The sequence below is a fragment of the Epibacterium sp. MM17-32 genome, assembly GCF_022348205.1.
Classification (GTDB): domain Bacteria; phylum Pseudomonadota; class Alphaproteobacteria; order Rhodobacterales; family Rhodobacteraceae; genus Epibacterium.
In genome coordinates, this window is record NZ_JAKRFC010000016.1 from 1 (window position 1) to 104352 (window position 104352).

Genomic DNA, 104352 nt, shown 5'->3' on the forward strand with positions numbered 1-104352 from the left:
TTTCTCAGGGTGCGGTCCAGCATCCGACGGAGGGCGGACCAGTAACCGCGATCCAGCCGCAGCGCATCCGCCCGTGCCTGGGTGATGAGGTGCATCTGGAAGATCACACCTAGGAACTTTGTGTCCGAGTCGACGACCGGCAGCGAGGTGAACCGGTGCTGCCGGAACAGGTCGGCGACATCCGCGAGCGGCGTTTCCGGGGTGATCGTGATCAGGTCCTGCGACATGATCTCATTGGCCGTCAGCGGACCGGAGGCATGGCTGGCCGCCTGCAATTCCGCCGCCCCGATCAGCCGGGCGAGATCCTCCACCCCGAGGTTGAAGGACTGGCTGTAGCGTTCGAGAAGCGCCGTCAGCTCTGCCTGCGTCAGGCCGAGCCGTTCGGTCGGGGTGCGATCATCGGTCTGATGCGGGCCCGGGCTATCGAATTGTCGGAACGGATACCGCCGCCCCGTGAGGCGCGCATAGACCGCTGCGCAGATCACCAGCGCTAGTGTTCCCAGCGCGATCGGGGTGACCGCGAACCAGAAGCCAAGCTCTGAAATGGCCTCCGGGTTCATGGCTGCGGTCATGGCAACCGCGCCCGCAGGTGGGTGCACCGCACGACACAGCAGCGTGGCAAAGATCGCCAGACCCACGGCGACCGCGATCCGCATCGTGGGCTCCGCGATCAGCAGACAGACTGCAACACTGACCAGCGCCGCGACGGTGTTGCCGACGATGGCGGACCAGGGCTGCGCCAGCGGGCTGTTCGGGATCGCGAACAGCAACACCGAGGAAGCACCGAAGGGGGCAACCAGATAGAGCCCCAGCTCGAGGTCCACGCCGGGCGACAGCAGGAACATCCCGGTCAGCCCCAAGCCAAGCAACGCGCCGGTGCCGGCCCGGATGGCTTCGTGCAGGGGGACGCGGGACACTGCGGGTCCAAGGGATCTGAGGAGTTGCACGCATTGGGCCTTTATCGCTGTGTGCCCGAAAATTCATCACCTTGCAGGAATGGTCAACTCCGCGATTGCACAAAAAACACCAGGGTCATGATGATGCCCACGGCGATGATAAACAGGCGGAGCAGGGCGGTATTCCGGACCCGCCGGGCCAGCGCAGCGCCCAGAACGCCGCCGGCGGCGCAGGACGGCGCTAGGATCACGGCTGTGCTCCAGTCGATCAGCCCGGCGAGGGTATAGGTCGCGACCGAGACAAGCGACAGAATCACCGACATCAGGTTCTTCAGCCCGTTCATCTGGTGCAGGTCGGTCATGCCGATCACGCCAAAGGCGGCAAGCAGCATGATTCCGAGCCCGCCGTTGAAGTAGCCGCCATAGATCGAAACGGCAAAGACCACCGCATGACCGGCGGTTTCGGAGAGATGACGTCCGGATCTCATCTGGTGTCGCAGATAGGCCGGACCAAAGGCAAAGGCGAGGGTGGCGAGCAGCAGGAACCAGGGCACGATGCCGGAAAACAGCTCGCCAGGTGTCACCAGCAGCAACCCGGCGCCGATCAGCCCGCCGAGACTGGCAATCAGGACCATGCGCGCAAGGGCGGATGTCCCATTCCCGGTGCCGATGTCGTGGCGATAGGCCCAGGCGCTGCCGGCATATCCGGGCAGCGCAGACAGGGTCGCGGTGGCATTGGCCATGATCGGTGGCACGCCCGCCCAGACCAGTGCCGGAAAGGACAGAAAGGTGCCGCCCCCGGCGATGGCATTCAGAGCGCCTGCGGCAAGCCCCGTCAGGATCAGGGCAATGGTGGTCAGCATGGTGTTTCTCCTGTGGCTGACGCGGCTGTTGCATGGATGTGAAATGGTCTGCAAATTGGTCTGAAATGGGGGGAGGGCGCATGACAACCAGGCGGGTACAACAGGTCTTGGCCGATCTTCAGGCGGTGCTGGCGGCGCAGCGCATCCTGCCGGGGGATCGCCTGCCCTGTGAACGGGATCTGGCGCGCCGCCTCGGGTGCAGTCGCGAAACCCTGCGCAAGGCCCTCGCTGAGCTGGAGCAGGCGGGCGAAATCTGGCGCCATGTCGGGCAGGGGACATTCTACGGTCCGCGCCCGCGCGGGCATCCGATCCGGGAGCGGATTCTGGTGCAAGGGGCGTCGCCGCTCCAGTTGATGCAGGCGCGGTTGACCATCGAACCCTCTGTGGCGGCCGAGGCGGCCCTGTTGGCGTCGCGCGCTGATGTGGCCTATCTGACCGATCTGGTGCGCCGGGGCACCGGGGCGACAACCCGGACCGAATGCGAGGAGATTGATGCCGCATTTCATCGCGGCATCGCCGAGGTGACCGGCAACCCCATCCTGCTTGGCCTGCTGGATTATCTGGCGGGCGTGCGGCGGCACGCCGCCTGGCAGCGGGAATGGGAACGGACCTACCGCAGATTGGGCGTGACCGCCTTTACCGAGCGCCACAGCCAGCAACATCAGGCCATCGTGGACGCCATCACAAGACACGCTGCCACCGAGGCGGCAGAGGCCATGCGCGGCCACCTGATGACCATAGATGACGCCATGCGCGCGGCAGGCCTGCCAGCCTGAGACCCGACGCCGGGGTCAGATTCCCGCAGGATCCGATCGCGATGGCTCAGGTGGTTTCCAGCAGCTTTCGTTGAGGCGCGACCACTTCGGCGATGAGCTTTTGCAGCGCGCGATGCTTCAGCGAGGTCTTGGCGCCCAGGGTGTAAACATAATCGGCCATTTCCTGATGCAGGCCGCCGGTCTCCGCCTCGGGGCTATAGGCCTTGAGCGCCTTGCCCAGGGCGACAACCGCCTCCACCGCGGCCCGTTCGACCGTCTCGTCCGGCGGCGTGCCGGTGCGCGCCGCGGTTTCGACCGCCTGTTCAAACGCGGGCACGGCGGTCTCATAGGTGGCCAGCGTGCTTTTGATGCGTCCGGCATCGGGGCCGGTGACGGTCGGCTTGGCGACGCTGGTGGCCTTCATGTGGAAGCGGCAGAAGCTCTCATAGGTCAGTTCGATCTCGCCCGGGTGCCAGTCATTGGCGACCCCGACGGCGCGGACCACCACCGGGTCCTCGTCATAGAGCTGCTCCAGATAGGTCACCACCTTGTCGACATTGGTCTCGGGCTGGGCAAGCGTGCGTTCGTTGATGCCGCAGCGGCGCATGGCCTCCTTGGCGATGGCGTTGCCCTCGACCTTGGCCCCATAGGCCATGGCGTATTTCGACAGGGTCGGGTTCTTGCGCAGGGCCATGCGCGCGGCCTTGCGGTTCTGCGGCTGTTCCAGCGCTGTCTTGTATGCGGCCCAGGCCTGCGCGATGGCGACGTTCTTCTCAATCTCGACGCCGAGGTCGAGCAGCGCCTCGCCGGCGTCCGCACCAGAGGAGATCGCCAGCCCGATCGGGGCGGCGGGGGACAGTTTGGTGGCTTCGCCCGCGACTTTGACCGCCTTGATGCCCACCCTGATGTCGGCAATGATATTCTGTTTCGTTTCAAGCCCGTAGCGGTTCATCATTGCATCCAGCTGCACCGTTGCAGCGGCGCCTGCGTCCTCGACGTTTTCGATCCAGATCAGGAGCTGCTCGGCGTGTTTGACCGCTTCGGCGATGGCAAAGGCCAGTTCGGCGCAGGCCTGCACCAGCCCCATGCCGGGCACCAGGTCGGCAATCAGCCCGGGGCCCTTGGTGACGATCTTCTGGGCCAGCTGAAAGGTCATCTTGTCGCGCTGAACGATGGCGATCAGCGTCTCCATCGAGTCGAGTCGCTTCTGTTCGGCGGCGGCGATTTCCTCGGCGTCGGAGCTTGGCGGTGGGAAGCCGGTGACCAGCAGCTCCTCGAAGGCGGCGTCCTTCTCTTCCATGAAGGCGCGCAGTTTTTCCTCTTCGGAGCGGGCGGCGGCGGCTTCCTCAAGCGCCTTTTGTTCCTTCAGCTTGTTGATCGCCTCGATCGAGATCGGCGCGGTATCCGGCCCCTCGATATTGCCGTATTCCTCGGTGCTCTCCTGGGCAAGCTTGGTGGCTTCTTCCAGCTTGGAGCGGGCGGTTTCCAGATCCTCGCCCAGCGTCTCGCTGTTTTCGGCGGCGGCGATCGCTTTGATGGCATCCTTGACGCCGCTGGACCCGATGATGCCTGCGGCGGCGTCTTCCATCGCCTTCATCGCGGCCAGCGTGTCGGGCGGCGTCTTCGCCATGGCCTGCTTGACGGCGGTGGCCTGTGCGGCGGTTTCAAGGCCGGTCTTGATGTACTCGCCGATGGCGGCCACATCGCTGTTGCCGGTCCCGGCAAGCCCGGTGGCAATCCCGTCGCCAAAGGATTTGAACGCCGCTTCGACATTGCCTTCGGCCAGATGCTTGCCGGCGGCTGCACCGCGCGCCCCGGCGGTGATGGTGCCCGTGATCGCGGTCGCGACCTTGGCGTCGACACCGGCGGTGGTCAGGGATTGGCCCAGCATCTTGGTCAGCGTGTCGGTCACCGCAAAGGCGTCTTTCTTGGCGATGGCGTCCGGCAGTTCCTGCGCGCCGGTGCGCAGGATGCCGATCACGGCCTTCACCTCGGGAGAGCCGACGGCATTGCCGATTTCGGCGAGGATGAAATCCATCGCCTTGCCCGGTTTCGGCGGATCTTCTGCCAGGGCCTTGGCGGCGCCGGTGGCGGTGGCGAGCCGCGAGACATTCTCGCCGATCAGCTTGCCCACCTCGGTCAGCTGCTTGTCACCGGTGGCGGCAAAGCTGGAGGTGATCGCCTTGCCGAATTCGTTGAACGCCCCTTCGAGGTCGCCTTCGGCAATCAGTTTGCCCGCATTTGCGGATCGCGCGGCGCCATTGATGATGCTGGTTACGCAATCGGCCACGGTGGGATCCACGCCCGCACTCTTGAGGGTGGTGCCGAGGGCCTCGTTGAAGATGTCGACCGCCTTGATGGCGTCGCGTTCCTTGACCACCGTGGGCACGATCTTGCAGGTGGCGGTAAACACCACGTCGCACATCTCGATGACCTCGGCGGCCTCCTTGGTGTCGGTGAGCACCTTGGCGTTTTCGGTCACAGCCGCGACCGACCCGGCAAAGCCGGTGAGCTTGCCCGCCGCGTTGATCGTGGCCTTGCCGATGGTTTCGACCGGGGCGAATTTTTCCAGGAAAATATCGGCCTTGGACATGTTCTTGGAATGCTCCTGCAAACGCGCCTCGTAGAGGGCGGAGCTTTCCTGAAAGGTCTGGACCACTTCGGAGTGGCGGTCGTTGATCATGTTTTCCGGGATGATCCCCTGCCGCATCAGCGGCTGCCACAGGTCCCGCGCCATACGGTCATGGGCGTCCTTGATCGCCTGCGCTTCTTCGTAGGTCGGGAAATCCGGATCTGCCGGTTCCGGCACCTTGTAGTAGTCGAGCTGTTCCAGTTCCGCCTGCATGGCGAGGATCTTCTGGTATTGCTCTTGCAGCCGCCCCAGCTTGTCGCCGTCGATGGGTTTGGCGCCGGGCATGTCGGCGTAGGTGTCCACTTCGGCAAAGGGATCGTGCTTGGCAGTGTCCAGAAGCGGCATCGATTTGCCATTCTTCAATTCCACCTGAATGGCGGCAAAGGCGTCCTGCAGCTCTTGCAGGGCGTCGTCGGTCAGGGTTTCGGCGATCATCTGCGCGCCGGCCTGGCGCTGCTCGAAATCCGTATCCGCCTGCTGGGCCTGGGCGGCAACGCCGGTGACCTGGCCAACCCAGGTTGTCTGTTCGGGCGTCATGGGCATGGGGGGTCCTCCCTCGTCGGTCGGCTCAAACGCCGCGCAGGACTTCAAGTTCGATGTAATTCAGGATGGCGTTCATGGGCACGGCGATGCCGTTGACCTTGAACGGGTTCATGGCGGCGTGTTTGACCAGCGCGTTGCCCTTCATGTAGCCGCGATAGAGCCGCACCAGGCGCAGCGCATCCTCGCGGGCCTTTTTGCGCGCCTTTTCGTCGCCTGCGGTGTCCGGGTCGCCCAGCACCGAAGCAGCGGCATCAAAGGCGGTCGCGTCAAAGGCGGTTGCAACCTTCTCCATCGCCGTCAGGCCGGACTTGGCCTTGCTGGCCTTATCCCCGTCAAAGCCGCTGTCTTCGTCGACCGCGTCACCGGCGGTGCGCGCCAGGGTTGCCAGATCCTGGCTGAGCCGGTTGACGGCCGAGGCCCAGCTCTTGCCGATGCCGGCGAGCTTGTCGAAATTGTCGACCGGTTTGGGCGGGTTGCCCATGGCGCGTGTGATGCGGTGCTGAACGCGCGACCGGATTTCCTCGGCCGCCTCCAGATTGCCGCCCTTGGCCTGGCTGAGCGCAGACTCGTTCAGTTTTTCGATGGCCTCGTATTCTTCGCGGGTTTGTTCGGTGATTTGGTCGCTGGCCTTGAGCTTTTTCAGATTGCTTGCGGTCTGCTTGGTGCGGGCTTCGAAGTCCTTGATTTTGCGCTCTTTTTCCTCGCGCGCGTCGACGGCGGCCTGCTGATCGGTCAGCAGTTCGGCGACCACACCCATATCCGCGGGGTCCGGGGTGGTGCCGGCCTTCTCGGCGGCCCGCAGACGGGCGGTGGCGTTGAGCCAGGCATCGGCCTTGGTTTCGACGTCGGTCAGTTTGATCTCGGCATAGTTCTGAAGCGTCGGATCCTCGCCCACGATCATGCCATGGGCCTCGGTCAGGGTGTCGCGCAGAGCGCCCTCGTATTTGTCGCCGGTCACACCAAAGGCCTTGCGCAGCATGGTCGCAACCGCGCCGTGGTCTTCCTTGCCATAGTCAAAGATCGCCTTGGCCAGCGCGTTCACCTTTTTCTCCACTGCCTTGTATTTGACCAACGTGTCATCGCGCCAGACCCGCATGTCGTCGGTGGCGGTCTTGAAGGCCTCGACCTGTTTGGCCAGCGCATCAAATGCGGTGTGGGCGGTGTCGGGGGATTGCTCCTGCCAGCTCTCGTGCAGCTCGTTGAAGCGGGTTTTCAGCTCGTCATATCTGGTCGGCTGGATTTCCGAGGCAGGCAATTTGTCGGTGCCGCCGGGTTTGCCGATCACTTCGGAAATCTGGGCGATCAGGGTTGCGCTCTTCTGGTTGATGACCTCGGCGTGGCTCAGTTCGACGAGCAGCTTATCGGCCTTGTCCAACAGACCCGCAAGCGGCGCGAGCGCGCCGATGTTCTTGCCCTCGTTCAGCACCAGCTCCGCCATGGCGATAAGGTCCGCCAGTTGTTCCTTCTGCGCGGCGGGCACCTTGGTGCTGAGCCCGGCCAGCCCGCTTGTCAGCGTGTTGATCTTGGTCCGGTGTTTCTGGGCTTCGGTGTCGAAGGCCTGCGCCGCGTCGGTGCGGGCCTTTTCGGCCTGGGTCTTCCACTTGGTCAGGGTGGCCAGTTCCAGATCGTACCGACGGGATTTTTCGGCCTTGGTGCCGATGTCGCGCAGCGTCTTGGCAAAGGCATCCGCCTTGTCGACCTCCCAGTCGATGAGATCGTCGGCGATCGTCTGGCATTCCCGCAAGGTCTGGCGGAACTCCGGCGCCTTGCGCATGGCCTCGGCCAGGGTTTCGAGCGCAGCGGTGTCCTTGAGCGCGGCATCGACCTTTTCCATCAGGGTCTTGCGGGTGGCCAGGAACTCCTTCAGAGCCGTCTCCATGGCCTGCTTCGCGTCCTCAAGCGACAGGTTCTTGTCCTCGACGGCGTGGCGGATGGCATTATGCTTTTGCGAGGAGAGATCGGCGTGAGCCTGGGCAAAGGCGGTGTCCGGCACCTGGAGCACGTTTTCGGTATCAAGCTGCGCCAGACCCTCGACCTTGGTTTCCAACTCCTTGAGCCTGGGTTGATCCTCGCTGACGGCGCTCTGGATCTGGCGGTAGAAACCGTCGGCCAGTTCGGCTTTTTCGCCACCTTCCTTGCCCTTGCGGGCGTTTGTGATGCCCTGACGCAAGGCGCGGCGGGCGATATTCTGGAAATCGCCGGCACCGATCACAAAGGTTCCGTTGGCCTCGCTCATGCGTTTGGCGTTCAGATATTCATCGTGAAAGAAGGTGTGCTCGGGCGAGCCTTCGAGGCCGCGCAAGGCCGACAAGGCGGCCTGTTCGGCGCTCAGATAGGCCCGATAGCCTTCGATCAGGTCCTTGTTTTCCTTCAGGTTGCGCTTCTTGCCGAGTTTGGCGAGGCCCTTGCCGGTGGTGAAATACGATTTGATAAACGTCTGCTGCGGTTTGGAAAGATCATCCCAGGGCATGACGGAAACTCCTGTCGGTCAAAGACCTCGTTATTTGAGTGCGCTCTCGATTTCGGAGAGCGCCGACGCAGCGGAGGAAGCGATCGCCACATTGGCAAAGCCGTTGTCGGCGTCGATCACGCGAAAGAAGTCGCCAGAAAGTTCTGACTGATATTCCTTCAGCAATCCGCGGGCCTGCGCTTTCAGGGCCTCCCGGTCACTGCCGGGCGCGGCGTTCACCACCTCGTCCAGCTTGTCGGACAGGCGGTCGTCAAGCCGATCCAGATAGGCGTCCAACTCTCCGACGCTGTCGGCCACCGGCTGCAATTCGGGGTCGCCATTGCACACGGTTCGGATCGCGTCCTGAAGCTTCTTCAGCTCGCTGTGCATGGTGGTGAGGGTGCTTTGCCATTTCAGCCGTGAGATCGCGAAGGGCTTTACATCCTCTGGCACATCGGCGGCGTAATCGGACCCTTCGGACGCCATTGCGGCGGCCAGCAAGGGCTGCGCCCGGGTCAGCGCGGCGACGGCCTTGTCATAGATCCCGTCTGCGGCGTTGTTGTTGCCCCATTCCCAAAGCTTGAGGAAATCGCCCCGCGATTTTTCGTCCGGGAACCGGTTGTCGCGCAGGGCTGTCTGCACCTGCGGCTCCATTTCGGCAAAAAGCGTGCTGTAGCGCTCCTGTTCGGGGCTGGTGCCGGAGCTGTCCGAGGTGGATTGAGGCGCGACGGTGTCAAGCGCCTGTGCCAGTTTGGCCAGCCCGGCAGCGGTCTTGTCCAGATCCCCGGCTTTCAGGGTGCCGGCCAGGGTTTGCACCACTTTGGCAAGCTTGGACTTTTGCGGTTCTTCAAGCTGTTTGACGCGCCCGGCGAGCGATTTCAGCTGGGTTTCCAGCCCGGCGCGATCCGCGGTGCCCGTCTGGCCAACCGGATCGCCAGAGTCCGCTTGCGCGGCCTCGATGGCGGGCATCACCTTGTCGATGGCGGCATTGGCCTGCTCCAGCTTGCCGGCCTTGAAGGCAGCAACCACGGTTTCGACAGGTTTTGCAAGCTTGGCCTGTGCCGGATCGGGCAGTGCCTTGAACGCGGTCACCATGGCCTTGATGCGAGTGCCGACGGCACCGGCGTCGGGGCCATCGTCCTCTGCGGTGTCGTCTGCGTCCTCATCCGCGAATTCGTCATAGAATGCGTCCGGATCGGCGTTGTGTTCGGCCAGGGCGGCCTCCAGATCCTCCTCGCCAAGGACAACGGGCTGCAGGCTGATCTTCTGCGTCTTGAGGTATTTCTTCAGCTTCTTGCTGAGGGCGGGGATCGACAGCTCGCATTCGAGCTTCATCACCTTGCCTTCGGTCTCAAAGGTGCCAAAAGCGGCCTTGCCGCCGTCGCCTTCGGACTTCGCCTGTTTGCCCAGCATTTTGGCGGGCTTCTTCAGGTGAAGCAGCAGGTAACCGTCGGCATCATCCTTGCCGGGATTGAACGCAAAGCTCACGGGCTTCTTGCGGCTCTTTGAAATGATCTTCTTGATCTCGGGGCCGCTGAGCGGTTCTTCGGCCATGGACGCCTCCAGGCAAAGTAATAATGTTATCTGTTAAGTCGTCTTAATATTCCGTACACCTTTCGCGACGTGGGGTCAGTAACAATCTTATTTGCGGGTCGGGGGAATTGTTGCGGATCCGGCCCCGCTGCGACGGCCAGCCGGTGCGGGCACGGATGCACGGCGGGGCCAGTAAACGCAGGGGGATGACATCAAAAACGCGCACCCGGCCACGCTGTGCAGCTGTGGCCGGGAGGTCGTTCGGGCATCACGAAGACTGAGTTCGGCAATGCCGTATTTCGGTGTTTTCCCGCTTTTCAGCTCTATCTGCCGGTGATGCCGGGGAAGGCGATCAGCATGGCCAGCGCCAGGATCTGCAGCGCAATAAACGGCAGGAGCGACCGGAAGATTTCGCCAAGGCTTATGTCCGCCGGGGCCACCGATTTCAGGTAGAAGGCCGCTGGACCAAAGGGCGGCGATAAGAAGCTCACCTGCATGTTCATGCAGAAGACGACGCCGAACCAGACCGGATCAAAGCCGAGCTTGGTCACGATGGGCACAAAGATCGGCATGGTCAGCAGCGCGATCCCGACCCAGTCGAGGAACATGCCCAGCACGAAGAGAATGGCCATCATGAACAGGATCACCACATGGGGATTGTCCGAAATGCCGGTGATCAGCGCCGAGACAAAGTTGATCCCGCCCATGAAGTTGAACACCCCCACGAGGGCCGAGGCACCGATCCCGATCCAGACGATCATGCCAACGGTCTGAAGCGTCTGAAGGGCGGCGCCTTTCAACAGCTCCACGGAAAACTCGCCACGTACCAGCGTCGACAGGATGACGCCGGCCACCCCCACGGCAGAGGCTTCGGTGACGCTGGCGATGCCGCCGTAGATCGAGCCCAGCACCATCGCCACCACCAGAAGGGGCAGCACCAGCCCCTTGAGAAGACGCAGTTTCTCCGCCATCGGCACCTCGTCGCGTTCGACCACCGGCGCGACGTCGGGGTTCAGGTAGGCACGGATCAGCACATAGGCGACATAGAACCCGGCCAGCATCAGCCCGGGCAGGAAGGACGCGGTAAAGAGATCCCCGATCGACACATTTGCGGTCAGCCCGTAGATAATGAGCACGATGGAAGGCGGCACCATGGTGCCGAGCGCCCCACCTGCGCAAACCACGCCGATCGCCAGCTTGCGATCATATCCGAGCCGCAGCATCTGGGGCAGGGCGATCAGCCCCAGCAGGACGACTTCGCCGCCGATGATGCCGGACATGGCGGCCAGGATCACCGCCACGATAATGGTCTGGATCGCGACCCCGCCCCGCAGGCGCCCCCCGACCAGCCGCATGGCGTCGAACAGATCCCGCGCAATGCCGGAGCGGTCCAGGATGGCCGCCATCAGGACGAACATCGGCACCGAGACAAAGACAAAACTGGCCACAAAGGAATAGACCCGGCTGGTGATGAGCGGCACCACCATCGGCCCGGTCCACCCGAGCGCAAAGATCAGCGCCACCAGCAGCGTCACAAAGGCGAGCGGCATGCCGGTGACCAGAAGACCGAGCAGCATGACGAACATCAACAGGGTTGCGCTCTCGATGCCGAGGGCCTGAAAGGAGCCAAACAGTTCGGTCATTTCTTGTCCTTGAGGTAGTTCACCGCGAGCACCGCGAATTGCACCGCCATGACGGCGAGCACGAGAAACAGGAAGAGCTTCGACAGGCCCGGATAGACCGGGTCCCAGGCGCTGCCCGAGCGTTCCAGCCGGAAGCTGCCGTCGGGCATGAAGATCGCGCGCGCCACCATGGTCCAGGCCGCCCAGGCAAACATTGCCGCCGCCGCACCGCTGATGACAGAGATCGCCACGTTGAACCGTCGCCGCCAGCGCGGCGAAAGCGCGTCATAGATCAGCACCACGCGGATATGGCGGTCGCGGGCGGTGCAATAGAGGCCGCCGTAGACAAAGGCGATGCCGCACAGGAAGATCGTCGTCTCATGTGCCCAGATGGTGGGTGCGTTGAAGACATAGCGCAGGATCACCTCCTGGATGAGGATCAGCATGGCCAGCACGATTCCGGCGGCAAAGACCAGCCCGCCGCGGTCGATCCAGCGCCCCAGACGCCCGGCCTGCGGTATCGGACCCGGGCCCTCGGTATCCGGCGCTGTTGCATGTTCCTGTTCGGCCAAGGCCGGTCCTCCCGTCATGATCGGTGTTGCGTGATGGTAGAGGAGGGCGCGTCGGCCCCCCTCGCTGTTGGGGTCGGGCTCAGTTCAACAGGCCCGCGCCCTTCAGATAGGCGGTCAGCGTGTCATAGACTTTCTGCGCATTTTCGGAGCGGCTGGCGACCTGCTCCCATTCGCCGGTGGCGATGCTGCGGAACTTGGCGCGCTCGGCGGCGGGCCAGTCGTGGACTGTAACCTTACCAGAGGCCTTGGCGGCCTCGACCGCAGCCAGATCCGCCTCGCGCAGCGTGGCGACCTGAAGGTCGGCGAATTCCTCGACGGATTCGGTGATCGCGGTCTGAATCTCGGCGGGCATCGCGTCCCACTTGGCCTTGTTCATCGAAATCTCGACCAGCGGCATGGAGTGGAAGCCGGGATAGACCGGGTGTTTGGCCACATCATGCATGCCCTGCGCCTGATTGGTCGAGAACACGGTGTAATCCGCCGCCTCGATCACCTTCTTGTCGAGCGAAGTGAACACCTCGGAGCCCGGCAGGTTCACCGGTGCGGCCCCGGCCGCGGCAAAAACCTGCTGCACCAGACCCTCGGGCGCGCGCATCTTCAGCCCCTTGAGGTCTTCAACACCCTCCAGCGGTACGGCAGAGACAAAGGCCTCGAGCCCCGGAGTGGTCGCGCCGATGAAATGCAGGCCGTAGGGGGCCAGCAGCTCCTGCATCAGCTCATTGCCGCCGCCGGTCCGCATGAAGGTGAACATTTCCTCCGGCGCGCTCCAGGCGCCGACCGGGTTGGCGATCAGGCCAAAGGCCGGGTCCTTGCCGGAGAAATAAGAGGTGTCGGTGACATGACCGTCGAGGATACCCGCCGCGATCGCGTCCTGGGTTTCGTTATGGGCGACGATGCTTTCCACCGGCAACAGTTCGATGGCGACCTTGCCGCCGGTCTTTTCCTCGACCATCTCGGTCCAGCGGGTTTGCAGCTGGAAGTTCGGGTTGCCCGCCGGGTCCGACGACTGGAAGCGCAGGCTGTAGTCCTGCGCCAGGGCGCCGCCGGCAAGGGTGGTGGCAACGAGGGTTGCTTTGAACAGATGGTTCATGGGTCTCCTCCCTGAGAGTGTTCTGTGTGAGGTTTGGGTTTAGCGTCCGGTGCCGCCTCCTCGGCTCCGGACAAAGTCGAGCGCCCGCGCCACCACCTGCGGCAGTGACAACGCAACGTCGATTTCTGTGACATCAGGCCCCGACGGCGGCTCCAGCGCGTCAAGTTGGCTCTGGACGAGGCTGGGGGGCATGAAATGGCCCGGACGGGATGCAACCCGATGTTCGAGCAGATCCCGCGCGCCGGTCAGGTGGATGATGATCATCTCGCCCGCCTGTGCTGCCAGCAGGTCACGGTAGCGTTGCTTGAGAGCCGAACAGGCCAGAACCGCGGGCCGGGGCTGGTGCGCCAGCTCCGCGCCGATGACCTCCAGCCAGTCGCGCCGCATCTCATCGGTCAACGGCCGGCCAGCCTGCATATGCGCCACATTGTCGGGCGAATGGAAGCTGTCGGCCTCCACGTAGGGTGCGTCGAGCGCGGCGGCGATTGCCTCCGCGACGCTGGATTTCCCCACACCGCAAACGCCCATGACCAGAATATGTCGCACTGCGTGCCTGCCTCCTCGCAAATCGCCGTCTGATAGCGCCACCATTCAATGACAGCGCTGTCATGATGTTGACAGCGCTGTCATTCGTCAAGAAAGATATTTCCCAAAGGGAGACAAATTCCGCCAATGTCCGAAAAGAAAAGAATAACTTTGGATGACGTGGCCCGGCTGGCCGGCGTCAGTGCGATCACCGTGTCGCGGGCGCTGCGCCGCCCCGGCATGGTTTCCGAGGCCGTGCGCAAGCGGATCGATTCGGCGGTGGCGGAGCTCGGCTATGTGCCAAATCCCGCCGCGCGGCATCTGGCGACGGGGCGGTCGAACGTCATCGGCGTGTTGATCCCGTCGGTCACCAACAGCGTCTTTGCCGAAGTGCTGAAAGGGATCTACGCCGCCTCGGAGCCCTCGGATTATGACGTGCAGCTGGCCAACACCCGCTATTGCGCCCGGACAGAGGAAAACGCCCTGCGGCTGTTTGCCAGCCAGAAACCCGCCGGTCTTGTGGTCAGTGGCTTCGATCAGAGCACAGCGGCCCGTGCGCTGTTGGAAAGCCTCGACTGCCCGGTGGTGCAGATCATGGAGACGGGAGAAAACCCCGTCGATGCCTGCGTGGGGTTTTCGCATTTTCACGCGGCGCAGGCGGCGACTCGGCATCTCCTGGCGCAGGGCTACCGGCGGCCCGGGTTTCTGGGCGCGCGGATGGACCCGCGCACCCGGCGCCGGTTTGACGGGTTTCGCGCCGAAGCCACGGCAGCCGGAGTGTTTCACACCGATCGCGTGATGACGTCGCCCGAGGCGTCATCGGTCACCAAAGGTGCCGAGATGTTGCAGCAGCTGCTGGCGCAGGCCCCGGACGTGGATGCGATCTTCTGCAACAACGATGACCTCGCGCTTGGGGCCTTGTTCCAGGCACAGCGCGCCGGGCTGTCCGTCCCGGATCGGCTTGGGATTTGCGGATTCAATGATCTGGAAGTGATGTCGGCGGCGAATCCCGCTCTCAGCAGCGTTCGGACCCGTCGGTTCGACATGGGGCAGATGGCGCTGAAAATTGTGCTGGCAAAGCTGAATGGCACATGGTCCGGCCCTGCCGTGGTCGATCTGGGCTACGAGGTGATGATGCGGCAAAGCACAATGCCCATGCGCGCCGACATCGGCTGAGTTCGACCCTTCAAGCGGTGGAGGTCCGGTGCAGGCTGTTGATCCGCCTAACGCCTGTCGGTTTTCTGTATCTGGTTGGGCGGAGCGCGGATCGCCGAGAGCGCCATACCCGCCCTCGGCGGAGCAATCGCCCCGCGCGGGCCGCGCCCCGTGGCGCATGCGTTTATCCCCTGCAGCCCTTGCTGCGGCGCAGCGTTCGCTCCGGCCTCGCTATTTCGCGTGATCTGGCGCGCGCCGTCAGCAAACCGTGCAAATGCGGCATCTCATGCACAATTATTGTCGTTGACGTGAGAATAGTGCCTGTCCGCAGCATTGGTTATGCACGTTTAGCTTGTATTCTGGGGTGTGAAGTGCAACGTTCTGGATCAGCATCCACGCCATGCGCCTGTCCGCTCTGGACGGTCGCATCGCAGAGCTGAACAGGTCGAACGTCTCCGCCAACCCCGTGGACCGATCAAGGGTATTTGCGTGAAAAACGAACGAGAACAGTTTTGGATATTCAACAGCTAAGAGTCTTTGTTACCGTTGCCCAAGAAGGCAGCATCACCCGTGCCTCCGACATCCTGTGCCGCAGTCAGCCCTCTGTCAGCGCCCAAATCAAGGGAATCGAAATGGCGCTGGGGCTGGCCCTGTTTGAGCGCACGTCCCGCGGCATGAGCGTAACCCCCGATGGAGAGCGGCTGTTGGGCGAGGCGACCCAGCTCCTGGAGCGTCACAAGCGGTTTTTGCAAGAGGCGACACGCCTGAAAGGCAGTATTGTCGGAAAATTTGCGCTTGGGGCCGGGCGCCACTCTGGCAACGGTTTTGTCAGTTCCTTTCTGCACCTGATTTCAGAGCGGTTTCCCGAGCTCGAAATCGAGCTCAAGCATCTGACCTCTGCGCAGGTGATCGACGGGCTGCGCAACGAAACACTGGACATGGGATTCTTCACCGAGCCCGAGGGCGATATGCCGGACCTGACATTGACGGAAGTTTCACGTTTCAGCATTCACCTGGCGGCGCCGGTGGGGGTGGTCCAGGTCGGAAATGCGATTGATTGGGGGCAACTCGCCGATATGGTCTGGATTGTCTCGTCTCAGGATGGTTGTTGCGGCCGCTGGGCCAAGGCGCTGATGGAGCAGCACGACATACAACCCAAGCGTGTTATCAATGTGGATGATGAGACGGTGACCCGAACGCTGGTGGCCAGTGGCGCCGGTGTCGGGCTGGTTCATGTCAATGCAGAGGAAGGGTTTCCCAAACCCGAGGATGTCACCCTCTTGCATGAGGTGCGCAAGACGGCGCGTATCATGTCGGGCTTTCTGTCATCGCGTATCAACGACCCCGCCATTGATGCCGTCAACGCCTTGTTCTCCGATCTGATGAAATCGGGGACCTTGGCAGAGCCGCCGGCGCTTCAACTCGCCTAGGCGCGCATCCCACAGGGTCCTGATGGGCCACGGGCGCTGAGGGTGCGTCAACCTGTGGATGCGGGGGAGTGCCCCAGCCTGGTCGCGCGCCTGGTGCGAGGGGTACAGATGAAATCTGCGCATCGCTTCAATTCATGAATACCTGCGTTGTTGAGTTAAAATGAACAATGGCAAAAGTTTTGCTTGTCCCGCGGGATATGTTTCGCGTTAAACCAAAATCATGTGAAATTATGATTTGGCGCAGGAGGCCGGTATGAGAACTCTGTATAGCTTATGTGGAAAAGCAGGCGAAAGCTACTCCCCACATGTGTGGAAGGTAATTATGGCGCTCCATCACAAGCAATTGGATTTTGCCATCGAACCAGTGGATTTTTCCACGATAAAGGGAATCGAAGGCGGCGCATTTAACAGCGTCCCGGTATTGCGGGACGGAGACCGGGTGCTGGGCGATAGTTTTGATATTTGTGAGTATCTGGAGGAGGCCTACCCGGATGCACCTCGCCTGTTCGAAGGTGACGGAGGGCGCCGGATGGCGCGGTTCTTTGAGACCTATTGCCTGACCATGCTGCATCCGCCGCTATCGGTCATCGTGGCGATGGATATGTATAACGTGATGAGCGAATCGGATCAGGCGTATTTTCGGGCCAAGCGCGAAGAGCGATTCGGTGTCTCACTGGAAACCCTGGCCGAACGCGGCGATTCGGAACGCGAGGTTCTGACCGAAAGGCTCGTACCCTTGCGTAAGACGCTGGAGGATCAGCCTTGGATCTGCGGCGATAAACCTCTGTTTCCAGACTATATTGTGTTTGGAACACTGCAATGGTGCTGGGTGGTTGGTGCCCGGGATCTGCTGGACAAGGATGATCCGGTTCAGCGTTGGTTCTCGCGTTGTCAGGATCTGTTCGGGGCTGCGGCGCGCGACGGATTGGCGGCGTAAGCCACCCGTTTCAGTCTGTGTTCCGGAGCCCTGTGCCCAGGGCACAAGCGGGATGCTGATCGCGACACATCGCTGAAATCAGCTGGTTGGAAGAGGTTTGGCGCGCTCGGTTGCGAGCGCGCTTTTTGTGCTGTGGCAGGTGTTTGGAGCCCGTGTCACTAAAGCTGATGGGAGCCCTCAAGTTTTCCGAATTGTGACATAGTGCATCATTCGATCATATGTGATCAGGGGCCGCGATAAATGGCTCGGTTCGATAAATTGAAAACAGACAAATATCGGCCGATGCAGATGTTTGCCTGACTAGTGAAATGTAGATGAGTCAATTGGTGATCCCATTTGGAGGAATCTTGAATGGACGTCGCGCTTATGGATGATCCTGATGATCGATATAGCAAGAAAGCCTCTGATAGTTATGATTGGGTAAGAGCAATTCACACGCTTGGGCCCGCGGGCACGAATTGTGAAAAAGCCGCTTTGAAATGGGCCGCGTTGAAATGTCGAAATGCCGAATTGGCCCTGCATGGGTCAATGGAACTGGCGGCGGAACAGGTGGCGGCCTGCGGCTGTTCGGTGCTCCTCAGCGTGGTCGCCTATCCCCAGCTTCATTCGATCATCTACGAGCACATCGCGCATCTGGGTCTTCTCGATGTGTTTATCATGATGACCGATGACATGGTCCTGGCGTCGGTCACCGGCGAGATGCCGACCCTTTGCCAGACACATCCTGCCCCCGAAAAACTGCTGCCGCCCGAGATGAAGCGCATCTACGCCGCCAGCAACGCGCATGCCGCTGCCGAGGTCGCGGCCGGGCGTGGTGATGGCTGCATCACCACTTTGGCTGCCGCCGAGAAACACGGCCTGCACGTGCTGCGGGCCTTTGGCCAGGTCCCCATGGGCTTCACCATTCATGGCCCGTTGAAACACTCGGGCTGTCGCGACGCCACTTTCGAAGTTTCTGCATCAACCCCTAAAGGAGTATCCCCCAATGACACAGCGCGCGTTTGAGACCGCCATCGAGGTACGCTACCGCGATACCGATTCCATGGGCCACGTCAGCAGCCCGATCTACTACGACTACATGCAGTCGGCCTATCTGGAATACATGCATGCGCTGCTGGAGCTGCCCAAGGACCAGAAACTGCCGCACATCATGGTCAAGACCGCCTGTGAGTACATCAGCCAGGCGCATTACGGTGACACCGTTGTGGTGCTGAGCACCGTGTCCAAGTTCGGTGGCAAGAGTTTCGAGATGGAGCACGAGATCCGCCACGGCAGTGCCGACGGGCGCGTGGTTGCCAAGCTGCTGTCGGTGCACGTGATGTTCGACTACGAAAAACAGTCCACCTACCCGATCCCCGAAGATTTCAAGACCCGCGTATCGAATTTTCAGGGCGAGAGCTGATCTCGCTGGCTCGCAAGGCGTGATCAAAGAAGGAGAGAGCGCAAATGGATTTGAGTTGGACATCAAAGCAGCTGGCGATCCGGTCGGAATTTGCGTCCCTTGGCAGCCGGACCGACCGGGATGAGCTGCACCTGGGGCGGCGGGCTTTTGATCAACAAACCTGGGACCAACTGGGCAGCGCCGGGCTGTGGCACATGATCGTGCCGAAGGATTACGGTGGACGCGGGTGCGACTGGTGGGATTTCACCGCGGCACTGGAGGGGTTGGCCTCGACCATCCGCACGCCGGGCCTGTTGCTGTCGGTGATCGCCCAGGCGGGTATGGCCTATGCGCTGGATCTGTTCGGAACACCGGCGCAGAAGTCGGACTATTTCCGGCGCATTCTGCGCGGGCAGCTGAGCGCTACGGCGATCGCCGATCCCGACACCGGCACCGATGTACGCGCCAGCTCCACCTTCCTGAGCCCGCGTCCGAACGAGACATTCGTGCTCAATGGTCAGAAGTACAATATCGCTCATGCGCCGGTCGCAAGTTTCACGCTGGTGGTCTGCAAACTGGAAGGCCATGCGCGTGACGGTATTTCGCTGGTGCTGGTGGACCAGAACAGCAAGGGCGTGACCATCGGCCCGCAGGATCGCAAACTCGGTAACCTCGACCTGCCGACCGGCGGTCTGACGTTCGAGGATGTGCCGCTGCACTATGGCCATATCCTGGGCGTGCCGGGGGAAGGGCTGCGCAACCTGGTGCGCTTTGTCTCGCTTGGGCGGCTCTACTACGGGCTGGTGGCGGCGACGCTGTGTGATCCGATGCTGACCGAGGCGCTGTCCTACGCCAAGACCCGGCAGACCTTTGGTCAGCCGATCGTGGATCATCAGTATGTGCAGAAGAAGCTGACCGATATGCGCATCGCCGCGGATACCGCCAAATGGGTGTCCTACGGCGCATTGCATCAGTTGCTGACGCAATCGCCCGATGCGGTGATGACCTGCTCGATCGCCAAGCTGGCGGGGGCCAGCGCGATCACCGAGGGCGCTGTGGATCTGCTCAAACTCTACGGCAGCCGGGGCTATCACGAGGGCGAGGTATCGACCTTCCTGCGGGATGCGCTGGCCTTTTGCAGCGTGGGCGGCACCGAGGAAATGCATCGGCGCAATATCATGAACCAGATGATGCGCAAGGCCCGGCCAGCGGTGAAACCGGCCAAGGAAGCGTCCCGAAATCTGGAAACCGCGTGAGCGCGGATTGGGTGGAAAACCCGAACAGAATGGAGATCAACATGTTGAAAATCATTACCAAAAGCCCCTGGTGCGCAGGCGCTATCGCGCTGCTTGCCGGGGCAGGGGCCCTGACTGCGGCAGAGCCGCAACAGGCCAAACTGGTCGAGCGTGGCATCGACTGGCCCGCCGCCGAGGCCGCTGCCGTGCAGACCGCCGAACAGGAAAAACCCGCTACCGATGCGTTTCTCGCCTTGCCCGCCAGCGCAGATCCCACCGCGCTGCCGGTGATGTTGTTCGGCGGTGCGGCAGAGTTGTCGACCCCCGGTTTTGTCAGTCAGGGGACGGCCTATGCGGCGTTCTACGCCGAAGAGGACATCCAGGTGTCGATTTCCGGTTCGAAATCCGTGTTGCAGGCGGGGGATGCGCTGACACTGCATCATCAGCCCACCGCCTATGAGAATATCGGCACCGGTGCCGATTACAGCCTGGAGCGGTTCGGGGCCTTCTACACCCTGCGCATCACCTGCGACGCGCCGACCACGGACACCCGCTGTACGGAACCCGACTATCTGTCCAGCCTGGCCGAAACCCTCTTTGTCGTGAAAGGACAAGCCAATGGCATGTAAATCTCTGACCGCGGCGGCCTTTGTGGCCTTGGCTGCCAGCCAGGGTCACGCCGAACCCCATTTTCACGCGCCGGGTGATCTGCTTGAGAACAGCGGCGAAGGGGTAAAGAGTCCGGTGGTGTTCTTTCCGGATATGCGGTTTCCGATGGAGAGCGGCCCGGCCTATGCCAATTCGCACGCGTTTTCGATCGGCGGGGCCAAAGGCCCGGAGGGGGATTCCTGCGATGCCGTCAACTACAGCTATCCGTGGCGGGACAACTTCTGTGAGTTTCGCCGCAGCGACATCGCGGTGTGCAGCTCGGGCGGTCACAGCGGGCAGGATCTGCGGCCTGCAACCTGCGAGAAAGGTGTCCACTGGACGGTCGCCGCGACCGACGGGGTGGTCTCTCACATCGGGCGGTTTGCGGTAACCGTTCAGTCACCCGATGGCGCCCTGCATCGCTATGTGCATCTGGATATGGACAGCGTCACCGTAGCGCCACTGGATCGCGTGAAACAGGGGGATCGCATCGGCACCGTCAGCAACAGCTGGCTGACCGAAATTCCCATCCATCTGCATTATGACATTCGCCAGCCGGTGCAGGTCGGCGCGGAGGTGCATGCGCTGTTCCTGCCGCCCTACAGCAGTCTCGTTGCCGCTTATGAAAAGCTGGACTGAACACCAAGACCGCAACCGATTGGAGGCGACATGAGTGAATGCATTTGGGTCTTTGCCTATGGATCATTGATCTGGGATCCGGGCTTTGTCCCGCAGGAACAGGTCGTGGCGCGTCTGGACGGTTGGCATCGCCGGTTCTGTCTGCGCTCGCTGCGCTATCGCGGCACCTTTGCGGACCCCGGATTGGTGCTGGCGCTGGATGCCGGTGACGACAGCTATTGCGAGGGCGTGGCACTGGCCATCCCGCCCGCCGAGGAAGAACCGGTCATGGCCTCCATCCGCGCGCGGGAGCTGTTCAATCCGGCCTATCGTGAAATCATCGCCCCGCTGCGGTTGCAGGACGGGCGGGTGGTGCAGGCGTATACCTATGTGGTGAACCGCGATCACGAGCAATACGGGGATTTCACCCCGGATCAACAGGCCCGAATGATCGCGACAGCCGCCGGTGAGCGGGGCCCGAACGTCGATTATCTGTTCAACACCGCCGAGCATCTGTCATCGCAGGGCATCGCCGATCCGATGCTGGACCGGCTGGCACATGAGGTCCGGGAACTGCAACGGGAATTGACCTGATCGGGATGATCGCTTCGGCGGCGTCATCGAATTTTCGTGAAAACGGTCTGTCGTCCCCCTGATGCCGCGCAGCATCAGGGGGACTTTTTGTATACCTTACAGGATCTTATCAGATTGCGCGCGAGAGACATTTGGTTTGCCGGGGCCTCATCTCGGATAAATCGATTGGATTTCCACGGTCACGCTCGACACAGAATTGCTTGATATATTCAGCATTGGATTGAACGTGACATGAGCAAGAAAGCAGAGCAGGTCTCCCTGTCGTCCGCCAGCATCCCGATCGGCAAACCGCCTTTGGTCCTGTCGGCAACGGTGTGGAAGATCCTTATCATCGTGATGCTCGGTATCCTGGCCTGGACCACCGCGCATAGGTATCTCTCGCCCGATCTGGCCCCGGTGGCGGCGATCGCGGTTGTGTGCCTGGGGTTCTGGGCCACGGCGGTGATGCCGGAGTATTGGACGGCGCTGGCCTTTTTCCTGGTGGCGATGGTGACCCAGATCGCCCCGCCGGAGACGGTGTTTTCGGGGTTCGAAACCTCGACCTTCTGGCTGCTGTTTGCCGGGCTTGTGCTTGGCGCGGCGATCAAGTTCACCGGGCTCGACACGCAGGTGGCGCGGCTGCTGACCCGGTTGCCGTTCCGCACCTACACCGGCACCCTCGCCGGGATCGCGGCGGGCAGCGTGGCGCTGGCGTTCCTGGTGCCGTCCTCGATCGGGCGCATCATGATCCTGCTCCCGGTGATTTCGGCGCTGGCGGCCCAGCTTGGGTTTGAGGCCCGTTCCAACGGGCGCACGGGTATGCTGGTTGCCGCGTGTTTTGCCACCTTTGCGCCGGCCTTTACCATTCTGCCTGCAAACGCGCCCAACATGATCCTCGTCGGGATGAGCGAAGCGCAATATCGTCTGGAGTTCTCCTATTTCGACTACCTCCTGCTGCATTTCCCGGTTCTGGGGCTGCTGAAATCCGGGGTGATCATCGGCCTGACACTGGTGTTCTTTCCGGACCGGTTGCCGAACCGCACGGATCTGGATGCGCAAGAGGCAGAGCCCGTCACCCGGGAACAGGGGATGCTGATCGCGATCCTTGCCCTGTGTCTGGCGCTGTGGCTGGCGGATGCCTGGCACGGGATCTCGCCCGCCTGGATCGGTCTTGCGGCGGCGCTGCTCTGCCTGTGGCCGAGCCTCAGGATGACCGGACCAAAATGTATCAACCAGGATCTCAGCTATGGGGCGCTGCTGTTTGTGGCGGGCATCATGGGGCTTGGGGCCCTGATCGGCCATGCCGGATTGGGAGAGGCGCTGGTGCAGGTCTCCGGGGACTGGATCAACCTGTCGCCGGACACCCCGGTGTGGAACCTCTCGGTCCTGACCGGCATGTCGACACTGGTGGCCATGGCGACCAGCCTGCCGGGGGTGCCTGCGGTCATGACTCCGATGGCCGGCGATCTGGCCAGTGCCGCGGGCCTGCCGGTGAGCACGGTGCTGATGACGCAGGTGCTGGCATTTTCCAATGTTTTCCTGCCGTTCCAGGCGCCACCGCTGGTGGTGGCGATCCAGGCGGGCAACCTGCGCGCCGGTGCCGTGATCCGGTTTTGCCTCGCCCTGTTTGCGATCAGCCTCTGCCTGCTGGTGCCGCTGGATTTCCTGTGGTGGGCCGTATTGGGCCAGATCTGACGCGCATGTCCCAGCCGCGTGGAGGCTTCGAGATTCCCGGGGTCAGACCTCCGGTGTTTCGATTTGTGCGAACAATCGGGCCGTTTCACACTCGGCTGGGAACTGTGTCTTTTGAGGTGAGATTATGAACTCTGGATTCCAAAAAGTTAAAACTCTGCTGTTTTGCAGCGCTGTGGCGACCCTCGCATCGGCGCCGCTGGCCCGGGCGGAAATGGCGTCGGATCTGCAGGACAGCGTTGCGCCCCTGCTGATCGAGGCCAAATGGACCGGGGCCGAGCGGCAACGCACGCTGACCATCCTGCATCTGGCGATGTTCGATGCCGCAAATGCCACCCAGGGGCTCTACACGCCCTATGCCTATGAAGGCGAGGTTGACACCTCCGCATCGGCAGAGGCCGCTGTGGCGCAGGCGGCGCTGTCGGTAATGTCGGAACTGATGCCGGAGAAACAGCAGGATTTCGAGGCGATGGCCGCGGCCTATTTCGATACCGCCGGTGATGAGGCCGCGCGCGAAGCCGGGCGGCGTCTCGGCAGTGCCGCCGCGGCTGCGGTCCTGGCTGTCCGGGCTGAGGATGGCGCGGATTTCTCGCTCGATTTTACGCCCGCCAAAGCGGACGCCGGTGTCTATCAGCCCACGTCGGAGCGTGCGATGGTGGCGCCAAAGATCAAGGAAATGACACCCTTCGTGCTCACCTCCGCCACCCATTTCCGGGTACCGCCGCCGCCGTCGCTCGACAGTGCCCAGTACAAGCAGGGCCTTCTGGAAGTGGTGACCCGTGGCGGCAAGGACAGCCCCGCCACGCCGGAAGAGATCGAGATCGCCAAACTGCACGCGGGGTCGGGGTCCGGCGCGTGGAACCAGCTGGCGCGCAACAGCAGCCGCGCCTGCGCCCTGCCGCTGCTGGAAGAGACCCGCATGCTTGCCCTGCTGAACGTTGCGCTGACGGATGCGCTGATTGCCGGTTTCAACGCCAAGTACAGCTATGCGCTGTGGCGGCCGCAGACCGCGGTCGAGGCGCTTGGCACGACCTATTCCCATCCCGATTTGGAGGCGGGCATGACGTGGGAATCGCGCATCCCCGCGCCGATGCATCCGGAATACCCTTGCCAGCACTGCACCAGCGGCAGCGCAGCGCTGGAGGTCATGACCTCCGTCTTTGGGGCCGAGCCGTTTCCGATCCGGTTCGAGGGCGCGGCCAATCTGAGCAAGGACTATGACAGCCTCCAGCAGTTTGCCGAGGAAGAATCTGAATCGCGCCTGATCGGCGGTGTGCACTATCGCCGGTCGAATGCGGTCGGCGACATGCTGGGCTATCAGATCGGTCACCATGTCGCCCACACCGCGCTGCAACCGGTCACTGCCGATGCGGCTCCGCAGCACGCCTGCGAGGGCTTCGACAGCACCATGGTCCTGCAATAGCACCAGCCCAGAGCCAGCCCGGTCCGATCACGGGCCGGGCGATCATTTATCGCGCACGCGGCCGAGGCTGGGTCGGCGCGCCGGAGACAGGGAGTGACCCCCATCATGATGACACCAGCTCAACTGATATTTCGTGTGATACTGGTCGGCGTGGGCGCTGCGGCAATCATGGACGTTTGGGCCGTGATCGCCGAGGCGCTATTTGCCATACCGCAGAGCAACTTTGCCATGGTTGGCCGATGGCTTGGCCATATGCCGCAGGGCAGTTTCAGCCATGACAGTATTCGTGCAGCGGCCCCGATCACCGGCGAAGCGACGCTGGGCTGGGCGGTACATTACCTGGTTGGCGTGATCTTTGCCGCATTCTATGTCGGGGTCGGCGGGCAGCGGCAGTTGCGCCAGCCGAACGTGGTTATCGCGCTGATGATCGGTGTGGGGACAATTGTGTTTCCCTTCTTCCTGATGCAGCCGGCAATGGGCGCGGGTGTCATGGCAAGCAACCGTCCGGATCCCGCCTTTGCCCAACTCAAGAGCCTGATGTCGCATCTGTCCTTTGGTGTGGGGCTATATGTGGCGGCCTGGCTTCAGGCGACCCTGTTGCCGCCCGGGCGCCCTCAGCTGAAGGATGTGACCGGCTGACCAGCCTGTCGTTCAGCGATCAGATGTTGCAGCCACGCCCGGTCAGCCAGGCGTGGTTTTGCTTGCGCTTGCAGTGCCCAAATCCCGCCGGACCTGTGCGCCGCCCATGCACGCACGCGGGAACGAGGCAAGGGCGCTGGTGGGCCAGATCATGGGGCGCATGGGGGCGATGGAAGCGCGCTCCGGACCATAAAAAACGCCGCAAGGGGGTGATCCTCGCGGCGTGGAGTCGGCCGGGCGGGGAAGCCCGGCATACGGAGTCCTGAAACGGACCGGGGAGGCCGAGGCCTCAGTCGCCTGCGGGCAGACGATGTTTGATGATTTCGACAACGGATGCAGGATCGGGCAGGGAATGATGCCCGTGGATCTTTTGCATATGCGGGTCGTTGTGTTCGCGCCAGACCGGCTGAAAAACCTCATAACCATCATCGCGGATCTGGCTCACATTGCGCTGGACGGAGGCCTTGTCCCACATCGGACCGCCCATGACCGGAAAGAACAGGACCGGAAACTCTGCCGCGAGGATGACCGTGGTCAGCCGGTTTTGCGAGGAGCCGTTCGCGACGCCGCTCAAGGTGTTGGCGGTGGTGGGCAGGACGGCCATCAGGTCATGCTCTGCGGCGATCCGGCCCGGTTTGTCGGTGCTCCAGTTCTGCGGATGATCGCCGTGGATCAAGCGATCCACCAGAAGGGCCAGCGTGTCGGTGTTGACGAATTTCACCGCGTTTGGTGTGAGCATCAGGCTCAGGCTGCATTCGATATTGTCCTTTATCGCACGCAGGTAAAACGGCAGCATCGTCAGGTCCAGCGACCCGCAGGCGCCGATCAGGATGCGGGGGTGGGGCGATGAGGCGTTGGTGGTCATGCGAGGTCCTTTTCTAACGGAGGGTCACGGGGGTGAAAACTAGACGGCCGGGGCGGCGGGCAGGGGCCATTGCGCTGCCACCAGCGTGAGCAGGTCGAATTGGGCGACGCGCGTGTCGTCGTCACTGCGTCGCACCTGGCAGGCCCATTGCACTTCGGCAGAGCCGCCTTTGCCCACCGGGCCGATGGTGCAGCAGGTCAGCGTCACATAGAGCGATGTGCCAAAGTAGACCGGCGCATGGAACCGCAGGTCCTTCGCCCCGAGATTGGCAAGCACCGGCCCCGGTTCGGGATCGACAAACAACCCGTTGGCCAGCGCCATGATGAATTGCCCGTGCGCCACTCTGCCGTCAAAGAACGGATGCGCGCGGGCGGCGGTTTCGTCCATATGGGCATAGAACAGGTCTCCGGTCAGATGGCCAAAGGCCTCGACGTCCTCGGCGCTGACAATGCGATCCGCGCTGCGCAGGTGATCTCCGACCCGCAAGCGCGACAGCGGTTTGCGGAAGGGATGTTCGCCTTCGCGTACGGGCACCCCTTCGATCCAGGTGCCCGACACTTCGGTCAGCAGCGTCGCGGGGCCGGTGATTTCGCTTTCCTCGAGATAGAAGTCCAGCAGGGACAGGATGTTCTCATCCGCGCCGCTGCCGCCCGGCATCGCCTCGGCAAGCTCTGGTGCGCCGGTGTCCATCTCCGGGCTGACCACGCTGATCTGGTCCAGACAGGGCGCCAGCGTGGCGAGGAAATCGCCAAGAAACCCGTGTTGTCGCGACAGAACCGTCAAATCGCGCCGGCCGGGAAACGTGCGCAGGATCTCCAGCGCCGAGCGGGTGTCGGTATAGGGCACCACCGCAATCTGCGGGCTGCCGGGGCGGGTCGACGCCGCAGAAGAGGGCCGGGTGATCGGCAGCTCCGCGTGGCTGATGGTGACTTCGTCAAACATGGTCAGCAACCGATCCGTGGCGCTTTCCTCGAGGGATTTCGGCACCAGAACGCAGGTCGCAAAGGAGGCGTTTCGATGTAGCGCCTGCACCGCCCGGAGGAACAGGTCCCAGGCAGGCGCATCGGGATCGTACTCGGGTGCAAGGAGCAGCGCCGCGTAGCTTGCCTGGCACGACCCCAACCGCACGCTGCCCTCCAGGACCTTGGGGTGGGCGTGAAAGGTAGCGGTGTGCCCGGGCTCGGCACAGAGCGTGACCACGTCGCCCCGTTCCAGATGCGGCAGCAGGGTCTCTGCCTCGATCACCGGCACCACATGCATGACGCCATCGGGGAGCGCGCCGGTGGCGCGGAGCAGGCGGCACAGCCCAAGCGCGGCCTGTTGCGCGGTGTCGGACACGCAGAGAAGAACACTGCGCCCGGCCAGAATGGCGAGGCTCAGCCGTTCCAGCAGGTTTGGAAAGGACGCCGCATTGGCCACCACATGCGCGGCAAGGCCGCTGCCGGGTTGTTTCAGCCGCATGCGCATCTGACGATCCGGGCAGGGGGGGCCGCCACGGGCACAGGGGCGTGCGTGATCACAGACGATCATCTTCTGGTCGGGCAGGCTGCGCAGGGCCATGGAGGCCAACCGCCGCATCCGGGAGAGCCCTTGCAAGAAGCCCGGATCCGAGAGCAGCGTATCGCCTTCATGAGACGGATGCGCACGACATTGCGCCGTTTCGGCCTCGGCCAGGGCGGTCAGTCCGGCGTGCAGATCCCAAAGCAGACGGGCGCGCTCTGCAAAGCTCTGGGCGCGCAGAACATGCGCTCCGGCATTGCGACACTGCACGATCTGCTGGTGCAGGTTGCCATGGCGTTCATTGTAGGGCGCGCGCAGGGCCGACAGATCGGGCCGTGGCGCGGCGGGGCGTTGTATCGGGTCGTCTGGAGGGCCGGATTGGATCGCAAAGGCCAGCTGACTCCCCCGTGGAACGGTCGCAGCGCGACCTGCAGGGATTAGGGTCTTGGCTTCGGCGGTATCAGCCATGTCACTCTCCACTCCAATGCACAGGTGCTGGAATTGAGCGCGAAGTCAGCCAGCAATACCAATCGATTCATTGGAGGGCGTGCTTCAGGTTTTCTGAGGGCGGCAACTGGGAGCCTCACCCAGGGCTCCGGGCGGCTTCAGGCTTGCTGAGACGGGCGTTCAGGAAAATCGATGCCCCGATTGAGCACAACCTTGCTAGTGTGTGGAAAATTACAGATTCAACCATAGCAAGAAGGCAGTGCCTGACATGACGGAGCCAAAAACCATTTGCATTGCAGGCGCAACCGGACTGGCCGGGGCGTATATGGTTCGCGAAGCCCTGCATCAGGGATATCGGGTTCATGCCACCGTTCGGGATGTGCACCGTGCGGAGCGGCTGCGGAAATTCCCGGGAGCCGCGGACCGCTTGCAGATTTTTCAGGCAGATACCGAATCGCCGGACAGTTTTATCGCACCGCTGACGGGTGCTGAGGCGGTCATTCTGGCCTGTTTCCCGACGCCGCGAAGCGGGCGTGACGGACGCCCGGTGGCGGAGTTGGAGCCGGGGCGGGCCTGGCGCGAGATTGTCGCCCCGTCCAAGGTCGCCTGCCGCCAAATCCTGCAGATCGCGGGTCAGGCGGAGGTCTCGGCGGCGGTTCTGTGTTCCAGCACCGCCTCTGCCGCGCCGGCCACACCCTCCCCCGTCCTGAACGAGCTGCGCGATGTGTCCTCGCTGGCAGATCAGCGCGCGGCGGGAAAATTCATGCAAGCGCAGAAGACGGCACTGGAACAGGCCGCGCAGGAAGCGGCGGATCAGGTGGGCCTGCGTCTGACCACGCTGCTGTCGAGCATGATGGTCGCACCGGCCCTGTTGCCCTGGCACATGGAGGGGCATGTGTTGCGGTTTCTGGCCGCGCTGGCCCGTGGGGAGCCGGGCTGGCATCGGCAGGTGCCTTCCGGCTCCATGTCCCTGACCGATCCGGCGGATCTGGCGCGTTTTGCGCTGGCCGCCTGCGACAGGCCGGCGGTTTCGGGGCGATACTTCACCCTGAGCGACAGTTGGACCTGGGCCCGGATCTACCAGGAAATCGCGCGCTACGTGCCCGCGACGGCCCTGCCTGCGCCGAACGGAGATGTGCCACATCTGCCCACCCTGTATGATTTTTCGCGCCGGGACAGCCTCGGGGTGAGGTTCACGCCGATCGAGGACATGCTGGGCCGCTTTTTCCAGAGCCTGTCCCTGACGGCGGCGGATGCACCACTGCGAGACGCCGTCGCCGACTAGCCAATCGCTCGATCATCGATCCCGCGTCGCGTCTGGGTGCGTCTGGGCGCGGCTCAGGACAGGGACTGCGTGGGAGAGGGGAGCGGTTGCGGCGGCATTTCTACCGCGCGCGGCGACAGTGACATCTGCTGCAGTTCCAGCTGCTGATCGGCCAAAGTGTCGGCCACCCACGGGTCATGGGTCACCAGCAGAAGTGCCTTGCCCCGATGTGATTTCAGATCCTGCAAGGTCTGGACCACCTCGGCCTTGGAGCGACCGTCGAGGGCGGAGGTGGGTTCGTCAGCGATGATGACCGTGGGGTCGGCCATAAGCGCCCGCGCGAGGCAGAGCCGTTGCGCCTCGCCCCCGGAAAGATCGCGGGTGCGCCGCGCCCGAAAGGCCGCCCCGGTGGGGAGCGACACCGCGTTCAACGCGTCTGTCATGGCCTGCTCATCCGCGGGATCACCATGGCGGGGACGCCGGAACCAGCGCAGGCGGTGCCGCGACAGGGCCTGCGCTTCGGCCAGGGTCTCGGCCACGGAGAAATGCCCGGTGAGCGCCCGATGCGGGAATTGCGACACATAGCCAACCCGGTGTGGCGCGGTGCGCGCGGCTAAATCCGGGCGGGGCCAGTCGATCTGGCCGGATTGCAGCGGCTCCAGCCCCGCGATCAGTTTTGCCAGAGTGGACTTGCCACATCCGCTGCGTCCGACAACAGCCAGACAGGCCCCGGCGCGCAGGCTGAGGGTCAGGTTTCGCAGCACCGGGCGCGCACCGTAGCTGTGGGACAGCCGATGCACCCGCAGCACGACGGGACCAGGCCGCGCAGGCGGGGTGGGGGGCGTCGACCTCGGGGCCCGCCCCAACAGCGCTTTGGTCAGCGCCTGCTGCGGGGCACGCAGGATCTGGCGGGCGGGGCCGGTTTCTATGATGCGACCACGCTCCAGAACGGCGATCTGATCGGCAAGGGAGACCGCAACTGCCGGATCGTGGCTGATGAGGATCTGTGCCCGATCCGCGCGGCCGTGCTGCATGGCCTTGAGCGTGAGCGCCTGATTGGCCGGATCAAGCGCTGCGGTGGGTTCATCGAGGATGAGGCAACTGGGCTGTGGCAACAGGGCCAGCGCCGTGAGAACACGCTGGGTCTCTCCGCCGCTCAGGCTTGCGGGGCGCTGATCGAGAACGCACGGGGGCAGGTTGTACCGGGCGCAAATCTCCTCGGGGGAGGGGGCGGTGATCCGGTGCTGGGCAAGCACTTCGGCAATATGCGCGCGCACCGTCAACTGCGGGTTCAGGGCATCGGTGAGCCGTTGCACGATGAGACCGATGTGCCGCCCCCGCAGCGCATGGACCTCGGCAGCGCGCGCCCTGAGCACATCGGTGCCCGCGATCCATGCCTGCCCGGACCAGTGAAACCGCGCACGCGTTGACAGGGGCTTGTGCGGGCAGACGCCCTGACCATCCAGCAGCCGCAGCAACAGGCGCGCGAGACTGCTTTTGCCCGCGCCGGAGGGGCCGATGAGTGCCAGAGTTTCGCCCGTTCGAACCGTCAGGTTGATGTCCTTCAGGATCGTGTCCTCCCCTGCATGCAGACAGAGGTTTCGCAGTTCGATCATGGGGCGGATCCTTGTCGATGAGAGCTGCGACGTGCCTGTTGCTGGTCCAGCGTCATCAGCAGCAGCAGAAACCCGGTGAGACAGAAGGCCGGCGGCAGCAGCAGCCATGTCCAGGCCGGCGTATGCAGATAGCCCATCGCGTCCTGCAACATGCTGCCCCAGGTCAGCAGATCTGCGGCGGTCAGCCCGAGGAACGCCAATCCCGCCACCCGCATCGTCGCCTGTACCACGTTCTGCAGGTAGAGGCCGGTGAGCGTAGGCAGGATGGCGGGCAGGATGTGATGCAGCAGCAGATACGGCCAGCGCGCCCCCATGTGCCGCGTGAGCGTGATGTTTTCCCGCCCCATTTCGCGCAGCAGCACGGAGCGCAGGATTCGCACATCGTCATGCCACGTCAGCAACGCCATTAACGGAATGATCTCGATCACGCCGGGTTGGTGCCAGGCGGACAGCAGCAGCAGCAACAGGATCGACGGCACGATCTCGGCCATATCGGTCAGGTGCAGCACGATCGCGCGGCCCACTTTGGGGAACATGACGGCCAGCCCGGCCATGGTGATCCCGATCAAGAGGGCCAGTGCAGCGGTGGCCAGCGCCAGCCCGATCGTGACCGGAGCGGCGCGCAGGAGGCCGGTCAACACGCTCTGGCCGATGTCATTGGTTCCGAGCCAATGGCGCTGCGACGGCGGTTGCAGTGTCTCGGTGCTGGTCAGATAGGGGGGGATCAGGTTGCCAAGGGTCGCGATCAGCAACAGCAGCACCAGCGTGCTCAGCGCCACGATGCCCAGCAGCTGAAGGGTGAGGCGGGGTCGGGCCCGTTCCGTGCCGTGGTCCGAGTAAACCGGGGCAGTCATCGTGGCTACCCTCTGCGCGCGAGCGTTTCGGTGAGCGCATCAAAGAGCCAGTTCAGGCTCAGCACCAGCGCGGCGAGCACTGCAATGGCCCCCTGCAACAAGGCGTAATCGCGATCCAGCACCGCCTGATAGGTCAGCGACCCGATACCGGGATAGGCGAAGATCACCTCGACAAAGAGGCTGGCGGTAAACAGCGTGGCAACGGACTGGCCCAGACGGGCGCAGATCACCGGCAGCAGGTTGCGGCTGAAATAGTCGCGCCGCTCGCGCCAGCCGCTGATACCGCGGCTGCGGGCGTTCACCACAAAGGCGCGATGCGACAGGACCGCAGCCTCGCCGCGCAGCACAAAGAAATAGCGCACCACCTCATGCAGCGCCAGGGCGAGGGCAGGCAGGACCGCGTGGCGGGCGATCTCAAATGTGCGCAGCCAGGGTGTTGCGGCGGGAAACAGCGGCTCAGCCCCGCCAGCAGGCAGCACCGGGCACAGGATCGCAAAAACCAGAAGCAGCGCGATGGCGGTCACAAAGGGCGGAATACTGGCCAGAAGGCTCATCCCGGCGGTCAGCACCCGATCAGCACGTGATCCGGGCTGCCGGCCGGCCTCGACCCCGAGCATGATCCCGAGGCCGAGGAAAACGGGGGTGGCCGCCGCGATCAGCAAACCCGTCCAGGGCAGCGCCTCCGCGAGCAATCGGCGAACAGGTGCGCCGTGGAGCAGGGAATACCCCAGATCCCCGCGCAGCAGCCGCAGCAAATCCCGGCCAACCTGTTCCGCCAAGGAGCCGCCAAACCCGAGCCGGTCGCGCAGCGCGTGCAGATCGTCATCCGCAAGCTCGCGTTGCACGTCGGAATCCATCAGCACATCCAGCGTGTCGCCGGGCAGCAGCCGTGGCAGCACCGACATCAGCACCAGCAGAAATCCAAACACGGCAATGCGATGCACCAGGCTGCGCAGCAGCGTCAGGGCGACACCGGCGGGCGCCGCCGCCGCGCCAGCCTCCTGCCGGGCCGTGGGGGAGATGTGCCCTGACATGCGGCCGCTCAGTCTTCCAGCAGCATGTATTTATGCGTTGCCACGGGAATGCCGATCGCGAGGCCCTCATCAAAGAACCACGGTTCGGTTCCGCTGTCATGGGCGACGGTGCGGTTGACATTGACCAGCATGATCGCAGGCAGTTCGCGGGAGTAGAGCTGTTGAAACTCTGCCAAAAGGGCGGCGCGGCGGTCCGGATCAAGGCTTTGAGCCTGCGCCATGGCCAGCTGCCGCAAGGTGCCGTCACCGCGATAGCGCTCGTTGTTCCAACGGGTCCCAAAGACCCGCTCCAGGATGGTCACCGGATCGCCCAGGGTGCTGCCTCCCGCCAGGATCAGGTCGTAATCCTTGCCGGGTTGCTGTTTGCGCAAGGCGCCGCGTTCCATCACCCGCACGCTGAGCTCCAGTCCGAAGGCCTCCAGCTGGTCTTTGATCACCTGCGCCAGCGCTTCCTCGCGCCCGCTGGTGACCAGGCGCAATGTGACCGGCGTGTCATCCTGCTGCCATGCCCCGTCGTCGTCGCGGGTCCAGCCGGATTCGCGCAAAAGCGCAGCGGCCCGGTCTGGGTCATGCGGGTAGCGCAGCACGCTGTCCGGGGCGTACCAGGCCGAATTGTCCTGCAAATACCCAAGGCTCGAGCTGCGGGCGCCACCGCGATAGGCAATCGCGGCCAAAGCGTCGCGGTCGAGAAGGTAGGCCAGCGCCTGCCGACGCTGGGCGGAGGCAAACGGCCCCGAATGATCGAACCGCAGCTTGATTGGGTGGCCCGACGGCGAAGTCTGCACCTGCAGATCATGTTCTTTGGCGTAATCCACCAGTCGGTGGGGCAGATCCGAAATCACATTCACCTGACCGTTGGCGGCAGCTTGAATGGCGGCCTCGGGCTGGAGCTTTGCGATCATGACTTCATCGTATTTCTGCACGCCGCCGTAGTAGTTTTCCACGGCGGAGAAAACATAGCGGCCCTTGGCGCGCTCATGGGAGCTGAGCCGATAGGGGCCGGAGCCGATCATGGCGCGCGGCTCGGAGAAGGTGCGGGGATTGTCCTGATCGCGGTAGATATGTTCGGGCAGGATCGGCATGCCGACCATGACACTGGACAGGACGCCTGCGTCGGGGCGGTCCAGCGTAATGCGCAGGGTGTCCGGCGACAGGATCTCGGTGCCGCGAATGTTGTCGAGCGAGACAAAGGGATGCGGATGTCGCGCCATATAGGCAAAGGTGAACGCCACATCGCTGCTGGTGATGTCGGTGCCGTCATGCCAACGCGCCTCGGGGTCCAGCCTGATATCAAGGTTCAGCCCGTCGTCCGACAGTTCCCACTCGCGCGCCAGCTCCGGCGCCAACGCCCCGGATCGGTCCTGCCCCACCAGATTGTCGAACACAAAATGGGTCAGCATATAGCCCAGGCCGCCGCGGGCCTGCAGATAAGGCGTGGCCAGGCCCCAGTCGGTATTGCTGTTGGAAATCACCAGGCGCCTGGGGTTCGCAGTGTCCGCAGTGTCGGCAGATACCAGTGGCGCCTGTGCCATCATCGCCAGGCACAGGCTCAATACACCAAAGGCCGGTCTCAATCGTGGTCCCATTTAATCCTCCAAAGGCGTCTGTTCAGGGAATGGGCTAGCGGTTGAGGGCTGGCGAAGAATGCGGGGGTGTCCAGCTGATCGACGCATCGGTGATGTGATCGAGCTGAGGAACGTAAGGCTTGATGTCGAGCACGGCGGTGCCGTCGATACAGTCGAGGCCCGCGACCTGCAGAATGTTCTGGTCATGGGCGATCAGACGCGTGACGCTCATCGCGATCGGATTGGGGCGGTTCGGCGTGCGGCTGGCAAAGACGCCCCGTTTGCGCCCATTGCATCCCGAAGATTCCAGATGCGGTTTGCGGTTCGACAGATGCAGCCAGTAGAGCACGATCACATGTGATGCCAGCTCGATGTTGTGAAGCCCGGCTGCGTATCGCGGCAGCAGTTCGATATAGCTGCTGTCATCGTTGCCCATCATGGAGGCCGGACACTCTTCCAGCGTCTCAAACCCGGTGCGCAGGTAGCCGATAGGGTCCAGGTGAATGCTAGAGGCAGAGGATTTTGTCATGAGGCCACATCCGGTCAATCTGAGGGAGCGGCACAATCCTTACTTGTTCTCTCGTCTATTCAGAAGTTGCGTCATCTGCACTTCACAGCTGCATCAGACGTCATGTCCGGGGATCGGCCGGGGGCCTCCTGCGTGGTCTGGGCGCAGATCTCGCGCAGGGTCGCGCGCATCCAGCGGTGCAGCGGGTCCGCGTCAAATCGGGGGTGCCACAGCATGGACACGGTGATGCCAGGCACCGCAAAGGGGAGCGCATGGCTGCACAGGTCGCGACGCAGGTTGCGGGTGTGATGTGCGGGAACCGTTGCCACCAGATCGGTGCAGCGGGCCAGCGACAGTGCCGCGGCAAAGCCACCGACCACCACTTTGACCCGGCTTTGGTGGCCGAGGTCGGCAAGTGCGGCATTGATCGGACCACGGCGCTGGTTGTCGACATCGGCATGGCGCGCGACGTCCACATGTTCGCAGCTGACATATTGCGCGGTGGTCAAGGGTGACGCCGCGCAGGGGTGACCGGGGCGCATGGCATAGACAAAATGATCCTTCAGCAGCGCCTGGCTCTGAAAGTTCGGATCGGTGTTTTCGCTGATGACCCCGGTTTCGATATCGACATTGCCATCACGCAGCGGGCGGTTGTTGTCGGCCTCTTTCTGCACGAACCGCAGTTGGACACCGGGGGCTTCTGTTGCCAGCCGGGCAATCAGTTTCGGGCCGAAGGTTTCGACAAACCCGTCGCTGCTGCGCAACGTGAAGACGCGGGAAACGCTCTTCAGGTCGATGTCTTGGCGCGGGCTCAGGGCCGCTTCGATCTCGTCAACCAGCTGCGCGGTGATCTGGCTCAACTCCACCGCGCGGGGCGTCGGCACCAGTTTGCGCCCGGTGCGCACCAACAGCGGATCGCCGGTGGTTTCGCGCAATCGGGCCAGGGACCGGCTCATGGCGGAGGGGCTGAGTTGCAACCGGTTGGCCGCGCCCAGAACGCTGCCCTCTTTCAGGAGGGCGTCCAAGGTTATCAGAAGATTGTAATCGGGACGTGCAGACACTCAAAACCACCCAAGCAAAATGAAGACCGTTCTGTTCTGTCGCGGGCAGAGCACTGCCCGCACAGTACGGTGTTTATCCTGTCGTGGCTGGGGAACGACGCAAGCCTACATGCAACCGGACCCGGGCGGAATCAGGCGACCCGGGGGCAGCATGCGCGCCAGCGCGCCAAAGGTCGAGGGGAAACACTGCCCGGGTGCATCTGTGCGGCGCTTTCCCGGGACGTCGATCCCGGTTGGGAGGCGTTGCCCTGGCGTTGGGCGCCGCCATGACCGGTCGCGAATCAGCCCGGATGCGCCCCCTGCAACGTGGGTCGTGAGGGTGCAGTATCTGCGCGGCTATGCGGTTCCCGCCATCGCACCGATACGAAATTTCCGCGGCACTGGAAAATGCCAAGGCCGCGGCGGGTTTTGGTTTACAAGCCGCGCCTTGCCGGTGGAGCACAGAAACAGGGCGCGCTGCGCCCGCCGCTCAACAACAAGATGGAGGCCGTTGGGATGAAAGCGTTGGTTCTGGAGGAAAAGGGCAAGCTCGCCCTGCGCGATTTCGAGATCCCCGGCACGCTCGGGCCGCGCGAGGTGCGGATCAAGACCCATACGGTGGGCATCTGCGGATCGGATGTTCACTACTACACCCATGGCAGGATCGGCCACTTTGTGGTGCAGGAACCGATGGTGTTGGGACACGAGGCCTCTGGCGTGGTGCTGGCATGCGGGGATGCGGTCGTCGATCTGAAACCGGGTGATCGTGTCTGCATGGAGCCCGGCATTCCTGATCCCACGTCGCGCGCCAGCAAGCTTGGGCTCTACAATGTCGATCCGGCGGTCCGTTTCTGGGCCACCCCGCCGGTGCATGGCTGCCTGACGCCGGAGGTGATCCACCCGGCGGCCTTTACCTACAAATTGCCCGATCACGTGAGTTTCGCCGAAGGCGCCATGGTCGAGCCCTTTGCCATTGGCATGCAGGCAGCGCTGCGGGCCCGCATTCAGCCCGGCGACATTGCGGTCGTGACCGGCGCTGGTCCCATTGGCATGATGGTGGCACTGGCGGCGCTGGCGGGGGGCTGTGCGCGGGTGATCGTGGCCGATCTGGCACAGCCGAAACTGGATATCATTGCCGCCTATGACGGGATCGAGACGGTCAACATCCGCAACCAGCCTCTGGCAGAGGCGGTTGCCACGGCCACACATGGCTGGGGTGCGGATGTGGTGTTCGAATGCTCCGGCGCCGCGCCTGCGGTTCTGCACATGCACGAACTGGCCCGGCCCGGTGGGGCCATCGTTCTGGTGGGCATGCCGGTTGATCCGGTGCCAGTTGATATTGTCGGGTTGCAGGCGCGGGAACTGCGCGTCGAGACGGTGTTCCGCTATGCCAATGTCTACGACCGGGCGCTTGCGCTCATGGCGTCGGGGAAGGTGGACCTGACGCCGCTGATTTCGGCGACAGTGCCATTCGAAGACAGCATCGCAGGCTTTGATCGCGCGGCGGAAGCCCGCGACAGCGATGTGAAGCTACAGATCGCAATGCCTGAATGACATGCCGACGCGGCCACGCGCCCGGAGGAGATCAGCATGCCGAAAAAGTACAAGTCGGGCATGTGCGTTTCACCGCGCGCGAGTGACGCCATCAACGCCCCGGCACCGTCGGAAAACCGCTCAGATCTCAACGTAACCAAGCAAACCGCGCTGCATTGCAGCGCGGTTCGGTTTTTCTGACAGGCCCATGCGATCCAGCTCTGGGCGCTTATTCGAGGGCAGCGGTCAAAAAAGTATCTGCCAAAATCGCGTTCTGAGGTAGAGCCACCGCGTTGCAGGGGCTACCGTTTGGGGAGTGGTCCTTTCCGGGTGGAGACGGAAGGGGGTGCCACGGAGGAGGAGAAACGATGCTACCCGATCTGGAACTCGTGCATATTCGCAAAGGCGAGAGCTTTGCCGCCTGGATGCATGGCTATCCGTTCCGGACCGTGCGGTGGCACTTTCACCCCGAGTATGAAATTCATCTGGTCGTCAACACACACGGCACCTTCTACATCGGCGACCACATTGGCGAATTTGGTCCCGGACAGCTGATCATGACCGGCCCCAACCTGCCGCAGAACTGGATCTCCGAAGTCGAACCGGGACAGGTGGTGCCGGAACGTTCCTTTGTGCTCCAGTTTCCGGAAACCTTTATCGAGGATGCCGCCGCCGCCATGCCGGAGATGGACGCGATCCGTCCGCTTCTGGATCGCAGCCATCGCGGGCTGCTGTTTGACGAGGCCACCGCCGACCGCATCAAACCATTGATGATGGAGCTGTTCGAGGCGCGGGGCCTGCGCCGTCTGGCGCTGTTCTGGTCGATCCTCGACGTGCTGGCCTGCGCGCCGGAACCGGAGGTGCTGGCCAGTCTCAGCTACGAGCTGGATCTAGAGTCCTTGCAGGAAAACGGCGTCAACAAGGCGATTGCCTATCTGCGTGAGAACCTGACCGAGAACATCGACGAAAAAGACCTCGCGCAGATGGTCAATCAAAGCCCCAGCGCCTTCTCGCGGTCCTTCAAACGCCACACCGGCTCGACGCTGGTGCGATACAAAAACCAACTCAGGGTGGATCTGGCCTGCCAGATGCTCCTGACCCGACCAGAGGCCAAAGTGGCCGAGATCTGCTATGATGTCGGCTTCTCCAACCTCTCCAACTTCAACCGTCATTTTGCGCGGCTGAAGGGCATGTCGCCCTCGCAGTTCCGCGCAACCTTTGCCGCGAACGGGGTGTTCTCGGAAACGGGCTGAACCAGACGGAAATTCGAATTTAGTGAATTCGAATGGCGAGGGGCCATTCGGAAAGGGACAGGCTGTGCCTGTTGGAACAACTTGGGAGGAACCATAATGAAACAGATGATAGGAGCCGTATCAGCGGCGGCGATGGCCGTCTCCATGGCAGTGCCGGCGATGGCCGAGGACGGTCTCAAGATCGGCATGACATTTCAGGAAATGAATAATCCTTACTTTGTCTCCATGCAGGAGGCATTGACCGATGCCGCCAAAGATCTCGGGGCCGAGGTGGTCGTGACCGACGCCGGTCATGACGTGGCCAAGCAGATCTCGGATGTGGAGGACATGCTGACCCAGGGCATCGACATTCTGCTGCTCAATCCAACCGACAGCGCCGGAATCGAGAGCGCGGTGCATATGGCCAAAGCGCAGGACGTGATCGTCGTCGCCGTTGACGCAAACGCAAATGGTCCGGTGGATACGTTTGTCGGCTCCAAGAACCGCGATGCGGGGTATCAATCCTGCAAGTATCTGGCAGATGCGCTTGGCGGGTCTGGCGAGGTGGCAATCCTCGACGGTATCCCGGTGGTGCCGATCCTCCAGCGGGTCGAAGGCTGCAAGGCCGCGCTTGCGGAATATGACGGGATCACGCTGGTCGATACCCAAAACGGTCGTCAGGACCGGTCCGTCGCCCTCGGCGTGGTCGAGAACATGATCCAGTCGCACCAGAACCTTGCCGGGATCTTCTCGGTGAATGACGGCGGCGCGATGGGCGCATTGGCTGCAATTCAGGGGTCGGGCCGTGACATCAAACTGACCTCGGTTGATGGCGCTCCCGAGGCGGTGGCCGCGATTGCCGCAGGCGGACCCTTCATCGAGACCACGGCCCAGTTCCCGCGCGATCAGGTGCGCGTCGGCCTGGCCATGGCGCTGGCGCAAAAGTGGGGCGCGCGTGTTGTGCCCAGCGAAGTGCCGATCGATGTGCGCGTCGTCGACGCAAAGAACGCCGCTGACTTCAGCTGGTAAAACCACCAGCCACCCCCGGCACAGTGTCGGGGGTGGTTTGTCCCGCAATGGCCAACAACAGGTGCGTCATGCTGCAACTGAGCGGAATCAAAAAGAGATTTGGCACCATTCAGGTGCTGCACGGTGTCGATCTTCAGGTCAACGCTGGCGAAGTTCACGCGCTGCTTGGGGAAAACGGGGCCGGGAAATCCACCCTGATGAAGATCCTCACGGGCATTTTGCAGCCCAGTGCAGGGTCCATCCTCATAGAAGGTCAGGAGCGCCAGTTCGCCAATTACGACGAGGCCATCGCCGCAGGGATCGGCATCGTTTTTCAGGAATTCAGCCTCATCCCCTATCTGGATGCGGTTGAAAATATGTTCCTCGCCCGCGAATTGCGCACGCGGTTTGGCCTGCTGGACCGCAAAGCAATGCGCAAACGCGCCGAGGACATTATGGCCCGGCTTGAGGTCGATGTACCGCTTGATGTGCCGATCCGGAAACTGTCGGTGGCCGAGCAGCAATTTGTCGAAATCGCCAAGGCGCTCTCGCTCAACGCCCGTATTTTGGTGCTGGATGAACCCACCGCAACCCTGACCCCCTCCGAAGTGGCGCATCTGTTCAAGGTGATGCGCGAGCTGCGCCGGCAGGGTGTTGCGATCATTTTCATCTCGCATCATCTCGAAGAGATCTTTGAAATCTGCGACCGCATCACCGTGTTGCGCGATGGGGAATATGTGGGCGATTGCCTCGTCTCTGAAACCGACAATGACCGTCTGGTCGAGATGATGGTGGGCCGCCGGATCGAGAACAGTTTTCCGGAAAAACCCAGCATCCCGCAGGATGCGCCGGTCCTGTTGAACTGCCAAGAGGTGCAGTTGCGACGCGGGGGGCCGGTGTCGGATTTTGTGTTGCGCGAAGGTGAAATCCTCGGCTTTGCCGGGCTGGTCGGGTCAGGGCGCACGGAAACCGCGCTGGCATTGCTGGGGGCTTATCCGGCCGCGAAATGCGCGCTTCAGGTCGAAGGCGAAGACATAAGGTTTCGCGAACCGGCAGAGGCGTTGGCACGGGGGATCGGGCTCTTGCCCGAAAGCCGCAAGGAACAGGGGCTGATTACCAGCTTCTCGATCCTGCAAAACATCTCCATCAACAACTACGGCAAATACCGCCGCGGGCACTGGTTCCTCGATCTGCAAAAAGAGCGCGCCGATACCGAAACGGCGATGCAGCAGGTGCGTGTCAAAGCACAAGGCCCCATGGACCGTGTCGACACCCTGTCAGGCGGCAACCAACAAAAGGTGGTGATTGCGCGCTGGCTCAACCATCAGATGAAAGTGCTGATCTTTGATGAACCCACACGGGGCATCGACGTCGGTGCCAAGGCCGAAATTTACCAGCTCATGCGGGCGTTCACGGCGCAGGGCTATGCCATCATCATGATCTCTTCGGAGCTACCCGAGGTGATCGGCATGTCCGACCGGGTCTGCGTGTTCCGGCAGGGCGGCATCGTCGCCACCGTCGAGGGCGCGGCCATAACCTCAGAAGACATCATGACACATGCCACCACGGGGAGGGTTCGACATGTCGCATAACACCACTACGGCCGAGGCAGGTCGCGCAGGCCGCGCCCTCAATCTGCGCCGGATTTTGCACTCACCGCTGGCACTGCCCCTGATCGGGCTGATCGTGGTGTCCATCCTGATGGGATTTGCCTCCGAGAACTTCTTTTCGGTTTCAAATATCATGAATGTGCTCAGGCAGGTGTCGATCGTCGGCATCCTCGCGGTTGGTATGACCTTTGTCATACTGACCGGCGGGATCGACCTCTCCGTCGGCGCGGTCATGGCGCTGTCGGGCACATTGGCAGCCGGACTGATGGTCAATATGGCGATGCCCGGTTGGGTCGGGCTCCTGGCGGGGCTGGGCGTTGGTGTCGGCCTTGGTCTGTTCAACGGCGCCATGGTTGCATGGGGGCGCATGCCTGCGATTATCGTGACGCTTGCAACCATGGGCATCGCACGCGGATTGGGCCTGCTGTATTCGGGCGGCTATCCCATCTCTGGTATCCCGTCGTGGATTTCCTGGTTTGGCATTGGTCGCATCGGGATCGTGCCCGTTCCGGTGATCGCCATGGTGGTGATCTACGCCCTGGCTTGGGTGTTGTTGCAGCGCACGGCCTTTGGACGTCACGTCTATGCCATTGGTGGCAATGAACTCGCGGCCAAGCTCTCGGGCGTGAAAACCCAGTTCATCAAGCTCTCGGTCTACGGAATTTCCGGACTGACCTCGGCGTTTGCGGCGCTCATTCTCACTGGGCGGTTGATGTCCGGTCAGCCAAACGCAGGCGTTGGCTTTGAACTGGATGCGATCGCGGCTGTGGTGCTGGGCGGAACCGCGATTGCCGGTGGACGCGGGCTGATCCTCGGCACGCTGATCGGTGCGGTGCTTCTGGGCATTCTCAACAACGGCCTCAACCTGATGGGGATCAACCCCTACCTTCAGGACGTCATCAAGGGCCTTATCATCCTGCTCGCCATCTACATCGGGCGCGAATGGTAGGTCCTCCGGGCGGCCCCGCGTGGTCGCCCGCTCCCTCTGCACAAAATCTCCCCCAAAACAAAAATCAGGAGAATTCGCGAATGTCTCAATCGCTCAAGGGCAAGGTCGCCGTAGTGACCGGTGCGGCCTCCGGTATCGGTCTGGCCGCCGTCGAGATGCTTCTCAGGAATGACTGCAAGGTCGTGATGGTTGACCGGAATGCCGCCGCGCTGGCGGATCTGGTTGCAAAATATGGCGATCACGCTGTGGCGCAGGTGACCGACCTGCTGGACGTGGACAGCTGCAATGCGATGGTGCCCGAGATCCTCGCCAAAGTGGCTCAGATCGACATCCTGTATTGCAATGCCGGCGCATATATCGGCGGCGACCTGTGGCAGAGCGACCCGGCGGCCATCGACCGGATGCTGAACCTCAACATCAATGCGGTGATGAAGAACATTCAGGCGGTCTTGCCCCATATGATGCAGCGCAAGAGCGGCGACATCGTGGTGACAAACTCGATTGCCGGACATTACCCGGCCTATTGGGAGCCGGTCTATTCAGGCTCTAAATGGGCGATCACCAGCTTTATGCAGGGCATTCGCCGCCAGATGATCCCGTATGGCGTAAAGGTCGCGCAGGTGTCGCCCGGCCCTGTGGTCTCGGCGCTGCTGGCCGATTGGCCCGAGGAAAACCTGCGCAAGGCCAAAGAGGCCGGGGCGCTGATGGACCCCGAAGAGGTGGCCGACGCATTGGAATTCATGCTGACACGCAAACGGCAGGTCACGGTGCGCGAAGTGATCGTGATGCCGACCGCGTTTGAGCGGATGTAGCGCCCCTTTCGGACAATGCGGACAGGTGACCTCAATCAAGCGGAGGAAGAGTCATGAGTTTTGACGGCAAAAGCGTCATCATTACCGGTGCGGGCAAGGGCATCGGCCGGGCCTGCGCCCTCTATCTGGCAGGGCAGGGCGCGCGCGTTATCGCGATCAGCCGGACGCAGGCCGACCTTCAGAGCCTCGCCGCCGAAATCGACTGCCGAACGGTGCAGGCAGACCTGTCTGACCCGCAGGCCGCACGTGATGCAATGGCAGAGGCAGGGCCCGCAGATTTCCTGATCAACAGCGCGGGCATCAACGTGCTGGAGAGCAGTTTCGACATGACCGATGCGGGCTATGAGGCGGTGCTGGGCATCAACCTGCGGGCAGCCCTCATCACCTGTCAGGCGTTTGCGCGCGCGCGTGTCGCCGCAGGTGGGGGTGGCGCGATCGTCAATATCACCTCGATCGCGGGGCATCGGGGGTTTGCCGAACACCTGTGCTATGCGGCCTCAAAGGCCGGGCTGGAAGGTGCCAGCCGGGTCATGGCCAAGGAATTTGGCCCTCACGGCATTCGCGTCAATTGCATCGCGCCAACCATCACCCTCACGGACCTTGCGGTGGAGGCATGGTCCGCGCCGGAAAAATCCCAGCCCATGATGGTCCGCCATCCTGTCGGTCGCTTCGCCGAAGTGGAGGAGGTCGCAGCCAGCGTCGCTTTGCTGCTGTCAGAGGGATCTGCCATGATCACCGGCGCGGTCCTGCCGGTGGATGGCGGGTTTCTCGCCGTCTGAGGCGGCGCAAGGCCACCCCAGGCCCCGCGCACACCAGCCCGAAGGCGAGGGGAGAGGCGTCCCCCGCCTCCCGCCCGGTTGAGGTGACGTTCTGTCGGGATCAGAACCCGCTCAGGACAATCTTGCCTTTGGCAGAACCGGTCTCGATCGCCTGATGCGCCTGCCGCAAGGTGTCGGCATTGATGGGTGTCAGGACCTCCGTCACCGTGCTGCGCAGGCGTCCGGCATCAATCTCGGCGGCGACGAAACTCAGCAATTTATGCTGTTCGATCATATCCGCGGTCTGGTGCATGGCGCGGGCGAACATGAACTCCCAGTGCAGCGAGGCCGCCTTGGTCTTCAGGCCCGCCATCGGCATTGGCAGGTCGGTGTCATCGATCGACACGATCCCCCCTTGCGGGCGGATCAGTTCCACCGCCGTGTCCCAATGGCGCATGTCGTTGAAAATCGCGATGTGATCGACGTGATGGAACCCGAGCGCCCGGGTCTGCGCCACCATGTCATCGTGATGATTGACCGTGTGGTCGGCTCCCATGTCCTGCACCCAGGCGATGGTTTCCGGGCGCGAGGCGCTGGCGATCACCGTCAATCCCGCGCGTTTCGCCAACTGGATCGCCACCGAACCGACGCCACCGGCGCCTCCGATCAGCAGGACCGTCTGGCCCGCATCCGCACCGTCGCGGTCGATCCCCAGCCGGTCAAACAGGGCCTCGTAGGCGGTGATCGTGGTCAGGGGCAGGGCGGCGGCTTCGGCGTGGGTCAGGCTTCGGGGCTTGTGTCCCACAATTCTCTCGTCCACGCGATGATAGTGCTGGTTGCAGCCTGGGCGGGTGATGTCTCCGGCGTAGTAGACCTCATCCCCGGGTTGAAACAGCGTCGCCTCCGGGCCGGTTGCCACGACCACACCGGAGGCATCCCAGCCCAGCACCCGAGGGGTCGTTTCCACCTTGTCCTTTGGCGCGCGGACCTTTGTGTCCACCGGGTTAACGGAGATGGCCTTCACTTCGACCAGCACCTCGCGTCCCGTCGGCGCCGTCACCGGCAATTCCGTATCGAAAAAGGCATCAGGGTCATCGGCAGGCAGATAGCGGGTCAGCGCCACGGCTTTGGTGCGTTTGATAAGCGTCATGATATATGTCTCTTGTTGGTGCGACGCCGGTTCAAGCGTCCTTGGTCAGCGCCAGCAGGCCCGGCACGGGAACACGCGCTCCGGAGGAGCCCGCGTCCGCCAGACTGCGGCACGAAGACATTTGGTGATTACTTCAGATCTGATAATGCACCCATTCTTGAAGGGATAATTCGCCCCTGCCGAATACAGCAACCCGGGCCTTCCAAACGCGGCGCCCTGGCCGGTGTCGTGGTGAGCGAGCAGCGCGTGTGATCGCGGCCGGATCTCACCCCCAGCGCAGCCAAATGGAGACTTGATATTCGGAACCATTCGCGCAAGTTGCGCCCATGACAGAGTTTAGCTGCCCCAATTGCGGATCTTCGGTTGCGGTGCGTCTGGCGCTTATCAAGATGACCAACTGTACCCACTGTGGGACAACGCTCGTTCTTGATGGGCCTGGCGTCACCCCCATGGGGACAGCCGGCGACATGCACGCGGCGCCGATGATGTTCGGATTGGGCGCGCAGCTGATCCTCCCCAACTGGGAACAGGGGCACAGCTATAGAATGCAGGTCTTGGGCCATGCCCGGTTTTCCTATGGCCGCGGTTTCTGGGACGAATTCTGGGGCCTGGACGGAGAGGGCAGCTCCTGCTGGCTGTCTGTGGACGAGGGCGATCTGGTCCTGCAATGGCCGCTGGCGCCGGCGAAACGCCCCCGGCACCGCCCGCCGTTTCAACTGGGCGAGCACCTGACACTGGACGGCAGCCGGTATCGCGTTGTGGAGGCCGAAACAGCCACCTGCGAAGCGCTACGCGGCAGTTTCGACGAGGCGCTGCGATGTCAGGACGCGCATGACTTCGTGAATGCTCAGGGGCCCGATGGCAACCTGCTGTCAGCCGAATTCTGGACCGGCGGAGAAGCCTGGTTTGTCGGCTGCTGGATTGATCCGTTCGAGCTCCAGATCCGGGAGGCCGGCGCATGACTCGCAGCGCCGCGCTTGTGGCGATCAACTGCACCTGCTGCGGGGCAGGGCTCGATGTGTTGGGCGGCGGGCGTGTGGAGGTACACATCTGCCCCTATTGCGGCAGCACATTGAACGCGCAGGACAATTACAAGCTCCTCGGCCAGCATGATCGCAAACGCCAGACCTCAACGCCGATCGAGATCGGCATGCGCTGCCACCTCCACGGCGTCGACTATACCGTGATCGGCCTGATCGAGCAGTACGAACGCTGGGCCGGTCAAAGCGCGCTCTGGGTGGATTTCCAACTCTATTCGCCGACCCATGGCTATGTCTGGCTGACGCTGGAAAACGACCACCTGACGCTGAGCCGCCGCGTGCGCACATCACGGATGCTGACCCCCGCCGAGGTGGAGCGGGCGCCTGCGCAACCTCGGCTGAAGTTTCGCGGCATGTGGTTCAAATACTATGAAACCTCCACCAGCGAGGCGATCTATGTGGCCGGGGAATTCTCCTACCGGCCCCAAATCGCGGACCGGGTGACCACCGTGACCGTCGTGGCCGCGCGGGCTGCATTGCACTTCAGCCGCACCGGGCAGGAGGACGAGGTCGAAATCAGCACCTACGTGACCCCCGCCGAGGCCAATGACGCCTTTGGCACCGATCTCGGACTGCGCCCCTCCGGGGTGCACCCGGAGCAGCCCTTGCGCAAGGGACCCAACCACGACTTCCTGCGCCGTCTCTGGCTCTGTGGTGCCGGCCTCTGCCTGCTGCTGGCCCTGATCCTCAGCGGGGGGCGCGGCAGCACCGTGCTCAACACCACCTATGCGGTGAATGACCTGCCCGTGGAGGTGCCCTTTGCGGTTGCGACCGCCAACCAGCTGGTGGAAATCGAACTGTCCGGCCCCGTCAACAACAGCTGGGCCTATTTCGACATGGAAGTGACCGGACCGGAGGACGACCCGCTGTTCGGGATCGGGCGCGGCATCGAATACTACACCGGCAGCGACAAGGACGGCAGATGGAGCGAAGGCAACCGGACCGCCCGCGTCCGGTTCCGACCAGAGACCCCGGGAACGCATGCGCTGTTCCTCGACCTGTCAGAGGCCGGCAACTGGCCCGCCACAGCGCCCGGCACTCCAATCCGAGAGGTATCGCTCACAGTGCGAGAGGGGCTGACAAGCGGCAGTTGGGCGCTGAGGAGCGGACTGTTTTTTATCGCATTGTTTGCGCTGATGACCGCGCGCCAGGTTCTGCACCATGCGCGGCGCTGGCAAGGATGCGACTGGACCGACGAGGACTGACCTGCCATGACCCCGATCCGATTGATCGCCCTTCTCTTTGTGGCCACCGCCGTGTCCGCCTCTGCCTATGTCGGCTACTGGGGCTACGGTGGTGAGAGCCGCGATCTCGACCGTTCCGTCCGCATTGGCTCCTTCGGGGGCGGATATTCTGCCAATTCCCGCGTCAAGTGACGCCCAGTAACTCCAGCGAGGCCGCCATGGATTATCTCTCTGCCATCCAGATCACCGAAGTGATCAGCACCATCTTCTACACCATGCTCGGTGTCGCGCTGATGGGGCTGGTCTGGAAATGCATCGACTGGCTGACACCCTTCCCGATCATCAAGGAAATCGAGGAGGATCAGAACATCGCACTTGCCATCCTGATCGGTCTGCTGTTCATCGCCGTGGCCATCATCATCGCGGCCGTGCTGGTCTCATGACTCTGGCCCGCGGGCGCGAGATCTGGCTTCTTGTTGCCACCTTCCTGATCGCGGCCGCCGGCCTGATCTACGAGCTGATCGCCGCCACCTTGTCGAGCTATCTGCTGGGCGACAGCGTGCGGCAGTTCTCGATCGTCATTGGCCTGTTCCTGTCTGCCATGGGCCTGGGCGCGTGGATGTCGCGCTACTTTGACAACGCCTTTCGCGCCTTTGTCTGGGTGCAGATCCTGCTTGGGATCTGCGGCGGTTTCATGGCGCCGGTTCTGTTCTTCACCTATGCGTGGTCCGGTGACGTGGCGGTGCCGCTCTATACGCTGCTGGGGTTGGCGGGGGTGTTTTCCGGCATGGAAATCCCGCTGATCGCCCGCGTGCTGGAGAACACAGGCGCCGCCAAATTCCGCTTCGAGAACGTTCTGAGTGTCGACTATATCGGCGCGCTGGTGGCGTCTCTGGCCTTTCCGTTCTTTGTCATTCCGCATCTGGGGTTGATGGCGGCCAGCCTCGCCTTTGGCGCGCTGAACCTGGCGGTGGCGGGATTTTCAATCTGGCTGTTCCGATCCCATCTCAACATCGGCCAGCTTGCGGCCTGGGTAGTGGCCTTCGCGGTGACCCTGGTCGCATTGTTTCATGCGGATCGCATGGTGACGCTGACCGAAGCGGAGCTGTTCGAGGATGACGTGATCTTCTCCGAGGCGACGCCCTATCAGCAGATCACGGTCACCCGTTTCCGGGACCGCACGCGGCTGTTTCTGGATTATTCGATCCAGTTCGACAGTATGGACGAACATCGCTATCACGAACCGCTGGTCCACCCCGCGATGGGGATGGCGCCGCGCCGCAATCAGGTGCTTGTTCTTGGTGGCGGCGATGGCATGGCCCTGCGCGAGGTCCTGCGCCACCGGGATGTGGAGGCCGTCACCCTGGTGGATCTGGACCCCCGGGTCACCGAAATCTTCAGCACCCAACCCCATCTGGCAGCACTCAACAGCCACGCTTTCGCGGATCCCCGTGTGACGGTTGTCAATCAGGATGCGTGGCAATTTGTCGAAGACACCACCCAGATCTTTGATGTGGTGATCCTCGACCTTCCGGATCCAAAGTCTCTGGCCTTGTCGCGTCTCTATTCGCGCCAGTTCTATGGTCTTCTGGTCGAACGGCTGAGTGGGCAGGGTGTTCTGGTCACCCAGGCTGGCTCGCCCCTGTTTGCACGCGATGCGTTCTGGTCGGTGGTCAAGACCCTTCGAACCACGCGCAACCCGCAGTCCCCCGGCGACGGGCTTCATGTCCTGCCGTATCACACCTATGTGCCAAGCTTTGGCGCTTGGGGCTTCGTGCTTGCGACACCTCAGCCACAACGGCCTCGGTCACTCCGTTTACCGGACGGGCTTGGCTACCTGACGCCAGAGGTCTGGACCGCGGCACAGACCTTTGGCGCCGACACCGGTCCGGTTGACGTGGCCTCAAACAGCCTGCAAACGCATCGCCTGCTGGAATACTATCTGGCCGGTTGGAGCGAGTGGTTCGACTAGGCGCAGACCGCCGGAGGGTCGGAAATTGCGCAGGATGCATACCCCCACATAATCTTGGTTATGTTAAAAAAAGAGCAGCGCCAGTTGTCGGTAAGGCTTTTAAGGTGCGGTGTGCCGCCAGAGGGCCTACGACCGGCAGCCCTCCGCCATAGGCGCACAAAGCGGGAGACAGGCGTCTCAGGCCTCGCACATCTGTCTGATCCAGCGCGTGAAGACACTCATCGCCGGGGTCAGCGGCCGATCACTCGGCCAGCTGAGGTAGTACCGGCCCGTCGACACGGTCGCACTGAAGGGCTGGACCAGGCGCCGGGCCTCAATACGCTGGCGGAACATTTCAACAGGCAGCAAGGCGACACCGTCACCGCGTTCCGCAAGATCCGCCAGAGCAACAGAAGAATCCAGCGTCGGCCCGGTGAGCGCCGGACAGGCCAGACCCGCAGTGGCAAACCACCGCGGCCACTCATCGCTCCGGTAGCTGCGCAGCAGCGGCGCACGCCCCAGATCCTCGGGCCTCTGCAGACGCGCTGCAATCTCGGGGGAACAAAGCGGTGCCAACGGGGTCTGCAACAGCGGCACACTGTCCAGCCCCGTCCACTGCCCCGCGCCAAACCGGACCGCCATATCCAGTCCCTCGCGCAGGATCTCAACCCGGTTGTTATGCGTCGAAACCCGTACCTCAATATCCGGATGGCATCGGTGAAACTCGGACAACCGCGGCAGCAGCCAGCCAACGGCAAAGGTGGTCACCACACCCAGCTTCAGCACTTCGACATTGTGCTGACCGGTGATGCGGTCCAGGGCCCGCCCCATGGTGTCCAGCGCGTGTTCGACCACCGGGAACAGGGCGCGGCCTTCGTCCGTGGGCACCAGCCCCGCCGATGTGCGCAGGAACAGCGCGGTGCCAAGCCGATCTTCGAGCCGCGCGATCTGATGGCTGACGGCCGCCTGCGACACCCGCAACTCAATCGCCGCGCGCGTGAAGTTGCCCTGCCGCATTGCGACTTCAAAAACCCGCAGCGCGTTCAAGGGCAGATCCGGACGGTCCATGTCATTACCTCAGCTTATGGCATCTGTGATAATTTGTCGTTTGTGATGCATTTCGGCTTTCTATAGCTCATTGCCATGACATCAAGTGATGTCGCACCCACAAAATCCGCAGATCCGTCTCTGCCCCTGGCCGTCGTCGCGGCCAGAGTGCGGCCCTGCGCGCGACACGAAGGAACCCAAGACATGCATCTTCTCCGAGGCCTGCGACATCCGGCCCTCCCGGCCCTGGCCCTCGCTCTTCTGGCGGCCTCGCCCGCCGCGGCACAGCCCCCCGAGGCGGAACTGAGCGACACCGTTCGACGCATAGAGCAGCAGCTGGACGCAAAGATCGGGCTGGTGATCCGGGACAGCGGCTCGGATTGGCACTGGCATCACCGGGCGGAGGACCGGGTTCTGCTCAACAGTACCTTCAAGGTGCTGTTGTGTGCCAAGGTCCTGAAGGACGTCGATGACGGAATGATGGAGCTGGAAGACACTATAACCGTTACGGAACAGGACCTTCTCTCCTATGCGCCCGTCACCCAGGCCCGGGTCGGCCAGGAGATGTCACTGGCGGAGCTGTGCCAGGCGACGCTGGACATGAGCGACAATACCGCCGCGAACCTGCTGCTTGACCGCATCGGCGGGCCGGCGGCGTTGACGCGCTTCCTGCGCGACAGCGGCGACACTGTCGGGCGGCTCGACCGCCGTGAACCGGAGCTGAACACCCCCGCCAAAGATGGGATGCAGGACACCTCGACCCCCGCAGCCATGGCCGCAACGCTGCAGGCCCTGATCACCGGTGACGTGTTGTCCGGAGCATCGCAGGCGCAGCTCCGGACCTGGATGAGCGAGGGCGGCGTGACCGGCGCCCTGTTGCGATCCTACGTTCCGGGTACGTGGCAGGTGGCGGACAAATCCGGCAGTGGCGACACCACCCGCAATCTGATCGCCATGGTCACCCCCGCGGCGGATGATCCCTATTTCATCGCCATTTACCTGGCCGATGCCCGCGCACCCTTTGAAACCCGCAACGCGGCGATGATCGACCTGTCCAAAGCGGTCGCCAGCCTGTTGCAAAGCCGCTGACCGCCCGGCGGCGGCGTCAGCTCTGCGGTGTCAGGTCTGCCGCCGTCGCTTGCAGCCTTGCAAAGGCATCATAGCGGCCTTGGTGAATCCGGACGCGCGCGGCATCGGGCAGCGCCCGCCGGGCCACCCGCGACATCTGCGGCATCGCATCTGCCAAAGCGCCATATCGTCCTGCCGCAACCGCCGCCAGCATGGCCGACCCCAGCAAGACCGGCTCTGCGCTCTCAGTGACATCCACCGGCAGCCCGGTTGCATCCGCCAGCACCTGACACGACAGCGGGTGCGTGCCCGCACCGCCCGACACCGACAGCGCGCTGACCTCCAGGCCCTGGGCGGACTGGGCGTCGAGGATCTGGCGCAGCCCGTAGGCCAACCCGCACAGCCCGGCGACATAAAGCGCAACAAGACTATCGACGCCTCGCTGCACCCCCAGCCCGGCCACAACGGCGCGGCGACCGGGATCGGCGAAGGGCGCCCGGTTCCCCAGGTATTCCGGCACCACATGCAGCCCGCGCGCCAGCGAGACCGCATCGCCGGGATGTGCCACCTTGCTCAGCGCCTCGTCGGCCAGCCAATGCGTCAGCCCCATGCCGCGCTCCGCCGCGCGTTGGGCGGCTTCGGCACTTGCAGGGTGCGAGGCTGTCAGCTGATCCAACGCCGCGCCCGCCGCCGACTGCCCCCCCTCATTGAGCCACAACCCCGGTACCATCGCGGACTGATAGGGCCCCCAGACCCCGGGCACGAAACATGCCGTCGCGCTGGAGGTCATGGTGCAGGACGAGGTCCCAAACACATAGGCCATGGTGTCCTGCGCGGCATTCGGCGTGCCACTGGCCCCGACAGTGCCCACCCCTCCTGCATGCGCATCGATCAAGCCGGCAGCGACCGCGACCCCCGGCCGCAGCCCCATCTCGAGCGCCGCCTCGGGCGTCAGACCGGTGCCCAGCGACGTGCCCGCGGGCACCACCTCGGTACCGATCCGGGCAAACCCCTGATCGGCCAGATCGCCAAGCCCGATGCTTTGGAAATAGGACGCGTCCCAACGGTTTTCATGTGCCAGATAGGTCCATTTGCAGGTCACGGTACAGATCGAACGGTCGGTTGCGCCGCTGGCTTTCCAGGTCAGGAAATCCGTGAGATCAAAGAAATGCGCCGCAGACACATAGACCTCCGGCAGGTTTTCGCGCAGCCAGAGCAGCTTGGGCGTCTGCATCTCTGGGGAAATGCGACCACCGACATAATCCAGCACGGCATGCCCGCCGGCATTGATCCGCTCCGCCTGGGCACGGGCGCGATGATCGGACCAGACGATAATGTCGCGCTCCGGATGACGGGGGTCACCGACCCCGGACACCGCCCCCTGCACCACCAGCGAACAGGTGGCGTCAAACCCGATGCCTGCGATCAGATCCGGATCGACCGCCGCTTCGGCCACGGCCGCGCGCACGCAGTCACAGACCGCTTGCCAGACCTGGGCGCTGGATTGTTCGAAATGCCCCGCATCAGAGCGATACATGTCGAGGTCGCGCTTCGCACTCCCGAACAAATGACCCTGGGCATCAAAAACACCCGCGCGGGCCGATCCCGTGCCCACATCCACGCCGACGAAATACTGCATCCTGTCGCCTTTGGTCATACGGTTTCCTCTTCCTCCTCCCGGAGCACCAGATCCGGTACCCCGCTCCGGGCGATCACCAGTCGCCCGTTGGGCAAGTCGTTTGCCTCCAGTTTCTGTTGGATCTGGATGTCGCTCAGCCGATAGCTCTGCCAGCGCTGCCGCAGTCTTGCCGCCAGCACAGGCTCTGGCACCTCGATCAGCACGGTTCTGTCAAAGAGGGCCTGCACCCGATCCCAAGGGGATTGGCGGAGAAGCAGGTAGTTGCCCTCCACGATCACCAGCCGGGCCCGTTGATCGATCAGACGCGCCGAACCGCGTGAAATTTCCAGATCGCGATCAAACACCGGCACGGCGACCCTGTCTTCGTGATCATCCCGAAGCCGCCGCAAGATCGCATGCAGACCGCCGACGTCGAACGTATCGGGTGCGCCCTTCCACGGCCGCCGCCCCATTGCTTCCAGAACGGCATCATCAAAATGGAACCCGTCCATCGGCAGCACAGCGCTTTCGCCGGGGCGCTGGGTCTCCAGCCACGCATGCAGCCTTGCCGCAGTGGTGCTCTTGCCAGAGCCCGGCGCCCCGGCAATCGCCAGAAACCGCCGTCCCGGTGTCGCCATCAGGGCGAGCGCCTCGGCACAGAGGCCCTGCATATCGACCACATGCGCCATCAGATCAGCCGGTATTGCGCAGCCTTGTTGCGCAGGAACGGCAGGCCCTTGGACATCACCTCGTCATGGTCCCGCGCCACCGGGCGCCAGACGGCCAGGCCAAACCCCACTTCGGGCGGCATGTTGATAAAGCTCTCCATCGCCAGCCCGCCTTTGAAGTCAATCGCTTTCAGGGTGGCAAAGACTTCGTCCCAGTCGCAGCATCCCTCTCCCGGGGTGCCACGATCACTTTCGGACAGGTGGATGTAGCGCAGATACTCCCGCGCATCGAGGATGCCGTTGGCGGCGCCTTTTTCCTCGATGTTCATGTGATAGGTGTCGAGGTGAATAAAGATGTTGTCCGAGCCCACCCGCTCGATCAGGTCGCGCGCCTGCCAGCCGGTATTGATCAGATGGTTCTCGTAGCGGTTCACCGGCTCGATGCCAAACAGCAGCCCGACCGATTTCGCATAAGCCGCCGAGGCCTCCAGCACGCGGGCGATGTTGTCGTATTCCCCTTCGGTCGGATAGGTGCCGGTACGCTGCCCGATCCCGCCAAACGTTACCCCGGACAGGGCCTCGGCGCCGCAGGCCTTGGTTTTATCGATCGCGAGTTTCAGATAGGTGATCGCGCCCTCCGGGTTGACCGATGCCCAGTATTGTTCTGGCAACCCGAGGGAACAAACCGCCCGCAGACCGCTGCGGTCCAGCAGACCCGCAGTATGGGCGGTGTCGACCTCTGCGGGGCGCAGCATCGGGATTTCGATGAAATCGACCCCATAGGCCTCTGCCCCCGCGACCGCACGCTCCGCGCCGTCGCGATCCCAATTCATTGTCCACATGCTGGTATGTACGCCAAACCCTTGCATTACTTATCCTTTCCGGAGAATACGTCGAATATTTGCCGCAGGCGGCCGGATCGCAGAACCATGACGGCGATCAGAAACAGGCCCCATACGGCCGTTGCGAGATGTTGATTGGCGCCGATCAGATTGAGGCCCGAAGACAGCACCTGAAGGATCACCAGCGCGATGATGACGGGGGCAACGCGGCCATGCCCGCCAAAGGGATCAATCCCGCCGAGGAAACAGGCCAGCACCGTAATCAGCAGCATGGCCTCACCGTGACCCACGCGCACCGAATTGAACCGCGCGGCCATCAGGATGCCCGCGATCGCGCATAGCACCCCGGACAGCGTGTAGATCAGCACCAGCGTGCGCTTGGCATTGAGGCCCGCATACTCCGCCGCCCGCATGTTGGAGCCGGTCATATAGACCGAAAACCCATGTGGCGTGCGGCGTAGCAACACATGCCATCCAAGCGCGATCAGGCCAAACAGGATCAGCGGCACGGGAATACCGATCAGAGAGCCATGACCCAGAACACGCATGTAGTCGGGAAAGCCGGATATGTCGCCGCCGCGGGTCAGGAACTCGCCCAGCCCCCGCAGAAAGATCATCATCGCAAGCGACACAAGGATCGGATGCGCGCCCACATAGGCGACCACCGCCCCCATTGCAGCGCCCGCCAGCGCTCCGACCAGCAAGGCCAGCGCGCCCCCGAGTATAAAGGCCCCGATGCCCGCTTCGGCCCCGCCGAACTGCATGATGGTCCACGCCAGCGTCAGCCCGCAGATATTCGCGGTAAACACAATGGCGAGGTTCAGGCCTCCCGACAGGATCGGTGCCAACATCGCCAGGGTCAGCAGACCAAGCAATGGCATCTGAAATCCCATCGACCCCAGGTTTGCGCCGCTCAGGAACCGCGGCGAGGCCAGTGAGAAGAGCAACACCAGCAGGCCCAGCAGAGCCAACAACCCGAGGTTTTCTCCATTCGGCCCGGTTTTGATCCGGGACAGGCGTGACAACAGCGCGGTCATGAGCGGGCCTCCTTGCGACGTGGCCGCAGCGACAGATCGATATTGGATGTTGAAATGGCGATCAGGATGGCGGCGCCGATAATCATCTGGAAGGCAAAGGGCGACACCCCGAGCAAGTTCAGCCCGTTTTGCGTGATGGCGACAAACATGACGCCGAGGATGCAGCCCAAAATGGTCCCCTTGCCGCCGCCCAGCCGGGCACCCCCCAGAACAACCGCAGCCAGGACCTCCAACTCGCGGCCATACAGTGCATTGGGCACCACCTCCTTTACGATATTGACCTGACAGAGACCGGCAATACCCGCCATCAACCCCATCCAGCCAAAGGCGACCCCCTGCATCACGGCGATATTAACGCCGGCACGGCGCGCACCTTCGGGATTGTCGCCGAATGCATAAAGCTGGCGGCCAATATTGCTGCGCTGGATCAGTGCCCAGGTGGCGATCACGCAGCCGATCATCACTGCGACCGACAGTGTCAGCTCCGACCAGATGCCTTGCGCGTTTTCATGCTCGAAGATGAAGATGCGCGCGGTCCACCAATCGGGCAGATCGTAGATGTTGCGCCCGCCGCTGAAGAACATCAGCAGACCGAAAAAGGCGTTGAATGTGGCGATTGTCACCACGATCGAGATGATGCGGAAACCGTGGATCAGCCACGCATTGAGCAGCCCAAGCAGGATGCCGAGTGAGCCGCAAAACAGGAACCCCAGCAACCAGTTGCCTCCGCCGACACTGATCAGGAGCTTGGCGGCGATGTACTGCACCACCGACGAGGCCACCGCAAAAGAGATATCAATCCCGCCTGCAATCAGAACAACCAGCAGCCCAACCGCCCAGATCAGGTTCACTGCACTGTTGTTCAGGAGCGAGGTCAGGTTGGGCAAGGTGGCAAATTGCGGCGCGGCCACGGCCAACGCGATACAGATGAGCGCCAGCACCACGGCCAGCCGAAACTCGATCTTATAGGGGCGTAAGAGATCACGCATAGATCCGCTCCTCAAGTTGGGGGACAGTGATGTCACGCGGGTCATAGGTCTGGCGAATGCGGCCATCCGCCATGTGCAGGATGCGGTCGGAATGATACATGACCTCGGTGACCTCATCCGAGATCAACAGGATCGCCAGCCCCTCTTCCGCCAAGGTGCGAACGATGCGGAAAATGCCCGCACGCGCGCCGACATCGACCCCCACGGTGGGGCTGTCGAGGATCAACAGGCGCGGTTCCGTGGCCAGCCATTTGGCCAGCACCACCTTCTGCTGATTGCCGCCGGACAGGGTCGAGATCGCATCCTCGGGCGCGCCAATCTTGACGCCGAGTTCGCGGATCCAGTGCCCGACCGTCGCCGCTTTGTCACGATCCGAGATCAGTCCGGTTGCCGTGGTCAGTTTTTGCAAAATCGAAATCACCGTGTTGTCGGCAATTGATTGTTTCTGAAGAAGACCGAGCGAGAGGCGATCTTCGGAAACATACGCCAGCCCGCGCCTGATTGCGTCGCGGATGCTACCGGGCTGGTATGATGCTCCTTCCAGCCGCATCTCTCCCGTATCGGCGGGGCGCAGCCCCATCATCACATGGGCCAGCTCGGTTCGCCCGGCGCCGATCAGCCCGGTCAGCCCCAGGACCTCGCCCGCACGAATGTCAAAAGACACATCGGCAAATTCACCCTGACGCGACAGGCCCTTGGCCTCGAACACGACATCTGCGTCAGGCAGATCCCGCGCGACCACCTCGTGTTCGATCAGATGCCCGGTCATCAGTTCCCCCAATCGGGCCTGCGTCATCCCTTCGGTCGGGTACACTCCGACCAGATTGCCATCCCGGACCACCGTGACCCGTTCTGCAATATCGAGCACCTCTGCCAAACGGTGACTGACAAACACAATGGCGACCCCGGCAGCGGAGAGTTTGCGCACAATGTCCAGCAAGCGGTCGGTTTCGGATTGGGTCAAAGACGCTGTTGGTTCATCCATGAAAATGAGCCGCGCGTCGTTCATCAACGCCCGCGCAATCGCCACCACCTGCCGCTGCGCAATCGGCAGATCGTTGAGCGGCGCGGCCAGATCCATGTTGACCCCTAGGCGGGACAGAACCTCGCCGGATCTTTCGACCATTTCGCGATAGCGCACCGACCGGGGTTGCAGGCCAACCAGATCGTCAAAGGCGATGTTTTCCGCCACGCTCATATGTGGAAACAGCGCGAGATCCTGCCAGATCACCGACACGCCGCGTTGACGGGCCTGCACCGGCGTGATCCGTTCAACAGCCTCACCGAAGAGTTCGATCAATCCTGCCTGTTCAGGCTGGTGCACCCCTGTTACCACTTTGATAAGGGTCGATTTTCCGCAGCCGTTCTCGCCCGCGAGACAATGCACCTCGCCCGCGCGCACTTCGAAATCGACCTGTTTCAACGCCTGCACCCCGCCAAAGGACTTGGAGACCTTGTGCAAGCGCAGCGCAAATTGTTCTGCCGGAGCAGGTGTCATGGATCACCTCTGTTTGCTGGGCAGATGAAGGCAAGGCCGCGCCTGTGCCCTCATCCGCCGGATGGTCAGGCGCTCAGAGCCCTTTTTCGGCCAGATCGTCCACCGTCTCGGCGTTGATCTCCAAGAGGTTGTCGGTGATGATATCGCGGCCTTCGACATCGGGTTCGACCACGCCGAGACCCGGAATATCGGTGCCGGACTCGATCTTTTCGCCCTCCACCAGCATCTCGCCGAGAGTGACAAAAACCTCGCCTGCCTGTGCCGGGTTCCACATGTAGCCGCCGGTCAGCACGCCCGAGTGGATCATCTTACGCCCCTGCCCCGGCGAGAACGGACCCATGACCTGGATTTCACCGGTCTTGCGGCGTTCCTCCACCGCGCGGCCCGCGCCGATCGGCCCCTGGCTGCCAAAGGCAAGAAAGCCCTTGAGGTCCGGGTTTGCGGCAATCAGGTCAAGCGCGGTCGACCGGCTGTCATCGACATTCTCCGCGACGCCATAGCGATCCCCCACGATCTTGATGTCAGGACGGTTTTCCTCCATCCACGCAATTGCCGCATCAGCCCATGCATTGTGCAAAGGCACCGTCAGCGACCCCACATAGACCGCATAGCTGCCGCCCTCTTCGGTCTTGTCGGACAGCAGCTTGGCATGCGCCTCGCCAAAACCCTCGGCCGAGGCGAGTTCGAAATTCCAGTCGACATTCTCAAGCCCCGGCCCTTCGTGCGAGATCACGATGATGCCGGCATCGCGCGCCTTCTTGAGCACGGGCTCCAATGCGGCCTCGTCATTCGGGACCACGCCAATCACGTCGACACCTTTTGCGATCAGATCCTCGATCGCCTGCACCTGAAGGGCGGGATCTGCCGAAACCGGGCCGATCATTTCCGCATCGACGCCCAATTCGGCGGCGCGGCGTTCAATCCCGTCTTCCATGGCGTTGAACCACGGAATGCCGCCGATCTTGACGACGATCCCCATGGATGTTTCGGCAACCGCAGTGGTCGCCATTCCAACGGTCAACGCCAATGCGCTGACCAGTCCGGTCATTGTTTTCATGTCTTCCTCCCTTGCACGGACCACGCCCGTGCCGCTGTTGATGCAGCACCTGTTACAGGTTGCACAACCGATTGCGCATCGAGTGCTTAAAAAAGCCACGCGCCTCCCCGGCGGTCGTGGCAAACAGCGATTCCTGGCTGCACAATCGATGTTGCAAAGTAACACGCAAACAGGACAAACTGTCAACGGCTATTCACATCCGATAGTCAGCCGCGCATTTGTCGCCTATGTCATGGTCATGACGGACACGCAGAAAAAGACGATCTACGATATCGCCAAACGCGCGGGCGCCTCACCCTCCACGGTCAGCGCCGCGTTGAATGGCACGTGGAAGAAACGTCGCATCGCACAGGCAACGGCCGAACGCATTATCGCGATCGCCCGGGAACACGGCTATTCCGCGAACCTTCAGGCCCGCGCCCTGCGCACGTCGCGCTCCGGTCTGGTGGCGCTCTTGATGCCGGAGTACAACCGGTTCTTCTCAAACATTGCCCAGACCTTCTCGCGCGAGGTGCGGGCCCGCAATCAGTGCCCCGTGATCATCTCCACCGAACGCGATCCCGAGGAAGAACGCTCCACCGTTGCCGACCTCACCTCCTGGTCGATCGATGCGATCTTCTTTGTCGGCTCCGTCGCCCCGGATGATCTGAGCCGCCAATGCCGGGCCGCGGCCATTCCCCATGTGTTTGTCGACCAGCCCTGCGACATCGCCCCTTCGGTGGTCACGGACAGCCGCACCGGGGCGCGCATCCTGACGCGCGAGATCATCGCCTCGATGGCCGCACGTGGCACGACGTTGGGCCCCGGTCCGCGGGATACGATCTATTTTCTCGGCGGCGATCAGACCCTGCCTTCGACCAAGAACCGGGTCGCGGGCTTTAGCGAAGAAATGTACGCACAGGTCGGTCGGGTCGCGCCTGACCAGATCCTGGCCTCGACTTACGATCTGGATGCCGCGACCCGCAGCATCACCGAGCTTTACACCCGCCTTGGCGGTTTGCCGGCGGGATTGTTCATCAATTCCGACTCGGTGTTCGAGGGCGCGCTCCGGTTTCTGGCGACCCTGCCCGAACACGAGCTGTCGGCCTGCGCCTTTGGCTGTTTCGACTACGAACCGTTTGGCCAGTTGCTGCGCTTTCCGGTCCATATGATGCGGCAGCGGCACAAGATGCTGGTACAGCGCGCCTTTGCCCTGCTCGAGGCGGACAGCCCGCCGGTAATCGAACAAGTACAGCCGGAGCTCTATCGCGCCCGACCCTCCGCCATGCCGGACCTGCCGCTGATCGAGCCGCTCTAGGCAAAGGGCGCGCCCTCCCCGCACAGGAGACCCAAGATGACATCATCGCAAGACAAAGTGAGCCAGTTTATTGCCGACGCCGGGCTACACTGCCCCGCCGCACATCGGCTGCTGGATATGCAAAGCGAGCTTGGCGAAGTCTGCAAGGAGATCCTCAAGGCAACCGACTATGGCGCGCATCCGATGGCGGCCACCGATGCGCTGCGCGACGAGCTGGGGGATCTTCTGTTCAGCCTTCTTGCCTTTGCCGCAGAGAATGACATCGATGCGGACGCGGCTCTGGACCGGGCGCTGGCAAAGTACCGGGACCGCCTGCAACGCCGGGGTTCGGTAGGGTCGGGTGGCGCCTGACATCGCGTCGCAGAACGCCTGCCCCCTGCCGCGCCCACCCGCAGCTGTACTTTATTGGCAGGCTGACCCACCCCCGTAAGCGCGCCGTAAGCTTCACACGACACAGATGCGCAGATCGACAACAGACATCAGGGTCTCACGATGCGCATATTCCAATGGGGGCCAATGGCGGCCCGACGTGCCACACACATCATCGCTTGGGCAGCGCGATACATGACGCAGATTCTCCTGGTCCTCCTCCTCATGTGCGTGGTGACCGGACGCGGCACCAACGAAAGAGTCGGAGACAGTCTCCAGGTGACGCTGCCGATGGCGGCGCTGATATGCACTGTGGCCCGTGGGCGCGGCCCCGAATACCTCGGCCGCTTCGTGCTGCTGACCTTTGGCATTCAAACCCCGAAACATCTGCTCGGCAGTCATAGTATCAACCGGCGCCCCAATGGTGGCCTGAAAGGCATGCCCTCCGGGCACACCGCCGCCGCCGCATTCGGCGCGACGGGATTGCTGCAAACCTGCCTCAACAGCAGCCGGGTGGGACAGGTGGCCGCGGTGCTGTCCGCAGGATATGTCGCCGGCAGCCGGATCGAAGCCGAAAAACACACGCTGTGGCAAAGCGTTGCCGGTGGACTTTGGGGAATTCTCGCCCAGACCTTGACCTGGTCGGGCCTGACGCGGACATGGAGACGTCTGCGCCGCAGACGGGCTTTGACCTGAGCTGACGCGCCAAGGTGTCCGTGTGGTACGCGTAAACGCGGGCCGTGCGGGCCGGAGCGCCGTCACATACCGCTTTGACCTATCCGCGAGGAAACCGCATGCGCATTTTGCTTGTTGAGGATGAAACCGATCTGGCACAGGCGGTAACGGATCACTTCCGCCAGGCCGCCCATGCGGTGGACCATGTGACCTGTGTCGCGGATGCTATGGCTGCGGTACGCAGCGTGTCCTATGCGCTGATCGTTCTGGACTTGCGCCTTCCGGACGGAAACGGGTTGCAACTTCTGCGGCATATTCGGGATCACAGGGACTCTACACCGGTCCTGATCGCCTCTGCCCATGATCGCATTTCCGACCGGATCGAGGGCCTCGAAGCCGGCGCAGATGACTACGTGATAAAACCCTATGATCTCCATGAGGTGCTCGCGCGGATCAATGCCATCCTCAGACGGCAGGACGACGATTACGCGCCGGAACGTATCTTTGGCCAATTGCGGATCCTTCCCCAAGCACGGCGCGTCCTGTTGGGGGATCGGGTTATTTCGCTCACCAACCGGGAATGGGCGATCCTGGACCGGTTGAGCCGCACCCCGCAGATCGCGGTGGCAAAATCTGACCTGGAAGACACGCTCTATGAATTTGGCCGGGAGATCGAAAGCAACGCGATCGAAGCCCACATAAGCCGCCTTCGGGCCAAGCTCGGCCATGGGGCGATCACCACGCAGCGCGGGTTTGGCTATCGCATGGGAGAGACGTAATGCGTGGAATGAGCCTGTGGCGCCGCGTCGCCCTGACCACCAGCCTCGGTTTCCTGGTCATCTGGCTTCTGGCGATCCTCATGGCGGCGTTTGTCATCACTAGGGAACAGAAACAGTTCAGCGACATGCGGCTGCGCGAGATCGCCGAAACGCTGCATCCAGTCCTGACCCGCCTACCCGCATCCGCCCCCGCGGCAGGGGCAACACCAACGCGATCAGACGCGCGATCACTCAGGCAACCGCGATATGCCTTGTTCGACCCCCAGGGACGCATGCTGTTGCACAGCGCAGGGAACGTCCCGGATGCTCAGGACCTGAACCCCTTGCAGCCGGGTTTTCAAGTCACCGACAGCCACGTCTATTATGTGACCACCCCCGATGCCGCCGGCAAGATCGTGGCCTTCGGCGACAGCAGACAGGACCGCACCAGGGTATTGCGCCGGGGCTTCATCGCCTTTGCTCTGCCCATGCTGGCGCTTTTGCCTCTGGTTTATCTGTCGGCGGGGTGGATCGCCCGCGCCTCGCTGTCTCCGGTTGACCGCCTGCGGGGGGACCTTGGCAGGCGAAACGAAAAGCACCTCGACCCGATCGACGTCAGCGCGCAACCCAAAGAGCTTCGCGGGATCACCAATGCCGTCAACAGTCTGATGCAGAAGCTGCAAGAGGCTGTGGAGCGGGAACGGGCCTTTGCCACCAATGCGGCACATGAGTTGCGCACCCCGGTCGCGATCGCCCTTGCCCAGGCGCAGCAGTTGCAGGGCCCGGCCTCGGACGAAGTCCGCCCCGGCCTGCAACGGATCGAAACCGCCCTTCAGCGTATGGGCAAGCTGGTCACGCGACTGTTGCAACTCGCCAGAGCCGATCAGACACAAACCCCGCGACGAACCGATGTGTGCCGGTTGATCCCACATGTCCTCGACGGGGCGGTTCCCGATGCGAACCTCCGATCTCGGATTGACGTAACCCTGCCACCGTGCCCGGTCTGGGCCTTCATCGATCCGGATTCCTTTGCCATCCTTGCAAGCGTGCTGATCGACAATGCGCTCAGACATTCGCCTGATGCCTCGCGTATCTGCATCGAAGTGGACGCGGCGGCGCGGGTCATCGTCCGGAATGAGTGCAGCCCCATGACCGATGCGGAGCTCGCCAGCCTCAAAACGCGCTACCAGACATCCAAAGGGCATCGGGGTGGGTTTGGGATCGGCCTGCATATTGCGGAGACGATTGCGCGACAGGCAGGTGGACATCTGACGCTGCGCGCCCCCCAGCCAGGGCGATCCTCCGGTTTCGAGGCGCGCTATGATCTTCCCGCAGGACCACAGCTGTGAAGCCACCACAGATCCGGTGCCAATAGAGCCTTCCACCTGAGAACGCGTGGCCGGGCTCCTCCGGATTCAGCAGGCCAGAACACCCGCCAGTTCGCGATAGTGACCCGCCACCGACGGGGCCAGCGGGAACAACGCCGCCTGAACCGAATGGTAGATATCCGGCTTGCCCTGAAACTGCCGACTGACAGCGACGCCAGCGTCGTCCACCTCCGGCACCCAGCCGCCGCGGGTGCTGTCAATAAACAGGCGTTCGGCACAGTTCCAGAGGCGGCTGTACCAGCGCCCGTCCTGCGCCTGCGGTTCAACCTTCAACAAGGCCGCAACCACCCCGATCGCTTCGGTCACCGGCCACCAGTAGCGATCCCGGATCGCCGGCTTGCCGTCGAAATCCAGCGTGTAGACAAACCCGCCGCGCTCCGCGTCCCAGGCATCCTCCAGCGCGCGATAGGCCAGCGTCCGCGCGGTGGCGATCCGCGTCTCCTCCGACGCCGGACACAGTGCATCATAGTGCAGCAGCAACCGGGCCAGTTCAAAGGAATGCCCCGGCGTCGTCCCTGCGGGCCGAAACATCGGATTGCCGCTATAGCTCCGATCCACCTGCCAGTCCTCGGTATAATGTTCGGGCAGGCGCCAGCCTTCCACCGGGGCGATGCGTCCGATCAGAAAATCGAGAATGCGCCCGGCGCGCTCCAGATAGCGGGCCCGCCCGGTCGCCTCATACGCCGCCAGCAGCGCCTCGACCCCGTGCATATTGGCATTGAGGCCGCGATAGCTGGAGAACGGCGTCCAGTCGCGATTCCACTCGTCAACAAACAGCCCGCGCGCCTCGTCCCAGAACCGGGAATCGAGGATGTCATCGATCTGCGCCAGCAGCGCCGGCGCGCCCGGATGTGCAACCGCCAATGCGCTGGAGGCCGCCAGCAGCACGAAGACATGCCCGTAGGCCAGCTTGCGCCCGTCCTGCACATCCTGCCCCGACAGCGCCCAGAGAAATCCGCCATGCTCGCGATCCAGGTGGTGGCTTTGCAAATACGCCATGCCGTGATCGATCACCGCCTCGCACCCCGGGTGGCCGGCAATCTGCCCCAGGGCATAGGAATGGATCAACCGCGTGGTGCTGTGCAGCTCCTGCACCGGAGAGGGCAGCGCCGCGCCGTCGATGCCAAGCGTGAAGAACCCGCCCGCCGGGTTCACGCTGGCCTTGAAGAAATCAAACTGACGCCGCGCATCCGCACTCAGAAACGCCCGGTGATCGGGGCTGCGTATCCAGTCATCTGGGGCTGTGGACATGGGGTGTGACCTTTGTTGTTGTGCCGCGGCTCAGCGGTCCGGGCCGGAGGCAACCGGCGCGCTGATCGGTTGCAGATATTGCAGGGCCTCCGGCGCTTCGCCCGCAATCCGGCGCAGCAGCAGCTGCGCCATCTGGACACCCGCCTCGGGCAGATCTTCAAAAATGCTGTCGACCCGGGGGCGCACCAGATCAAACAGGCCCGTGGTCTGCTTGACCACCAGCCGGACGTCGCGATCCGGCACCAGGCCGATGTCCTGCACCGCCGCCAGCGCCGCCAGCCCCGATACTTCACCGGGCAGGATCAGGCCCTCCGGCGCGTCCGGGGCGCGATACCGGGCCTCCACCGCGGCCCGCACCTGTTCCGGCGTGCTGTCGAGATCAGCGCCCTGAAAGATTTCGTGCCGCACACCGCTTTCGCGCACCGCGGTCATAAAACCATGCAGCAGGTGCTGGCGGAAACTCAGGTTCGGCGGCGGCAGCAGGATCGACAGGCTACGCGCCCCGCGCGCGATCAACCGCCGCGCCGCCTCATAGGCAAAGCCATAATTATCGTAGTCGACATAGGGATGCGCCGTCGCCAGCTCGGTGCGCCCGTGCGAGACAAAGGGAAACCCCGCCTCTGCCAGAAACCGCACCCGCGCATCATCGGGTTCGGTCCGCGAAAACAGCACCCCATCCGACAGCCGGTTGCGCACGATCCGGCGCAGGGTGTCCTCGCCCGCAGCATCCGCGTCAAAGTCCGGCATCACCACCAGATGGAAGGACGATCCCTCCAGCCCCCGGGTGATCCCGCGGATCAGCGAGGTGCCAAAACCGAAGATCTCCTCATGCGGCGGCAGGATCAGGTTGATGACCTGGGTGCGCCCGGTGCGCAGGCGCTGCGCTGCACGGTCCGGCGAATACCCCATCTCGGTCGCCAGCGCCTGCACCATGCGGCGCGTGTCCTCGGCGATCTTGGGGTCATTGGCCAGCGCCCGCGACACCGCGCCAACGGAAATGCCCGCCCGGTCGGCGATCATCTTCTGTGTTGGCTTCTGATCTGACGTGCGATTCGGCACCGGCTGGGTCCTTATGTGGATGAGAGAATGGTAATTTATAACGTTTTCACAAGCAACGCAAATGGCAGGTCATCCCAGATACGTTCCTTATCCCATTGATTTATCGCCACTACATTCTGATCCGACACAGGATAATCAAAAATTCACGATTGACTCACAGACAGATTTAAAACGTTATAAACGCAAAGCATAGATCTCAGGGAGGAGAAAACCATGCTGAAGAACCTCTATTCGGGTGTTGCGGGCCTGGCCCTTGTGGCCTCTGTCGCGGCGGCAGAGGACGTCGAAGTGCTGCACTGGTGGACCGCCGGTGGCGAAGCGGCGGCGCTCAACGTGCTGAAGGACGATTTGCAGGGCCAGGGCATCGGCTGGGTCGACATGCCGGTTGCGGGCGGCGGCGGCGAGGCGGCGATGACCACGCTGCGCGCAAGGGTCACCGCCGGGGACGCGCCCACCGCGGTGCAGATGCTCGGCTTTGACATCAAGGACTGGGCCGCCGAGGACGTTCTGGGCAACCTCAACGAAGTGGCCGAGGCCGAAGGCTGGGACAAGGTGGTGCCCGAGGCGTTGCAGTATTTCTCCAAGGACGATGGCAACTGGATCGCCGCGCCGGTGAACGTGCATTCCACCAACTGGGTCTGGATCAGCAAATCGGCGCTGGACGCCACCGGCCTCGACGCGCCCCAAAGCTGGGAGGAGCTGATCGCCGTGCTCGATGCGATGAAGGCGAACGGCATCACCCCGCTGGCCCATGGCGGCCAGGCCTGGCAGGACGCCACTATCTTTGACGCGGTGGTGCTGAGCCTGGGCGATGACTTCTACACCGCCTCGATGATCGACCTCGACCCCGATGCGCTTGGGGGCGACACGATGGTCGAGGCCTTCGAGCGCATGGCCAAACTGCGCAGCTACGTCGATGACAATTTCTCCGGGCGGGACTGGAACCTGGCCTCCTCCATGGTGATCAATGGCGAGGCGGGCATGCAGATGATGGGGGATTGGGCCAAGGGCGAGTTCCTGCGCGCCGACATGACCCCGGGCGAGGATTTTGTCTGCATCCGCTTTCCCGGCACCCAGGGCGCGGTCACCTTCAACTCCGACCAGTTCGTGATGTTCGACGTGGCCGACGGCGACGCCGCACAGCTGGCGATGGCCAAGGCGGTGATGGATCCGGCGTTCCAATCCGCCTTCAACGTGGTCAAGGGCTCGGTGCCGGCGCGCACCGACGTGCCCAATGATGCCTTCGACGGCTGCGGCAAGAAAGGCATGGCGGATCTGGCCGAAGCGGGCAGCAACGGACGTCTGTTCGGCTCCATGGCGCATGGCCATTCGGTGCCGGCCTCGGTGAAAAACGCGATCTACGACGTGGTGACCGCACATTTCAACGGCGAATATGACGCCGCCACCGCCGCCGAGGAACTGGTGAACGCGGTCGAATTCGCCCAGTAGCCGCAGAGATCTCCCCCGGAGGCGGTTCCTGACCGCCACCCCATGCGGCTGGCCGGGATTTGCCCTCGGCCGGTCGCCCCTGTTCCCGAACACAGCCCCCAGCCAACAGAGGAGCGGAGATGCCCGCCCGAACACCTGCACCCGACCTGCGCAGCCGGCTTCAGGCCTGGATTCCAAAACTGGTGCTGTCACCGACCATCGCGATGATGCTGGCCTTCGTCTACGGCTTCATCCTCTACACGGTCTATCTGAGCTTCACCAATTCGCGGATGCTGCCGAAATACGACCTGATCGGGCTGGAGAACTATCAAAAGCTCTGGGGGCTGTCGGCCTGGTGGACGGCGGTGGGCAATCTGGCGGTGTTTGCCCTGCTCTACATCAGCCTCTGCATTGCCATCGGCCTGGCGCTGGCGATCTTTCTCGACCAGAAGATCCGCGGCGAGGGCCTGCTGCGGCCGATCTACCTCTACCCGATGGCGCTGAGCTTCATCGTCACCGGCACCGCCTGGAAATGGTTCATGGATCCCGGCATCGGACTGGAGAACACCATGCATCTCTGGGGCTGGGAGAGTTTCGAGTTCGGCTGGATCAAGGATCGCGACATGGCGATCTATACCATCGTGATCGCGGCAGTCTGGCAGACCTCGGGCTTTGTGATGGCGATGTTCCTCGCGGGGCTGCGCGGCATCGACAACGAGATCCTGAAGGCGGCGCAGATCGACGGCGCGTCGAACTGGAACCTCTACCGGCGCATCGTCATCCCGATGCTGCGCCCGGCCTTCCTGTCGGCCTTCGTGATCCTGTCTCACCTCGCGGTGAAATCCTATGACCTGGTGATCGCCCTCACCGGCGGCGGGCCGGGACGCGCCACCGAGCTGCCCGCCACCTTCATGTATTCCTACACCTTCACCCGCAACCAGATGGGCGTCGGCGCCGCCAGCGCGGTTATCATGCTGATGACCATCGCCGCGATCATGACCCCCTATCTCTATGCCGAACTGAAGGAGAAGCGCTGATGTCCCATGTCACCCAGGACAGCGCCCTGCGCACCTCCCGGGCCAGCCGGGTGCTGATCTATCTGGTGCTGTTGCTGTTTGCCCTGTTCTACCTGCTGCCGTTCTTCGTGATGCTGGCCAATTCGCTGAAACCGCTGTCGGAGATCACTGGCGGCAATATGCTGGCGCTGCCACAGGACTGGACCATCGCGCCCTGGCTCACCGCCTGGTCCAGCGCCCAGATCGGCATCGAGCCCACCGGCCTGCGCCCCTATTTCCTCAACTCGATCCTGATGGTGGTTCCGGCGGTGGCGATCTCCACCGTGCTGGGGGCGCTCAACGGTTACGTGCTGACCAAATGGCGGTTTCGCGGCGATACCATCCTGTTCGGGCTGATGCTGTTCTCCTGCTTCATCCCGTTCCAGATCGTGCTGATCCCGATGGCCACGGTGCTGGGCAAGCTGGGGCTGGCGGGATCCATCCCCGGGCTGGTGCTGGTGCATGTGGTCTATGGCGTCGGCTTCACCACGCTCTATTACCGCAACTACTACGCCGCCTTCCCGACCGAACTCATCCGCGCCGCGATGATCGACGGCGCCGGGTTCTTCCGCATCTTCTGGCGCATCCTGCTGCCGGTGTCGGGGCCGATCACCGTGGTTTCGGTGATCTGGCAGTTCACCAATATCTGGAATGATTTCCTGTTCGGCGCGTCCTTCGGCGGCACCGCCCAACCGATGACCGTGGCGCTGAACAACCTGGTGCAATCCTCCACCGGGGTGAAGGAATACAACGTCCATTTCGCCGGCGCCATCCTCGCCGCGCTTCCCACTCTTCTGGTCTATGTCGTCGCCGGGCGCTTTTTTGTGCGCGGCTTGATGGCGGGCTCCGTGAAAGGCTGAATTCATGGGTTTTCTCGAAATCTCCAATGTCACCAAATCCTATGGCAGCACCGAGGTGCTGCACCGCGTCGACATCGCGGTTGAAGAAGGCGAATTCCTCGTCCTGGTCGGCCCCTCCGGCTGTGGCAAATCCACCCTGCTCAACATGATCGCCGGGCTGGAGGAGATTTCCAGCGGCGACATCTCGATCAACGGGCGGGTGATGAACGGGGTGCATCCCGCACAGCGCAACATCGCCATGGTGTTCCAGAGCTACGCGCTCTATCCGAACATGACGGTGGGCCAGAACATCACCTTCGGGCTGGAAATGCACGGCGTTCCCCGGGCCGAGCGCGCCGCGGCGCTGGCGGATGTGGCAAAGCTGTTGCAGATCGAAACCCTGCTGGAGCGCAAGCCCGGCCAGCTCTCCGGCGGCCAGCGCCAGCGGGTGGCCATGGGCCGGGCCCTGGTGCGCAACCCGGATGTGTTCCTCTTTGACGAGCCGCTGTCCAACCTCGACGCCAAGCTGCGCGTCGACATGCGCACCGAGATCAAGAAGCTGCACGAAAAGCTGAAGACCACCATGGTCTATGTCACCCATGACCAGATCGAGGCGCTCACCCTCTCCACCCGCATCGCGGTGATGTATGAGGGCCATGTGCAGCAGCTGGGCACCCCGAAGGAGATCTACGACACCCCCGCCAATGTCTTTGTCGCCACCTTCATGGGCAGCCCGGCGATGAACATTCTGCCCGCCCGCGTGGTGGTACGCGATGGCCGCGCAATGGCGCAGGTGACCACCTCCGACGGGGCGCAGACGGAGCTGCCGTTCAGTCAACAAAACCTGACCGCCTGGGAGGGTCGCGAGATCCTGCTGGGCCTGCGCCCCGAGGCGCTGACCGACCCGGACGGGGCGGATCGCAAATCCGCCAATATCGTCCCGCTGCGCAGCCGCATCGAGGTGACCGAGGCCGCCGGTTCCGACACCTTTGTCACCACCACGCTTGGCGGGCGCGATGTGATCGCCCGCCTGCGTGCGGACGCCGAGGCCACGGCCGGAGACATGTTCGACTTTGCCGTGAACATGGAAAAGGCGGTGGCCTTCGATCCCCAAAGCGAAACCCGCATCCCCGGGGCCTGATCCCCTGCCCCGCCGGATTGCGGCAGGCGGGCGGGGCGATTGCGCTTGATCCCCGCCGCGCGGGGCTGTCGAATGGGCGGGCAAACGCCACCGGGAGCCGCTCGCATGAGTTATGATCTGATCGTCACCAACGCCACGCTGCCCGACGGGCGCACGGGCGTCGACATCGCCTGCCACAAGGGCCGCATCGCGGCGGTCGAACCGGGGATCAGCGCCCCCGCAGGCCAGGTCATCGATGCCGGCGGGCTGCTGGTTTCGCCCCCCTTTGTGGATGCGCATTTCCACCTCGACGCCACCCTGTCGCTGGGTCGCCCGCGGATGAACACCTCCGGCACCCTGCTGGAGGGCATCGCGCTCTGGGGCGAGCTGAAACCGCTGCAAAGTGTGGAGGAGATCATCGACCGCGCGCTGCGGTACTGCGATCTCGCGGTCAGCCAGGGCCTGTTGGCCGTGCGCAGCCATGTGGATGTGAGCGACGCCGACCTCAAGACCGTGCAGGCGCTGCTGGAGGTTCGCGACCGGGTCCGCGACTACCTCGACCTGCAACTGGTCGCCTTCCCGCAGGATGGCGTGTTCCGCGCCCCGGGTGCCACCGACACCCTCTTGCGGGCGCTTGATATGGGGGTGGACGTCGTGGGCGGCATCCCGCATTTCGAACGCAGCATGCAGGAGGGTGCGCGCTCGGTCACCTGGCTCTGCGAGGTGGCGGCGGAGCGGGGGCTGCGCGTCGACATGCACTGCGACGAGAGCGACGACCCGATGTCGCGCCATATCGAGACCCTCGCCTTCGAGACCCAGCGGCTCGGCCTCCAGGACCGGGTGGCGGGCTCTCACCTGACCTCGATGCATTCGATGGACAATTACTTTGTGTCCAAGCTGATCCCCCTGATGCAGGAGGCCGGGGTGCAGGCGATCGCCAACCCGCTCATCAACATCATGTTGCAGGGGCGCCATGACAGCTATCCCAAACGGCGCGGGCTCACCCGGGTGCGAGAGCTGCGCGACGCGGGCATCCCGGTGGCCTTTGGCGCCGATTGCGTGATGGATCCGTGGTATTCGCTGGGCGCGGCGGACATGCTCGACGTGGCGGCGATGGGCCTGCATGTGGGGCAGCTGTCGTCGCGGGCGGACATGCGCTGGTGCTTTGATGCGGTGACCGAGATCCCCGCCCGCATCCTCGGGCTGGACGGCTACGGCATCGCGCCCGGCAACCACGCCGACATGGTGCTTTTGCAGGCGAAGGACCCGATCGAGGCGCTGCGGCTGAAACCCACCCGGCTGGCGGTGATCCGCCGCGGCCGGGTGATTTCACGCACCGCGCCGCAGGTGGCGACGCTCGCCCTGCCCGGCCGCCCCGAAACGCTGGACCCATCGAGCTACAGTCCACGACACTGACCTGACCACTCGGCGGCACGACTGCCCCCGCGCCCTGAAAAGAGCGCCACAGGCGGCCCGTTGCACAGAAAACAGGCAAGCGCCTCCCCCACAGCGCCGCAGGTGGCCATGCCGGCTTTACAGGCATGCTGCGGTGCGGCGTATGTGGAGCCATGGCCGAGCCCCTTGCCGTCATACTTGTCGAATCCGACCCGGATCGCGCCGCCCAGGTGAGCGAGAGCCTGCGCGCGGCCGGGGACTATCGCCTGCATGTGATCGCCGATCCGACCCGGCTGGCCCGCCAGATCCGGTCTCTCAACCCCGATGTGGTGCTGATCGACCTCGAAAACCCCTCGCGCGACATGATGGAAGAGCTGACCCTCGCCTCCGGCCCGCTGGAGCGCCCGGTCGCCATGTTCGTCGATCAATCGGGCGAAGGCCTGTCCACTGCGGCGATCGAAGCCGGGGTCTCGGCCTATGTGGTCGACGGCATGCAGCCCGCCCGGCTGAAGCCGATCCTCGATGCCACCATCGCCCGTTTCAACATGGTGCACCGGATGCGCACCGAGCTGGCCGAAACCAAGCGCGCTCTCGAAGAACGCAAGGTCATCGACCGGGCCAAGGGCATGATCATGAAGGCTCGCGGCATCACCGAAGAAGAGGCCTATGCCCTGATGCGCAAGACGGCAATGGACAAGAACAAGCGCATGGCCGACGTGGCCCAGGCGCTGGTCACCGCTGCGGAACTGCTGTCATGAAGCGGGCACAGATCCCCGTGGGCTTCATCCCCCTGGTCGACGCCGCGCCGTTGATCGTCGCCCAGGAAATGGGCTTTGCCGCCGAAGAAGGCCTGGATCTCCTGCTGAAACGGGCGCCGTCGTGGTCCTCCTTGCGTGACATGCTGGCCTTTGGCCAGGTGGACGCCGCCCATATGCTCGCCCCGGTGCCGGTGGCCGCGGCGATGGGGCTGGGCAATACCGGCGGCCCGCTGAGCGTGATGTCCGTCCTCTCGGTCAATGGTACCGTGATCGGCGTCAGCGCCGCGCTTGCCGGCCGGATGCGCGACCAGGGTCACGACTTTGCCTTTGCCGATGCGCGGGCGGCGGGCCATGCCCTGATCGAAGCCGCCCCGGACCGGCTGCGGATCGCGGTGCCCTTCCCCTTCTCCATGCATGCGGAACTGCTCTACTACTGGCTCAGCGCGCTTGGTTTTCCCGCACCGCAGAGCATCGACATCCGCACCGTGCCCCCATCGTTGATGGCCGACGCCCTGCGCGCGGGCGAGGTGGACGCCTTCTGCGTGGGCGAACCCTGGGGCTCGATCGTGGTGGAGCACGGCCTCGGGGCGCTGCTACTGCCCGGCGCGGCGATCTGGTCCTTCGCCCCGGAAAAGGTGCTGGCCGTGCGCACCCCCTGGCTGACGCAGGAGGCCCCGCTGGCGCACCGCCTGATCCGCGCCGTGTGGCGGGCGGGCAAATGGCTCGCCAGCGCCGAAAGCCGCCTTCTGGCCGCCGAACTGCTGGCCCGCGAGCCCTATCTGAGCCTGCCTCCGGAAATCATCGACCGTGCGCTCTCCGGCGGGCTCACCGTGACGCCACAGGGGCTGCAACGCGATGTGCCCGGATTTCTGCGGTTCCACCTCGGAGACGCCAGCTACCCCTGGACCAGCCAGGCCCAATGGATCGCGCATCAACTGGCGATGCGCACCGGCCTGGACCGGGCCGTCGCCCTGCGCGCCGCCGCGCCCGTGTTCCGCGACGATCTCTACCGCGGTGCACTCGGCGACCTCTGCCCGCAGCTCCCCCAGTATCCGCAGCGAGTCGAGGGGCGTGACAGCTCCAATCTCTCCACACGGGCCCATCCGGCCCCGGACAATCGATTCTTCGATGGTCAGATCTTCGACCCGCAGCGGCCCCAGCGATGAAAAAAGCGGCAGATAGGCCGCGCGATGCCGCATCGCAGAAGAATTTCGCACCCCGCGCCAGTTTCGGCTTTGAGGCCACCGCCACCCTCTGACATGCTGAACCCAGGCTCGCAACGACGCCAGCCGCAGAATTTCTCCCAGTGAATGGGACTTTCAAAAGAGCAAAGCCGCTCGACCCGCTCCGCCTCTCCTTCCGGCGGATAAGGTCGGCGGCTTTTTTGGTTTCAGCGCTCTGCTGAACCACCGCATCACACCATGAGGGGACCGAACCGATGAAGAAACTGATGTTGACCCTGGCGGCCACAGCGGCGCTTGTCAGCCCCGCCCATGCAGACATGCTGGAGCTGGAAACAGACGTCCTGACCTTTGGCTTTATCAAATTGACAGACATGGCACCGCTCGCCGTGGCCTATGAACAGGGCTATTTCGACGACGAGGGCCTGTTTGTCACGCTGGAGGCGCAGGCCAACTGGAAAGTGCTGCTGGACGGCGTGATCGACGGCAGCCTCGACGGTGCCCATATGCTGGCCGGCCAACCGCTGGCCGCCACCATCGGCTACGGCACCGAAGCCCATATCGTCACCCCGTTTTCCATGGACCTGAACGGCAATGGCATCACCCTCTCCAACGAGGTCTGGGAGATGATGAAGCCGAACCTGCCGCGGGATGACACCGGCCGGGTGGCCCATCCGATCTCGGCGTCGCACCTCAAACCGGTCATCGAGCGCTTCAGGACCGAGGGCAAGCCCTTCAACATGGGCATGGTCTTTCCGGTCTCCACCCACAACTACGAATTGCGCTACTGGCTGGCCGCCGGCGGGGTGCACCCGGGCTACTACAGTCCTGAAAACGTCACCGGCCAGATCGGCGCCGAGGCCTTCCTGTCGGTGACCCCGCCGCCGCAGATGCCCGCCACGCTGGAGGCCGGCACCATCTCCGGCTATTGCGTCGGCGAGCCCTGGAACCAGCAGGCGGTGTTCAAGGGCATCGGCGTGCCGGTCATCACCGACTACGAGCTGTGGAAGAACAATCCCGAAAAGGTCTTCGGCATCACGGCCGACTTCGCCGAACAGAACCCCAACACCACCCGCGCCGTGGTCAAGGCGCTGATCCGGGCGGCGATCTGGCTCGACGAAAACGACAACGCCAACCGCGCCGAGGCGGTCGAGATCCTCAGCCGCCCGGAATATGTCGGTGCCGATGCCGAGGTGATCGCCAACTCGATGACCGGCACCTTCGAATACGAAAAGGGCGACGTGCGGGATGTTCCTGATTTCAATACATTCTTCCGCCACAACGCGACCTATCCGTTCTACTCGGACGCGGTCTGGTACTTGACCCAGATGCGGCGCTGGGGCCAGATCGCAGACGCCAAGCCCGACAGCTGGTTCGATGAGGTCGCCCGCTCCGTCTACAAGCCCGAGATCTATCTCGAGGCCGCCCGGATGCTGGTCGACGAGGGCAAGGCCGACGCTGCCGACTTTCCCTGGGACAGCGACGGCTACAAGGCCCCCACCCCGGCCACCGACATCATCGACGGCATCCCATTCGATGGCCGCAGCCCCAACGCCTATATCGACAGCTTGCCCATCGGCCTGAAGGGCAGTCAGACCGTCGTCGGCGAGGCCGTCCAGGGCTGATCCGCCCCGACGGGAGGGCGGGCGGGGCGAGGCTCCTTCAGGAGCGAGCGCCGATCCCCTCCCGCACGCCGCATATCTCTTTCTCGCCCGTTCTCGCCAGGACCCCATCCGAAGGATCCCGCCATGACCACCGTCGACCCCGACAGCCTCTCCGCCGAAGCCCGGCGCGCCCGGCGCTTCACACGCATCAACCAACTCGATTCCTGGTTTCAGGTTCTCGGCCTGGCCTGGATCACCCCGCTGCTGAAGCTCGCCGCCGGCGACACCCCCCGCACCCAGGCCCGAGAGCTCTGGCGCCTTCTGGCGGTGCCGCTGCTTGCCATTGTCGGCTTTCTGCTGCTCTGGGGCACGCTTGCCCCACGGGTGCAGACCTCGCTTGGCGCCATCCCCGGCCCGGTGCAGGTCTGGGAGGAAACCCTGACCCTGCATCAGGACGCCCGCGCCAAGGCCGCCAAGGAGGCGCAGTTCCGCGAGCGGGTGGAGCAGCGCAACCAGCGCATGATCGAACAGGGCCGCGCGGATCAGGTCAAACACATCGCCTATACCGGCGCGCCAAGCTACTACGACCAGATCTGGACCTCGATCCAGACCGTGTTCTTCGGCTTCCTGCTGGCCTCCGTGGTGGCGATTCCGCTGGGCATCCTCGCCGGGCTCTCGCCGATGGCCAATGCGGCCATCAACCCGCTGGTGCAGATCTTCAAACCGGTCTCGCCGCTGGCCTGGCTGCCGATCGTCACCATGGTGGTGTCTGCCCTCGCCGCCTCGGGGGACGGGCTCTTTGCAAAGAGCTTTCTGGTCTCCGCGATCACCGTCACGCTGTGCTCGCTCTGGCCAACGCTGATCAATACGGCACTTGGCGTGGCGTCGATCGACAAGGATCTGGTCAATGTCTCCAAGGTCCTGAAAATGAACACCTATACCAAGATCACCAAACTGGTGCTGCCCTCCGCGCTGCCCCTGATCTTTACCGGGTTGCGGCTCTCCCTCGGGGTTGGATGGATGGTGCTGATCGCCGCCGAGATGCTGGCCCAGAACCCCGGTCTCGGCAAATTCGTCTGGGATGAATTCCAGAACGGCTCCAGCCAGTCGCTGGCCCGGATCATCGTCGCGGTGCTGACCATCGGGCTCATCGGCTTCCTCCTCGACCGGGTGATGTTTGCGCTGCAATCCCTGTTCACCTTCTCGAACAACCGGTGAGCGTCATGAGCATTCTCGAATTTTCCGACGTCTCCAGATCCTTTGGCACCGGCACCACCACCACCGATGTGCTGAAGTCCATCAACCTCCGGGTCGAAGAAGGCGAGTTCCTTGTTCTCCTTGGCTTTTCCGGCACCGGCAAGACCACCCTGATCAACCTGATGGCGGGGCTGGAGCGCCCCACCAGCGGGCGCGTGACCTTCAAGGGCCGGGAGATCACCGGACCGGGTCCGGAACGCGGCGTGATCTTTCAAAATTACGCGCTGATGCCCTGGCTCACCGTGGCCGGCAATGTGGGGCTTGCGGTGGATGCGATCTTTCCCGGGCTGGACCGGGCGGCAAAAACCGCCAAGGTCGACCACTACGTGCAGATGGTGGGGCTGTCCCATGCCCGCCACCGCCGCCCGGCCGAATTGTCCGGCGGCATGCGCCAGCGGGTCAATGTCGCCCGCGCCCTGGCGATGGACCCCGAGGTGCTGCTGCTGGACGAACCGCTCTCGGCGCTCGACGCGCTCACCCGTGCCAATCTCGCCGAGGAGATCGAGGCGATCTGGGAGGCCGACAAAAAGACCTGCGTGCTCATCACCAACGACGTGGACGAGGCCATCCTTCTGGCCGACCGCATCATCGCCCTGAACCCCGACGGCACGCTCGGCGAGGAGTTCGCGGTGTCCCTGCCCCGGCCCCGGGATCGCAGCGCGATGAACACCGATGATCGTTTCAAACACCTGCGCGCCGCCGTCACCGGACACCTGATGGATGTGGGGATCAAATCACGGGTCGAGGGCACAAAGCTGCTGCCCGATGTGACGCCGATCCACCAGCTGCCGGTTGCCGTTGCCGAGGCCGGGACCACACTCGCCGAGGAGCGCTATCTCGACTTTTCGCAGCTGCACAAGATCTACCCCACGCCCAAGGGGCCTCTGACCGTGGTCGAGGATTTCGACCTCAAGATCAACAAGGGCGAGTTCATCTCGCTGATCGGCCATTCGGGATGCGGTAAATCCACGGTGCTGACCATGGCCGCCGGTCTCAACCCGATTTCAAAAGGCGCGATCAAACTCGACCGCAAACATGTCGAAGGCGCCGACCCGGAACGCGCGGTGGTGTTCCAGTCGCCGAACCTGTTTCCCTGGCTCTCGGCACGGGAAAACTGCGCCATCGGGGTGGACAAGGTCTATCCCAGGGCCAGCCGGGCGGAACGTCAGGATGTGGTGGACTATTACCTCGAACGGGTCGGCCTCGCCGAGGCGATGGACAAGCCCGCCTGCGAAATGTCCAACGGCATGCAGCAACGGGTCGGCATCGCCCGCGCCTTTGCCCTGTCGCCGAAACTGCTCTTGCTGGACGAACCCTTTGGCATGCTCGACAGCCTCACCCGCTGGGAGCTGCAAGAGGTGCTGATGGAGGTCTGGTCGCGCACCAAGGTGACGGCGATCTGTGTCACCCATGACGTGGACGAGGCGATCCTGCTCGCCGACCGGGTGGTGATGATGACCAACGGACCGCAGGCCACGATCGGCAAGATCACCGATGTGAACCTGCCCCGCCCGCGCACCCGCAAGGCACTGCTCGAACACCCGGATTACTACGCCTACCGCCAGGACGTGCTCGATTTCCTCGAGGAATACGAACACGGCGCCAAACCGAAACCCACAGCAACCGCAAAAAAGATCGCGGCGGAGTGACATCATGACCAAAAAACTCGTCATCATCGGCGCTGGCATGGCCTCGGGCCGGGTCATCGAGCAGCTGCTGGAGACTGCCCCCGACGCCTATGACATCACCCTCGTCAACGCCGAACCCCGCGGCAATTACAACCGTATCATGCTCAGCCCGGTGCTGTCTGGCGACAAGACCTACGCGGAGATCATCACCCATTCCGATGACTGGTACGCCGCCAATGGCGTGCACACCCGGTTTGGACAGAAAATCACCAGGATCGACCGCAGCGCCAAGACCGTGACCTCCGACACGGGCGAGGTTCTGGCCTATGACAAGCTGCTGTTCGCCACCGGCTCCAACCCTTTCATCATCCCGCTTCCGGGTCATGATCTGGAGGGCGTCATCGCCTATCGCGACCTTGAGGACACCCATCGCATGATGGAGATGCAGGCGGGCAACAAGGTGGTGGTGATCGGCGGCGGTCTCCTCGGTCTTGAGGCGGCAGCCGGCATGGCGGCGCGCGGCGCCGATGTCACCGTGGTGCACATCATGGGCCACCTGATGGAGCGCCAGCTGGACGAGGCCGCAGGCTATCTGCTGAAGAAATCGCTGGAGGAAAAGGGCATCACCGTGCGGCTCTCTGCAAACTCAAAGGAGATCGCGGGCACGAATGGCAAGGTACGTGCACTGGTGCTGGATGACGGGACCGAGCTGCCCTGCGATCTGCTGGTGATGGCCGTGGGGATCCGCCCCAATACCGCGCTGGCCGCCGAGGCCGGTCTGGCGGTGGGCAAGGGCATTCATGTGGACGACCAGATGCTGACCTCGGACGCCGATGTGCTGGCCGTGGGCGAATGTGTCGAACATGATGGCGCGATCTTCGGCCTTGTGGCGCCGCTTTATGATCAGGCCAAGGTGGCCGCGCAAACCCTGCTCGGCCAGGACGCGGCGTTCCGGCAGAAATCGCTCTCGACCAAGCTCAAGGTCACCGGCTGCGACCTGTTCAGCGCCGGTGATTTCGCTGCAGGCGACACCCGCGAGGACATCGTGTTTCGCGACCCCGCACGCGGCGTCTACAAGCGGCTGGTGCTGGAGGGCGACCGTCTGGTGGGCGCGGTCATGTATGGCGACACGAGCGACGGCAACTGGTTCTTCGGCCTCATCAAGGATGGCACCGATGTGTCCGAGATGCGAGACACGCTGATCTTTGGCCCCGCCTATCAGGGAGGGGCCGCCGCGGACCCTCTCTCAGCCGTTGCAGCATTGCCGCGTGATGCGGAAATTTGCGGCTGCAACGGCATTTGCAAAGGCACCATCGTCGACGCCATCGAAGGCGGCGCAACCGACCTGCCCGCCCTGAAAGCAACCACCAAGGCCTCGGCCTCCTGCGGCACCTGCACCGGGCTGGTGGAACAGCTGCTGGAGGTGACGCTGGGAGAGGACTACGCCGCGCCACAGGCACAACCGATCTGCGCCTGCACCGACCACACCCACGAGGACGTCCGCCGCCTGATCAAGGCCAAGGCGCTGAAAAGCCAGCCCGCCGTCTGGCAGGAACTGGGCTGGAAGACACCCAACGGCTGCCATGTCTGTCGCCCGGCGGTGAACTTCTACCTGCTCGCCGATTGGCCGGTGGAATATCAGGACGATCCGCAAAGCCGGTTCGTGAACGAGCGCAAACATGCCAACATTCAGAAAGACGGCACATTTTCGGTGGTGCCGCGCATGTGGGGGGGCCTCACCAACCCGCGCGAGCTGCGGGCCATTGCCGATGCGGCCGAGAAATACGACGCCAAGACGGTGAAGGTCACCGGCGGTCAACGGATCGACCTCTTGGGCATCAAGGGTGAGGATCTGCCCGCGATCTGGGCCGATCTGAACAAGGCCGGGCTGGTCTCAGGCCACGCCTATTCCAAGGGGCTCCGGACCGTCAAAACCTGCGTCGGCACCGATCACTGCCGCTTTGGCACCCAGGATTCGACCGGACTGGGCGTCAAGCTGGAGCAGGCCCTCTGGGGATCGTGGACACCGCATAAGGTCAAACTCGCGGTCTCCGGCTGTCCCCGCAACTGCGCCGAGGCCACCTGCAAGGATGTCGGCATCGTCTGCGTCGACAGCGGCTATCAGATCGGCGTCGGCGGCGCCGCGGGCATGGACCTGAAGGAGACCCAGCGGCTGGCGGATGTCGCCACAGAGGAAGAGGCGATGGAAATGACCGTCGCCTTTGTCCAGCTTTATCGCGAACACGCCAAATACCTGGACCGGCCCTATAAATGGCTCGCCAAAGTGGGGCTGGAGTGGGTGCGCGCGCGCATCGTCGACAATGCCGCAGAGCGCCGCGCCCTGGTGGAGCGGTTCGAGCTGTCGCAGAGCATCTATCGCAAAGACCCCTGGGCGGAGCACGCCAAGGAAAAAGCCGAAACCTATCAACCCCTTGCAGACCTGACCCTGGAGGCCGCGGAATGAGCTGGATCGATATTGGCACCCTGGACGACATCCCTCTGCGCGGTGCGCGGGTGGTCAAGACCCCGCTGGGCTGCGTGGCGCTGTTCCGCCCCGCCGAGGACGAAGTCTATGCGCTGTCCGACCGCTGTCCGCACAAGGGCGGGCCGCTGTCGGATGGGATCGTGCACGGCAAACAGGTGACCTGCCCGCTGCACAATTGGGTGTTTTCCCTCGAAACCGGCGCCGCACAGGGCGCGGATCAGGGCCAGGTCGCCACCTACTCCGTGCGGATCGAAGGCGGGCGCCTGCTGATGGATGCCACCGAACTTGGCAAGCGGGACGCCGCATGACATCGCCCGCGCAGGATCAACAGAGCTGGACCCGCTCCACCTGCCCCTATTGCGGCGTTGGATGTGGAGTCCTGATGCGGCGGGGTGGCCCGGACGGGCTGGAGGTCAAGGGAGACCCGGACCACCCCGCCAACCGGGGGCGGCTGTGTTCCAAAGGCGCGGCGCTGGCGGAAACCACCGGGCTGGAGGGCCGCCTGCGCGCGCCCCGCCTTCACGGCGCCGACACCGATTGGGACAGCGCCCTGGATCTGGTCGCCACCCGGTTCCGCGAGACGATTGCCGCCCATGGTCCCGACAGCGTCGCCTTCTACGTCTCCGGCCAGCTGCTGACCGAGGATTACTATGTGGCCAACAAGCTGATGAAGGGCTTCATCGGTTCCGCCAATATCGACACCAATTCGCGGCTCTGCATGGCGTCCTCGGTCGCCGGCCACAAACGCGCCTTTGGCAGCGATACGGTGCCCGGCACCTATGAGGATATTGACGAGGCCGACCTGGTGGTGCTGGTGGGCTCCAACCTGGCATGGTGCCACCCGGTGCTGCACCAGCGACTGCTGGCGGCCCGCGCGGCGCGCGGCACCCGCATCGTGGTCATAGACCCCCGCCACACGGCAAGCTGCGATACCGCCGATCTGCACCTGAAACTCCGCATCGGGTCGGATGTCGCCCTGTTCAACCACCTCTTGTCCCGGATCGCGCAGTCTGCTGCGCTCAATCCTGATTTTCTGCGCAATGTCAATGGATTGGACGAAACCCTCGCCGCGGCGCAGGACGACAATCCGGACGCTACCGGCCTGCCGCCCGAAGAGATCGACCGCTTCTGCCGGATGTGGATCGAGACCCCGCGCGTCGTCACCCTCTACAGCCAGGGCGTCAATCAATCCGCCGCTGGTGCCGACAAGGTGAACGCGATCCTGAATTGCCATCTCGCCACCGGACGCATCGGACGCCCCGGATCCGGCCCCTTCTCCGTCACCGGACAGCCCAACGCCATGGGCGGGCGCGAGGTCGGCGGGCTGGCCAATATGCTTGCCTGTCATCTCGATCTGGACACCCCCGATCACCGGGCCATCGTGCAGGATCACTGGGCCGCACCCACCCTGCCCGCCGCCCCCGGGCTCAAGGCCGTCGACATGTTCGAGGCGATCCATTCCGGGCAGATCAAGGCGCTCTGGATCATTCACACCAACCCGGCTGTCTCGATGCCGGATGCGGATCGGGTTGCACAGGCCATCGCCCGCTGCCCGTTTACCGTCGTCAGCGACATCAGCGCGGAAACCGATACCGCGCGGCTCGCCGACGTATTGCTGCCCGCCGCCGCCTGGGGCGAAAAATCCGGCACCGTTACCAACTCCGACCGCACCATCAGCCGCCAGCGCGCCCTGCGCCCGCCTCCGGGGTCGGCCCGCCCCGACTGGCAGATCCTCTGCGATGTGGGGCGGCGTATGGGCTGGCCGCAGGCCTTCGCCTACGACAGCCCCGCCGCGATTTTCCGAGACTATGCGGCGCTCTCCGGCAAGGCTGCCGCGCTGGGGCGCGACTTCGACATCTCGGCCCTGTCGGCGCTGGAGGATGACGCCTATGACACGCTCCTTCCCGGGCGCTGGCCCCGCAGTGCGGAGCGGTCCGGCGGGCGCTTCTTTGCCGACGGGCGCTTCTACCACGCCGATGGCAAGGCGCAGATGATCCCGGTTCAGCACCGCCCGCCGGTGGCCAAACGCAGCCCGCGCTATCCGTTCCGGCTCAACACCGGGCGCATTCGCGACCAATGGCACACGATGACGCGGACCGGACTGTCCCCACGGCTCTCGGCGCATCTGGCCGAACCCTATGTGGATCTTCACCCCGAGGACGCCGCCCGCTTGGCGATCAAACCGGCGGATCTGGTGCAACTCAGCAGCCCCCACGGCCGCGCCCTCCTGCGGGCGCGCATCACCGATGACGGTCAGCCAGGCACGGTTTTTGCCCCGATCCACTGGACCGCAGAGACAGCCCCCGCCGCGCGGATCGACCATCTCGTGGCTCCGGTGGTGGATCCGGTCTCCGGCCAGCCCGAGAGCAAGGCAAGCGTGGTTGCCGTGTCGCGATTCGAGGCCCGCTGGTACGGGTTTGCCGTCTCTGCCACGCCTCTTGATCGCGACACGCTGGAGATCGCCGACTATTGGGCCCGGGCGCGCACCCCGGGTGGCTGGCGACTGGAACTTGCCGGGCGCCGCGCCATTGCCGATTGGGACGCCACCGCCCGCCGCCTGTTTGACCTGCCACAGGCGGATGTGCAGCTGGTGTCGGATCCGGCGCGCGGTACCACCCGGCTCGCCTACCTGCACGGCGGGTGCGTGCAGGCCGCCCTGTTCGTCGCCCCGCAGCCCGTTGCCGTCATGCGCGATTACCTGACCGGCGTGCCCGGCACCGCAGCCGCCACAGTCCTGACCGGCCGTGCGCCGGTGGACCAGCCTGATCCGGGCCCGATCCTGTGCTCCTGCTTCTCGGTCGGAGTGAACAGCATCCTCACCGCCATCGAAACCGGCGGCCTGATGACGGTCGATGACGTCGGCGCAGCCCTTCAGGCGGGAACCAATTGTGGCTCCTGCAAACCCGAAATCGCCGCGCTTCTGGCGCGTATCCAGGTCCAGGAGGCCGCAGAATGACCGCCCTGCCCGCACAAGCCACCCGCGCCATCGACTGGGGGCTGCGCCTGTGTCGTCAGACCGCCAGCCTGCTCCAGACCCCTCTTACGGTGCGCCCCTCCCGTGACCTGGCCCGGCGCCGGGCACGATCCCATGTCGCCCTGGTGGGCGCGGGACCCGGCGCTGCCGACCTGCTGAGCCTGCGGGCCCTGGCGCGCATTCGCGCCGCCGATGTGCTGCTCTATGATCGGCTGGTCGATCCGGAGGTGATCGCCCTCGCCCGGCGCGGCTGTCGCAGGATCTACGTGGGCAAGGAGGTGGGCGCACATGCCTGGCCACAACACCGGATCGACGCCTGCATCGTTGCCGAAGCCCTGAAGGGCCAGCGCGTGGTGCGGCTCAAATCCGGCGATCCCGGCATTTTTGGACGGCTGACCGAAGAGCTCACCGCCGCCCGGCTGGCCGGCCTGCCGGTGGAGGTCGTGCCCGGTATCACCGCCGCCTGCGCTGCGGCGGCGCATCAGCAGATCAGCCTTACGGAACGCGGCGTGGCGGATACGCTGATCCTGACCACCGGCACCTGCCAGCACGGCAGCGCCCTGCCCGACAGCACCCGTCATGCCGGCCCCGGAACCACATCTGTGTTCTACATGTCGGTGCGACAGGCCAGCCGCGTCCGGGACGGGCTCATCTCCCAGGGTTTGCCGCGCCGGGCGCCGGTTCGGATCGCGGCTGATGTGGCGAAACCCGGCGAACAGCACCTGGCGTGCCGCCTCGACCAGCTGCCGGACACTCTCCGCGCCGCCGCCATCACCGGCTGCGCCCTGATCATCGTGACCTGGCCGAAACCCGCCAGGCAGCCAGACCCGGCCTTGGGACGACGACATCCGGCGCAGGGACAACCGGCGCCGGGGTGACCCCGCTGCGCTTACTCCGCGTCGCTGACGTGGGCTTGGATCAGTGTCAGCAAGGTTTCGACCTGCTCTGGTGACAACCCGCGCCCCTTGAGGTCGATCCGGACCGCTTTCGGGGACACCTCAGCGCTCAGATCTCCGCCCCCTTGCAGGCTGCGCGGGCTTAGCCGGGTGACCTGACGCGGGCGCCCACCGCGGGCGGATACGGCAGCGGCCCCGCGCTGGTCCTGGGCATTCAGCGCTGTTTCCAGCAGCTTCCATTCCGCGCGTTCACTGTCCGGTGCGGCGCCGGCAAGGACCTGCCGCAAACCCGCCTGCCCCCCGGCCCGCAGCGCCGCCGCCAGCCGCAATCCGGCCTTCTCGGACAGCGCACTGGGATAGCGCAGCAGATCGCCCAGCCCCTCATGCACGGCGGCAAAGCTGCGCACCTTGGAGCGCTTTGCCTTGGACGCCGCCGCGAACAGGACATCCACCGCTTCCTCGACCGAGGCAAAGACCCCCTGCCCCGTCACCAGGACCGCAATGCGGCCCCGTTCATAGGGCGTCAGATTGGCCCGCAGCTCGTTTTCCTCGACCATGGAGACATAGGCCGCGGCGCTGTCGCTGCCCTGACGCACAAAGGCGGGGATCTCGGCAAACCCCTCGTGACCACGGTTCAGACGCGCATAGGCTTCAAGCCGGCGGAACCCGGACACCAGGCCATAGCCGCCGTCCTCCAGCGCCACCACTTCGACCGGGCTGCGCAAGCCGTTCTGGCGCACCGAGGCAATCAGCTCCTGAAGCTCCTCCTCGTCCACCGCCATGCGATCCCGCCGCAGGTAGTCGCGGTCGATCTGTTCCAGCGGCACCGGTTGCACCACCTGCCCCGCTTCTTCCGCGCTGCGCCAGCGACCGGCATCGGCCTTGTCGCGGGCCATCTCCACCCGGTCGGTCACCGCCGCCATGCCGCGCAGCTTGGCGGTTTCGGCCGAGACCTTGGCGATCGGCGGCGCGCTCTGGGTGCCTGTTTCGAACGGGTTGACGCTTGGTTTCGTCGCGAAACCCTCTTCCAGCGCCTCGATCTCCGAGGCATCCGGTGCGGTCAGTCGTCTGCGTTTAGCCATCCTGCTGGTCCCCTGCCATCCGGGCATCGCGCCACCAGCTGCCGATGAGGAGTTCCTTGAACTCGGCATAGGTGCGATCAAAGGTTTCCCGCCCGCGTACATAGGTATCGCGGTTGAAGTCGCGATAATCCGCTTCATAGATCCCATTTACCTGCTCTCCCGCCTGGCCCACGAGGGCCGTGACATCCTGACGGTAGGCATTCATGAAATCGCCGAAGTAAGCCTGGATCACATTCGCCATATCCGTCTGCTGACTGGCGTCAAAGCGCGTGATCAGCGCCCTTACTACATCCCATTCGAACTTAATTTCAGGCAAACCGGCCGCACGCTGCGCAACGTTCTCGCCCTCCTCGATCGACGCAAAGGTCGAATAGAGCATGTCAAAGAACCGCCCCGTGCTGTCGAATTCCAGAAACGATGCCCCCAGCGGCACCAGCAGGATATCGGCAGCGGCCAGCGCGTTGATGGTCAGATAGCCAAGCGCCGGCGGCGTATCGAGAAAGACGATGTCGTACTCGTCGAGGATACCTTCGTCCTGAAGAAAGTTGCTCAACGCATCCCAGAGCGGCCAGCTCCGCAGCCCCATGCGCCAGACCGGAATCTGGAACTCCGCCCAATAGAGGTTCAGCTGCGCGCCGATCAGGTCGATATTGGGCCAGTGGGTTTTCTGGATGACGTTTCGCGGCGAAACCGTCAGCGCCTCGTTCAGGGTTTCATCCAGCGCCAGCTCCGGCTCGCCGGCGGCGGCGCGGACAGCGTTTTCTTCCAGCACGGCCTTGGCGTAATCCTTGGCCACCAGCGGGAACACCGTCGACCATTCGTCCTCCACGGTGCCGCCGAGGATCGAGGTCATGGAGCCCTGGCTGTCGAGGTCGATCACCAGCACCTTGTAACCGTCCAGCGCCGCCGACATCGCCAGATGCGCGGCTGTCGAGGTCTTGCCCACGCCGCCCTTGAAATTGGCAACCGCGGTGACCTTGGCCGGCAGACCTTCCGGCCGGTAGGGCAGGTATTCCTTGGTCGAGATCCCCTCGCTTGCGAAATGCTGACGCAGGGCGAGGACTTCTTCGAGGGTGAACCATTTGGAGCCACCTTCGCCTTCGCCCTGGGGCAGATCCGGATGCGCCTTCAGAACCCGACGCAGATGTTGCGGTGCAACCGGGATCAGATAGCGGGTGATTTCCCAGACGGAAAACTTGCGCAGCCGCTTTTCGCCGTCGGGGGCGTAACCACGTCGGGCCAGATCCTCGCGTCCCTTGGTGCACAACGCAGCGGCTTTGGCAAAGCGGGTGGTCTGGATCGGATCGGGCAGCTTGCCTGCGGCTTTTTCCGGGTCCAGATTGAAATAGGGGGGCAATGGAGGGGTACTCATCAGGTTGCTCGATCTCGATGAATGTCTGCGGTTTTTTGTTATATGCCCAAGAATAGAGAACATCCCCGCGCCTGCATAGGTCATACGGACCCGGTGCGGAGATTTTTCAGGTGCCTGTCAGCGGTTTCGTGGCGAAACGTAGGGGGTTGGCATCATCCTTGGCGGCCTTGCATCAAAAAACCCAGAAATGAAAACACAACAAAGCGTTTAGTTTTTTTAGAGTCTTTAGAATCTTTAGGTCGGGGAAATCATTTGTACTCAATGCCTTAAGCGGCCAAAGGTGCCACTTTACAGGAAGATGGGTGCCTATATGCAGGACGAAAGGGACCCGTATGCAGGATGAACAGGTCCCTTGAGCGGGAGGAAAGGTCCCGATTCTCGGGATGGGTCCCCCGGCGCGAAACCTATGACACAGAGCGCCAATGCCGCGCGTGGAGCGGTTTCGGACTCGAAATTCGACACTGAAGGCCCGGGTTAGACCCTGTTTCCTCCGCCGCGCTCTGGCGATCTGAGGTGTGGAGTTGCGAGGGCGCATGATTCGCATTCCTGGTAGAATTGCTTCGGACATCCCGTGGATGGGTACCTTTGGGGCCAAGGGAGGACCTCTGTCGTGCCGCGTGAAAGGAACCCATGGGTAATTGTCTGCTGGGTTCCTTTTGTGGCAGAGTTGCAAAAAACATCAAGGCAGATGATTCCATGGCAGAGCAGGCTTTCGATGCGGAACGGCTGACCGGCGCGTTGACGCGAGAGACGGTGAAAAAGAATGTCGCCGCAATCCACATCAGTGGCAAGCTGACTCTGTTGCAGCGCAAGCTGTCGAATGTGCTGTTGCTGAATGCCTACGACACGCTGACCTCGGCCCGCAGCCACACCATCGACGCGCGCACGCTGGCGATGATGGTGGGATACAACTCCAACGATGTGGACAGTCTGCGCGCCAGTCTCCGGGCGCTGGCGGAAACGGTTGCGGAATGGGACATGCTGGATGAGCAGGGCCACCAGGAATGGGGGGTCTCGGCGCTGCTGAGCTATGCCAAGCTGAAGAACGGCGTCTGTGAATATGCCTATTCCCCGGCCTTGGCGCAGAAGCTGCATGACCCGAAGATCTACGCGCTGATCAATGTAAAGATACAGCGCAACTTCACCTCCGGCCACGGGCTGGCCCTGTATGAAAACTGCTATCGCTTCGTGCGGACGGGATCGACGGGGTGGTGGAGTCTCGACATCTTTCGCAAGCTGATGGGGGTGGACGGGTCCGCCTATTACGAGAGTTTCAAGCACCTCAACGCCAAGATCATCAAACCGGCGGTGGCCGAGGTCAACAAAAGCTCCGACATCATCATCGAGCCGCAGACCCGCAAGAAAGGGCGTGCCGTCAGCGAGATCCGTTTTCTGATCAAGGAAAATCCGCAGATGGCGATGTTCCAGATCGATGACAGCGACGGGCTGCGCAATCTGCCGGTCTACAAGGCATTGCGCGGGCAGGGGGTCTCGGACCGGCTGGCGCGGCAATGGATCACCGAACATGGGCAGGACTATGTTCAGGAAAAGCTCGACTATGTGTCGGGGCAGGGCGAGGTGAAATCCCGCGTCGGCTATTTGCGGGCGGCGATCAACGGTGATTACTCCGTGGCGCAAGAGGGGCGGGCGACCCCGTCCAAGCCGGACCCGGAGACCGAAGCGCGCCTGGCGGCGGAACGCGAGGCGCGCGCGGCGGAAAAGGCAGCGGAGGATGCAGCCTTTGCCGCGCGGGCGGCGGAGCGGCGGGACAGGGCGCGCCACCTCGATATTGTCGAAACCCTGGTTTCGCGGCGAAACCCGACGCAACGCGATGCCGACAAGCGCCTGTTCCTGTCGCGGCTCGACAGTGATCTCGACCGCGAGCATTTCCGCCAGCACGGGTGGCGCTCGGCGCTGAACGCCGGCGCCATCATTGCCTTCTGGCAGGAGCTGGAGCCCGACGCCTTTGACGACCCAGCGGATGCGGCAGAGGCCTGAGCTGGGTCGGGCTTAGCGCGGGGACAGTGCGGGCGCCGGGGCAAACCGGGCCCGCGTTCGGTTGGCAAAACCCACCAGGGTGAGCATCACCGGCACCTCGACCAGCACGCCGACGACGGTGGCCAATGCTGCGCCGGAATTGAGTCCAAAGAGGCTGATTGCCACCGCGACCGCCAGTTCAAAGAAGTTCGACGTTCCGATCAACGCGCAGGGGGCGGCGATCCGGTGCGGCACCCGCATCGCGTAGGCGGCGCCATAGGCGATGAAGAAAATGCCATAGCTCTGGATCAGGATCGGCAGGGCGATCATGGCGATCACGGCGGGGCGGTCGAGAATGACCTGACCTTGCAGGCCAAACAGGATCACCACGGTTGCGATCAGGCCGATGATCGACAGCGGCTTGATCCGTGCCAGGAAGGCGGCGATACGCGCCTCATCCCCCAGACGCCCCCGGGTCCAGAGACCGGCCACAAGGGGCAGCAGCACAAACAACACCGCCGACAGGATCAGCGTGCTCCACGGCACCTCGATATCGGTGACCCCGAGCAGGAAGGCCACGATGGGGGCAAAGGCCACCACCATGATCAGATCGTTCACCGAGACTTGCAGCAGCGTATAGCTCTCGTCGCCCTTGGTCAGTTGCGACCAGACAAACACCATGGCGGTGCAGGGCGCGGCCCCCAGAAGGATCAGCCCGGCGATATATTGCTGGGCGTCTGCGGGGTTCAGGAAGGGGGCAAAGACCACCTCGAAAAACAGAACACCAAGGGCGGCCATGCTGAAGGGTTTGATGAGCCAGTTGACCACCAGCGTGATCGCAAGCCCCTTGGGCTGGCGTGCCACATCCCGCAGGCTCTTGGGGTTCACGCCGATCATCATCGGGTAGACCATGGCCCAGATCAGCACCGCCACCACCAGATTGACACTGGCGACCTCGGCGGCGGCAATGGTGTCCACGAGGGCAGGGGAGAGATTGCCAAGCGCAATGCCCGCAACCATGGCCAGCGCCACCCAGATGCTCAGGTATTTTTCAAAGATGCTCATGCTGGGGTGCTTTCTGGTGTTGGGGCGGTCAGGCGACCGGCGATCAGCGCGCTCAGGGCGATCATCACCGTGGCCGTGCCGAGGCAGGCTGCAACGCCGCCCAGTTGATAGGTGAGGCCCGACAGAACAGTGCCCAATAGCCGCCCGCCTGCATTGGCCATGTAATAAAACCCCACATCCATCGTGACCCGTTCGTCCTTGGAAAAGGCGAGGATCAGATAGGAGTGGAGCGAGGAATTCACCGCAAAAAGCGCACCAAACAGCAAGAGGCCTGCCACCAGCGTCACGGTGAGCCAGAGCGCAGGTCCGCCCGACATCAGCACGGCCGCCGTGAGAATGGCGGGCACCACCGCGAGCATTGCAGCCCAGCGGCGAGCGGCGGCGATCAGGTCAGCCTCACTGCGCGATGGCGCGCGCAGGATGCGGGGCGCGGCGGCCTGCACGGCGCCATAGCAGATGATCCAGATCGCCATGAAGGTGCCGATCATGAAGAATGCCGCGCGGTTGCCCTCTTCGGTGCCGTCCGACAGCACCGCGTAGAAATAGACCGGTATGCCGACCACGAACCAGACGTCGCGCGCGCCAAACAGGAACACCCGCGCTGCCGACAGCCAGTTGATATTGGCGGATTTGGAGAACACCTCGGAAAACTTTGCGCCCTTGCGCCCGGTGGGCAGGCCCGCGGGCATTGCAATCAGCACCGCGATCAGGATCAGGCCGAGGATGATCGCCATGCCCAGCGTTGCCCATGTGAACCCCGCCAGCGCAAGCAAGGCTGCGCCCAGCAGAAAACCCAACCCCTTGACCGCGTTCTTGGAGCCGGTCAGCACCGCCACCCAGCGAAACAGCCCGTCGCCCTCGCGCGGGGCGAGCAATTTGACGGCAGATTTCGACGCCATCTTGGCCAGATCCTTGGCCACGCCCGACAGCCCCTGCACCGCCATCACGAATGCCACCGAGGTGGCGATCTGCCAGGTGGGATCAAGCTGCGTCAGCGCCACCAGCGCCACCACTTGCAGGCCGAGCCCGGCATAAAGCGTCGTCGTCAGGCCAAACCGCGCCGCGATCCAGCCTGCCGACAGGTTGGTGACCATGCCCGCGATCTCGTAGAGGACAAAGAGATAGGCCAGCTGCACCGGGCTGAACCCCAGCGTATGAAAGTGCAACAGCACCAGCATCCGAAGCGCGCCATCGGTCAGCATGAAGGCCCAATAGGCCGCCGTCACCGCCACATAGGCGGCAAGGCCGTTTTGCGCGGGCGTGGAGGTCACAGGCTCGCACCCACCATCAGCGCCACATCCACCAGGCGATGCGCATAGCCCATCTCGTTGTCGTACCAGGCGTAGATCTTCACCTGGGTGCCATTCACAACCATGGTCGAGGGCGCATCGACAATGGAGGAGCGCGTGTCATTGGTGTAGTCCGCCGACACCAGCGGGCGTTCCTCATAGCCGAGGATCCCGGAGAGCGCGCCGGTCGCCGCCTCCTGGAACATGGCGTTCACCTCCTCGGCGGTGGTCTCGTGGGCCACCTCAAACACGCAATCGGTGATCGAGGCATTCAGCAGCGGCACCCGCACCGCATGGCCGTTCAGTTTGCCCTTGAGCTCCGGGTAGATCAGCGTGATCGCGGTGGCGCTGCCGGTGGTGGTCGGGATCAGGGAATTGAGCGCAGAACGCGCCCGCCGCAGATCCTTGGCCGGGCGATCAACAATGGTTTGGGTGTTGGTCACATCATGGATCGTGGTGATCGAGCCATGTTTGATGCCGATCCCCTCGTGCAGCACTTTCACCACCGGCGCGAGGCAATTGGTGGTGCAGCTTGCGGCGGTCACAATGCGGTGGCGGGCCGGGTCATAGATGTCGTCATTGACACCCATGACGATATTGGCGGCGTCGCCATCCTTGACCGGGGCGGAGACCACGACCTTTTTGACGCCCGCCGCAAAATAGGGGGCGAGTTTGGCCTCGGTTTTGAAAACCCCGGTGCAGTCGATCACCACATCGACGCCGTCGAGCGGCAGATCCGCGATGCGGGTTTGGTTCAGGACGGGCAGGCGAGTGCCATCGACGGTGATGCTGTCGTCATCGCTTGTGATCTCCGCGTCCCAGCGGCCATGCACCGTATCGAATTCCAGAAGATGGGCGTGCATCGCCGCATCGCCCACCGCATCGTTGATCCAGGCGATCTGGGCGCCGCGTTCCAGCAGCGGTTTCAGGGCCAGTTTGCCCATCCGGCCAAGGCCGTTCAATGCATAGACGGTCATGTGCTGTCCTTATATTTCCGTGAGGGTCAGGGCGGTGCGGCCTCACTGGTCGCGCGCGATGTCATCCACCGCCTTTTGCAGTGAAATCCGGTCCAGTTCCGCAAAGGGCAGGGCGGCAAAGGCGCGGATGCGGTTCTTGAGGGTGCCATAGGCCTGCTGGAACGCGAGGCTGCGTTCGGCGTCAGTGCCCTCGGCCTTGACCGGGTCGGGCATGCCCCAATGGCCGGAAATGGGCTGCCCCTCCCAAGCGGGGCATTCCTCATTGGCGGCACCGTCGCAGACGGTGAAGACAAAATCGAACTTCGGCGCGGTGTCGGTGGTGAACTCACTGACGTTCTTGGCGCGCAGTGTGGCTGTGTCATGTCCCTTGTTGCGCAGCACCTCAAGCGCGAAGGGGCTCAGCTCGGAATAGGGTTTGGTGCCGGCCGAGTAGACATTGAACCGGTCACCGCCTTCGGCAAGCAGGATCGATTCGGCAAAGATCGACCGGGCCGAGTTGCCGGTGCAGATGAACAGGACGTTGTATTTCGAGTCGGTCATGGCAGGGGTCTCCGGGGTCTCATCGGGGAGTGCAGGCAAGCAGAGTTCGGGACGGCCACGGCAGCAGTCGAAAAACAGCGCATCGAGTGTCTCGCGCATGCCTGTCATGTCGACCTGATAGTGGAGCCATGTGCCCTCGCGGGTTTGCGTCACCAATCCGGCCTGCATCAAAGCAGACAAATATGACGACAGTGTACTGGGTTTCACATCCAGGGCCGCCGCGATCTCGCTGGCGGGCACGCGGTCTGGATACCGGCGCATCAGGAGCCGGAACACCGAGAGGCGTTGCGGATGGCCCAGGACGGACAGGCGGAGGGGAATCAATGTTTCCATAATTCGCGTTTTATCGAAATATAGATGGATTGCAAGGCTGCGTTTGCGTCTTGCGGCCCGACCTGTCGCCGTGCTGCGTCGCCTGCATCCTTGCCGTGCGGGGCTCCACTCTCTGTGATACCTTGATTGCCGTCAAAAATTACACTATATAACGTCAGTATTACTGTATGGAGGTCGAGATGCAGATCATGCAATTTGCGGATGGCGGGCTGTTCGACCCGCGCAAGATCGCAGCCGTGCTGCGCACCTCCTCCGAGGAAGTGGCGATGACCGTGGGGCTTGGCAAGGATGCGTTGCAGCGCCGGGCGCGGGTGCAATCGGCCAAGACCCAGCGACGCCTGCGGGAACTGGTGGAGGTGCTGAACAAGGTGCAGCCCCGGTTCGGCTCCGAACTGATGGCCTATGCCTGGTATCGTTCCGAACCGCTGGCGGGTTTTGACGGGCGCACCGCGATGCAGCTGGTCCAGGACGGCAAGGCGCAGGCGGTGTTGGAGTATATCGACGCGGTCGATGCGGGCGTCTACGCCTGATGCCCCTGACAGACGGGCACTACAACGGGCCGCTCTATCGCGCGCTGAACCCGGTCTATGCGCGCGAGCCGCTCTCGGGTGTGGGGGCGGCGCGCTACGGTGGCCGCTTCAACCCGAAGGGCTGCGCCGCGCTTTATACCGCGCTCGATCCGGCGACGGCCCTGCGCGAGGCCAATCAGGTGGGGGATCTGCAACCGACCACTCTGGTCTCGTATCGGGCCGACCTGGGACCGGTATTCGACAGTCGCGACACGGAGGCGCTGGCGGGGCAGGGCATGACACCGGCCGGGCTGGCGGACCCGGGCTGGCGTGCGGCCATGCTCGATGGGCGAAAGGTCCCGACACAGGATCTGGCCCGGAGCCTGATTGGCGCGGGGTATGCGGGCCTTTTGGTGCGCAGCTTTGCCCCCGGCACCGGTGACAGCAGTCTGAACCTGGTGCTGTGGCGCTGGCACGCGGGGGATCTTACAGTGGTGGATGATGAAGACCGTCTGAACCGGATCTGAGGGGCCTGCGGTCTGCAAGATCCGGGGCGCAGGCACATTCGTCGCGCAGCAGCGCCGCCACATCTTCGATGTCGCGGTTGAGCGGGCGATCATCCTGATAGACGGCCACCCGTCCGCGCAAACGCGCGTACAGTCGGGCATTGGCCTCCGCCCCGCCGCGAAGGGGATGCAGATCACGCGCCTGCGCCCCGCACAGCAATTCGATCGCCAGAATGTAGAACAGGTTCTGCATCACATGCAGGGCCTTTTCCGCGGCAGGTGTGGCGTGGGTCAGGATGTCCTCCTGCAAGGCGGAAGTGACGCCGCCGTCGAGGCTCGCGGGGACCGACAGGCGGCGGTTTTCGCCACAGAGGGCCGAGGCGGAATATTGCGCGATCATCAGGCCGGAGCAGCGGCCACCATCGGCGCTGAGGAACGGCGGCAGATCGCTGACCAGTGGATTGACCATCCGGTCGATGCGGCGTTCTGAAATCGCGCCGAGTTGGGCCGCGATCATCGCCAGCCGGTCCGCCGCAAAACCGATGGCCGCGCCCACGGCATTGGCCTGGCTGGAGACCACCGGCGCCTCCGGGCTGCCGCAGACCACGGGATTGTCGGTGACGCTGTGCAATTCGTTGCGCAGGATCTCGGCGATATTGCCCAGCTCGTCGCGGACGCTGCCGTGTACCTGGGGCACCGCGCGCAGGCTGAGCGGATCCTGGGTGCGGGCGCGATCCGCCGCGACATGGCCGCGCCCGCGGAGCCAGGTCCGCACCGTATTGGCCGAGGTGTGCATCCCCTCCGACATGCGCAGGCCCAGGCCCTGTTCCTCGAAAGGGTCGCTTTGCCGCCCCAGCAGTTCATAGCTGAAGGCGGCAGCGGCATCGGCCCAATCCACCAGGCGCGACAGGCGGGCAAAGGCCAGCGCGGCGAGACCGGTTGCGCAGGGGGTGCCGTTGACCAGACTCAGCCCCTCCTTGGCGCCAAGCTGCAGCGGTGCCCGCCCGATGTGGCGCAGGGCCTGGGCGCCGCTGATCCGGTCCCCGTTCAGCATGGCCTCGCCTTCGCCGATCACCAGCAATCCGATGCAGGCCGAATGCACCAGATAGCCCACCGACCCCTGCGACGGCATCACCGGCGTGATCCCGGCATTCAGCAGTGCCAGCAGCGTCTCCACCGTTTCCCAGCGGACACCGGAGCGGCCATGGCAAAAGTTGTTGATCTGGGCCGCCATGATCGCCCGGGCCGCATCCGGAGGCAGGGGCGCGCCAACACCGCAGGCGTGGCTGAACAGGATGTTATGGGACAGTGCTGACTGATCCGCCGGTCCGATGATGACATCGCAGAGCGCGCCGACGCCGGTGTTGATGCCGTAGCCGCGGATGCCCCGGTCGACGATCGCATCCACGATGTCGCGGGCCGCCTTGATCCGGGCGATGGCCGCATCCGACAGCACCAGATCGGCACCCTTGGCAATCTGTTCGATGTCAAAGGGGCTGAGCGGACGGTCGAGCAGGACATGGTCCTGCGCGGACAAAGCGGCGTGGGCGGACATCTGGCTGTTCCAATGGTTGAGGGCGGGTGTCCCGCCGGCTGCACATTAAGTACATCACAAATAATATTATGAGTGTACATAATGCAGCGTCAAATACGTCCCCCGTCAAGCCTGTTTGCGACACGGTCCGCCATGGCAGATGGGGTCGTCCCACGAAAAAGGGGGCCAATGGCCCCCCTATGATCCGTATGTCGTGTCCGCAGATTGCGGCGCGTGGTGTCAGCCGCCGAAATCGTCGAGCATGATATCCTCGCGGTCCACGCCCAGCTCCAGCAGCATGTTGATCACCGACTGGTTCATGATCGGCGGGCCACACATGTAGAACTCGCAGTCCTCGGGCGCGGGGTGGTTCTTGAGGTATTCCTCATAGAGCACGTTGTGGATGAAGCCGGTGTAGCCTTTCCAATCGTCCTCCGGCAGCGCGTCCGAGAGGGCCACGTGCCACTCGAAGTTGTCGAATTCTTCGGCCAGCTGATCGAAATCCTCGACAAAGAACATCTCGCGTTTGGAACGCGCCCCGTACCAGAAGGTGATCTTGCGGTCGCGGTTCTCCAGACGCTTGAGCTGGTCGAAGATGTGGCTGCGCATCGGCGCCATACCGGCACCACCGCCGATAAAGACCATCTCCTTTTGCGTATCGCGGGCGAAGAACTCGCCAAACGGGCCTGAGATGGTGACCTTGTCACCGGGCTTGAGGTTGAAGATGTAGGACGACATCTGACCCGGCGGAATACCGGTGGAGCCCGGCGGCGGCGAGGCAACACGGACGTTGAGCATGATCAGGCCCTTTTCGTCCGGGTAGTTGGCCATCGAATAGGCCCGCTCGATCGGTTCATCGACGGTTGATTCATACTGCCACAGATTGAACTTGTCCCAATCGGGGCGGTACTCTTCCTCGACGTCGAAGTCCTTGTAGGACAGCTTATGCGCCGGGGCCTCGATCTGGATATAGCCACCGGCGCGGAAGTTCACATCCTCGCCTTCGGGCAGTTCAAGTACCAGGTTCTTGATGAAGGTGGCGACGTTTTCATTGGAGCGCACGGTGCACTCCCATTTTTTCACGCCGAAGACCTCTTCGGGCACTTCGATATCCATGTCCTGCTTGACCGCGACCTGACAGGACAGGCGGTCGCCACAGGAGGCTTCGCGCTTGGTGATGTGGCTTTCCTCGGTGGGCAGGATCGAGCCACCCCCGGAATGCACACGCACGCGGCATTGCGCACAGGTGCCGCCCCCGCCACAGGCGGAGGGGACGAACATTTTCTCCGCCGCCAGCGTTTGCAGCAGTTTGCCGCCCGCCGGAACAGAGATGGTTTTCTCACCGTTGATGGTGATGTTGACGTCGCCCGAGCTGACGAGCTTGGAACGGGCCGCCAGAATGATCGTCACCAGTGCGACAACGATCAGTGTGAACAGGAGAACGCCTAGTCCGAATGTAGTCACGTCTGCGCTCCTCTCAGAGTTTCACGCCGCTGAAGGACATGAAGGCCATCGCCATCAGACCTGCGGTGATGAAGGTGATACCGAGACCCTGAAGCCCGTCGGGAATATCGGAGTATTTCAGCTTTTCGCGCACACCCGCCATGGCGGTGATCGCCAGCGCCCAGCCGAACCCGGAGGACAGACCGTAGGTGGTCGCCTCGGCAAAGTCATAGCTGCGCTCCACCATGAAGAGCGAGCCACCCAGGATGGCGCAGTTCACGGTGATGAGCGGCAGAAAGACCCCAAGCGCGTTGTAGAGCGGCGGGAAATACTTATCGAGCAGCATCTCGAGGATCTGCACCATGGCAGCGATCACGCCGATATAGGAGATCAGGCCAAGGAAGGTCAGATCCACATCCGGGAACCCGGCCCAGGCCAGCGCACCCGGCGCCAGCAGATAGGTCAGGATCAGGTTGTTGGCAGGCACGGTGATGCCCTGCACCAACATGACCGAGATACCCAGACCGATCGCGGTCGAGATCTTTTTCGACACCGCCAGGAAGGTACACATGCCGAGGAAGAACGACAGGGCGAGGTTCTCAACAAATACGGCCTTGACCGCGAGGGAAAGCAATCCTTCCATCAGTGTGCCTCCACCGTCTGAATTTTATATTCACGCTCTTCGACCTGTGCCGGTTTCCAGGTGCGGATGCCCCAGATCAGAAGGCCGATCACAAAGAAGGCCGAGGGCGGCAGCAGCAGCATGCCGTTTGGCACATACCAGCCGCCATTGTTCACGGTCTCCAGAACGGTGACGCCAAACAGGGAGCCCGCGCCAAACAGCTCGCGGAAGAAGGCGACGATCATCAGCAGGAGCCCGTAGCCCAGACCGTTGCCGACCCCGTCGATGAAGCTCGCCACCGGCGGGTTCTTCATCGCAAAGGCTTCGGCGCGGCCCATGACGATACAGTTGGTGATGATGAGACCCACAAAGACCGAGAGCGTCTTGGAGATTTCATAGGCATAGGCCTTCAGGAGCTGATCCACCAGGATCACCAGGGACGCAATGATCACCATCTGCACGATGATCCGGATCGAGGAGGGGATCTGGTTGCGCAGCATCGAGATGAACAAGGACGAGAACCCCGTCACCAGGGTCACCGCCAGCGCCATCACAAAGGCCACCTGCATCGAGGAGGTCACGGCCAGCGCCGAACAGATACCAAGCACCTGCAGCGTGATCGGGTTGTTGTCGACCAGCGGATCGACGAGTTGCGAACGATAGGTTTGTGCCATCAGTCGATCTCTCCTGCTTTGAGCCGCTCAAGGAAGGCGCGATAGCCGGCTTCGCCCATCCAGAATTTCACCAGATTGTCGACGCCAACAGATGTCAGCGTTGCACCGGCCAGCGCATCCACGTGGTACGCCTGACCGGCGGGCGGTGCGGCCTTGGCCACGGTGATCGCCAGCTGGCCATCCTCGGTGAAGAGCTTCTTGCCGTTCCACAGCGCTTTCCAGCGCGGGTTGTCCACTTCGGCGCCGAGGCCCGGCGTTTCGCCGTGCTGGTAGAACTGCAAACCGAAGATGTCGTTGCCGTTTTCCTCGAGCGCGATGAAGCCATAGAGCGTCGACCACAGGCCATAGCCCTCGATCGGCAGCACCACCTTGTCGACCGCACCTGCATCATCGCGCAGCACGTAGACCATGCGATAGGCCTGCATGGTGCCGCCCAGACCAGCGGGATCTTCGTCCAGCGCCCGCACGATGGCCGGGTCATCCGAGGCCGCCAGCGCATCGAAGGTCTCGATGTCGAACTGGTCGGTGTATTCCCCGGAGGACAGATCCAGCACATGCGGCTCAAACGCGGCAAAGGCTTCGGCCACCGGCACGTTTTCGTCGTAGACGCCCGCGACCTGGAGAACGTTGATGCGCTTGTCGCGCAGCTTGTTTTCCTCTTGCACCGGACGCAGGGCCACGGCGGCGGCGGACACGATCATGGAGGCCACAAGGCAGAGGGTCACAGCCACAAAGACGGTCTTGCCAACGGAATCCGGCGGCGCGTCGAGGAAGCGGCGGATCAGGCCTTTTTGCTGGTTTGCATCAGACATTGCGCTTGGCCCTCCGTTTGATGTTGGCCTGCACGACGAAGTAGTCGATCAGCGGGGCAAAGACGTTGCCGAACAGGATCGCGAGCATCATGCCTTCGGGGAAGGCCGGGTTGATGACGCGGATCATCACCACCATGAACCCGATGAGCGCGCCGTAGATGTAGCGGCCGAGGTTGGTGTGCGAGGCAGAGACCGGTTCGGTCACCATGAAGGCAAGGCCAAAGGCATAGCCGCCGATCACGAGGTGCCAGTACCAGGGCATCGCAAACATCGGGTTGGTGTCGGAACCGATCCAGTTCAGCAGTGTCGAAAAGGCGATCATGCCCCCCAGACACCCGACGATCAGGCGCCAGTTTGCAATCTTGACGATCAGCAGGAAGGCGAGACCGATCAGGATCGCAAGGGTCGAGGTTTCGCCAAAGGAGCCCTGAATGGTGCCGACAAAGGCGTCCATCCATTCGATCCCGCGCTCCGGCAGGGCCGCGTGGCCCTCGGAGGCGCCGATCGCCAATGCGGTGGCGCCGGAAAACCCGTCCACGGGCGTCCAGACCGATTCACCGGACATATAGGCGGGATAGGCAAAGTAGAGGAACGCCCGACCGACCAGGGCCGGGTTGAGGAAGTTCTTGCCGGTGCCGCCAAAGACCTCCTTGCCGATCACCACACCAAATATGATGCCAAGCGCCACCTGCCACAGGGGCGTCGTGGCGGGCAGGATCAGGGTGTAGAGCATGGAGGTGACGAGGAAGCCTTCGTTGACCTCGTGACCGCGCACCACGGCAAAGATCACCTCGAAAATACCGCCGGCAACCAGCGTCACGATGTAGATCGGCAGGAAATACAACAACCCGTGCATGATATTGGCAAAGGGATTGTTGGGATCAAAGCCGATGCCCAGCGTCTCGATGATGGCGGCGCGCCAGCCCGATGCACCGTATTCGGCAATTGCCATATTGGTCTGCAGACCGGTGTTGTACATGCCGAACAGGATGCAGGGGATGGTCGCCAGCACCACATAGGTCATGATCCGCTTCATATCGATATAGGAACGGGCATGCGGCGCGACGGTGGTCACCGTCTTGGGCGTGTAGATGAAGCTCTCCACCATCTCGTAGATGGGGAAGAATTTTTCGTACCGGCCACCTTTCAGGAATTGCGGCTCGATGCGATCAAAGAAATTGCGAAGACCCAAAGTCTTATCCCTCTCTTTCGATCTTGCTGAGGCTGTCGCGCAGGGCGAGGCCATATTCATATTTGGCCGGGCAGGCAAAACCGCAGAGCCCGAGGTCTTCTTCGTCCAGTTCAAGCGCACCCAGCGCCTGGGCCTGATCGGTGTCCATCACCAAGAGCGCCCGCAACAGCTGTGTGGGCAGGAAATCCTGCGGCATCAGCTGTTCAAAGGTGCCGATCGGCACCATGGCGCGGCGACCGCCGTTGAGGTTCGAGGTCAGCGCATAAAGCTTTTTGGAAAAGGCCGAGCCGAGTACCGGCTGCACCGCGTATTTCGAGGCCATAGGGCGTATCCAGCCCATCGGGATCTGATCGTGGTCTTCCTTGATCAGGGTGATCTGACGGGCATAGCGCCCCAGATAGGCGGTGGCACCGTCGCCGGCGCGGCCGGACAGGATGGAGCCGGAAATCACCCGAATCGGCGTGTCGCCAGAGAGGTCCTCGGCGCAGAGATCGGTCATCGACGCGCCATCGCGGCTGCGCACGAGCCGGGGGCGGCTGCATTCGGGACCGGAGAGCGCGATCACGCGGCTGCTGTCCAGCCGGCCGGTCTGCAACAGACGGCCAATGGCGATCACATCGTGATAGCCGATGGTCCAGACGGTTTTCTCTGCCGACGGGGGCTCCAGGAAATGCATATGGGTGCCGGCCAGACCCGCCGGGTGGGGGCCGGAAAAGCCCACCGGGGTCACGCTGGCCAGGTCGGCGCCGGGGATCGTCGCACCGCTGTCCTGGCAGAGATAGGTCTTACCCTCGGTGAGCACGGTCACGGCAGCCAGACCCTTGGCAAAGGCCTCGGGCTGGTCATTGATGATGGTGGCGGCATCCCCCGACAGCGGTTCGCTGTCCATGGCGGTGACATAGATCGCCGCCGGGCTGCTGTCTGGGGCGGGCACCTTGGAATAGGGACGGGTGCGAAATGCGGTCCAGAGACCGGCCGTGCATAGTTTTTCCCGCAGCCCCTGCGCCGTGCTGTCATCACCGACGGCAGAGAAATCCACCGCTTCGGCTGCGGCGTCGTCGACCTCGATTTCGACGCTGACAAGCACCCGACGAGCGCCGCGGTTGATCGCCTTCACCCGGCCCGACGCGGGGGCGGTCACCAAAACCTCGGGCGTATCCTTATGCGCAAACACCGGGGCGCCTGCGGCAATGACGTCGCCTTCCTGAACCGAAAGCCGGGGTTTCAGCCCGATATAATCCTGTCCGAGGACGGCGACGGTCCGGACTTCTGCTGCCTCTTCGATCTTGTTGTCAGGTGCCCCCAGCACCGGAACATCGAGACCTTTTTTCAACGAATGTTGCTGCACGTCTTCATGTCCTGTCCATTTTCCGGCGCTCTTATGCGTTACTGCGACGCGGTTTGAAAGTTCTTTAGACGGAAATTTTCCAATTTACTGTTGAACCCGGGTTCTTTCTGCCCCAGAAGCTCTCGGGAACAACGCGTCCAACAACTAGCAGCATTAGCGGAGTAGGCCCTTGTCGAACCCTCTTCTCCTTTCTCGCCGTAGCTTCATCGTCATGCCACTTGCACTGATGGCTTGCAAGAAAGGATGGTCCCTGCTGGAACTCAGCGGGCTGACGATGGGCACCAGCTACTCGATCGTCGCTGTCGATCACAGCAAATCCATCGACAAGGCAGAGCTGCAAGGCGCTGTCGATCAGGCACTGGCGCAGGTCAATCGCCAGATGTCGAACTGGGATGCGGGCTCCGAGATTTCGCGCTTCAATGCGGCGGCTCAGGGCGCGGATGTCGCTGTTTCGTCCGAGCTGCATCACGTGATGCAGGCCGCGCAGGATGTGCATATGGCCAGCGACGGTGCCTTTGACGTCACCGTGGGGGCGTTGATCGACCTCTGGGGATTTGGCGCCGGTCAGACGCCGGGCACCCTGCCGAGCGAGGCCGATATTGCCGCCGCCATGGGCTGCTGCGGTCAGGCGCAGTCGGTGGCCGTGCAGACCGGTGGTCTGACCAAGCTCAACGCCGGGGCAGAGGTCTATCTCTCCTCCATCGGGAAGGGCTTTGGCGTCGATCAGGTGGCGCGCGTGCTCAAGGGGTATGGCATCACCGACTATATGGTGGAGATCGGCGGCGATCTTTATACGGCGGGTCGCAACCCCGACGGTCAGCCCTGGCAGATCGGCATCGAGACGCCCGAGGCCTTTGACCGCGGCGTGACCCAGGTGGTGGGCCTGTCGGACATGGGCATGGCGACCTCCGGCGATTATCGCAACTTCTTCGATCACGACGGCAAGCGCTATTCCCACATCATTGACGCCACCACCGGTCGCCCGGTCGAGCACGACACCGCGTCGGTCACGGTGCTGACCGACAACGCGATGCTGGCGGATGCCTGGGCAACCGCAATGCTGGTGCTGGGCCGTGAGCGCGGCCTCGAGATCGCAAATCAGCGTGATATGGCGGTGCTGTTCCTGGATCGTGCGGTTGAAAACGGTGCCACCGGGTTTACCTCCACCGCATCCAACCGTTTCAAGGCGCTGACAGCCTGAGTGCTGTCCGCCGGCGCCGCCTGAGCTCAGGGAGCCTGTAATGTCGACCTTTCTGCTGACCTTCGGATTGTTCCTGATCGTGATGCTGGGCATGGCCTTTGGCGTCCTGTTCAGCGGCCGTACGATCAAGGGCAGCTGCGGCGGGCTGAACGCGATTTCCGACGCGGATCAGTGCCTGGTCTGCAAGAAGGACATCGACCCCGACAGCCCCCTGCGCGAGCGGCTGGCCTGTCCGCGGGCCCGCAAGATGCTGGAAGAGATGGAGCGGGATCAGGGCTGAACGTCCGACCTCTCGCTGTTTTCCAAAAACCATAATGACCCTCGAAGGCACCTTCGGGGGTTTTTCTATTGCGGCGGGTGCTAGCCGGTGGTGCGCATCGGCACAAAGCCCAGCACCAGCAGGCACAGCGCCGCGATCACGCCAAACAGCCACAGATGGCTGCGGGGGCCTTCGGTCTTCCAGACGGTGCGATAGCGATACCCCGCCAGGCAGGCGATCACAAAGAGCAGCGTGGCGCTGAGGGGGGTGAGGGTGACGTCGATCAATGGAACCTCTCTGATCGGAAAGCGTTTACTCGGGCGAGAATTGTAATACCGTATAAGATGATAAAGGGAGGAAATGCCATGCCTGCTTCATTCACTCCGAAAACACGGGGCTCCGAGAGCAAGGGAAAGACCAGCAGCCAGACGCTGACCACCAATATGTCCGCCGCCGAGGCCAAGGTCAGCGATGTTCTGGCCAGCAAAGACGGGGGGCTGTTCTGGATCAACCCGGATGACACGGTGGCCCATGCGGTCGAGGTGTTGCGCGACAAGGGGATTGGCGCGCTGCTGGTGAAGAACCCGCAAGGAGACCTGGTGGGGATTCTCTCCGAGCGTGACATCGTGCGGCGCCTTGCGGATACGCCGGGCAAGACCCTGCCGCAAACGGTCAAGGATCTGATGTCGACAGATGTGGTCACCGCGACGCCGGATCAATCGGTGGTGGAGGTACTGCGCCGGATGACCGACGGGCGCTTTCGTCACATGCCGGTGGTGGAACAGGATCAGCTTGTCGGCATGATCACCATCGGCGACGTGGTGAATTTCCGCCTCGCGGCGCTGGAATATGAGGCGTTGCAGATGAAGCAGCTGATCGTCGGCTGACCGGGATGCGCCATTGAGCGGCGCGCCGATCTGATCTCGCGCCCTCGCCTAAGGCGGCTAGACGTTCTGGCGCGCAGTGGAGCGGGCCAGGGCCGCGATCAGATCGGTGCGGGTCACGATTCCCACGATCCGCCCGTATCTGAGGATCGGCACCGCGTCGGTCTCCCCGTCGGACATCATCGGCAGAAGCGCTGCGACCGGGGTGTCCGGGGTGGCGCGAGGGCCGGCGACGCTCATGATGTCGCCGGCGGTGGTGGGTTTTCTCAGGGTGCGGTCCAGCATCCGACGGAGGGCGGACCAGTAACCGCGATCCAGCCGCAGCGCATCCGCCCGTGCCTGGGTGATGAGGTGCATCTGG

96 protein-coding genes are annotated in these 104352 nt (G+C 63.3%); 53 read left to right on the forward strand and 43 right to left on the reverse strand.

Annotation, left to right across the window (positions count from 1 at the left end):
* Both MHM88_RS19405 and MHM88_RS19410 read right to left on the reverse strand, forming a co-directional pair.
* On the reverse strand, positions 1-947 hold a 947-nt coding region (locus tag MHM88_RS19405; RefSeq protein ID WP_239368347.1), incomplete at its 3' end, for an HPP family protein.
* 53 nt (positions 948-1000) lie between these two features.
* The gene (locus MHM88_RS19410; protein ID WP_239368348.1) at positions 1001-1759 is read right to left on the reverse strand and encodes a sulfite exporter TauE/SafE family protein; all 759 of its coding nucleotides are present in this window, start codon (positions 1757-1759) and stop codon (positions 1001-1003) included.
* 80 nt (positions 1760-1839) lie between these two features.
* Here MHM88_RS19410 and MHM88_RS19415 point away from each other — a divergent pair, with 80 nt between their 5' ends.
* On the forward strand, positions 1840-2535 hold the full coding sequence (locus MHM88_RS19415) for a FadR/GntR family transcriptional regulator (RefSeq protein ID WP_239368350.1): 696 nt from the start codon (positions 1840-1842) through the stop codon (positions 2533-2535).
* 46 nt (positions 2536-2581) lie between these two features.
* On the opposite strand, the gene MHM88_RS19420 is transcribed toward MHM88_RS19415, so the two are convergent.
* From MHM88_RS19420 to MHM88_RS19450, 7 genes are all read right to left on the reverse strand, one after another.
* Positions 2582-5689 (reverse strand): hypothetical protein, encoded by a 3108-nt coding sequence (locus MHM88_RS19420; RefSeq protein WP_239368352.1) that lies wholly within the window; start codon positions 5687-5689, stop codon positions 2582-2584.
* Between the two features lie 25 nt (positions 5690-5714).
* Positions 5715-8159, reverse strand: coding sequence for a hypothetical protein (locus MHM88_RS19425; protein ID WP_239368354.1), 2445 nt, complete (start codon positions 8157-8159; stop codon positions 5715-5717).
* Positions 8160-8189: 30 nt separating this feature from the next.
* Positions 8190-9692, reverse strand: coding sequence for a hypothetical protein (locus MHM88_RS19430; protein WP_239368356.1), 1503 nt, complete (start codon positions 9690-9692; stop codon positions 8190-8192).
* Positions 9693-9994: 302 nt separating this feature from the next.
* Entirely contained in the window at positions 9995-11314 is a 1320-nt protein-coding gene (locus MHM88_RS19435; protein WP_239325325.1) for a TRAP transporter large permease subunit, read from the reverse strand.
* Positions 11311-11865: a TRAP transporter small permease subunit gene (locus MHM88_RS19440; protein WP_239368358.1), complete on the reverse strand. Its 555-nt coding sequence runs from the start codon at positions 11863-11865 to the stop codon at positions 11311-11313. The genes MHM88_RS19435 and MHM88_RS19440 overlap by 4 nt, the downstream gene beginning before the upstream one ends.
* Positions 11866-11944: 79 nt before the next feature.
* Positions 11945-12955 (reverse strand): TRAP transporter substrate-binding protein, encoded by a 1011-nt coding sequence (locus MHM88_RS19445; RefSeq protein ID WP_239368360.1) that lies wholly within the window; start codon positions 12953-12955, stop codon positions 11945-11947.
* A gap of 39 nt (positions 12956-12994) precedes the next feature.
* Entirely contained in the window at positions 12995-13501 is a 507-nt protein-coding gene (locus MHM88_RS19450; protein WP_239368362.1) for a gluconokinase, GntK/IdnK-type, read from the reverse strand.
* A 126-nt stretch (positions 13502-13627) separates the two neighbouring features.
* Between MHM88_RS19450 and MHM88_RS19455 the strand changes: the two genes are divergently transcribed.
* The 12 genes from MHM88_RS19455 (at position 13628) to MHM88_RS19510 (ending at position 25211) form a co-directional block, all read left to right on the forward strand.
* Positions 13628-14656, forward strand: a complete 1029-nt coding sequence (locus MHM88_RS19455) for a LacI family DNA-binding transcriptional regulator (RefSeq protein ID WP_239368364.1) — start codon at positions 13628-13630, stop codon at positions 14654-14656.
* A gap of 491 nt (positions 14657-15147) precedes the next feature.
* Entirely contained in the window at positions 15148-16065 is a 918-nt protein-coding gene (locus tag MHM88_RS19460) for a LysR family transcriptional regulator (protein WP_239368367.1), read from the forward strand.
* A 253-nt stretch (positions 16066-16318) separates the two neighbouring features.
* Complete coding sequence (locus tag MHM88_RS19465; protein WP_239368369.1) at positions 16319-17002, forward strand: glutathione S-transferase N-terminal domain-containing protein; 684 nt, start codon at positions 16319-16321, stop codon at positions 17000-17002.
* Positions 17003-17353: 351 nt separating this feature from the next.
* Positions 17354-18007, forward strand: coding sequence for a prephenate dehydratase (locus MHM88_RS19470; RefSeq protein WP_239368371.1), 654 nt, complete (start codon positions 17354-17356; stop codon positions 18005-18007).
* Positions 17988-18404 (forward strand): thioesterase family protein, encoded by a 417-nt coding sequence (locus tag MHM88_RS19475; RefSeq protein ID WP_239368373.1) that lies wholly within the window; start codon positions 17988-17990, stop codon positions 18402-18404. The genes MHM88_RS19470 and MHM88_RS19475 overlap by 20 nt, the downstream gene beginning before the upstream one ends.
* 44 nt (positions 18405-18448) lie before the next feature.
* On the forward strand, positions 18449-19639 hold the full coding sequence (locus MHM88_RS19480; protein WP_239368375.1) for an acyl-CoA dehydrogenase family protein: 1191 nt from the start codon (positions 18449-18451) through the stop codon (positions 19637-19639).
* A 41-nt stretch (positions 19640-19680) separates the two neighbouring features.
* Positions 19681-20247 carry a hypothetical protein gene (locus MHM88_RS19485; RefSeq protein WP_239368377.1) on the forward strand — a complete coding sequence of 189 codons (567 nt, stop codon included), beginning with the start codon at positions 19681-19683 and terminating at the stop codon, positions 20245-20247.
* On the forward strand, positions 20237-20905 hold the full coding sequence (locus MHM88_RS19490; protein WP_239368379.1) for a M23 family metallopeptidase: 669 nt from the start codon (positions 20237-20239) through the stop codon (positions 20903-20905). The genes MHM88_RS19485 and MHM88_RS19490 overlap by 11 nt, the downstream gene beginning before the upstream one ends.
* Before the next feature lie 30 nt (positions 20906-20935).
* Positions 20936-21478: a gamma-glutamylcyclotransferase gene (locus tag MHM88_RS19495; RefSeq protein WP_239368381.1), complete on the forward strand. Its 543-nt coding sequence runs from the start codon at positions 20936-20938 to the stop codon at positions 21476-21478.
* A 231-nt stretch (positions 21479-21709) separates the two neighbouring features.
* Positions 21710-23152, forward strand: coding sequence for an SLC13 family permease (locus MHM88_RS19500; RefSeq protein WP_239368383.1), 1443 nt, complete (start codon positions 21710-21712; stop codon positions 23150-23152).
* 124 nt (positions 23153-23276) lie between these two features.
* Complete coding sequence (locus MHM88_RS19505) at positions 23277-24572, forward strand: vanadium-dependent haloperoxidase (RefSeq protein WP_239368385.1); 1296 nt, start codon at positions 23277-23279, stop codon at positions 24570-24572.
* Between the two features lie 105 nt (positions 24573-24677).
* Positions 24678-25211, forward strand: a complete 534-nt coding sequence (locus tag MHM88_RS19510) for a DUF2938 domain-containing protein (RefSeq protein ID WP_239368387.1) — start codon at positions 24678-24680, stop codon at positions 25209-25211.
* Positions 25212-25500: 289 nt separating this feature from the next.
* On the opposite strand, the gene MHM88_RS19515 is transcribed toward MHM88_RS19510, so the two are convergent.
* A complete protein-coding gene (locus tag MHM88_RS19515; protein ID WP_239325292.1) occupies positions 25501-26076 on the reverse strand; it encodes a flavoprotein in 576 nt (191 codons plus the stop codon).
* A 39-nt stretch (positions 26077-26115) separates the two neighbouring features.
* Positions 26116-28044, reverse strand: coding sequence for a MaoC/PaaZ C-terminal domain-containing protein (locus MHM88_RS19520; protein WP_239368389.1), 1929 nt, complete (start codon positions 28042-28044; stop codon positions 26116-26118).
* A 247-nt stretch (positions 28045-28291) separates the two neighbouring features.
* On the opposite strand from MHM88_RS19520, the gene MHM88_RS19525 reads away from it, so the two are divergent.
* Positions 28292-29308 (forward strand): NAD(P)H-binding protein, encoded by a 1017-nt coding sequence (locus MHM88_RS19525; protein WP_239368391.1) that lies wholly within the window; start codon positions 28292-28294, stop codon positions 29306-29308.
* 53 nt (positions 29309-29361) lie between these two features.
* Here the strand turns inward: MHM88_RS19525 and MHM88_RS19530 are convergent, their stop codons facing one another.
* From MHM88_RS19530 to MHM88_RS19555, 6 genes are all read right to left on the reverse strand, one after another.
* Positions 29362-30903, reverse strand: coding sequence for an ABC transporter ATP-binding protein (locus MHM88_RS19530; RefSeq protein ID WP_239368393.1), 1542 nt, complete (start codon positions 30901-30903; stop codon positions 29362-29364).
* A complete protein-coding gene (locus MHM88_RS19535) occupies positions 30900-31757 on the reverse strand; it encodes an ABC transporter permease (protein WP_239368395.1) in 858 nt (285 codons plus the stop codon). Before MHM88_RS19535 ends, MHM88_RS19530 begins: the two co-directional genes overlap by 4 nt.
* Positions 31758-31762: 5 nt before the next feature.
* Entirely contained in the window at positions 31763-32791 is a 1029-nt protein-coding gene (locus MHM88_RS19540; RefSeq protein WP_239368397.1) for an ABC transporter permease, read from the reverse strand.
* An 8-nt stretch (positions 32792-32799) separates the two neighbouring features.
* Positions 32800-34377 (reverse strand): ABC transporter substrate-binding protein, encoded by a 1578-nt coding sequence (locus MHM88_RS19545; protein ID WP_239368399.1) that lies wholly within the window; start codon positions 34375-34377, stop codon positions 32800-32802.
* 34 nt (positions 34378-34411) lie between these two features.
* Positions 34412-34885: a tRNA (N6-threonylcarbamoyladenosine(37)-N6)-methyltransferase TrmO gene (tsaA, locus tag MHM88_RS19550; protein ID WP_239368401.1), complete on the reverse strand. Its 474-nt coding sequence runs from the start codon at positions 34883-34885 to the stop codon at positions 34412-34414.
* A 71-nt stretch (positions 34886-34956) separates the two neighbouring features.
* Entirely contained in the window at positions 34957-35925 is a 969-nt protein-coding gene (locus tag MHM88_RS19555) for a LysR family transcriptional regulator (RefSeq protein ID WP_239368403.1), read from the reverse strand.
* A gap of 495 nt (positions 35926-36420) precedes the next feature.
* Between MHM88_RS19555 and MHM88_RS19560 the strand changes: the two genes are divergently transcribed.
* From MHM88_RS19560 to MHM88_RS19595, 8 genes are all read left to right on the forward strand, one after another.
* Positions 36421-37458 carry an NAD(P)-dependent alcohol dehydrogenase gene (locus MHM88_RS19560; RefSeq protein WP_239368405.1) on the forward strand — a complete coding sequence of 346 codons (1038 nt, stop codon included), beginning with the start codon at positions 36421-36423 and terminating at the stop codon, positions 37456-37458.
* A 36-nt stretch (positions 37459-37494) separates the two neighbouring features.
* Positions 37495-37638: a hypothetical protein gene (locus MHM88_RS19565; protein WP_239368407.1), complete on the forward strand. Its 144-nt coding sequence runs from the start codon at positions 37495-37497 to the stop codon at positions 37636-37638.
* Between the two features lie 167 nt (positions 37639-37805).
* Positions 37806-38690 (forward strand): AraC family transcriptional regulator, encoded by an 885-nt coding sequence (locus MHM88_RS19570; protein ID WP_239325277.1) that lies wholly within the window; start codon positions 37806-37808, stop codon positions 38688-38690.
* A 96-nt stretch (positions 38691-38786) separates the two neighbouring features.
* Entirely contained in the window at positions 38787-39698 is a 912-nt protein-coding gene (locus MHM88_RS19575) for an ABC transporter substrate-binding protein (RefSeq protein ID WP_239368409.1), read from the forward strand.
* A 68-nt stretch (positions 39699-39766) separates the two neighbouring features.
* Positions 39767-41269 carry a sugar ABC transporter ATP-binding protein gene (locus tag MHM88_RS19580; RefSeq protein ID WP_239368411.1) on the forward strand — a complete coding sequence of 501 codons (1503 nt, stop codon included), beginning with the start codon at positions 39767-39769 and terminating at the stop codon, positions 41267-41269.
* Positions 41259-42236, forward strand: a complete 978-nt coding sequence (locus tag MHM88_RS19585; protein WP_239368413.1) for an ABC transporter permease — start codon at positions 41259-41261, stop codon at positions 42234-42236. Before MHM88_RS19580 ends, MHM88_RS19585 begins: the two co-directional genes overlap by 11 nt.
* A gap of 80 nt (positions 42237-42316) precedes the next feature.
* On the forward strand, positions 42317-43048 hold the full coding sequence (locus MHM88_RS19590; RefSeq protein ID WP_239368415.1) for an SDR family oxidoreductase: 732 nt from the start codon (positions 42317-42319) through the stop codon (positions 43046-43048).
* Positions 43049-43101: 53 nt separating this feature from the next.
* The gene (locus MHM88_RS19595; RefSeq protein ID WP_239368417.1) at positions 43102-43827 is read left to right on the forward strand and encodes an SDR family oxidoreductase; all 726 of its coding nucleotides are present in this window, start codon (positions 43102-43104) and stop codon (positions 43825-43827) included.
* Positions 43828-43927: 100 nt separating this feature from the next.
* Here the strand turns inward: MHM88_RS19595 and MHM88_RS19600 are convergent, their stop codons facing one another.
* Positions 43928-44956 (reverse strand): zinc-binding alcohol dehydrogenase family protein, encoded by a 1029-nt coding sequence (locus MHM88_RS19600; RefSeq protein WP_239368419.1) that lies wholly within the window; start codon positions 44954-44956, stop codon positions 43928-43930.
* Between the two features lie 326 nt (positions 44957-45282).
* Here MHM88_RS19600 and MHM88_RS19605 point away from each other — a divergent pair, with 326 nt between their 5' ends.
* Genes MHM88_RS19605 through MHM88_RS19625 form a run of 5 tightly spaced genes read left to right on the forward strand, consistent with a single transcriptional unit; the run spans position 45283 to position 49152 of the window.
* Positions 45283-45918 carry a DUF4178 domain-containing protein gene (locus tag MHM88_RS19605; RefSeq protein WP_239368421.1) on the forward strand — a complete coding sequence of 212 codons (636 nt, stop codon included), beginning with the start codon at positions 45283-45285 and terminating at the stop codon, positions 45916-45918.
* Positions 45915-47201: a DUF4178 domain-containing protein gene (locus tag MHM88_RS19610; RefSeq protein ID WP_239368423.1), complete on the forward strand. Its 1287-nt coding sequence runs from the start codon at positions 45915-45917 to the stop codon at positions 47199-47201. The genes MHM88_RS19605 and MHM88_RS19610 overlap by 4 nt, the downstream gene beginning before the upstream one ends.
* Positions 47202-47207: 6 nt before the next feature.
* Entirely contained in the window at positions 47208-47372 is a 165-nt protein-coding gene (locus MHM88_RS19615; protein ID WP_239368425.1) for a hypothetical protein, read from the forward strand.
* Between the two features lie 26 nt (positions 47373-47398).
* Positions 47399-47623 (forward strand): DUF350 domain-containing protein, encoded by a 225-nt coding sequence (locus tag MHM88_RS19620; RefSeq protein ID WP_239368427.1) that lies wholly within the window; start codon positions 47399-47401, stop codon positions 47621-47623.
* Positions 47620-49152, forward strand: a complete 1533-nt coding sequence (locus MHM88_RS19625) for a polyamine aminopropyltransferase (protein WP_239368429.1) — start codon at positions 47620-47622, stop codon at positions 49150-49152. The genes MHM88_RS19620 and MHM88_RS19625 overlap by 4 nt, the downstream gene beginning before the upstream one ends.
* A gap of 177 nt (positions 49153-49329) precedes the next feature.
* Here MHM88_RS19625 and MHM88_RS19630 read toward each other — a convergent pair whose 3' ends face one another.
* Positions 49330-50199, reverse strand: a complete 870-nt coding sequence (locus tag MHM88_RS19630; RefSeq protein ID WP_239368431.1) for a LysR family transcriptional regulator — start codon at positions 50197-50199, stop codon at positions 49330-49332.
* 183 nt (positions 50200-50382) lie between these two features.
* Between MHM88_RS19630 and bla the strand changes: the two genes are divergently transcribed.
* Entirely contained in the window at positions 50383-51267 is an 885-nt protein-coding gene (gene bla, locus MHM88_RS19635; protein ID WP_239368433.1) for a class A beta-lactamase, read from the forward strand.
* Positions 51268-51283: 16 nt separating this feature from the next.
* On the opposite strand, the gene MHM88_RS19640 is transcribed toward bla, so the two are convergent.
* From MHM88_RS19640 to MHM88_RS19670, 7 genes are all read right to left on the reverse strand, one after another.
* Complete coding sequence (locus MHM88_RS19640) at positions 51284-52903, reverse strand: FGGY-family carbohydrate kinase (protein WP_239368435.1); 1620 nt, start codon at positions 52901-52903, stop codon at positions 51284-51286.
* A complete protein-coding gene (locus MHM88_RS19645) occupies positions 52900-53553 on the reverse strand; it encodes a nucleoside/nucleotide kinase family protein (protein ID WP_239368437.1) in 654 nt (217 codons plus the stop codon). Before MHM88_RS19645 ends, MHM88_RS19640 begins: the two co-directional genes overlap by 4 nt.
* Positions 53553-54401 (reverse strand): sugar phosphate isomerase/epimerase family protein, encoded by an 849-nt coding sequence (locus tag MHM88_RS19650; protein ID WP_370687517.1) that lies wholly within the window; start codon positions 54399-54401, stop codon positions 53553-53555. Before MHM88_RS19650 ends, MHM88_RS19645 begins: the two co-directional genes overlap by 1 nt.
* Entirely contained in the window at positions 54401-55411 is a 1011-nt protein-coding gene (locus tag MHM88_RS19655; protein ID WP_239368441.1) for an ABC transporter permease, read from the reverse strand. The genes MHM88_RS19650 and MHM88_RS19655 overlap by 1 nt, the downstream gene beginning before the upstream one ends.
* Positions 55408-56400: an ABC transporter permease gene (locus MHM88_RS19660; protein ID WP_239368443.1), complete on the reverse strand. Its 993-nt coding sequence runs from the start codon at positions 56398-56400 to the stop codon at positions 55408-55410. The genes MHM88_RS19655 and MHM88_RS19660 overlap by 4 nt, the downstream gene beginning before the upstream one ends.
* A complete protein-coding gene (locus tag MHM88_RS19665) occupies positions 56393-57898 on the reverse strand; it encodes a sugar ABC transporter ATP-binding protein (protein WP_239368445.1) in 1506 nt (501 codons plus the stop codon). Before MHM88_RS19665 ends, MHM88_RS19660 begins: the two co-directional genes overlap by 8 nt.
* A 73-nt stretch (positions 57899-57971) precedes the next feature.
* A complete protein-coding gene (locus tag MHM88_RS19670) occupies positions 57972-58955 on the reverse strand; it encodes a substrate-binding domain-containing protein (RefSeq protein WP_239368447.1) in 984 nt (327 codons plus the stop codon).
* Positions 58956-59193: 238 nt separating this feature from the next.
* Here MHM88_RS19670 and MHM88_RS19675 point away from each other — a divergent pair, with 238 nt between their 5' ends.
* From MHM88_RS19675 to MHM88_RS19695, 5 genes are all read left to right on the forward strand, one after another.
* Positions 59194-60252 (forward strand): LacI family DNA-binding transcriptional regulator, encoded by a 1059-nt coding sequence (locus MHM88_RS19675; protein WP_239368449.1) that lies wholly within the window; start codon positions 59194-59196, stop codon positions 60250-60252.
* A gap of 36 nt (positions 60253-60288) precedes the next feature.
* Complete coding sequence (locus tag MHM88_RS19680) at positions 60289-60603, forward strand: MazG-like family protein (RefSeq protein WP_239368451.1); 315 nt, start codon at positions 60289-60291, stop codon at positions 60601-60603.
* Positions 60604-60816: 213 nt separating this feature from the next.
* Positions 60817-61317: a phosphatase PAP2 family protein gene (locus MHM88_RS19685; protein WP_239368453.1), complete on the forward strand. Its 501-nt coding sequence runs from the start codon at positions 60817-60819 to the stop codon at positions 61315-61317.
* A 98-nt stretch (positions 61318-61415) separates the two neighbouring features.
* Positions 61416-62075, forward strand: coding sequence for a response regulator transcription factor (locus MHM88_RS19690; RefSeq protein WP_239368455.1), 660 nt, complete (start codon positions 61416-61418; stop codon positions 62073-62075).
* The gene (locus MHM88_RS19695) at positions 62075-63403 is read left to right on the forward strand and encodes a HAMP domain-containing sensor histidine kinase (RefSeq protein ID WP_239368457.1); all 1329 of its coding nucleotides are present in this window, start codon (positions 62075-62077) and stop codon (positions 63401-63403) included. The genes MHM88_RS19690 and MHM88_RS19695 overlap by 1 nt, the downstream gene beginning before the upstream one ends.
* 66 nt (positions 63404-63469) lie before the next feature.
* Here the strand turns inward: MHM88_RS19695 and MHM88_RS19700 are convergent, their stop codons facing one another.
* Positions 63470-64693 carry an AGE family epimerase/isomerase gene (locus MHM88_RS19700; protein ID WP_239368459.1) on the reverse strand — a complete coding sequence of 408 codons (1224 nt, stop codon included), beginning with the start codon at positions 64691-64693 and terminating at the stop codon, positions 63470-63472.
* A gap of 30 nt (positions 64694-64723) precedes the next feature.
* Entirely contained in the window at positions 64724-65752 is a 1029-nt protein-coding gene (locus MHM88_RS19705) for a LacI family DNA-binding transcriptional regulator (protein ID WP_239368461.1), read from the reverse strand.
* Between the two features lie 213 nt (positions 65753-65965).
* On the opposite strand from MHM88_RS19705, the gene MHM88_RS19710 reads away from it, so the two are divergent.
* From MHM88_RS19710 to cobA, 14 genes are all read left to right on the forward strand, one after another.
* Positions 65966-67201 carry an ABC transporter substrate-binding protein gene (locus MHM88_RS19710; protein WP_239325220.1) on the forward strand — a complete coding sequence of 412 codons (1236 nt, stop codon included), beginning with the start codon at positions 65966-65968 and terminating at the stop codon, positions 67199-67201.
* A 119-nt stretch (positions 67202-67320) separates the two neighbouring features.
* Positions 67321-68217, forward strand: coding sequence for a carbohydrate ABC transporter permease (locus tag MHM88_RS19715; protein WP_239325218.1), 897 nt, complete (start codon positions 67321-67323; stop codon positions 68215-68217).
* Entirely contained in the window at positions 68217-69095 is an 879-nt protein-coding gene (locus tag MHM88_RS19720) for a carbohydrate ABC transporter permease (protein ID WP_239368463.1), read from the forward strand. Before MHM88_RS19715 ends, MHM88_RS19720 begins: the two co-directional genes overlap by 1 nt.
* A 4-nt stretch (positions 69096-69099) precedes the next feature.
* Positions 69100-70215 (forward strand): ABC transporter ATP-binding protein, encoded by a 1116-nt coding sequence (locus MHM88_RS19725; protein WP_239368465.1) that lies wholly within the window; start codon positions 69100-69102, stop codon positions 70213-70215.
* A gap of 105 nt (positions 70216-70320) precedes the next feature.
* A complete protein-coding gene (locus MHM88_RS19730; protein WP_239368467.1) occupies positions 70321-71610 on the forward strand; it encodes an amidohydrolase family protein in 1290 nt (429 codons plus the stop codon).
* A gap of 152 nt (positions 71611-71762) precedes the next feature.
* Positions 71763-72347, forward strand: a complete 585-nt coding sequence (locus MHM88_RS19735) for an ANTAR domain-containing response regulator (protein WP_239368469.1) — start codon at positions 71763-71765, stop codon at positions 72345-72347.
* Positions 72344-73513 (forward strand): ABC transporter substrate-binding protein, encoded by a 1170-nt coding sequence (locus MHM88_RS19740; RefSeq protein ID WP_239368471.1) that lies wholly within the window; start codon positions 72344-72346, stop codon positions 73511-73513. Before MHM88_RS19735 ends, MHM88_RS19740 begins: the two co-directional genes overlap by 4 nt.
* 272 nt (positions 73514-73785) lie before the next feature.
* On the forward strand, positions 73786-75153 hold the full coding sequence (locus tag MHM88_RS19745; protein WP_239325205.1) for a CmpA/NrtA family ABC transporter substrate-binding protein: 1368 nt from the start codon (positions 73786-73788) through the stop codon (positions 75151-75153).
* Between the two features lie 123 nt (positions 75154-75276).
* Positions 75277-76350, forward strand: a complete 1074-nt coding sequence (locus MHM88_RS19750; protein ID WP_239368473.1) for an ABC transporter permease — start codon at positions 75277-75279, stop codon at positions 76348-76350.
* Between the two features lie 5 nt (positions 76351-76355).
* Positions 76356-78038: an ABC transporter ATP-binding protein gene (locus tag MHM88_RS19755; RefSeq protein ID WP_239368475.1), complete on the forward strand. Its 1683-nt coding sequence runs from the start codon at positions 76356-76358 to the stop codon at positions 78036-78038.
* A 4-nt stretch (positions 78039-78042) separates the two neighbouring features.
* The gene (gene nirB, locus MHM88_RS19760; protein ID WP_239368477.1) at positions 78043-80481 is read left to right on the forward strand and encodes a nitrite reductase large subunit NirB; all 2439 of its coding nucleotides are present in this window, start codon (positions 78043-78045) and stop codon (positions 80479-80481) included.
* Positions 80478-80810: a nitrite reductase small subunit NirD gene (gene nirD, locus MHM88_RS19765; RefSeq protein ID WP_239325197.1), complete on the forward strand. Its 333-nt coding sequence runs from the start codon at positions 80478-80480 to the stop codon at positions 80808-80810. The genes nirB and nirD overlap by 4 nt, the downstream gene beginning before the upstream one ends.
* The gene (locus MHM88_RS19770) at positions 80807-83458 is read left to right on the forward strand and encodes a nitrate reductase (RefSeq protein WP_239368479.1); all 2652 of its coding nucleotides are present in this window, start codon (positions 80807-80809) and stop codon (positions 83456-83458) included. Before nirD ends, MHM88_RS19770 begins: the two co-directional genes overlap by 4 nt.
* The gene (cobA, locus tag MHM88_RS19775) at positions 83455-84354 is read left to right on the forward strand and encodes a uroporphyrinogen-III C-methyltransferase (RefSeq protein WP_239368481.1); all 900 of its coding nucleotides are present in this window, start codon (positions 83455-83457) and stop codon (positions 84352-84354) included. Before MHM88_RS19770 ends, cobA begins: the two co-directional genes overlap by 4 nt.
* Positions 84355-84365: 11 nt before the next feature.
* Here cobA and MHM88_RS19780 read toward each other — a convergent pair whose 3' ends face one another.
* Together MHM88_RS19780 and MHM88_RS19785 are read right to left on the reverse strand one after the other, a co-directional pair.
* Positions 84366-85454 carry a ParB N-terminal domain-containing protein gene (locus MHM88_RS19780; RefSeq protein WP_239368483.1) on the reverse strand — a complete coding sequence of 363 codons (1089 nt, stop codon included), beginning with the start codon at positions 85452-85454 and terminating at the stop codon, positions 84366-84368.
* The gene (locus tag MHM88_RS19785; RefSeq protein ID WP_239325185.1) at positions 85447-86826 is read right to left on the reverse strand and encodes an AAA family ATPase; all 1380 of its coding nucleotides are present in this window, start codon (positions 86824-86826) and stop codon (positions 85447-85449) included. Before MHM88_RS19785 ends, MHM88_RS19780 begins: the two co-directional genes overlap by 8 nt.
* A 696-nt stretch (positions 86827-87522) precedes the next feature.
* On the opposite strand from MHM88_RS19785, the gene MHM88_RS19790 reads away from it, so the two are divergent.
* Positions 87523-88824, forward strand: a complete 1302-nt coding sequence (locus tag MHM88_RS19790) for a replication initiation protein (protein WP_239368485.1) — start codon at positions 87523-87525, stop codon at positions 88822-88824.
* Between the two features lie 12 nt (positions 88825-88836).
* Here MHM88_RS19790 and arsB read toward each other — a convergent pair whose 3' ends face one another.
* From arsB to MHM88_RS19810, 4 genes are read right to left on the reverse strand one after another with little or no spacing between them, the layout of a single operon-like run.
* The gene (gene arsB / locus MHM88_RS19795; protein ID WP_239368487.1) at positions 88837-89868 is read right to left on the reverse strand and encodes an ACR3 family arsenite efflux transporter; all 1032 of its coding nucleotides are present in this window, start codon (positions 89866-89868) and stop codon (positions 88837-88839) included.
* A complete protein-coding gene (arsJ, locus tag MHM88_RS19800) occupies positions 89865-91139 on the reverse strand; it encodes an organoarsenical effux MFS transporter ArsJ (protein ID WP_239368489.1) in 1275 nt (424 codons plus the stop codon). Before arsJ ends, arsB begins: the two co-directional genes overlap by 4 nt.
* Positions 91136-92134, reverse strand: coding sequence for an ArsJ-associated glyceraldehyde-3-phosphate dehydrogenase (locus MHM88_RS19805; protein WP_239368491.1), 999 nt, complete (start codon positions 92132-92134; stop codon positions 91136-91138). The genes arsJ and MHM88_RS19805 overlap by 4 nt, the downstream gene beginning before the upstream one ends.
* A gap of 42 nt (positions 92135-92176) precedes the next feature.
* Complete coding sequence (locus tag MHM88_RS19810) at positions 92177-93007, reverse strand: metalloregulator ArsR/SmtB family transcription factor (RefSeq protein WP_239368493.1); 831 nt, start codon at positions 93005-93007, stop codon at positions 92177-92179.
* A 179-nt stretch (positions 93008-93186) separates the two neighbouring features.
* On the opposite strand from MHM88_RS19810, the gene MHM88_RS19815 reads away from it, so the two are divergent.
* Both MHM88_RS19815 and MHM88_RS19820 read left to right on the forward strand, forming a co-directional pair.
* A complete protein-coding gene (locus MHM88_RS19815) occupies positions 93187-93537 on the forward strand; it encodes an MbcA/ParS/Xre antitoxin family protein (protein ID WP_239325166.1) in 351 nt (116 codons plus the stop codon).
* Complete coding sequence (locus MHM88_RS19820; RefSeq protein WP_239325164.1) at positions 93537-94043, forward strand: RES family NAD+ phosphorylase; 507 nt, start codon at positions 93537-93539, stop codon at positions 94041-94043. The genes MHM88_RS19815 and MHM88_RS19820 overlap by 1 nt, the downstream gene beginning before the upstream one ends.
* Here MHM88_RS19820 and hutH read toward each other — a convergent pair.
* The 7 genes from hutH to MHM88_RS19855 form a co-directional block, all read right to left on the reverse strand.
* On the reverse strand, positions 94003-95577 hold the full coding sequence (gene hutH / locus MHM88_RS19825; RefSeq protein ID WP_239368495.1) for a histidine ammonia-lyase: 1575 nt from the start codon (positions 95575-95577) through the stop codon (positions 94003-94005). The two genes, MHM88_RS19820 and hutH, sit on opposite strands and share 41 nt — an antisense overlap.
* Before the next feature lie 219 nt (positions 95578-95796).
* Positions 95797-97020 (reverse strand): NADH:ubiquinone reductase (Na(+)-transporting) subunit F, encoded by a 1224-nt coding sequence (nqrF, locus tag MHM88_RS19830; protein WP_239325160.1) that lies wholly within the window; start codon positions 97018-97020, stop codon positions 95797-95799.
* A 13-nt stretch (positions 97021-97033) separates the two neighbouring features.
* The gene (gene nqrE / locus MHM88_RS19835) at positions 97034-97642 is read right to left on the reverse strand and encodes an NADH:ubiquinone reductase (Na(+)-transporting) subunit E (protein WP_239325158.1); all 609 of its coding nucleotides are present in this window, start codon (positions 97640-97642) and stop codon (positions 97034-97036) included.
* On the reverse strand, positions 97642-98295 hold the full coding sequence (locus MHM88_RS19840) for an NADH:ubiquinone reductase (Na(+)-transporting) subunit D (RefSeq protein WP_239368497.1): 654 nt from the start codon (positions 98293-98295) through the stop codon (positions 97642-97644). Before MHM88_RS19840 ends, nqrE begins: the two co-directional genes overlap by 1 nt.
* Positions 98295-99107: a Na(+)-translocating NADH-quinone reductase subunit C gene (locus MHM88_RS19845; RefSeq protein ID WP_239368499.1), complete on the reverse strand. Its 813-nt coding sequence runs from the start codon at positions 99105-99107 to the stop codon at positions 98295-98297. Before MHM88_RS19845 ends, MHM88_RS19840 begins: the two co-directional genes overlap by 1 nt.
* Positions 99100-100299, reverse strand: coding sequence for an NADH:ubiquinone reductase (Na(+)-transporting) subunit B (locus tag MHM88_RS19850; RefSeq protein ID WP_239325152.1), 1200 nt, complete (start codon positions 100297-100299; stop codon positions 99100-99102). The genes MHM88_RS19845 and MHM88_RS19850 overlap by 8 nt, the downstream gene beginning before the upstream one ends.
* 4 nt (positions 100300-100303) lie before the next feature.
* Positions 100304-101647 carry a Na(+)-translocating NADH-quinone reductase subunit A gene (locus tag MHM88_RS19855; RefSeq protein ID WP_239368501.1) on the reverse strand — a complete coding sequence of 448 codons (1344 nt, stop codon included), beginning with the start codon at positions 101645-101647 and terminating at the stop codon, positions 100304-100306.
* A 211-nt stretch (positions 101648-101858) separates the two neighbouring features.
* On the opposite strand from MHM88_RS19855, the gene MHM88_RS19860 reads away from it, so the two are divergent.
* Both MHM88_RS19860 and nqrM read left to right on the forward strand, forming a co-directional pair.
* A complete protein-coding gene (locus MHM88_RS19860; protein ID WP_239368503.1) occupies positions 101859-102848 on the forward strand; it encodes an FAD:protein FMN transferase in 990 nt (329 codons plus the stop codon).
* Positions 102849-102888: 40 nt separating this feature from the next.
* Complete coding sequence (nqrM, locus tag MHM88_RS19865; protein WP_239325350.1) at positions 102889-103128, forward strand: (Na+)-NQR maturation NqrM; 240 nt, start codon at positions 102889-102891, stop codon at positions 103126-103128.
* Positions 103129-103208: 80 nt separating this feature from the next.
* Here nqrM and MHM88_RS19870 read toward each other — a convergent pair whose 3' ends face one another.
* The gene (locus MHM88_RS19870) at positions 103209-103394 is read right to left on the reverse strand and encodes a hypothetical protein (RefSeq protein WP_239325348.1); all 186 of its coding nucleotides are present in this window, start codon (positions 103392-103394) and stop codon (positions 103209-103211) included.
* 78 nt (positions 103395-103472) lie between these two features.
* Between MHM88_RS19870 and MHM88_RS19875 the strand changes: the two genes are divergently transcribed.
* The gene (locus tag MHM88_RS19875) at positions 103473-103994 is read left to right on the forward strand and encodes a CBS domain-containing protein (RefSeq protein ID WP_239368505.1); all 522 of its coding nucleotides are present in this window, start codon (positions 103473-103475) and stop codon (positions 103992-103994) included.
* 57 nt (positions 103995-104051) lie between these two features.
* Here the strand turns inward: MHM88_RS19875 and MHM88_RS19880 are convergent.
* Positions 104052-104352: CBS domain-containing protein (locus tag MHM88_RS19880; protein WP_239368507.1), on the reverse strand; the 301-nt coding region annotated here is incomplete at its 5' end.

Bases quoted from the DNA above. Each gene is read 5' to 3' on its own strand.
- MHM88_RS19410 (WP_239368348.1), bottom strand. From the start codon at position 1,759: ATGCTGACCACCATTGCCCTGATCCTGACGGGGCTTGCCGCAGGCGCT.
- MHM88_RS19415 (WP_239368350.1), top strand. From the start codon at position 1,840: ATGACAACCAGGCGGGTACAACAGGTCTTGGCCGATCTTCAGGCGGTG.
- MHM88_RS19420 (WP_239368352.1), bottom strand. From the start codon at position 5,689: ATGCCCATGACGCCCGAACAGACAACCTGGGTTGGCCAGGTCACCGGC.
- MHM88_RS19425 (WP_239368354.1), bottom strand. From the start codon at position 8,159: ATGCCCTGGGATGATCTTTCCAAACCGCAGCAGACGTTTATCAAATCG.
- MHM88_RS19430 (WP_239368356.1), bottom strand. From the start codon at position 9,692: ATGGCCGAAGAACCGCTCAGCGGCCCCGAGATCAAGAAGATCATTTCA.
- MHM88_RS19435 (WP_239325325.1), bottom strand. From the start codon at position 11,314: ATGACCGAACTGTTTGGCTCCTTTCAGGCCCTCGGCATCGAGAGCGCA.
- MHM88_RS19445 (WP_239368360.1), bottom strand. From the start codon at position 12,955: ATGAACCATCTGTTCAAAGCAACCCTCGTTGCCACCACCCTTGCCGGC.
- MHM88_RS19455 (WP_239368364.1), top strand. From the start codon at position 13,628: ATGTCCGAAAAGAAAAGAATAACTTTGGATGACGTGGCCCGGCTGGCC.
- MHM88_RS19465 (WP_239368369.1), top strand. From the start codon at position 16,319: ATGAGAACTCTGTATAGCTTATGTGGAAAAGCAGGCGAAAGCTACTCC.
- MHM88_RS19470 (WP_239368371.1), top strand. From the start codon at position 17,354: ATGGACGTCGCGCTTATGGATGATCCTGATGATCGATATAGCAAGAAA.
- MHM88_RS19475 (WP_239368373.1), top strand. From the start codon at position 17,988: ATGACACAGCGCGCGTTTGAGACCGCCATCGAGGTACGCTACCGCGAT.
- MHM88_RS19480 (WP_239368375.1), top strand. From the start codon at position 18,449: ATGGATTTGAGTTGGACATCAAAGCAGCTGGCGATCCGGTCGGAATTT.
- MHM88_RS19485 (WP_239368377.1), top strand. From the start codon at position 19,681: ATGTTGAAAATCATTACCAAAAGCCCCTGGTGCGCAGGCGCTATCGCG.
- MHM88_RS19490 (WP_239368379.1), top strand. From the start codon at position 20,237: ATGGCATGTAAATCTCTGACCGCGGCGGCCTTTGTGGCCTTGGCTGCC.
- MHM88_RS19495 (WP_239368381.1), top strand. From the start codon at position 20,936: ATGAGTGAATGCATTTGGGTCTTTGCCTATGGATCATTGATCTGGGAT.
- MHM88_RS19500 (WP_239368383.1), top strand. From the start codon at position 21,710: ATGAGCAAGAAAGCAGAGCAGGTCTCCCTGTCGTCCGCCAGCATCCCG.
- MHM88_RS19505 (WP_239368385.1), top strand. From the start codon at position 23,277: ATGAACTCTGGATTCCAAAAAGTTAAAACTCTGCTGTTTTGCAGCGCT.
- MHM88_RS19510 (WP_239368387.1), top strand. From the start codon at position 24,678: ATGATGACACCAGCTCAACTGATATTTCGTGTGATACTGGTCGGCGTG.
- MHM88_RS19515 (WP_239325292.1), bottom strand. From the start codon at position 26,076: ATGACCACCAACGCCTCATCGCCCCACCCCCGCATCCTGATCGGCGCC.
- MHM88_RS19520 (WP_239368389.1), bottom strand. From the start codon at position 28,044: ATGGCTGATACCGCCGAAGCCAAGACCCTAATCCCTGCAGGTCGCGCT.
- MHM88_RS19525 (WP_239368391.1), top strand. From the start codon at position 28,292: ATGACGGAGCCAAAAACCATTTGCATTGCAGGCGCAACCGGACTGGCC.
- MHM88_RS19530 (WP_239368393.1), bottom strand. From the start codon at position 30,903: ATGATCGAACTGCGAAACCTCTGTCTGCATGCAGGGGAGGACACGATC.
- MHM88_RS19535 (WP_239368395.1), bottom strand. From the start codon at position 31,757: ATGACTGCCCCGGTTTACTCGGACCACGGCACGGAACGGGCCCGACCC.
- MHM88_RS19540 (WP_239368397.1), bottom strand. From the start codon at position 32,791: ATGTCAGGGCACATCTCCCCCACGGCCCGGCAGGAGGCTGGCGCGGCG.
- MHM88_RS19545 (WP_239368399.1), bottom strand. From the start codon at position 34,377: ATGGGACCACGATTGAGACCGGCCTTTGGTGTATTGAGCCTGTGCCTG.
- tsaA (WP_239368401.1), bottom strand. From the start codon at position 34,885: ATGACAAAATCCTCTGCCTCTAGCATTCACCTGGACCCTATCGGCTAC.
- MHM88_RS19560 (WP_239368405.1), top strand. From the start codon at position 36,421: ATGAAAGCGTTGGTTCTGGAGGAAAAGGGCAAGCTCGCCCTGCGCGAT.
- MHM88_RS19565 (WP_239368407.1), top strand. From the start codon at position 37,495: ATGCCGAAAAAGTACAAGTCGGGCATGTGCGTTTCACCGCGCGCGAGT.
- MHM88_RS19570 (WP_239325277.1), top strand. From the start codon at position 37,806: ATGCTACCCGATCTGGAACTCGTGCATATTCGCAAAGGCGAGAGCTTT.
- MHM88_RS19575 (WP_239368409.1), top strand. From the start codon at position 38,787: ATGAAACAGATGATAGGAGCCGTATCAGCGGCGGCGATGGCCGTCTCC.
- MHM88_RS19580 (WP_239368411.1), top strand. From the start codon at position 39,767: ATGCTGCAACTGAGCGGAATCAAAAAGAGATTTGGCACCATTCAGGTG.
- MHM88_RS19585 (WP_239368413.1), top strand. From the start codon at position 41,259: ATGTCGCATAACACCACTACGGCCGAGGCAGGTCGCGCAGGCCGCGCC.
- MHM88_RS19590 (WP_239368415.1), top strand. From the start codon at position 42,317: ATGTCTCAATCGCTCAAGGGCAAGGTCGCCGTAGTGACCGGTGCGGCC.
- MHM88_RS19595 (WP_239368417.1), top strand. From the start codon at position 43,102: ATGAGTTTTGACGGCAAAAGCGTCATCATTACCGGTGCGGGCAAGGGC.
- MHM88_RS19600 (WP_239368419.1), bottom strand. From the start codon at position 44,956: ATGACGCTTATCAAACGCACCAAAGCCGTGGCGCTGACCCGCTATCTG.
- MHM88_RS19605 (WP_239368421.1), top strand. From the start codon at position 45,283: ATGACAGAGTTTAGCTGCCCCAATTGCGGATCTTCGGTTGCGGTGCGT.
- MHM88_RS19610 (WP_239368423.1), top strand. From the start codon at position 45,915: ATGACTCGCAGCGCCGCGCTTGTGGCGATCAACTGCACCTGCTGCGGG.
- MHM88_RS19615 (WP_239368425.1), top strand. From the start codon at position 47,208: ATGACCCCGATCCGATTGATCGCCCTTCTCTTTGTGGCCACCGCCGTG.
- MHM88_RS19620 (WP_239368427.1), top strand. From the start codon at position 47,399: ATGGATTATCTCTCTGCCATCCAGATCACCGAAGTGATCAGCACCATC.
- MHM88_RS19625 (WP_239368429.1), top strand. From the start codon at position 47,620: ATGACTCTGGCCCGCGGGCGCGAGATCTGGCTTCTTGTTGCCACCTTC.
- MHM88_RS19630 (WP_239368431.1), bottom strand. From the start codon at position 50,199: ATGGACCGTCCGGATCTGCCCTTGAACGCGCTGCGGGTTTTTGAAGTC.
- bla (WP_239368433.1), top strand. From the start codon at position 50,383: ATGCATCTTCTCCGAGGCCTGCGACATCCGGCCCTCCCGGCCCTGGCC.
- MHM88_RS19640 (WP_239368435.1), bottom strand. From the start codon at position 52,903: ATGACCAAAGGCGACAGGATGCAGTATTTCGTCGGCGTGGATGTGGGC.
- MHM88_RS19645 (WP_239368437.1), bottom strand. From the start codon at position 53,553: ATGGCGCATGTGGTCGATATGCAGGGCCTCTGTGCCGAGGCGCTCGCC.
- MHM88_RS19650 (WP_370687517.1), bottom strand. From the start codon at position 54,401: ATGCAAGGGTTTGGCGTACATACCAGCATGTGGACAATGAATTGGGAT.
- MHM88_RS19655 (WP_239368441.1), bottom strand. From the start codon at position 55,411: ATGACCGCGCTGTTGTCACGCCTGTCCCGGATCAAAACCGGGCCGAAT.
- MHM88_RS19660 (WP_239368443.1), bottom strand. From the start codon at position 56,400: ATGCGTGATCTCTTACGCCCCTATAAGATCGAGTTTCGGCTGGCCGTG.
- MHM88_RS19665 (WP_239368445.1), bottom strand. From the start codon at position 57,898: ATGACACCTGCTCCGGCAGAACAATTTGCGCTGCGCTTGCACAAGGTC.
- MHM88_RS19670 (WP_239368447.1), bottom strand. From the start codon at position 58,955: ATGAAAACAATGACCGGACTGGTCAGCGCATTGGCGTTGACCGTTGGA.
- MHM88_RS19675 (WP_239368449.1), top strand. From the start codon at position 59,194: ATGACGGACACGCAGAAAAAGACGATCTACGATATCGCCAAACGCGCG.
- MHM88_RS19680 (WP_239368451.1), top strand. From the start codon at position 60,289: ATGACATCATCGCAAGACAAAGTGAGCCAGTTTATTGCCGACGCCGGG.
- MHM88_RS19685 (WP_239368453.1), top strand. From the start codon at position 60,817: ATGACGCAGATTCTCCTGGTCCTCCTCCTCATGTGCGTGGTGACCGGA.
- MHM88_RS19690 (WP_239368455.1), top strand. From the start codon at position 61,416: ATGCGCATTTTGCTTGTTGAGGATGAAACCGATCTGGCACAGGCGGTA.
- MHM88_RS19695 (WP_239368457.1), top strand. From the start codon at position 62,075: ATGCGTGGAATGAGCCTGTGGCGCCGCGTCGCCCTGACCACCAGCCTC.
- MHM88_RS19700 (WP_239368459.1), bottom strand. From the start codon at position 64,693: ATGTCCACAGCCCCAGATGACTGGATACGCAGCCCCGATCACCGGGCG.
- MHM88_RS19710 (WP_239325220.1), top strand. From the start codon at position 65,966: ATGCTGAAGAACCTCTATTCGGGTGTTGCGGGCCTGGCCCTTGTGGCC.
- MHM88_RS19715 (WP_239325218.1), top strand. From the start codon at position 67,321: ATGCCCGCCCGAACACCTGCACCCGACCTGCGCAGCCGGCTTCAGGCC.
- MHM88_RS19720 (WP_239368463.1), top strand. From the start codon at position 68,217: ATGTCCCATGTCACCCAGGACAGCGCCCTGCGCACCTCCCGGGCCAGC.
- MHM88_RS19725 (WP_239368465.1), top strand. From the start codon at position 69,100: ATGGGTTTTCTCGAAATCTCCAATGTCACCAAATCCTATGGCAGCACC.
- MHM88_RS19730 (WP_239368467.1), top strand. From the start codon at position 70,321: ATGAGTTATGATCTGATCGTCACCAACGCCACGCTGCCCGACGGGCGC.
- MHM88_RS19735 (WP_239368469.1), top strand. From the start codon at position 71,763: ATGGCCGAGCCCCTTGCCGTCATACTTGTCGAATCCGACCCGGATCGC.
- MHM88_RS19740 (WP_239368471.1), top strand. From the start codon at position 72,344: ATGAAGCGGGCACAGATCCCCGTGGGCTTCATCCCCCTGGTCGACGCC.
- MHM88_RS19745 (WP_239325205.1), top strand. From the start codon at position 73,786: ATGAAGAAACTGATGTTGACCCTGGCGGCCACAGCGGCGCTTGTCAGC.
- MHM88_RS19750 (WP_239368473.1), top strand. From the start codon at position 75,277: ATGACCACCGTCGACCCCGACAGCCTCTCCGCCGAAGCCCGGCGCGCC.
- MHM88_RS19755 (WP_239368475.1), top strand. From the start codon at position 76,356: ATGAGCATTCTCGAATTTTCCGACGTCTCCAGATCCTTTGGCACCGGC.
- nirB (WP_239368477.1), top strand. From the start codon at position 78,043: ATGACCAAAAAACTCGTCATCATCGGCGCTGGCATGGCCTCGGGCCGG.
- nirD (WP_239325197.1), top strand. From the start codon at position 80,478: ATGAGCTGGATCGATATTGGCACCCTGGACGACATCCCTCTGCGCGGT.
- MHM88_RS19770 (WP_239368479.1), top strand. From the start codon at position 80,807: ATGACATCGCCCGCGCAGGATCAACAGAGCTGGACCCGCTCCACCTGC.
- cobA (WP_239368481.1), top strand. From the start codon at position 83,455: ATGACCGCCCTGCCCGCACAAGCCACCCGCGCCATCGACTGGGGGCTG.
- MHM88_RS19780 (WP_239368483.1), bottom strand. From the start codon at position 85,454: ATGGCTAAACGCAGACGACTGACCGCACCGGATGCCTCGGAGATCGAG.
- MHM88_RS19785 (WP_239325185.1), bottom strand. From the start codon at position 86,826: ATGAGTACCCCTCCATTGCCCCCCTATTTCAATCTGGACCCGGAAAAA.
- MHM88_RS19790 (WP_239368485.1), top strand. From the start codon at position 87,523: ATGGCAGAGCAGGCTTTCGATGCGGAACGGCTGACCGGCGCGTTGACG.
- arsB (WP_239368487.1), bottom strand. From the start codon at position 89,868: ATGAGCATCTTTGAAAAATACCTGAGCATCTGGGTGGCGCTGGCCATG.
- MHM88_RS19805 (WP_239368491.1), bottom strand. From the start codon at position 92,134: ATGACCGTCTATGCATTGAACGGCCTTGGCCGGATGGGCAAACTGGCC.
- MHM88_RS19810 (WP_239368493.1), bottom strand. From the start codon at position 93,007: ATGGAAACATTGATTCCCCTCCGCCTGTCCGTCCTGGGCCATCCGCAA.
- MHM88_RS19815 (WP_239325166.1), top strand. From the start codon at position 93,187: ATGCAGATCATGCAATTTGCGGATGGCGGGCTGTTCGACCCGCGCAAG.
- MHM88_RS19820 (WP_239325164.1), top strand. From the start codon at position 93,537: ATGCCCCTGACAGACGGGCACTACAACGGGCCGCTCTATCGCGCGCTG.
- hutH (WP_239368495.1), bottom strand. From the start codon at position 95,577: ATGTCCGCCCACGCCGCTTTGTCCGCGCAGGACCATGTCCTGCTCGAC.
- nqrE (WP_239325158.1), bottom strand. From the start codon at position 97,642: ATGGAAGGATTGCTTTCCCTCGCGGTCAAGGCCGTATTTGTTGAGAAC.
- MHM88_RS19840 (WP_239368497.1), bottom strand. From the start codon at position 98,295: ATGGCACAAACCTATCGTTCGCAACTCGTCGATCCGCTGGTCGACAAC.
- MHM88_RS19845 (WP_239368499.1), bottom strand. From the start codon at position 99,107: ATGTCTGATGCAAACCAGCAAAAAGGCCTGATCCGCCGCTTCCTCGAC.
- MHM88_RS19860 (WP_239368503.1), top strand. From the start codon at position 101,859: ATGCCACTTGCACTGATGGCTTGCAAGAAAGGATGGTCCCTGCTGGAA.
- nqrM (WP_239325350.1), top strand. From the start codon at position 102,889: ATGTCGACCTTTCTGCTGACCTTCGGATTGTTCCTGATCGTGATGCTG.
- MHM88_RS19875 (WP_239368505.1), top strand. From the start codon at position 103,473: ATGCCTGCTTCATTCACTCCGAAAACACGGGGCTCCGAGAGCAAGGGA.